The 115,343-nt window shown below is 73.7% G+C and carries 104 protein-coding genes (1 of these 104 running past the window's edge); 61 read left to right on the top strand and 43 right to left on the bottom strand.

Translation table 11 applies throughout. From position 1 onward, the window contains the following. Both PED38_RS04610 and PED38_RS04605 read left to right on the top strand, forming a co-directional pair. Nucleotides 1-497 carry the end of a hypothetical protein gene (locus PED38_RS04610; protein ID WP_270980025.1) on the top strand. The gene continues 529 nt to the left of window position 1, outside the view, so only the last 497 of its 1,026 coding nucleotides appear in the window; the start codon falls outside the window, past its left edge; it ends in the stop codon at nt 495-497. Nucleotides 498-695: 198 nt separating this feature from the next. Further along, nucleotides 696-1,313 carry a hypothetical protein gene (locus PED38_RS04605; RefSeq protein ID WP_270980024.1) on the top strand — a complete coding sequence of 206 codons (618 nt, stop codon included), beginning with the start codon at nt 696-698 and terminating at the stop codon, nt 1,311-1,313. A 7-nt stretch (nt 1,314-1,320) separates the two neighbouring features. Here the strand turns inward: PED38_RS04605 and PED38_RS04600 are convergent, their stop codons facing one another. From PED38_RS04600 to PED38_RS04585, 4 genes are all read right to left on the bottom strand, one after another. Beyond that, nucleotides 1,321-2,721, bottom strand: coding sequence for an ABC transporter permease (locus PED38_RS04600; protein ID WP_063070164.1), 1,401 nt, complete (start codon nt 2,719-2,721; stop codon nt 1,321-1,323). Then, nucleotides 2,718-3,479, bottom strand: a complete 762-nt coding sequence (locus PED38_RS04595) for an ABC transporter ATP-binding protein (RefSeq protein WP_063070165.1) — start codon at nt 3,477-3,479, stop codon at nt 2,718-2,720. Before PED38_RS04595 ends, PED38_RS04600 begins: the two co-directional genes overlap by 4 nt. Before the next feature lie 126 nt (nt 3,480-3,605). Beyond that, nucleotides 3,606-4,109 carry a GNAT family N-acetyltransferase gene (locus PED38_RS04590; protein WP_270980307.1) on the bottom strand — a complete coding sequence of 168 codons (504 nt, stop codon included), beginning with the start codon at nt 4,107-4,109 and terminating at the stop codon, nt 3,606-3,608. A 14-nt stretch (nt 4,110-4,123) separates the two neighbouring features. After that, nucleotides 4,124-4,699: a GNAT family N-acetyltransferase gene (locus tag PED38_RS04585; RefSeq protein ID WP_270980020.1), complete on the bottom strand. Its 576-nt coding sequence runs from the start codon at nt 4,697-4,699 to the stop codon at nt 4,124-4,126. An 86-nt stretch (nt 4,700-4,785) separates the two neighbouring features. Between PED38_RS04585 and PED38_RS04580 the strand changes: the two genes are divergently transcribed. From PED38_RS04580 to PED38_RS04570, 3 genes are read left to right on the top strand one after another with little or no spacing between them, the layout of a single operon-like run. Next, nucleotides 4,786-5,958, top strand: a complete 1,173-nt coding sequence (locus tag PED38_RS04580) for an AI-2E family transporter (protein WP_270980018.1) — start codon at nt 4,786-4,788, stop codon at nt 5,956-5,958. Next, a complete protein-coding gene (locus tag PED38_RS04575; protein ID WP_270980016.1) occupies nt 5,955-6,755 on the top strand; it encodes a DUF1206 domain-containing protein in 801 nt (266 codons plus the stop codon). Before PED38_RS04580 ends, PED38_RS04575 begins: the two co-directional genes overlap by 4 nt. Then, nucleotides 6,752-7,243 (top strand): PhzF family phenazine biosynthesis protein, encoded by a 492-nt coding sequence (locus tag PED38_RS04570; protein WP_270980014.1) that lies wholly within the window; start codon nt 6,752-6,754, stop codon nt 7,241-7,243. The genes PED38_RS04575 and PED38_RS04570 overlap by 4 nt, the downstream gene beginning before the upstream one ends. A 42-nt stretch (nt 7,244-7,285) precedes the next feature. On the opposite strand, the gene PED38_RS04565 is transcribed toward PED38_RS04570, so the two are convergent. Next, entirely contained in the window at nt 7,286-8,614 is a 1,329-nt protein-coding gene (locus PED38_RS04565; protein ID WP_063070171.1) for a hemolysin family protein, read from the bottom strand. Then, a complete protein-coding gene (locus tag PED38_RS04560) occupies nt 8,611-8,739 on the bottom strand; it encodes a hypothetical protein (protein ID WP_270980011.1) in 129 nt (42 codons plus the stop codon). The genes PED38_RS04565 and PED38_RS04560 overlap by 4 nt, the downstream gene beginning before the upstream one ends. Nucleotides 8,740-8,805: 66 nt before the next feature. Between PED38_RS04560 and PED38_RS04555 the strand changes: the two genes are divergently transcribed. Next, the gene (locus tag PED38_RS04555) at nt 8,806-9,222 is read left to right on the top strand and encodes a hypothetical protein (protein WP_270980009.1); all 417 of its coding nucleotides are present in this window, start codon (nt 8,806-8,808) and stop codon (nt 9,220-9,222) included. 20 nt (nt 9,223-9,242) lie between these two features. On the opposite strand, the gene PED38_RS04550 is transcribed toward PED38_RS04555, so the two are convergent. Both PED38_RS04550 and PED38_RS04545 read right to left on the bottom strand, forming a co-directional pair. Continuing rightward, on the bottom strand, nt 9,243-9,839 hold the full coding sequence (locus PED38_RS04550; protein ID WP_270980007.1) for a uridine kinase family protein: 597 nt from the start codon (nt 9,837-9,839) through the stop codon (nt 9,243-9,245). Nucleotides 9,840-9,950: 111 nt separating this feature from the next. Next, complete coding sequence (locus tag PED38_RS04545) at nt 9,951-11,180, bottom strand: FAD-dependent monooxygenase (RefSeq protein ID WP_270980005.1); 1,230 nt, start codon at nt 11,178-11,180, stop codon at nt 9,951-9,953. 109 nt (nt 11,181-11,289) lie between these two features. Here PED38_RS04545 and PED38_RS04540 point away from each other — a divergent pair, with 109 nt between their 5' ends. Beyond that, the gene (locus tag PED38_RS04540; RefSeq protein WP_270980003.1) at nt 11,290-11,784 is read left to right on the top strand and encodes a MarR family winged helix-turn-helix transcriptional regulator; all 495 of its coding nucleotides are present in this window, start codon (nt 11,290-11,292) and stop codon (nt 11,782-11,784) included. 15 nt (nt 11,785-11,799) lie between these two features. On the opposite strand, the gene PED38_RS04535 is transcribed toward PED38_RS04540, so the two are convergent. Beyond that, the gene (locus PED38_RS04535) at nt 11,800-12,627 is read right to left on the bottom strand and encodes a glycosyltransferase (protein ID WP_270980001.1); all 828 of its coding nucleotides are present in this window, start codon (nt 12,625-12,627) and stop codon (nt 11,800-11,802) included. Then, nucleotides 12,624-15,239, bottom strand: coding sequence for a PIG-L family deacetylase (locus PED38_RS04530; RefSeq protein ID WP_270979999.1), 2,616 nt, complete (start codon nt 15,237-15,239; stop codon nt 12,624-12,626). The genes PED38_RS04535 and PED38_RS04530 overlap by 4 nt, the downstream gene beginning before the upstream one ends. A 208-nt stretch (nt 15,240-15,447) precedes the next feature. Here PED38_RS04530 and PED38_RS04525 point away from each other — a divergent pair, with 208 nt between their 5' ends. After that, complete coding sequence (locus PED38_RS04525) at nt 15,448-15,672, top strand: hypothetical protein (RefSeq protein ID WP_063070178.1); 225 nt, start codon at nt 15,448-15,450, stop codon at nt 15,670-15,672. A gap of 63 nt (nt 15,673-15,735) precedes the next feature. On the opposite strand, the gene PED38_RS04520 is transcribed toward PED38_RS04525, so the two are convergent. Further along, the gene (locus tag PED38_RS04520) at nt 15,736-16,671 is read right to left on the bottom strand and encodes a phosphoribosylaminoimidazolesuccinocarboxamide synthase (RefSeq protein WP_270979997.1); all 936 of its coding nucleotides are present in this window, start codon (nt 16,669-16,671) and stop codon (nt 15,736-15,738) included. After that, nucleotides 16,668-17,918, bottom strand: a complete 1,251-nt coding sequence (gene purD / locus PED38_RS04515; protein ID WP_270979995.1) for a phosphoribosylamine--glycine ligase — start codon at nt 17,916-17,918, stop codon at nt 16,668-16,670. Before purD ends, PED38_RS04520 begins: the two co-directional genes overlap by 4 nt. A gap of 365 nt (nt 17,919-18,283) precedes the next feature. Here purD and PED38_RS04510 point away from each other — a divergent pair, with 365 nt between their 5' ends. After that, nucleotides 18,284-18,664, top strand: a complete 381-nt coding sequence (locus PED38_RS04510) for a sterol carrier family protein (RefSeq protein ID WP_063070181.1) — start codon at nt 18,284-18,286, stop codon at nt 18,662-18,664. Between the two features lie 90 nt (nt 18,665-18,754). Next, on the top strand, nt 18,755-19,063 hold the full coding sequence (locus PED38_RS04505) for a hypothetical protein (RefSeq protein ID WP_270979993.1): 309 nt from the start codon (nt 18,755-18,757) through the stop codon (nt 19,061-19,063). Nucleotides 19,064-19,106: 43 nt separating this feature from the next. Here PED38_RS04505 and purF read toward each other — a convergent pair whose 3' ends face one another. Next, nucleotides 19,107-20,567, bottom strand: a complete 1,461-nt coding sequence (gene purF, locus PED38_RS04500; RefSeq protein ID WP_063070183.1) for an amidophosphoribosyltransferase — start codon at nt 20,565-20,567, stop codon at nt 19,107-19,109. Nucleotides 20,568-20,657: 90 nt separating this feature from the next. Here purF and purM point away from each other — a divergent pair, with 90 nt between their 5' ends. Beyond that, complete coding sequence (purM, locus tag PED38_RS04495; protein WP_063070184.1) at nt 20,658-21,767, top strand: phosphoribosylformylglycinamidine cyclo-ligase; 1,110 nt, start codon at nt 20,658-20,660, stop codon at nt 21,765-21,767. Nucleotides 21,768-21,914: 147 nt separating this feature from the next. On the opposite strand, the gene PED38_RS04490 is transcribed toward purM, so the two are convergent. Beyond that, nucleotides 21,915-22,124, bottom strand: a complete 210-nt coding sequence (locus PED38_RS04490) for a DUF3073 domain-containing protein (RefSeq protein WP_012037444.1) — start codon at nt 22,122-22,124, stop codon at nt 21,915-21,917. A gap of 206 nt (nt 22,125-22,330) precedes the next feature. Here PED38_RS04490 and PED38_RS04485 point away from each other — a divergent pair, with 206 nt between their 5' ends. Continuing rightward, nucleotides 22,331-23,461 carry an FAD-dependent oxidoreductase gene (locus PED38_RS04485; protein ID WP_063070185.1) on the top strand — a complete coding sequence of 377 codons (1,131 nt, stop codon included), beginning with the start codon at nt 22,331-22,333 and terminating at the stop codon, nt 23,459-23,461. Nucleotides 23,462-23,798: 337 nt separating this feature from the next. On the opposite strand, the gene PED38_RS04480 is transcribed toward PED38_RS04485, so the two are convergent. The 5 genes from PED38_RS04480 to yczE form a co-directional block, all read right to left on the bottom strand. Beyond that, nucleotides 23,799-24,350, bottom strand: coding sequence for a DUF3618 domain-containing protein (locus tag PED38_RS04480; protein WP_063070186.1), 552 nt, complete (start codon nt 24,348-24,350; stop codon nt 23,799-23,801). Then, the gene (locus PED38_RS04475; RefSeq protein ID WP_063070187.1) at nt 24,347-24,766 is read right to left on the bottom strand and encodes a phage holin family protein; all 420 of its coding nucleotides are present in this window, start codon (nt 24,764-24,766) and stop codon (nt 24,347-24,349) included. Before PED38_RS04475 ends, PED38_RS04480 begins: the two co-directional genes overlap by 4 nt. Then, complete coding sequence (locus PED38_RS04470) at nt 24,763-25,647, bottom strand: hypothetical protein (protein ID WP_063070188.1); 885 nt, start codon at nt 25,645-25,647, stop codon at nt 24,763-24,765. Before PED38_RS04470 ends, PED38_RS04475 begins: the two co-directional genes overlap by 4 nt. A gap of 157 nt (nt 25,648-25,804) precedes the next feature. Next, nucleotides 25,805-27,865 (bottom strand): APC family permease, encoded by a 2,061-nt coding sequence (locus PED38_RS04465; RefSeq protein ID WP_063070189.1) that lies wholly within the window; start codon nt 27,863-27,865, stop codon nt 25,805-25,807. An 88-nt stretch (nt 27,866-27,953) separates the two neighbouring features. Further along, on the bottom strand, nt 27,954-28,619 hold the full coding sequence (gene yczE / locus PED38_RS04460; protein ID WP_063070190.1) for a membrane protein YczE: 666 nt from the start codon (nt 28,617-28,619) through the stop codon (nt 27,954-27,956). Between the two features lie 62 nt (nt 28,620-28,681). Between yczE and yczR the strand changes: the two genes are divergently transcribed. The 4 genes from yczR to PED38_RS04440 all read left to right on the top strand — a co-directional run bounded on the left by yczR (nt 28,682) and on the right by PED38_RS04440 (nt 34,684). Then, nucleotides 28,682-30,130 (top strand): MocR-like transcription factor YczR, encoded by a 1,449-nt coding sequence (gene yczR / locus PED38_RS04455; RefSeq protein WP_063070191.1) that lies wholly within the window; start codon nt 28,682-28,684, stop codon nt 30,128-30,130. 160 nt (nt 30,131-30,290) lie between these two features. Then, entirely contained in the window at nt 30,291-31,262 is a 972-nt protein-coding gene (locus PED38_RS04450; protein ID WP_063070192.1) for a trypsin-like serine peptidase, read from the top strand. A 112-nt stretch (nt 31,263-31,374) separates the two neighbouring features. Beyond that, nucleotides 31,375-33,456, top strand: coding sequence for a glycogen debranching protein GlgX (gene glgX / locus PED38_RS04445; RefSeq protein ID WP_270979984.1), 2,082 nt, complete (start codon nt 31,375-31,377; stop codon nt 33,454-33,456). Nucleotides 33,457-33,622: 166 nt separating this feature from the next. Continuing rightward, on the top strand, nt 33,623-34,684 hold the full coding sequence (locus PED38_RS04440; protein WP_270979982.1) for an FUSC family protein: 1,062 nt from the start codon (nt 33,623-33,625) through the stop codon (nt 34,682-34,684). Here PED38_RS04440 and PED38_RS04435 read toward each other — a convergent pair. Genes PED38_RS04435 through PED38_RS04425 form a run of 3 tightly spaced genes read right to left on the bottom strand, consistent with a single transcriptional unit; the run spans nt 34,657 to nt 35,776 of the window. Continuing rightward, on the bottom strand, nt 34,657-34,950 hold the full coding sequence (locus tag PED38_RS04435; protein ID WP_063070195.1) for a hypothetical protein: 294 nt from the start codon (nt 34,948-34,950) through the stop codon (nt 34,657-34,659). The two genes, PED38_RS04440 and PED38_RS04435, sit on opposite strands and share 28 nt — an antisense overlap. A gap of 11 nt (nt 34,951-34,961) precedes the next feature. Beyond that, on the bottom strand, nt 34,962-35,360 hold the full coding sequence (locus PED38_RS04430; RefSeq protein ID WP_270979980.1) for a hypothetical protein: 399 nt from the start codon (nt 35,358-35,360) through the stop codon (nt 34,962-34,964). A 17-nt stretch (nt 35,361-35,377) separates the two neighbouring features. Next, a complete protein-coding gene (locus PED38_RS04425; RefSeq protein ID WP_063070197.1) occupies nt 35,378-35,776 on the bottom strand; it encodes a DUF2256 and DUF3253 domain-containing protein in 399 nt (132 codons plus the stop codon). Nucleotides 35,777-35,966: 190 nt separating this feature from the next. Between PED38_RS04425 and PED38_RS04420 the strand changes: the two genes are divergently transcribed. The 3 genes from PED38_RS04420 to PED38_RS04410 all read left to right on the top strand — a co-directional run bounded on the left by PED38_RS04420 (nt 35,967) and on the right by PED38_RS04410 (nt 42,551). Continuing rightward, the gene (locus PED38_RS04420) at nt 35,967-39,233 is read left to right on the top strand and encodes an efflux RND transporter permease subunit (RefSeq protein ID WP_270980306.1); all 3,267 of its coding nucleotides are present in this window, start codon (nt 35,967-35,969) and stop codon (nt 39,231-39,233) included. Nucleotides 39,234-39,551: 318 nt separating this feature from the next. After that, complete coding sequence (locus PED38_RS04415) at nt 39,552-41,924, top strand: DEAD/DEAH box helicase (protein ID WP_270979979.1); 2,373 nt, start codon at nt 39,552-39,554, stop codon at nt 41,922-41,924. Nucleotides 41,925-42,020: 96 nt separating this feature from the next. Beyond that, on the top strand, nt 42,021-42,551 hold the full coding sequence (locus PED38_RS04410) for a GNAT family N-acetyltransferase (RefSeq protein ID WP_270979978.1): 531 nt from the start codon (nt 42,021-42,023) through the stop codon (nt 42,549-42,551). 41 nt (nt 42,552-42,592) lie between these two features. Here PED38_RS04410 and PED38_RS04405 read toward each other — a convergent pair whose 3' ends face one another. Together PED38_RS04405 and PED38_RS04400 are read right to left on the bottom strand one after the other, a co-directional pair. Continuing rightward, nucleotides 42,593-43,936: a DUF4041 domain-containing protein gene (locus tag PED38_RS04405; protein WP_270979977.1), complete on the bottom strand. Its 1,344-nt coding sequence runs from the start codon at nt 43,934-43,936 to the stop codon at nt 42,593-42,595. A gap of 11 nt (nt 43,937-43,947) precedes the next feature. Next, nucleotides 43,948-45,099 carry a hypothetical protein gene (locus PED38_RS04400; protein ID WP_254654411.1) on the bottom strand — a complete coding sequence of 384 codons (1,152 nt, stop codon included), beginning with the start codon at nt 45,097-45,099 and terminating at the stop codon, nt 43,948-43,950. Nucleotides 45,100-45,348: 249 nt separating this feature from the next. On the opposite strand from PED38_RS04400, the gene PED38_RS04395 reads away from it, so the two are divergent. The 9 genes from PED38_RS04395 (at nt 45,349) to PED38_RS04355 (ending at nt 55,018) form a co-directional block, all read left to right on the top strand. Beyond that, nucleotides 45,349-45,852, top strand: a complete 504-nt coding sequence (locus PED38_RS04395) for a GNAT family N-acetyltransferase (RefSeq protein ID WP_063070201.1) — start codon at nt 45,349-45,351, stop codon at nt 45,850-45,852. Nucleotides 45,853-45,945: 93 nt separating this feature from the next. Next, nucleotides 45,946-46,419, top strand: coding sequence for a hypothetical protein (locus PED38_RS04390; protein ID WP_063070202.1), 474 nt, complete (start codon nt 45,946-45,948; stop codon nt 46,417-46,419). 136 nt (nt 46,420-46,555) lie between these two features. Then, nucleotides 46,556-47,551: a 5-dehydro-2-deoxygluconokinase gene (gene iolC / locus PED38_RS04385; protein ID WP_270979976.1), complete on the top strand. Its 996-nt coding sequence runs from the start codon at nt 46,556-46,558 to the stop codon at nt 47,549-47,551. Nucleotides 47,552-47,568: 17 nt separating this feature from the next. Beyond that, nucleotides 47,569-48,489, top strand: a complete 921-nt coding sequence (locus tag PED38_RS04380) for a class I fructose-bisphosphate aldolase (protein WP_442870652.1) — start codon at nt 47,569-47,571, stop codon at nt 48,487-48,489. A 52-nt stretch (nt 48,490-48,541) separates the two neighbouring features. After that, nucleotides 48,542-50,047, top strand: coding sequence for a CoA-acylating methylmalonate-semialdehyde dehydrogenase (locus PED38_RS04375; protein ID WP_270979974.1), 1,506 nt, complete (start codon nt 48,542-48,544; stop codon nt 50,045-50,047). A 49-nt stretch (nt 50,048-50,096) separates the two neighbouring features. Then, nucleotides 50,097-51,044, top strand: coding sequence for a 5-deoxy-glucuronate isomerase (gene iolB, locus PED38_RS04370; protein ID WP_270979973.1), 948 nt, complete (start codon nt 50,097-50,099; stop codon nt 51,042-51,044). Next, complete coding sequence (iolD, locus tag PED38_RS04365; RefSeq protein ID WP_270979972.1) at nt 51,041-52,957, top strand: 3D-(3,5/4)-trihydroxycyclohexane-1,2-dione acylhydrolase (decyclizing); 1,917 nt, start codon at nt 51,041-51,043, stop codon at nt 52,955-52,957. Before iolB ends, iolD begins: the two co-directional genes overlap by 4 nt. A gap of 100 nt (nt 52,958-53,057) precedes the next feature. Continuing rightward, a complete protein-coding gene (locus PED38_RS04360) occupies nt 53,058-54,053 on the top strand; it encodes a sugar phosphate isomerase/epimerase family protein (protein WP_270979971.1) in 996 nt (331 codons plus the stop codon). Beyond that, nucleotides 54,050-55,018: a 3-hydroxyacyl-CoA dehydrogenase family protein gene (locus tag PED38_RS04355; RefSeq protein ID WP_270979970.1), complete on the top strand. Its 969-nt coding sequence runs from the start codon at nt 54,050-54,052 to the stop codon at nt 55,016-55,018. The genes PED38_RS04360 and PED38_RS04355 overlap by 4 nt, the downstream gene beginning before the upstream one ends. Nucleotides 55,019-55,025: 7 nt before the next feature. Here the strand turns inward: PED38_RS04355 and PED38_RS04350 are convergent, their stop codons facing one another. From PED38_RS04350 to PED38_RS04290, 13 genes are all read right to left on the bottom strand, one after another. Further along, nucleotides 55,026-55,748 (bottom strand): GntR family transcriptional regulator, encoded by a 723-nt coding sequence (locus PED38_RS04350; protein WP_270979969.1) that lies wholly within the window; start codon nt 55,746-55,748, stop codon nt 55,026-55,028. Further along, complete coding sequence (locus PED38_RS04345; RefSeq protein WP_270979968.1) at nt 55,745-56,557, bottom strand: triose-phosphate isomerase family protein; 813 nt, start codon at nt 56,555-56,557, stop codon at nt 55,745-55,747. Before PED38_RS04345 ends, PED38_RS04350 begins: the two co-directional genes overlap by 4 nt. A gap of 43 nt (nt 56,558-56,600) precedes the next feature. Further along, a complete protein-coding gene (locus tag PED38_RS04340; RefSeq protein ID WP_063070215.1) occupies nt 56,601-57,062 on the bottom strand; it encodes a ribose-5-phosphate isomerase in 462 nt (153 codons plus the stop codon). 85 nt (nt 57,063-57,147) lie between these two features. Next, the gene (locus PED38_RS04335; RefSeq protein ID WP_270979967.1) at nt 57,148-58,884 is read right to left on the bottom strand and encodes a dihydroxyacetone kinase family protein; all 1,737 of its coding nucleotides are present in this window, start codon (nt 58,882-58,884) and stop codon (nt 57,148-57,150) included. Nucleotides 58,885-58,963: 79 nt separating this feature from the next. Then, nucleotides 58,964-59,659 carry a GAF and ANTAR domain-containing protein gene (locus tag PED38_RS04330; RefSeq protein WP_270979966.1) on the bottom strand — a complete coding sequence of 232 codons (696 nt, stop codon included), beginning with the start codon at nt 59,657-59,659 and terminating at the stop codon, nt 58,964-58,966. Between the two features lie 48 nt (nt 59,660-59,707). Next, nucleotides 59,708-59,986, bottom strand: coding sequence for a hypothetical protein (locus PED38_RS04325; RefSeq protein WP_254654414.1), 279 nt, complete (start codon nt 59,984-59,986; stop codon nt 59,708-59,710). A 44-nt stretch (nt 59,987-60,030) separates the two neighbouring features. Beyond that, the gene (locus PED38_RS04320; RefSeq protein WP_063070218.1) at nt 60,031-60,354 is read right to left on the bottom strand and encodes a DUF7882 family protein; all 324 of its coding nucleotides are present in this window, start codon (nt 60,352-60,354) and stop codon (nt 60,031-60,033) included. 500 nt (nt 60,355-60,854) lie between these two features. Continuing rightward, nucleotides 60,855-61,616, bottom strand: a complete 762-nt coding sequence (locus tag PED38_RS04315; protein ID WP_063070219.1) for a GntR family transcriptional regulator — start codon at nt 61,614-61,616, stop codon at nt 60,855-60,857. Nucleotides 61,617-61,668: 52 nt separating this feature from the next. Then, the gene (locus tag PED38_RS04310) at nt 61,669-62,478 is read right to left on the bottom strand and encodes an ATP-binding cassette domain-containing protein (protein WP_270979958.1); all 810 of its coding nucleotides are present in this window, start codon (nt 62,476-62,478) and stop codon (nt 61,669-61,671) included. After that, on the bottom strand, nt 62,475-63,518 hold the full coding sequence (locus PED38_RS04305; protein WP_270979957.1) for an ABC transporter permease: 1,044 nt from the start codon (nt 63,516-63,518) through the stop codon (nt 62,475-62,477). The genes PED38_RS04310 and PED38_RS04305 overlap by 4 nt, the downstream gene beginning before the upstream one ends. Before the next feature lie 79 nt (nt 63,519-63,597). Further along, on the bottom strand, nt 63,598-64,578 hold the full coding sequence (locus tag PED38_RS04300) for a sugar ABC transporter substrate-binding protein (RefSeq protein ID WP_270979956.1): 981 nt from the start codon (nt 64,576-64,578) through the stop codon (nt 63,598-63,600). Between the two features lie 183 nt (nt 64,579-64,761). After that, nucleotides 64,762-65,769: an inositol 2-dehydrogenase gene (iolG, locus tag PED38_RS04295; protein WP_270979954.1), complete on the bottom strand. Its 1,008-nt coding sequence runs from the start codon at nt 65,767-65,769 to the stop codon at nt 64,762-64,764. Between the two features lie 65 nt (nt 65,770-65,834). After that, nucleotides 65,835-66,752, bottom strand: a complete 918-nt coding sequence (locus PED38_RS04290; RefSeq protein ID WP_063070224.1) for a sugar phosphate isomerase/epimerase family protein — start codon at nt 66,750-66,752, stop codon at nt 65,835-65,837. 286 nt (nt 66,753-67,038) lie between these two features. On the opposite strand from PED38_RS04290, the gene PED38_RS04285 reads away from it, so the two are divergent. The 27 genes from PED38_RS04285 to PED38_RS04155 all read left to right on the top strand — a co-directional run bounded on the left by PED38_RS04285 (nt 67,039) and on the right by PED38_RS04155 (nt 98,985). Beyond that, nucleotides 67,039-69,216: an ExeM/NucH family extracellular endonuclease gene (locus PED38_RS04285; protein WP_270979953.1), complete on the top strand. Its 2,178-nt coding sequence runs from the start codon at nt 67,039-67,041 to the stop codon at nt 69,214-69,216. Nucleotides 69,217-69,308: 92 nt separating this feature from the next. Next, the gene (gene trxA, locus PED38_RS04280; protein ID WP_063070225.1) at nt 69,309-69,710 is read left to right on the top strand and encodes a thioredoxin; all 402 of its coding nucleotides are present in this window, start codon (nt 69,309-69,311) and stop codon (nt 69,708-69,710) included. A 111-nt stretch (nt 69,711-69,821) separates the two neighbouring features. Further along, nucleotides 69,822-71,708: a DNA helicase RecQ gene (gene recQ / locus PED38_RS04275; RefSeq protein WP_270979950.1), complete on the top strand. Its 1,887-nt coding sequence runs from the start codon at nt 69,822-69,824 to the stop codon at nt 71,706-71,708. Nucleotides 71,709-72,110: 402 nt separating this feature from the next. Beyond that, entirely contained in the window at nt 72,111-74,075 is a 1,965-nt protein-coding gene (locus PED38_RS04270; RefSeq protein ID WP_270979948.1) for a glycoside hydrolase family 127 protein, read from the top strand. A 156-nt stretch (nt 74,076-74,231) separates the two neighbouring features. Beyond that, a complete protein-coding gene (locus PED38_RS04265; RefSeq protein ID WP_063070228.1) occupies nt 74,232-75,911 on the top strand; it encodes an ABC transporter substrate-binding protein in 1,680 nt (559 codons plus the stop codon). A 3-nt stretch (nt 75,912-75,914) separates the two neighbouring features. Next, complete coding sequence (locus PED38_RS04260; RefSeq protein ID WP_063070229.1) at nt 75,915-76,877, top strand: ABC transporter permease; 963 nt, start codon at nt 75,915-75,917, stop codon at nt 76,875-76,877. Beyond that, on the top strand, nt 76,874-77,866 hold the full coding sequence (locus PED38_RS04255) for an ABC transporter permease (protein ID WP_270979946.1): 993 nt from the start codon (nt 76,874-76,876) through the stop codon (nt 77,864-77,866). Before PED38_RS04260 ends, PED38_RS04255 begins: the two co-directional genes overlap by 4 nt. Further along, nucleotides 77,863-78,729, top strand: a complete 867-nt coding sequence (locus PED38_RS04250; protein WP_081234734.1) for an ABC transporter ATP-binding protein — start codon at nt 77,863-77,865, stop codon at nt 78,727-78,729. The genes PED38_RS04255 and PED38_RS04250 overlap by 4 nt, the downstream gene beginning before the upstream one ends. Continuing rightward, entirely contained in the window at nt 78,726-79,670 is a 945-nt protein-coding gene (locus PED38_RS04245; RefSeq protein WP_081234736.1) for an ATP-binding cassette domain-containing protein, read from the top strand. Before PED38_RS04250 ends, PED38_RS04245 begins: the two co-directional genes overlap by 4 nt. Continuing rightward, nucleotides 79,667-80,974 carry an alpha/beta fold hydrolase gene (locus PED38_RS04240; protein ID WP_063070255.1) on the top strand — a complete coding sequence of 436 codons (1,308 nt, stop codon included), beginning with the start codon at nt 79,667-79,669 and terminating at the stop codon, nt 80,972-80,974. The genes PED38_RS04245 and PED38_RS04240 overlap by 4 nt, the downstream gene beginning before the upstream one ends. Next, nucleotides 80,971-82,416: an aminopeptidase P family protein gene (locus PED38_RS04235; RefSeq protein WP_270979943.1), complete on the top strand. Its 1,446-nt coding sequence runs from the start codon at nt 80,971-80,973 to the stop codon at nt 82,414-82,416. Before PED38_RS04240 ends, PED38_RS04235 begins: the two co-directional genes overlap by 4 nt. A gap of 19 nt (nt 82,417-82,435) precedes the next feature. Further along, nucleotides 82,436-83,206, top strand: a complete 771-nt coding sequence (locus PED38_RS04230; protein WP_270979941.1) for a GntR family transcriptional regulator — start codon at nt 82,436-82,438, stop codon at nt 83,204-83,206. 140 nt (nt 83,207-83,346) lie between these two features. Next, nucleotides 83,347-84,543 (top strand): NAD(P)/FAD-dependent oxidoreductase, encoded by a 1,197-nt coding sequence (locus PED38_RS04225; RefSeq protein WP_270979939.1) that lies wholly within the window; start codon nt 83,347-83,349, stop codon nt 84,541-84,543. After that, complete coding sequence (locus PED38_RS04220; RefSeq protein WP_270979938.1) at nt 84,540-84,941, top strand: (2Fe-2S)-binding protein; 402 nt, start codon at nt 84,540-84,542, stop codon at nt 84,939-84,941. The genes PED38_RS04225 and PED38_RS04220 overlap by 4 nt, the downstream gene beginning before the upstream one ends. Continuing rightward, nucleotides 84,938-86,614 (top strand): NAD(P)/FAD-dependent oxidoreductase, encoded by a 1,677-nt coding sequence (locus PED38_RS04215; RefSeq protein WP_270979936.1) that lies wholly within the window; start codon nt 84,938-84,940, stop codon nt 86,612-86,614. Before PED38_RS04220 ends, PED38_RS04215 begins: the two co-directional genes overlap by 4 nt. Next, nucleotides 86,611-87,528, top strand: coding sequence for a dihydrodipicolinate synthase family protein (locus PED38_RS04210; protein ID WP_270979935.1), 918 nt, complete (start codon nt 86,611-86,613; stop codon nt 87,526-87,528). Before PED38_RS04215 ends, PED38_RS04210 begins: the two co-directional genes overlap by 4 nt. A 7-nt stretch (nt 87,529-87,535) precedes the next feature. Next, complete coding sequence (locus tag PED38_RS04205) at nt 87,536-88,537, top strand: proline racemase family protein (protein WP_270979933.1); 1,002 nt, start codon at nt 87,536-87,538, stop codon at nt 88,535-88,537. A 28-nt stretch (nt 88,538-88,565) separates the two neighbouring features. Further along, nucleotides 88,566-90,092 carry an aldehyde dehydrogenase (NADP(+)) gene (locus PED38_RS04200; RefSeq protein WP_270979931.1) on the top strand — a complete coding sequence of 509 codons (1,527 nt, stop codon included), beginning with the start codon at nt 88,566-88,568 and terminating at the stop codon, nt 90,090-90,092. A gap of 182 nt (nt 90,093-90,274) precedes the next feature. Next, on the top strand, nt 90,275-92,455 hold the full coding sequence (locus PED38_RS04195) for an acyl-CoA dehydrogenase family protein (RefSeq protein ID WP_270979929.1): 2,181 nt from the start codon (nt 90,275-90,277) through the stop codon (nt 92,453-92,455). A gap of 214 nt (nt 92,456-92,669) precedes the next feature. After that, entirely contained in the window at nt 92,670-93,062 is a 393-nt protein-coding gene (locus PED38_RS04190; protein WP_063070239.1) for a DUF6507 family protein, read from the top strand. Beyond that, nucleotides 93,059-95,404, top strand: a complete 2,346-nt coding sequence (locus PED38_RS04185) for a hypothetical protein (RefSeq protein ID WP_270979927.1) — start codon at nt 93,059-93,061, stop codon at nt 95,402-95,404. The genes PED38_RS04190 and PED38_RS04185 overlap by 4 nt, the downstream gene beginning before the upstream one ends. Before the next feature lie 32 nt (nt 95,405-95,436). Beyond that, nucleotides 95,437-95,919, top strand: a complete 483-nt coding sequence (locus tag PED38_RS04180; RefSeq protein ID WP_270979925.1) for a hypothetical protein — start codon at nt 95,437-95,439, stop codon at nt 95,917-95,919. A gap of 377 nt (nt 95,920-96,296) precedes the next feature. Beyond that, the gene (locus tag PED38_RS04175) at nt 96,297-96,812 is read left to right on the top strand and encodes a hypothetical protein (protein WP_270979923.1); all 516 of its coding nucleotides are present in this window, start codon (nt 96,297-96,299) and stop codon (nt 96,810-96,812) included. 2 nt (nt 96,813-96,814) lie between these two features. Next, nucleotides 96,815-97,330: a hypothetical protein gene (locus tag PED38_RS04170; protein WP_270979922.1), complete on the top strand. Its 516-nt coding sequence runs from the start codon at nt 96,815-96,817 to the stop codon at nt 97,328-97,330. Further along, entirely contained in the window at nt 97,327-97,848 is a 522-nt protein-coding gene (locus PED38_RS04165; protein WP_270979921.1) for a hypothetical protein, read from the top strand. The genes PED38_RS04170 and PED38_RS04165 overlap by 4 nt, the downstream gene beginning before the upstream one ends. Before the next feature lie 2 nt (nt 97,849-97,850). Then, the gene (locus PED38_RS04160) at nt 97,851-98,387 is read left to right on the top strand and encodes a hypothetical protein (protein WP_270979920.1); all 537 of its coding nucleotides are present in this window, start codon (nt 97,851-97,853) and stop codon (nt 98,385-98,387) included. Between the two features lie 130 nt (nt 98,388-98,517). After that, nucleotides 98,518-98,985, top strand: coding sequence for a hypothetical protein (locus tag PED38_RS04155; RefSeq protein WP_270979919.1), 468 nt, complete (start codon nt 98,518-98,520; stop codon nt 98,983-98,985). A gap of 86 nt (nt 98,986-99,071) precedes the next feature. On the opposite strand, the gene PED38_RS04150 is transcribed toward PED38_RS04155, so the two are convergent. The 3 genes from PED38_RS04150 to PED38_RS04140 are packed head-to-tail and all read right to left on the bottom strand — an operon-like array spanning nt 99,072 to nt 100,498. Next, nucleotides 99,072-99,419 (bottom strand): type II toxin-antitoxin system PemK/MazF family toxin, encoded by a 348-nt coding sequence (locus PED38_RS04150; RefSeq protein WP_270979918.1) that lies wholly within the window; start codon nt 99,417-99,419, stop codon nt 99,072-99,074. After that, on the bottom strand, nt 99,413-99,664 hold the full coding sequence (locus PED38_RS04145) for a ribbon-helix-helix protein, CopG family (protein ID WP_063070245.1): 252 nt from the start codon (nt 99,662-99,664) through the stop codon (nt 99,413-99,415). The genes PED38_RS04150 and PED38_RS04145 overlap by 7 nt, the downstream gene beginning before the upstream one ends. 45 nt (nt 99,665-99,709) lie before the next feature. After that, nucleotides 99,710-100,498 (bottom strand): esterase, encoded by a 789-nt coding sequence (locus tag PED38_RS04140; RefSeq protein WP_063070246.1) that lies wholly within the window; start codon nt 100,496-100,498, stop codon nt 99,710-99,712. A gap of 114 nt (nt 100,499-100,612) precedes the next feature. Here PED38_RS04140 and pip point away from each other — a divergent pair, with 114 nt between their 5' ends. After that, complete coding sequence (gene pip / locus PED38_RS04135; protein ID WP_063070247.1) at nt 100,613-101,587, top strand: prolyl aminopeptidase; 975 nt, start codon at nt 100,613-100,615, stop codon at nt 101,585-101,587. Between the two features lie 136 nt (nt 101,588-101,723). Here pip and PED38_RS04130 read toward each other — a convergent pair whose 3' ends face one another. The 3 genes from PED38_RS04130 to PED38_RS04120 form a co-directional block, all read right to left on the bottom strand. Continuing rightward, nucleotides 101,724-102,830 carry an acyltransferase family protein gene (locus PED38_RS04130; protein ID WP_270979917.1) on the bottom strand — a complete coding sequence of 369 codons (1,107 nt, stop codon included), beginning with the start codon at nt 102,828-102,830 and terminating at the stop codon, nt 101,724-101,726. Between the two features lie 10 nt (nt 102,831-102,840). Then, nucleotides 102,841-103,323 (bottom strand): adenylyltransferase/cytidyltransferase family protein, encoded by a 483-nt coding sequence (locus PED38_RS04125; RefSeq protein WP_270979915.1) that lies wholly within the window; start codon nt 103,321-103,323, stop codon nt 102,841-102,843. Nucleotides 103,324-103,556: 233 nt separating this feature from the next. Next, nucleotides 103,557-106,070 (bottom strand): right-handed parallel beta-helix repeat-containing protein, encoded by a 2,514-nt coding sequence (locus tag PED38_RS04120; protein ID WP_270979914.1) that lies wholly within the window; start codon nt 106,068-106,070, stop codon nt 103,557-103,559. A gap of 744 nt (nt 106,071-106,814) precedes the next feature. Between PED38_RS04120 and PED38_RS04115 the strand changes: the two genes are divergently transcribed. From PED38_RS04115 to PED38_RS04095, 5 genes are all read left to right on the top strand, one after another. Next, nucleotides 106,815-108,368, top strand: a complete 1,554-nt coding sequence (locus PED38_RS04115; protein ID WP_270979912.1) for a hypothetical protein — start codon at nt 106,815-106,817, stop codon at nt 108,366-108,368. Next, entirely contained in the window at nt 108,260-108,928 is a 669-nt protein-coding gene (locus PED38_RS04110) for a hypothetical protein (RefSeq protein WP_270979911.1), read from the top strand. The genes PED38_RS04115 and PED38_RS04110 overlap by 109 nt, the downstream gene beginning before the upstream one ends. A gap of 151 nt (nt 108,929-109,079) precedes the next feature. Further along, nucleotides 109,080-113,801, top strand: a complete 4,722-nt coding sequence (locus tag PED38_RS04105) for a PKD domain-containing protein (RefSeq protein ID WP_270979909.1) — start codon at nt 109,080-109,082, stop codon at nt 113,799-113,801. A gap of 128 nt (nt 113,802-113,929) precedes the next feature. Further along, nucleotides 113,930-114,988 (top strand): hypothetical protein, encoded by a 1,059-nt coding sequence (locus PED38_RS04100; RefSeq protein ID WP_063070257.1) that lies wholly within the window; start codon nt 113,930-113,932, stop codon nt 114,986-114,988. Between the two features lie 161 nt (nt 114,989-115,149). After that, nucleotides 115,150-115,343: hypothetical protein (locus PED38_RS04095; RefSeq protein WP_270979905.1), on the top strand; the 194-nt coding region annotated here is incomplete at its 3' end.

Here is a 115,343-nt window from a genome sequence, read left to right as displayed (position 1 = left end):
ACGGCACCGCGCCCCACGGCGTCTGGGGCGCGGTGGCCGTGTCGGCTCCGGCCCGGTGGGTCACCGGCCGCGAGGTCGCCTTCGACTCCGCGTTCTTCCAGGTGAAGGCACCGGCGGGAGCCGCCGCCGGCGCCACGCTCTCGTCGACCGTCGGCGCATCCGGCGTGTCCTTCACGGGGGCGAAGGACGACGACGACTTCCGCTCGACCGGCTACCCGCTCGACGGCGGCCACGACGGCACGAAGGCCGTCTCCGTGGAGAGCGGCGCCGAGCCGAACCCGTGGATGAACCGGGACGACGCCATCGAGGGGCTGCAGATCGAGTCCCGCGCCGGCATCAGCGGATCCCCGTGGGTCTCGACGGACGACGCGCCGGTGCGCGACGTGCAGCGCGGCATGACCTCGTTCGCCTACCAGCACTTCACGCACTCGGCCTTCGGCCCGCAGTGGAAGGCCGATCTCCACGCGACGTACCTCGCCGCGGCCGCCGCGTCCTGACCCACCGGGCGGATCGCTGACCCGCGGATCGCTGACCCGCGGATCGCCGCACACGACGCCCGTCCCCGCTCGGCAGGGGACGGGCGTCGTCGTGCTCCGGCGGGACCTGCGCAGCGGCTCCGAGCCTCGTCGCGGGGGTGCCGGCCATGGCACCGTGGGCGCATCGACGCCGAACCCCCGGAACCGGAAGGACACCGCATGCGCAGCACCCGCCCCATCCCCGGCGACCCGTGGCCGCACGACATGGTGCTCCGGATCGACGAGCCCCGCGAGCTCACGTCCCTCCTGTTCGTGCGGGAGGCGTGGCGGCTGGCGATCGACGACGTGCCGGCGCTCGACGGCGTGCCCGATGTCGGGGCCTCGGCGCGTCCGGCCGGGCTGGGCGACGCCGAGGCGGTGGAGCGCTGGCGCAGCGAGTGGGCCAGGGCCTGGCCGCGTCTCGCGGCGCTCCGTGAGGCGATGCACGCTCCGCAGGAGGAGAGGATGCGCCTGCTCCGCGGGATCGCCCCCGACGTGCAGGCCGCCGGGCGCCTCTCCCTCGGGGAGGGCATCGACCGGGACGCGTTCGAGGCGTGGCACGCGACCCTGCACGACGACCACCGGCTGCCGCTCGCCGAGCACCCGGAGCGGATCTGCGTCGAGGCCCTCGCCGACGCCTGGCGCACCGGGCTCGCGAGCATCGTGCAGCTGCCCTACGCCGGGTACCACGCCGAGCGCATCGACCCGGCGACGCTCGTCGTGTCGCGGACGACGCGGCACGATCCCGCGATGTACCGGCGAGCGCTCGCGACGCCGGTGTCGCGCACCGAGGGCTGACGGCCCGTCACTCCACCGCGAGCGCGGCGACCGGGGAGATGCGCGTCACCCGGCGCGCGGCGCCGAGGGAGGCGACGACGGTGAGCAGCGTCGCGGCGACCGTCACCGCGGCGATCAGCCACAGCGGCACCACGGGCTCGATGAACCCGCCCGTGCTCGGCAGCGAGGCCAGCAGCGACTGCGCGCCCGCCCAGCCGTAGACGGTGCCGAGCGCGAGCCCCACGAGCACCGCCGTCACGGTGAGCTGCGCGCTCTCGACCGTGATCATGCGCCGCAGCTGCCGCGTGGTGAAGCCGAGCGCGCGGAGCAGGCCCAGCTCGCGGGTGCGCTGGAGCACGCTGAGGGCGAGGGTGCTCATCATGCCGATGGCCGCGATCAGGGCGCTGAACCCCGTGAGCACGGAGAAGACGACGACCATGGCGACGAGCGTCGGGGCGACGGCCTGCATGCTCTCCGGATCGTGCGCGTAGTGGCGGGCGATGGCGTGCTCCACGCTCGCGGAGGCGACGGCGAACATGGTGACGAGGGCGACCCCGATGACGAGCCCGGTGGTGGTGCGCGTGCTCCGCTCGGGGTAGCGGACGGCGTTCTCGGCGGCGAGGCGACCGCTGGGGCCTCGGCCGAGCACCCGGCCGACGAGGCGCAGGGCCGTCGGCATGACGACCGGGGCGCCGAGCACGAAGCCCGAGAACGAGAGCAGGCCTCCCGCGGCGGACGGCAGGATCCCGATCGGATCCTCGAGGCCCTTCACGATGCCGAGCGCGAGCAGCCCGATCCCGAGCACCAGGAGGACGACCGCCACGGCGTCCCGGCCCCGGTGGCGCCGCGCCTCCTCGTGCCGCATCTCCTGCGCGCCGCCGACGGCCTGCATGGGCGAGACGTCCAGCACGCGCCGGGACCCGATCCACGACGCGAGCCAGGTGGTGAGCAGCACGGCGACCACCGGCAGCGCGACGGCGGGCTGGACGAGCGCGTACGGCAGGTCGGGGACGAGACGCAGCGACGTCGCGACCGCCAGGAGCGCGGCGGTGGCCGCGATGCCGACTCCGACGCCGAGGACGCTGCCCACCGCGCCCACGGCCAGGCCCTCGCGGGCGACGGCGCGCCGCTGGCTGGACGCGCTCGCGCCGATCAGTCGGAGGAGCGCGATGGTGCGCGTGCGCCCGGCGATGATCGTGGCGAAGGCGTTGGCCGTGACCACCGCGCCGACGAAGGTGGCGATGGCGATGAACACGACGCCCACGGCGGTGAGCATCGCGATGACGATGTCCTTGCCGCCCGTGTAGCCGTTCGCCGAGATCATCGTGGAGAGGTCGCCGACCACGAGCAGCAGCGTGGTGCCGAACGCCGACGACAGCGTGGCGACGAGCACGCTCGGACCGTGCCCCCGCAGCGCGGAGACCTTCACGCGACGCCCTCCATCCCCAGCATGTACCCACTGATGTCGGCCGCGCTCGACCGGCCGCGCTCCTCCACCACGCGGCCGTCGGCCACGAAGACGACGCGGTCGGCGTAGCTCGCGGCGACCGGATCGTGCGTCACCATCGCGATGCTCTGGCCGTGCTCGGAGCTGGCCGCGGCCAGCAGGGTCAGGACCTCGCGCCCGGTCCGCGAGTCGAGGTTGCCCGTCGGCTCGTCGGCGAACACGAGGTCGGGCCGCGTGCCCAGCGCGCGCACGATCGCGACGCGCTGCTGCTGGCCGCCGGACAGCTCGTGCGGGCGGTGGCGGAGGCGGGGCGCGAGGCCGAGCGACCCGATCAACCCGTCGATCCACCGGCGCTCGTCGGCGTCGGGTCGGCGGCCGTCGAGCTCGAACGGGAGCAGGATGTTGCCCTCGACGTCGAGCGTGGGCACGAGGTTGAAGGACTGGAACACGAAGCCGACGCGGCGGCGCCGGAGCAGGGTGAGGGCCGTGTCGTCGAGGGCGGAGACGTCGGTGTCGCCGATCCAGACGCGGCCGGACGTGGGGGTGTCGAGGCCGGCGAGGATGTGCATCAGGGTGGACTTGCCGGATCCGCTCGGGCCCATGATCGCCGTGAACTCGCCGCGGCGGATCTCGAGGGTCACGTCGTCGAGGGCGGTGACCGCGGTGCTCCCGCTCCCGTACGACTTGCACAGGCGCTCGGCGCGCGCGACGACACCGGAGGACTCGGGGGATGTCTGCATGCTCCGACAGTAGAGAGGAGCCGGGGGCGGCGCGTCGGTCTCTCGGACCATCCCGGGCGGGCTCCGGGCCGGTTCCGGGTCGGGTCCCGCCCTACGCGGTGCGGCGGACCGGGCCCGCGGGCGCGCTCACCCCAGCGGCAGCTCCATCTCCAGGTCGCGCTGCGAGCGGTCGAGCGCGTACGGGACGCTGCGGCCCGTGAGCGCGAAGCCGCGGCGCGCGTAGTAGGCGCGGGCGCGCGGGTTGTCCTCGTGGACCTCGAGCCGCACGGCGCGGACGTTCGGCCGGTCGCGCGCCCACGCGATCACGGCGTCGAGGAGCATGTCGGTGACGCCCGCCGCGCGGCCGCGGGCGTCGGGGGTGATGTAGACGCTCACGAGCATCACGCGCGTGGGATCCGCGGCCACGAACGCGTTCATCGCGCCGAGCCAGCGGCCGGTCGCGCGCTCCACGGCGACGTAGGCGGTGCTGCCCGGCTGCTCCGCGCGCGCGGTGCGGGCGCGCCAGTCCGACTCCGGCTGGGCGCGCGCGTGCTCGAGCGTCTCGAGGTAGGCGGGCGGGGTGTCCTCCAACATCTCGAGGCGGAGGGCGCGGTAGTCGCGCCAGTCCTCGGCGCGGAGGCGGTGGATCACGGCGTCCATCGGGATCACACCAGCTGCCCGTTCACGTGGAGGTCGCCCGCGGGGAGGGCGTCGGCGGGGGAGGTGACGGGCAGCGCCATCCAGCCGTGGTCCTGGTGCACGACGCCCGCGGCGCCGAGGAGCGTGAAGCCGTTGTAGTGGCCCCTGCGGCCGTCGAGCGGGAGCCAGCCGTGGCGCGCGTAGTAGCCCGTGGTCTCGGCGCCCGTCTCGAGGAGGCCGAACGGGACGGCGAGGCGCGCGAGGGCGCCGCGGATCCCGTCGGCGAGCAGCGTGCCGAGGCCCTCGCCCTGCCGCTCCGGGCGCACGGCGACCATGCCGGTGGATCCCATGAGCAGGTCGTCCGCCGGGTCGCCCCGGCCGTCGCCCACCTCCACGAACACGCGACGGATCCCCGCGTGCGCCACGAGCGCGTCGCCGTCGTGCACGAGGATCCGCAGCTCGGGCTGCGCGCCCGCCCAGCTGCGCGCGCCCGCGTAGCCCGCCGCGAAGTCGGGGAAGGCGAGCGCGAGGAGCGCCGCGATCCGCTCGTGCTCGGCGACGTCGAGCGCGCCCTCGCGGACGACGGAGAGGCGGGGTCCCATGGGTCGAGGGTATCGGCCGGCCGCGCCGGTGTCCGGGCCCGGCCGCAGCCCGGACGCGCGCGCCGCCCGCCCGTAGGGTGGAGCGCATGACCACCCCGCAGTCCGTCTGGCAGGACAAGCTCGGCCGCCTCTCCATCCGCTGCGTGCAGATCCTGGCGGTCCTCGTGGTCGCCATCGCGATCGTGTACGCCGCCATCTCGCTCAAGCTCGTCGTGATCCCGGTGATCATCGCGCTGATCCTCGCGTGCGCCGTGCGCCCGATGGTGCTGTGGATGGAGCGCCGCGGCGTCCCGGACGCGCTCGCCGCCGCCATCGCGCTCCTCACCGGCCTCGTGCTCTTCGGCGGCGCGATCACGCTCGTCGTCTTCGGCGTGCAGAGCCAGTGGCCGACGCTCGTGAAGGCCACCAGCGAGGGCGTCGACCAGTTGCAGGCGTTCATCCAGGAGGGCGGGCTGCCCATCGACTCGGCGCAGATCGACTCGCTCCGCACGTCCGCGGTCGACTTCCTCACCAGCAGCCAGTTCGGATCCGGCGCCATCGCGGGCGTCTCCGCCGCGGCCGAGGTCGTGACGGGCGCGGTGCTCGGGCTCGTGGTGTTCTTCTTCTTCGTCAAGGACGGGCCGCAGATCTGGGCGTTCCTCATCCGCCCGTTCCGCGGTCGTGGCCGGAAGCGCGCCGTGCGCGTCGGCCACGAGGGCTCCAAGGTGCTCGGCGGCTACATCCGCGGCACGGCGACGGTCGCGCTCGTCGACACGGTGTTCATCGGCGCCGGCCTCTTCATCCTCGGGGTGCCGCTGGCGCTGCCGCTCTCGCTCGTGGTGTTCATCGGCGCGTTCGTGCCGATCGTCGGCGCGACCGTCGCGGGGATCCTGGCGGCGCTCGTCGCGCTCGTCACCAACGACCTCAACACGGCCATCGTGGTCGTGATCATCGTCGTCGCCGTGAACCAGCTCGAGGGCAACCTGCTGCAGCCGGTCGTGCTCGGCAACGCGCTCAAGCTGCACGGGCTCGTCGTGCTGTTGGCGCTCACCGCCGGCACGATCCTCGGCGGCATCATCGGCGCGATCCTCTCGGTGCCGCTCACCGCCGTCGCCTGGACCGCCTGGAAGATCGTGATGGAGCCCGACGAGGAGGAGCCGGCCGACGCGAGCCCACGGCAGGCGGAGGCGCCACCGGGGAAGCGCGGCGTGCGCGGCCTCACCTCGCTGCTCACCGGCCGCTCCTCGGCTCCCGTGACCACGACGCACGCCGACCGATGAGCGCCAGCGGCGCCGCGTCCCGCCTCCAGCGCGAGCCCGGGTTCGCCGTCGCCGCGCGTCTCGGGCACGCGGTCAACGGCCTGCTGCACCTCCTCATCGGCGTCATCGCGTTCCGCCTCGCCACGGGCACCGGTGGCGGCGGGGCCGACCAGTCCGGCGCGCTCGGCTCCATCGCCCAGACGCCGGGCGGCCGCATCCTCGTCTGGGTCATCGTGGTCGGCCTCGTCGGCCTCGGCCTCTGGCAGCTCGTGGAGACCGTGCTCGCGCGCGGCGACGACGCGAAGGGCACCTGGGCCGCGCGCGCCAAGGAGCTCGGCAAGGCCGTGGCGTACCTCGTGATCGCGTCGACGGCCCTGCGCTTCGCGACCGGCGGATCCAGCGACTCGACCGCGCAGACGCAGTCGCTGAGCGCCCGCGTCCTCGCGGCGCCCGGTGGCGTCGTGATGCTCGTGCTCGTCGGCCTCGGCGTCATCGCGGTGGGCGTCTACTTCGCCCACAAGGGCGGGACGAAGCGCTTCCGCGAGGACATCTCCGTGCCCGCGGGCTCGCTCGGCCGGGGCATCACCGCGCTCGGCGTCGCCGGCTACATCGCCAAGGGCGTGGCGCTCGTCGCGGTCGGCGTGCTGTTCGTCGTCGGCGCCGTGACAGCCGACCCGCGCCGCGCCACGGGCCTCGACGGCGCGCTCCAGTCGCTCGCCGAGCTCCCCGCCGGCGTCGCCGTCCTCGCGATCACGGGCCTCGGCCTCATCGCGTACGGCCTGTACTGCGGCGCCCGCGCGCGCTACGCGGACCTGTGACCGGGCGTCCGGTCGTCGCCCTCGACGGCGTGCGGCCGGACGAGGTGCACGTCGTGCGGGTGTTCGCGGACGCGCACGGGCAGCACGGCAACGAGCTCGGGATCGTGCTCGCGTCGGCGCGCACGGACGGTCGCGAGGCGGGGATCGCGCGCGAGCTGCCGTTCGCCGGGCACCCGACGGTCGGCGCCGCGTGGTGGCTGGCGTCGTGCGGGGTGGCCGTCGCGGACGCGACCGTGGACCACCTCTACGCCTGGGCGTGGATCGACGAGGCCGCGGGCGCGATCCGCTCGCGCACGGGCGCTCCCGCGCTGGGCATCGCCGAGGACGAGGCGACGGGATCCGCCGCGCTCCGCATCACCGCGCACCTCGGTCGCGACCTGCGGATCACGCAGGGCCGCGGCAGCGAGCTGGTGACGCGGCTGCTCGCCGACGGCCGGGCCGAGGTCGGCGGGCGGACGGTCGCGGACCGCGTGGTCCCGCTGCCCTGATCCGCGCGCCCGACGCCCTGACGCGCTGCCGCGCCGGCTCCGCTACGCCGTCGTGCGCTCGGCCGTCCCGTCGTCGTCGTCCGCGTCCGCCGGCTCCTCGCGCGGCACGACGAGGATCTCCGAGATCCGGCGCCGGTCGAGCGCGGTCACCTGGAGGGTCACGCCGTCGACCGCGACCGAGTCGCCGACCTGCGCGAGCCGCCCGAGGTTCTCGATCACGAAGCCCGCGACGGTGTCGGACGCCGAGTCGGGGAGCCTGACGCCCGTCGCCTCCTCGAAGTCCTGGAAGTTGAGGCGGCCGTCGATCGTGCCGCCGTCCTCCGCGAGGTCGCGCGCGGCGGAGTCGGTGTCGTACTCGTCGAAGATCTCGCCCACGACCTCCTCCACGAGGTCCTCGAGCGTGACGATGCCGTCGGTGCCGCCGTACTCGTCGACGATGACGGCGATCTGGTGGCCCTCGGCGCGCATCATCGTGAGCGTCGGCAGCACGCGCGCGGTCGCCGGGAGGTACGGGATCGGGCGGAGGATCTCGGCGACGGGCCGCTCCGGATCCGCCGCGATCGCCTGGTACAGGTCGCGCACGTGCACGAAGCCGATGACGTCGTCGATGCTCTTGTCCATCACGGGATAGCGCGAGTACGGCCGGTCCTGCACGTCGATCCCCGCGTCGCGCACCGTGCCCGCGCCGTCGAGCGCGGCGATCTCGGGCCGCGGCTTCATCACCTCGCTGAGCTGGCGGTGGCGGAGGGAGAGCACGTCGTCGAGGATCCGGCGCTCGTCGTCCGGGAGACCCTCGTGGCTGGAGACGATGTCGCGGAGCTCCTCCTCGCTCATCTCCTCGCCGGTCTTGTGCGGGTCGCCGCCGAGGAGGCGCACGACCAGGTCCGTCGACGCGGAGAGCAGCCAGATCACGGGCCGCATGAGGATCGCGAAGCCGTTGAGCACGGGCGCGACGCCGTACGCGAACCCGGCGTTGCGCTGGATCGCGAGGCGCTTGGGCGCGAGCTCGCCGAGCACGAGGGAGAGGTACGCGATCACCAGCGTCAGCAGGAGCGTGGCGAGCGTGGAGGCGAAGCCGGCCTCCAGGCCCCACGACTCGAGCAGCGGGACGACGGACGGCGCGATGGACGAGGCGCCGTAGGCGGCGGACGCGAACCCGGCGACGGTCACGCCGATCTGCACCGCCGCGAGGAAGGTGTTGGGGTTCCGGGCGAGCGCGGCGACCTTCTCACCGCGGCGGCCGCGGGCGGCGAGGGCGTTGAGCTGGCCCTCTCGGAGGGTGACGAGCGCCATCTCGGTGGCGGCGAACACGCCGCCGACGAGGACGAACACGACGACGAGGACGATGTTGAGGAGGAGGTCGCCGTTCACGAGCGGGTGCCGGCCCGGCGGATCGCGGTGAGGCGGGCGGCGCGGAGGGTGCGGGGCGTGCCCGGGGTCGTCCGGGCGCCGGGACTGTGGCTGTCGGGAGCGGGCTCCCGCGCGGTTCTGTGCATGCGACGAGGCTAGCGGAGCGGGTGGGGAAATAGCCGGGGCGGGCGGTCGTGCCCTAGCGTCGGGGCATGGATCACGGCATGGACCAGCAATGGAACGCCCCATTGGTGTGGCTCGCCCTCGCGCTCGTCAACGCCGGCCTCGCCGAGCAGAAGAACCGGTCGAGGTGGACGTGGTTCCTCGTCTCCCTGTTCCTCGGCCCGATCGCGACCCTCTTCATCGTGACGTGGGAGCGCGTCCCCGAGCGGCCCGTCGCGCCCCGGCAGGAGGGGCCGACGAACGGGCTCCTCGCGGTGGGCGTCGGGTTGGCCATCCTGGCGGTCGCCAGCGCCGTGGTGGCGGCGATCGGCGGGGACACCGGCATGTGGACGCTCGCGGGCGCGCTCGCCCTGGTGGCCGCGGTCTCCCTGGTGCTCCACGTCCTCGCGCACCGGCGCTGGGCGGCGCTGCGGTCCGCTCGCGCGGAGGCCGACGAGACGCGCTGACGCGTCAGGCCGTCAGGCCGTCAGGTCGTCGGCTCCGAGGTGACCGGCCCGGCATCTATCAGCACGTCGGCCGTCGCGCGCGGAGCGAAGCGGGTGTCGAAGTCGCGTTCGTTCGGGATCCAGACCTCATGCCAGAGGGCGACGTGGTCGCGGCCGAGCCGGGCGTCGCGGGCCATGCCGCGGGCGGACGCCGTCGCGAGGTCGACGTCGCACCAGACGGCGAGGTCGATCCCGGCACGGGCCTCCGGGTGCAGCAACCCGATCACGTCGACCACCAGCAGGTCCGTCCCGGGCAGCGGCTCGGGAGCGCCGAGCGCGCGCCGGCCCCAGTCGTAGCGCCGGAAGGACCCGGGTCGGCCGGAGCGGAGCGGACCCAGCACCTCCTCCACCAGCCGCGTCCGCTCGACGCCGTCCCAATCCGACGACCGGCGGTGCGACCGCGTCGGGTCGAGGAAGTCGTCGCCCCGCAGGCGCACCGCGCCGGGGAGGGCGGCCGTGAGCTGCCGGGCGAGCGTCGACTTGCCGGATCCGCCGTAGCCGGACACCCCGACGACGATCGGGCGGTCGGCCGCGGCGCGCAGGGCGGTCACCTGCCGGGCGAGCTCGAACGCGTCCATGTCGCGAGCGTACGGGGCGTCGCGATGCGGGATCGCGCGGGCACGCGCGCCGCCACGGACCCGCCGTGGCGATCCGCCGAGCGGCCGGGAGGCGGGGCCCGGCTCCGCCCCTCAGCCGCGCAGCGCCGGGTACTCCGCGAGCGTCGGCGCGTGCCGGGCGCTCGTCAGCGGGAAGCGGTCGCCGAACCCGCGCACGGGCCGCGACGCGGCCACCCGCACGGCGCCGCGCAGCGCCTTCTGCCCGAGCGCGGACGACGGGTGCGTGAGGCGCGCCCCGCCCGGCGGCAGCCCCTGCGCGCTGTCGGCGTAGCGCCGCAGCTGCGCCTCGTATCGCGCGAACGCGGCCGGGAAGGTGTCGCCCGTGTCCGCGAGCGCGCGTCCCAGCTCGCCCGCGAGCACGTGGGCGGCGACCAGCGAGAGGGTCGTGCCCATGCCCGTGGGGCCGGATCCCCAGGCCGCGTCGCCGAGGAGCGCGATGCGTCCCTTCGACCACGTCGAGACGATCACCTGCTCCATGCGCTGCGTGTAGAACTCGTCCGGGCGCGCTTGGAACCCGTCGAGGATCCGCTCGACCTGCCAGCCCGCGCCGCGGAAGCGCGCGCGGAGCACGGTCATCTGCGCGTCGAATGGCAGCTGCTCGAACCCGGAGGGCTCCGACTCGAACGACAGGCTCGCGCGGATCGTGCCCACGTCGTCGGGCCGGATGGTGGCGTTCCGCGCGCCGCGCCCCGTGAGGAAGTCCCAGTAGCCGGTGTCGCCGGGGATCCGGTCGATAGTCCCGTAGGCGATGCTCACGCCGTGGTCGCGGAGCGTGGTCTCCTCGGCGAAGGCCAGCCGGCGCGTGCGGGAGCTGCGGCCCTCGGCCACGAGCAGGAGGTCGTAGCGCTCGCGGGATCCGCTCGCGAGCTCGACGTCGACCCCGGTCGCGTCCTGGCGCACCCCCGTCACGAAGTCGCCGTAGCGGAGCTCGACGTCGTCCCGCACGAGGTCGACGAGGATCCCCGCGAACCGGCCGCGCAGGATCTCCACCTCCGCCGTCGGCCCGTCCTTCCCGGCGGTGCGGGGGAACGTGGCGAGGACGCGCCCCTCCTCGTCGACGAAGCGCGTCCCGTCCTCGCCGGTGAGGTTCGCCATGACGATGTCCTCGACGCCCATGCGCCGGAGCACGTCGCGGCCGAGCCCGCGCACGTCGATGTTCTGCCCCGCCTGGCGCGGCTCGGCCGAGCGCTCGAGCAGGGTCACGTCGAAGCCCTCGCGGTGCAGTCCCCAGGCGAGCGCCGGACCGGCGATGCTGGCTCCCGTCACGAGGACCCTCGGGCGGTGGTGGGTGGTGTCGGCCATGCGGTGATCTCCTCGGTCGTCGAGCGGACCCGGGATCCCGGGCGCGAGTAGACTCTATGTCGTAGATGCTTCACGGTGAAGCATTCGCGTCGACTCGGAGGAACACGACATGTCCCACACCATCGCGGTACCGGGGGACCGCTCCGAGGTGCTCGAGCGGCTCCGGGACCACACGACCGCGTTCGACGAGTCGGTGCGGCAGCTGGCCGCGGCCGTCGGTCTGCCGACGACGGACACGACGGCGCTCGCCGAGGTGATCTGGGCGGAGACCGCGGGCCGGGCGCTGTCCCCGGCCCGCCTGTCGGAACGGCTCCATCTGACCTCGGGGGCCACGACCGCGCTCGTCAACCGGCTCGAGGGCGGCGGGCACATCGTGCGGAGCCGGGAGAGCGACGATCGGCGGATCGTGACGCTGCGGCCGACCGCGGGGTCCAAGGCGCGCGTGATGGCCATGCTGCAGGGCGCGCAGGTCGAGGTCGACCGGGCGCTCGACGGGTTCACCGCCGACCAGCTCCGCACGGCGGCGGCGGTCGTGCGCGCGGTCACGGAGGGCACGGCGGCGGGGACGCGCGCACTGGCCGGCGACGGCGCGACCGGGAGCTGAGGGGCGGTCGTCGGGTCAGCCAGCGGAGACGCAGGGGCTGTCGCAGCCCGCGCGCTCCGTCGTCCGCGTCGCCGCAGCGCGTTCCGCAGCCCGCTCGGCCGCTCGCGCCAGCAGCGACACGTGCAGGTACCCCGCGTAGCCGCCGGGTGTCCGGCCGTCGCGCCGGCTCGAGGTGAGCACCTCGCCCGCGGCCGACGCCGTGATCCGCGCGCCGTGGGAGCGGAGCCGGGCGACCAGGTCCACGTCCTCGTGCTCGACGACCGCGGGGAAGCCGCCGGCCGCCGCGTACGCGTCCGCGCGCACGCCGAGGTTCGCGCCGTGGACGTGCCCGTTCGCCTCGCCGGGCACGCGCGTCGCCCGCCAGGCCGCGATCTGCGCCGGGCTGAGCGCCTCGAGCTCCGGCCGGACGGTGCCCACGACCACGTCGGTCACGGCGTCCGCGAGCTGCAGCTGGCTGGTGATCCACGCGGCCGGCACCTCCGAGTCGGCGTCGGTGCACGCGAGCCACAGCTCGGCGTCCGCACCGTCCCAGCCGGCGCGCGCGGCGTCGACTCCCCGCGCCCGCGCGGCGCCGACCCGGCCGGCCGAGCTCTCGATGACCTCGACGCCGGCCGCCCGGGCGATCTCCGCGGTGCGGTCGCGGCAGTCGTCGGCGACGAGGATCACGCGCACGTCGACGCCCGCGGCCCGGGCGCGCTCCGCGGCGACCTCGACGGACGCGAGGCAGCGCCCGACGAGCGCCTCCTCGTCGCGCGCGGGGATGACGACCGCGACCGCGCGGATCCGCCGCCGCCCCCGCTCCGGCTCCTCCGCGCGGTCGGACGCGGCCGACGCCCCCGTCACCGGAGCCCCGTCCGGGCGGCGACCGAGCGCGGATCCGCCGACAGCACCTCGAGCAGGAAGTCGTCCTCCTCGTGCCGGAGGATGCGCGTCAGCCCGGGCACGCCGGCCAGCCGCGCGTGCACCTCGTCGCCCGAGCGGCGGAAGTCGCCCTCGGGGTGCCGCCAGTGGCAGGCGACCAGGGTGCCGGAGGGGCCGAGCGCATCGGGCAGCGCCGCGAGCACGCGGTCGAGCGCGTCGTCGTCGAGGTAGTAGCCGACCTCGCTCATCACGACGAGGTCGAAGGCGCCCGCGGGCCAGTCGGCGCCCACGTCGCGCACCTCCACCCGCACGTGCGGGGCGTCGGCGAGCCGGGCACGGGCGCGCTCGACGGCGGTCGGGGCCACGTCCACGGCGAGGAGCTCGTCGACGCGCTCGGCCAGGCCCGCGCTCGTCACGCCGATGGAGCAGCCGATCTCGAGCGCGCGCCCGTAGCGCTCGTCGGGCAGCGCCGCGAGGGTCGCCAGGCGCTTGCGACGCTCGTACCAGCGGGTGGTGACGCGCCACGGATCCTCGTCGCGCGCGTACGCGGCGTCGAAGCGCTCGGCCGCGGACGGCGATCCGGCGGGCGTCGGCTCGGCGGAGCGGTCCGCGACGATGAGGACCTCCCGGTCGCGCTCGGCGTGCCGCAGGAACGCGGGCAGCAGCACGGCGCGGTCCTCAGGGGCGTCGGAGAGCGGCCGCACCTGGCTCGCGTGCGCGTCCATCGCGGCGCGCTTCGCCTGCCGCGCGGCCGGATCCAGCGGGAGCGCCCGCAGGTCGGCCCACGGCACGCGCGCGTCGTCGGGCGTCGCCCAGTGCCACATCCAGACGGGGTACTCGACGAGGCGGAGGCCGCGCTCCGCCGCCTGCGCGGCCACCAGCTCGGCGACGACCTCGCCCGTGACGCGGTGGTCGCGGTGTCCGTCGCCGCGCCAGGGTGCCGCGACCCAGGTGCCCGCCGCCGCCTCGGCGACGAGCGCGGCGAGGTCCGCGCGCACGGCGTCGCGTGCCTCGCGCACACCGCCGTCGGGATGGCCGAGCAGCACCAGGCGCGCGCCGGGGGCGACCGCGTCGAGCGCCGCGCGGGCCTCGTCGCGGCGGATCGCGGCGAGCTCGGCGGGCGTGACGGTGGGGGATCCGGGGTGCGATGCCGCGCCGTCGGTCACGATCGCGAGGGTCACCGGCACGCCGCGGGCGGCGGCCGCGGCGAGCAGTCCGCCCGCGCCGACGGACTCGTCGTCCGCGTGCGCGGACACCACGAGCAGGGCCGGCACGTCGTCGAGGCGCAGCTCGGGGATGGCGTCCCAGCGCGGATCCGCGGGCCACACGTCCGCGTCGACGCCCGGCTCGCGCGCGTCGAACGCGACGCCGGTCGCGGGCGCGGCGTCACCCGGGCGCTCGACGGGCTCCCGCGCGGCCTCCCGCGCGACCTCCCGCGTCGCCGCCTCGACCAGCGCGCCGCCGAGCGACGCGTCGTCGCGCTCGGCGTGGTGCTGCCGCACGTACAGCTCGAGGTCGGCGACGCGCTTGGCGTGCACAGGATCCTGCGCGAGCGGCGCCGGTCCGAGCGCGTGCGCGACGTGCATCAGCGTCTCCTCGGCGGCGCGGGCGGCGATGCCGCGGACCCGCTTGGCGAGCAGCCGTCCCTCCTCGCCCTCCGCGAGGCCCCGGTCCACCAGCCGCGCGGCCTCGTCGAGGGCGCTCCGCGACGCGGCGAGGGCCGCGTCCACCGCGCCCAGGTGCATCAGCGTCAGGCGGTCGGCGCCCGGCCGCTCGGCTGCCGCCAGCAGCGTGCGGGCCAGCCCGACCGCGCCGCCGTGCCAGCAGGCGGCGACGCCGATCGCGCCCCAGTGGAACCCGGCGCGCTCGAGGTACCAGCCGGGGGCGCCGACGCGGCGCGCGGGCACGCCGGTCATCCGCAGCGGACCGCTCGGCACCTCGACGAGCCCGCGCGCCGCCCAGGCGCCGGGCACGACCTCCACGCCGGGGTGGTCGAGGCGCACCGCGTAGAGCGCGCGCGTCCCGTCGGCGGCCGTCGCGATGATCAGCGCGTGCGACAGCGATCCCGCGAGCGAGCACCACGGCTTCGTCCCGGTCAGCACGGCGCCGCCGGGGGCGGGGGCAGGGCCGTCGGCCGGCCCGTCGCCGGCGTCCTCCGCCGGCACGGCCCGCAGCGGATCCCCGCCTCCCTCGGCCGCGAAGACCCCCCACGTGCCCGCGAGTGGATCCGCGGCGGCGCGCACGCCACCGGCCTCCCACTCCTGGTCGAGGATCGCGAGCGCGTCGAGGTGCGGCTCCACCGCCCGGGCGATCCCGAGGTCCGCGGCCGCGAGCGTGGCGAGCGCTTCCCACAGATCGCGCGTGCGCCCGCTGCCGGGCAGCGCGCCGTCGGCGCCCAGCGCCGCGGTGAGCTCGAGCGCGCGCTCCGTCGGCCACGCGTGCGCCGGGCCGTCCGTCGCGGCGAGCGCTGCGACGACCCGCCGCGTCGCCGGGCCCGGCGCGTCCTCCGCGAGCGGCACCGCCGTCGACGCGAGCCGGACCCGGATGCTGGGGAGTGCGGGGAGGATGCGGTCGCGCGGGGAACCGGAGGTCACAGGGGGTGGATCCACTTCGTCGGTCGGTCGACCGGTCGTCGACCGGCGTCTCCCTTCGAACCTACAAGCGTCGCGTCCGTGGTGACGCGGTGCTCCGTCCCGGGTGTGCCGCGGGCGCGATCGTGGCGGACGTCCGCGGGGATGTGGGACCCTGGCGGCAGGGAAGGGGCGCGATCCGCCCGCCCACGCACGACTGGAGGGGACCACCATGACCGAGCACGCCACCGAGCCGTCCGAGTCGATCGACCCGACCGCGTCCGCACCTGACGCGCAGCCCACCCCCGAGGCGGTCGAGGAGTTCGAGCGCCTGGCCGTCCTCCGCATGGGCGGCGAGGACATCGAGGGCGCTCTCGACGCCCTCGCCGACGAGGAGGCCCGCGACGTCGCCGAGGTCGCCATCGACCGCGTCGTCCGGAACTACGAGAACCTCTAGCCCCAGCCCCAGCCGCGCGCGTCCACCCGGCGGACGGGCCGACCCGCGGCGGGCACGACCGGCCTAGTGCCCGGTCAGCCGCGCGATCAGCTCGCGGTACCGCGCCGCCGTCCGCTCCACGATCTCGTCCGGCAGCACGGGGGGCGTGCCCGTCCGGTCCCAGTTCGCGGCGAGCCAGTCGCGCACGATCTGCTTGTCGAAGCTGTCGGTGCGGTTGCCGGTCGCGTACGCCTCGGCATCCCAGTAGCGGGACGAGTCGCTCGTGAGCACCTCGTCCGCCAGCGTCGTGATGCCCGTGCGCGGGTCGATGCCGAACTCGAACTTGGTGTCCGCGAGGATCACGCCGCGCTCCTCCGCGATGGCCGACGCGCGGCGGTACACGTCGAGCGAGAGGTCGCGCAGCCGCGCCGCCTCCTCGTGCCCCACGAGCTCCTCCGTGCGGGCGAACGTGATGTTCTCGTCGTGCTCGCCCTGCGGCGCCTTCCAGGCCGGCGTGTAGATGGGCTCGGGCAGCCGGTCGCCCTGCTGGAGGCCGGCGGGCAGCGGGATGCCGCACACGGTGCCGTGCTCGCGGTACTCCTCCCAGCCGGATCCGGCGAGGTAGCCGCGCACGACGCACTCGATGGGCAGCATCTCGAGCACGCGGCAGAGCATCGCCCGGCCGCGGACGGGCTCGGGCACGCCGATGCGCGCGAGGGTGTCGCCGTCCACGAGGTGGTTCGGCACGTCGAGGCGGTCGAACCACCACAGGCTCAGCTGCGTGAGGAGCTCGCCCTTGCCGGGGATGCCCGGCTCGAGCGCGAAGTCGTAGGCGCTCACGCGGTCGGTCGCGACGACGAGCACGTGCGGCTCGCCCTCGAGCGCCCGGTCCTCCGTGTCGTCCATGGCGGGGCTGAAGAGCTCGCGCACCTTGCCCGAGTAGGCGTGCTCCCAGCCCGGCAGCTCCCACTCGGAGGCGTGCCCGGCCGCCACGGCGCCCGTGGGGACCGCGCCGCTCATCGGATGACCTGCGCCGCGATGTCGGTGCGGTGCTGGGCGCCGTCGAGCGATATCCGCCCCACCGCCTCGTACACCCGCGACCGCGCCTCGTCGAAGCCCGCGCCCGTCGCGACCACGCTGAGCACGCGCCCGCCGGTGGCGACCAGCCCGGCGTCGGACTCGGCGGTGGCGGCGTGCGCGATGCTCACGCCCTCGACCCGGCCCGCCTCGTCGAGGCCCGTGATGACACGGCCGGTGCGCGGCGACTCGGGGTAGCCCTCGCTCGCGAGCACGACCGTGACGGCCACGTCGTCGGAGAACTCCGGCCGCGGCACGCCGCCGAGCTCGCCGGACGCGGCGGCCAGCAGCAGCCGCGAGAGCGGGGTGACGAGGCGCGGCAGCACGACCTGCGTCTCCGGATCCCCGAACCGCGCGTTGAACTCGATGACCCGGATGCCGTCCGACGTGAGGATGAGGCCGCAGTAGAGCAGGCCGATGAACGGCGTCTGCTCGGCGGCGAGCTTCCGCACGGTGGGGAGCGCGATGGTGTCGATGACCTCGTCGACGAAGCCCTCCGGCAGCCACGGCAGCGGCGAGTACGCGCCCATGCCGCCCGTGTTGGGCCCGGCGCCGCCGTCGCCGAGGCGCTTGTAGTCCTGCGCGGGGGAGAGGGGCAGCACGTCGTGCCCGTCGGAGAGGAGGAAGAGCGACACCTCCTGGCCGGCGAGGAACTCCTCGACGAGCACCGTGCCCTGCCCGAGGTAGTGGCGGGCGTGCTCGAGGGCGAGCGAGCGGTCGGCCGTGACGAGCACGCCCTTTCCCGCGGCGAGCCCGTCGGCCTTGATGACGTAGGGAGCGCCGTACTCGTCCAGCGCGGCCTCGACCTCGTCGACGGTGCCGGCCTGGGCGGCGCGGCCGGTGGGCACGCCCGCCTCCTCCATGATGCGCTTGGCGAAGGTCTTGGACCCCTCGAGCGCGGCGGCGGCGCGGCCCGGCCCGAAGACGGGGACGCCGCGGGTGCGGAGCGCGTCCGCGACCCCGGCCACGAGCGGGGCCTCGGGCCCCACGACGACGAGCTCGAAGCCCTCGGCGAGCGCGTGCTCGGCGACGACGACGGGGTCGTCGATGTCCATCTTCACGACGGGCACGGCACGCGCGATCCCCGCGTTGCCGGGGGCGGCGATGACCTCGTGCTCCGCGTCCTCCCGGAGCAGGGCCGTGACGATGGCGTGCTCGCGCGCACCGGAACCGAGTACCAGGATCTTCACGCCCCCACCCTATCGACGCGGTGCCCGGCCGACGGGGCTCGCGCAGCGCCCTGCGGAGACGCGCATCCGCGCCCCGGGTGCACGGGGCGCGGACGGCGGGAGGCCGACCCGCCGCGGGTACGGTCCGGGTCGGCTCCCTGCCCCTCCCGACGTCGTTCGGGTCCGTCGGGAGGCGCATCGTCCGATCCGTCGACGCCCGGGAAGGCGGCGGCGGGGGACGCCGTGCGGTGCCCCGCGGGTGATGTCACCGCCGGGCACTTCCATACACGGTAATGGATGTCCCCCTAAATGCGGACTCCTCCCGGCGCCCCACTTGGAGGGGCGCGCGGGGTCGGTGAGCCCGCCGGCTCTGGCATCCTGGGGCGATGGCCAAGGCGCGCATCCACCCCACCGTCGGACAGCCCGCGGTGCGGGCCGCGCTCGCCGCGGGGGCGGACGCCGACCGCGAGACGCGCGCCACCGCCGTGCGCTTCCTGCTCCAGTCGCTGGCCGACCTCGCGCCCGGCGGCACCGTCGAGGTCCGCGTGCCGCCGTTCGGCGCCGTGCAGTGCATCGAGGGGCCGGGCCACACGCGCGGGACGCCGCCCAACGTCATCGAGACCGATCCCGCCACCTGGATCGCGCTCGCCACCGGCGGCCTCGCCTGGGACGCGGGCGTGGAGGCGGGAGCCGTGCGCGCGTCGGGCCTCCGGGCGGATCTCCGCGGCCTCCTGCCGGTGCCGTGGCAGCTGCCCGCCGACCGCTGAGCGGATGCGGCGCCGTCCGCGGGGCGCCCGGTCCGCCCTGACGGGCCACCCGGGTCGCCGGGTGTCCGGGGCGCGGGGGATGATGGACCCATGACCGACGCCCGACCCCAGCCCGACGACCAGCGCCGCACCGAGGTCCTCGTCCGGCGCTCGCCCCGCTACTTCCGCTTCATGGGCGTCGGCGCCGTGCTCGGCATCGTCGTGGCCATGATCCTCACGCTCACGTTCCCCGCCAACGCCGAGTTCTCCGAGGCGCAGGTGCTCGCGTTCCTGGCGCTGTTCGCGGTCGTGCTCTTCGGCGGGCTGGCGGCGCTCCTCGCGCTGCTGCTCGACCGCGCGGCGTCGCGCCGCTCCCGGGTCCTCACGGCCGAGCGGGAGCGGGGCGAGCCGGGCGCCTGACCCGCGTCGCGGATCCGCGCGGCCCGCCCTCCACGCGCGCCGATCAGCTGAGCTGCGTGCGCTCCAGCCAGGACAGGTACTCCGGCGTCACGTTGCCGGTGATGTACTCGCCCGTGAAGCAGCTCATCTCGAGGTCCTCGACGCCCGTCGACCCCTCCAGGATGGCGTCCCGCATGTCCGCGACCTCCTGGTAGATGAGGTGGTCGGCGCCGAGCTCCTGCGCGATCTCGGGGATCTTCCGCCCGTGCGCGATGAGCTCCTGCCTGGACGGCATGTTGATGCCGTACACGTGCGGGTAGCGCACCGGCGGCGCCGCCGAGGTGAAGGTGACCTTGTTCGCGCCCGCCTGCCGCGCCATGTCCACGATCTCGCGGCTGGTCGTGCCGCGCACGATGGAGTCGTCGACGATGAGGATGTTCTTCCCCTTGAACTCCGAGCTCATGGCGTTGAGCTTCTGCCGCACCGACTTCTTGCGCTGCGCCTGGCCCGGCATGATGAAGGTCCGGCCCACGTAGCGGTTCTTGTAGAAGCCCTCGCGGTACTCGATCCCGAGCGTCTGCGCGACCTGCATGGCGGACGGCCTGGACGAGTCCGGGATCGGCATGACCACGTCGATGTCGCCCGCCGGGCTGTGCTCCGCGATGGTGGCGGCGAGCCGGTTGCCCATGCGCAGGCGCGCGTCGTAGACGCCGATGCCGGACATGACCGAGTCGGGCCGGGCGAGGTACACGAACTCGAAGGCGCAGGGGATGAGGCGCGGCGTCGGGTGGCACTGGCGCGCGTGCATCTCGCCGTCCATCGTGATGAACACGGCCTCGCCGGGCGCGACGTCGCGCACGATCTCGTAGCCCAGGGACTCCATGACGAGCGACTCGCTCGCCACGACCCACTCCATGCGGCCGCCCTCGAGCTCGCGGCGGCCGAGGGTGAGCGGGCGGATCCCGAACGGGTCGCGGAACGCGAGCATGCCGTGCCCCGCGATCATCGCGATGGACGCGTACGAGCCCTCGACCCGCTCATGGACGCGCTCGACGGCGGTGAACACCTGGTCGGGATCCAGCGCCATGCCGGACACCTGCGACTGCAGCTCGTGCGCGAGCACGTTGACGAGAAGCTCGGTGTCGGAGCTCGTGTTGGTGTGGCGGCGGTCCACGTGGAAGAGCTCCTGCGCGAGCTCCCGCGTGTTCGTGAGGTTGCCGTTGTGCACCAGCACGATGCCGTAGGGCGCGTTCACGTAGAAGGGCTGCGCCTCGTCCTCGTCGGCGGCGCTGCCGCGGGTGGCGTAGCGCACGTGGCCGAGGCCCATCGTGCCGAGCAGCGAGCGCATGTCGCGGGTGCGGAAGGCCTCGCGGACCTGGCCGCTCAGCTTCTTCACGTGGAAGGTGTTGCCCTCCGCGGTGGCGATGCCGGTGGAGTCCTGACCGCGGTGCTGCAGGAGCAGGAGGCTGTCGTAGACGAGTTGGTTGACGGGTTCGGACGATACGACGCCGACGATGCCGCACATGCTTCGGCTGACTCCTGAAGAGTAGAAGAGGTGGGGGAGCGGCCAGTCTCCCACACGGGAGCGACGCGCCCGGCCGCTACTCTGTGTCTCGTGACCACCAAGAGCTCCTATGCAGAGGCCGGCGTCGACACGGAGGCCGGCGATCTCGCGGTCCAGCTGATGAAGGAGGCCGTCTCCCGCACGCACGGCCCCGAGGTGGTCGGCGGCTTCGGCGGGTTCGCGGGGCTGTTCGACGCGAGCGCCCTCACGCGCTTCCGCCACCCGCTCCTCGCGACGTCCACGGACGGCGTCGGCACCAAGGTCGCCATCGCGCAGGCGATCGACAAGCACGACACCATCGGCCAGGACCTCGTGGGCATGGTCGTCGACGACATCGTCGTGGTCGGCGCGCGCCCCCTCTTCATGACGGACTACATCGCGTGCGGCAGGGTCGTGCCGGCGCGCATCGCCGACATCGTCGCCGGCATCGCCCGCGCGTGCTCCGACACCGGGACCGCGCTCGTCGGCGGCGAGACGGCGGAGCACCCGGGCCTCCTCGGCCCGGACGACTACGACGTCGCCGGTGCCGCGGTCGGCGCGGTCGAGGCGGATGCCGTGCTCGGCGCGGAGCGCGTGCGCGACGGCGACGTCGTGCTGGCCCTCGCATCGAGCGGCCTGCACAGCAACGGCTTCTCGCTCGTGCGCCACATCCTCCGCGTCGCGGGCATCGGGTTCGGCGACACGTCCGCCGAGCTCGGCGGCGTGGTGGGCGAGGTGCTCCTCGAGCCGACGCGCCTCTACACGACGCCGCTGCTCGACGTGCTCGCGCAGCCGGAGCTCGGCCCGGCCGTGCACTCCATCAGCCACGTCACGGGCGGGGGCATCGCCGCGAACCTCGCGCGCGTGCTGCCGCGCGGGTCCTTCAGCGAGGTCGAGCGCTCCACCTGGTCGCCGCCTGCCGTGTTCCGCGCGCTGTCGGGCATCGCCGGCTCGACGCTCGAGAGCGCCGAGGGCACGTGGAACCTCGGCGTGGGGATGTTCGTCGTCGTCGACCCGGCCGCCGCCGAGGGCATCGCGCAGGCGCTCACCGCCGCGGGCATCCCGACGTGGGAGGCCGGGCGCGTGGCGATGGGCGAGGCGCCCGCGGGCACCGGGTTCGAGCAGGGCGCGAAGGGCGTGGACGGCGGGGCCGTGCGCCTCACCGGCCGCTACCGCGACTGATCCGCCCGCCTTCGAGGCGCCCGGGACGTCGACAGCCCGCGCCCCGCGTGTGCGGGCACCGGGCGCGACGGCACCGGGCGCACGTGAACGGACCCGCCTCGCGAGGAGACGGGTCCGCAGCTCACCCGGCTCTCGCCGGGGATGGGATCAGGCGCGCTTCTGCTCGTCGCCCGGGACGTAGGCGTCCGGCTCGTCGGCGTACTCGTCCCACTTGGCGGCCTCGGCCGCGTACTGCTCGTCGACCGCCCCGTGGGTGGTCAGCTCACGCTCCAGCTGCGTGTAGTCCACATTGGGACTGAACGACTTCAGCTCTCGCGCGATCTTGGTGTGCTTAGCTTTTTGACGGCCGCGCCCCATGCGAGACCCCCTCACGACTCAGGCCCCGACGGGCGGCGACAACGCTGGAAACAGCGGACAGGGATTGGAGAAAACCTAGGGGCTACCCTAACATGTGGCCTCCGGCGTCCCGGGCGTGTCCTCCCGCCGGACGCTCCTGGCCGCATCGTACGGCTCCGCCCTCCGCACGGGATCCGCGCGGGAGCGGGCGCTAGCCTGGCAGTCCCATGAGCCGCGCACCCGCCGAATCCCAGGTCGTGGTCATAGGTGCCGGGCAGGCCGGCCTCTCCGTGGCGTACCACCTGCAGCGGCTCGGGCTCCGCATGGGCACCGACGCCGTCGTGCTCGACCGCGGGCCGTCCACCGGCGGAGCGTGGCAGCACCGCTGGGCGGCGCTCCGGCTGGGGTCCGCGCATCGCGTCGCCGACCTCCCTGGCATGTCGCAGCTGGGCCTGTCGTTCGCGACGGCCGACCGGATGCGCCCGGCGCGCGAGGTCGTCCGCGAGCACTACGCGCGGTACGAGGAGGCGTTCGACCTGCGCGTCGCGCGGCCGGTCGAGGTCCGGGCCGTGCTCGACGCCGACGTGCCGCCGCCCACGGCCTCACGGCGTCGCGCCGCGCATCCGTCGGACGGCGTGCGGCCGCTCCTCGTCCGCGCCTCCGACGGCGATCGCGTGAGCCGGCTGGTCGTCAACGCCACCGGCACCTGGGGCGCGCCGTTCGTGCCGTCCTATCCCGGGCTCGCGTCGTTCCGCGGTCGCCAGCTGCACACGTCCGGCTACCGCTCGGCGGCCGATCTCCGCGGGCTGCGCGTGCTCGTCGTGGGCGGCGGCACGTCGGCCATCGGGTTCCTGCTGGAGCTGGAGGGCGTCGCGGCGCGCACGATGTGGTCGACGAGGCGCCCCGTCGACTTCCTCGAGGCGGGCGAGCTCGACGTGGAGGCGGCCGTCCGCGCCGTCGAGCTGCAGGACCGGGCGGCACGGGCGGGGGAGGCGCTGCCGAGCATCGTCAGCGGCACCGGCGTGCCGCGCACCCGGCGCATCGCCGCGGGGATCCGCCGGGGCCTGCTCGCGAGCCGCGGGCCGATCGACCGGTTCGAGGAGCGCGGCGTCGTCTGGGCCGACGGCGCGCGTGAGGAGGTCGACGCCGTGATCTGGGCCACGGGCTTCCGTCCCGAGATCCGCCATCTGGCACCGCTCGGGCTGCGGGAGAAGGAGGGCGGCGTGCGCGTCGAGTCCGGTGTCTCCGAGCGGGATCCCCGGCTGTTCCTCGCCGGCTACGGCCCGCAGGCGTCGACGATCGGCGCGAACCGCGCGGGCCGGCGCATCGCGCGGCAGGTCGTCGCCGCGCTGGGCTGAGGGGCGGCGCGCGTCGCCGCGCCGGGCGTCGGGGGAGTCGCGGGGGCCCGCGCCGTCTGCGGGAACTCGCGGCGCGTGCCCCCGCCTCGATCCGGACCTCACGGGTCGGCCCGGACGTCGACCGGCCGGCTCGGTGCGCATCGGCGTCGATGCGTCCGTCGTCCGGTCGGGCCCGCACGACCTCCCGGGGTAAGAGTTCGTGCACCAACGACCCTACATCCGTGTCCCCCTTTTCGAGGACACCCGTCCGTCCGGCGTGGCCCGCGACCTGCCCGGGAGCACGCGCGAGGGGAGCCGGGTCGCGCGACCCGACCCCCCTCCGGAGCGCGTGCGGGGATCAGCCGCGGGCGTCGTCCTGCACGGTGCGCTTCGCGTCCCGCGCGCTGTCCTCGACGTCCTGCGCGGCCGACTGCGCCTCCGACCTGACCGTCTCAGCCGAGTCGCGCGCCGTGCCCGCGACCTGCTGCGCGGCCTGCTGCGCGGGCTCCTTCAGCTCACCCGCCACGTCCTTGGCGGCGTCGGTCGCCTTCTCCACCAGGGGCTGGGCCTTGTCCTTGACGGTCGAGGCCAGCTCCTTCTCCTTGTCGCTCGCGGGGATCAGCGAGGCGATGAGGAGGCCCGCGCCGAACGCGACGAGGCCGAGGCCGACGGGGTTCCCCTTCGCCTTCGCCTTCGCGCCGCCGGCGGCGTCGCCCGCGCGCGACTGCGCGTCGCTCGCGGATCCGAGGACGCTGTCCTTCACGTTGGACAGGGCGCCGCGCACCTTGTCGGTCTGGCGCTGCGCCACCTTCGCGGGCGTGACCTTGTCGGCCACCGCGTCCACGTCGATGCTCAGATCGTTCCGCGTGCGCTCGATCTCCGCACGGATCTGCTCCGGGTTGTCGCTCATCGGTCTGCCTCGTTCCTCTTCATCGCTTCGGGGATCTTCTTCACGCTCTCGGCCGTGCGGGGCGCGCCCTGCACGGTCCTGAGCTGCTTGCGGCCCTGCAGGTACATCACGAGGCCGATGACGGCCCAGACGACGGCCACGACGACCGCGCCCCAGGCCTGGTCGTCGAACAGGTAGCCCAGCCCGACCATGAGGGCGACGGACAGGAAGAACACGGCCATGAGGCCCGCGTATCCCGCGCCGCCCAGGAGGCCGGCGCCCTTCCCGGCCTTCTTGGCCGAGTCGCTGATCTCCGCCTTGGCGAGGGCGATCTCCTGGCGCATCAGCGTGGAGACGTCCTTCGTCACGTTCCCGAGGAGGTCGCCGAGGCTGGTGGTCGCGGCCTTCTCCTCGGAGGGGGTGCGTCCGTCGGTCATGCGCGCGATCCGTCGGTGCGGTCGCCCGCGCCGAAGGTCTCCGTGAGCGGGTCGACGGGGCGCGTCTGGTCGTAGAGCGGGGTGGGGGCGACGGACGCGGTGTCGTCGGCGTCGTCGTACGGTCCGACGCCGAGCGGGTCGTCCGCGCCGAGCTGCGTCGACGGCAGGTCGGAGGCCGCGGCAGCGGGCGCGGCAGGGGCGACGTCTCCGGGCGCGGTGGCGCGCGCGGTCGTCGCGGTCGACGTGCCGGTCGTCGTGGTCGTGGACTCCTCCGCCTCCTTCGCGTCGTGCGCCTCGCTCGTGAGCGAGCGCGCGAGGCGACCGGCGGCGACGCCGGCGACGAGGGCCAGGCCGACGAACAGGCCGGGACGGCGGCGCGCGAAGTCCGTGACGTCCTGGAGGAGCGTGCCCGGGTCGCGGCCCTCGAGGTACGAGGCGGCGCTGCCGGCGCGCTGCGACGCCTGCGCGACGAGCTCGCCGGCGAGGCCGGTGCTCTCGGACCGGTCGCCCATGTCCCGGAGCTCGTCGCTGAGCGTGCGGAGGCTGCCGGCGGCGCGCTCCTGCTGGACGCCGGTCTGCTCGCGGAGCTGGTCGCGCGTCTGGGCGACGAGGTCCTGCGCCTGCGCCTTGGCCTCGGACGCGACCTTGCGGGTCTCGTCCTTCGTGACGCCGGCGACGTGCTGCGTGCCGGCCTTGGCGTCGTCGGCCACGCCCGCGGCCTGCTCCTTCGCGGTGTCCGCGGTGCTGCTGGTGCTGCTGCTGGCGGTCGTGCCGGTGGTCCCGGTCGTGCCCAGGGTGGACGCGGGGGCGACGGCCGGGTACGCGTCGTCGGCGGCGGATCCACCGCTCACGGGCGACGCCGGTCGGAGGTCGTTCGACATGTGGTTCCCTCTCGGTTCTCGTGGGGTTCGAGCTGCCGCAGGGCTCGGGCCCTGCTGTCTGCCACAGAACTCCGGGAGAGGGGGAAGTGCATAGGGGCTTGCCCCAGAAAGCTAGCGCCCTAATGATTTGCACGCGCGAGCATGCGCCTGCGTTGCGCTACGGCGTCTCGCGACCGCTCGTGTGCTTCACGGGCGTGGGCGGCGGCGGCCCGGGCCGGCGGCTGACCGGGCGCACGGGCTCCCCGCGACGGTCCTGTCCGGGGACGGGCCGAGAGCGGCGGCCGTAGATGATCTCGGACGAGTCGAGCAGCCACGGCACGAGGGCGAGCGTCACGCCGTGCACGAGGAGCAGCTTCTGGCGGATCCGCCGGGCCTTGTGGTTGTGCAGCAGCGTCTCCCACCAGTGGCCGACGATGTAGACGGGCGTGTAGACCGTGATGATCTCGCTGCCGTGATCCGCGCGACGCGACTTCAGGTACTTGATGAGCGGGAAGCTGATGTCCCGGTACGGCGAGGCGACGATGCGCAGCGGCATCTCGATCTCCATCTCGACCCACTGCCGCTCGAGGAGCGTCGTCGCCTCGTCGTCGACGGACACGTGCACCGCCTCGATGCTGTCGTGGTTCGCGGCGATGGCGTAGTCGAGGGCCTTGAGCACCGGCTTCTGCATCCGCCCGACCAGCACCACCGCGTGGTCGCCCGTGGAGCCGAAGACCGTGACGGGGTCGACCTCGATCTCCTTCTCGACGTCGCGGTAGTAGCGGTTGACGCCGAGCATGAGGAGGAACAGCACCGGCATGATCGCGAAGACGAGCCAGGCGCCGTGCGTGAACTTGGTGATCGTGACGACGATGAGCACGAGCGCGGTGAGCAGCGCGCCGAACGCGTTGATGGCGAGGCCGCGGATCACCTCGCCGCGGTTCGCGCAGCCCTCGCGGAGCATGCGGGTCCAGTGCACGACCATGCCCGTCTGCCCGAGGGTGAACGAGACGAAGACGCCGATGATGTAGAGCTGGATGAGCTGCGTGAGGTTCGCCTGGTAGACGACGAGGATGAGCGTCGCGCCGAGCGCCAGCAGCAGCATGCCGTTGCTGTAGACGAGGCGGTCGCCGCGCGTGAGGAGCGACTTGGGCGCGTAGGCGTCCTTCGCGAGCACGGAGCCGAGCAGCGGGAAGCCGTTGAACGCGGTGTTGGCCGCGAGGAGGAGCACCGCCGCGGTCGTGGCCTGCAGCAGGTAGAACATCACGCTGCCGCCGCCGAACGTGGCCGCCGCGACCTGGGCCATGAGGCTCTTCTGCGGCTCGGTGGCGCACTCGGCCCAGCCCTGGAGGTCGCACGGGTGCTCGCCGTAGTGCACGCGGGCGATGAGCGCGAGGGTGGTGAGGCCCACGAACAGGACGATGGCGGTGCCGCCCATGATCACGAGGGTGGCCTGCGCGTTCTTCACCTTGGGGGTGCGGAACGCGGGCACGCCGTTGGAGATGGCCTCGACGCCGGTGAGCGCCGAGCAGCCGCTCGAGAACGCGCGGAGCAGCAGGAGGATGAACGCGACCTGCGACAGGGTCGGGGTGTCGACCGTGTAGGCCGCGGACTCGGCGACGGGCGGGTCGCCGAGCGCGGTGCGGACGAGGCCCACCACGATCATGACGCCGACGCTGCCGATGAAGAGGTACGTCGGCACGGCGAAGGCCTTGCTCGACTCGCGCACGCCGCGGAGGTTCACGGCCGCGAGGAGCGCGACGAAGAAGACCGCGATCTCGACGCGGAACGGCGCGATCTCGGGGACCGCGCTGATGATGTTGTCGACCCCGGAGGCCACCGACACCGCCACCGTGAGGATGTAGTCCACGAGGAGCGCCGACGCGACGACGAGGCCGGCCTTCTCGCCGAGGTTCTTGTGCGCGACCTCGTAGTCGCCGCCGCCGGACGGGTAGGCCTTGATGAGCTGGCGGTAGCTGAGCACCACGACGACCAGCAGGATCACGACGCAGGCCGCCACCCAGGGCGCGAAGCTGAGGAACGCGAGGCCGCCCAGCGTGAGGATGAGGAGCAGCTCCTGCGGCGCGTAGGCCACCGAGCTGAGCGGGTCGCTCGCGAAGATGGGGAGCGCCAGGTGCTTGGGGAGCAGCTGGCCCTCGAGCTTGTCGCTGGCGAGCTTCTCGCCGATGAGCAGCCGTTTGGCGGGACTGCTCTCGGGAGCCTGGGGGTCCGGAGTCACGAGCGGCCACGATACATGGCGACGCGCCCGGGACGCGACGGAGCGGGGAGCGGGCCGTGAGGCCGCTGGATCCGCGTCGCCGTGCGGACTAGCCGGCCGTCGTGACGGGTCCCGTCGAGAGGGTGCCAGCCGGGTCGGCGGGGGCGGCGTCGCCGCGTCGCCGACGCCGCTCGCGGACGGGGACGGGGAGGTCGAACAGGGGGAGCGTGCGCTGGACGATCGGGCCGATCAGGAGCGCGAACGCGAGCGTGCCGAGGCCCACGTCGCCGCCGAGCGCCCAGCCGATCAGGAGCACGACGAGCTCGATGCCGACGCGCACGCGCCACACCGGCCAGCCCGTGCGGCGGTGGATCCCCGTCATCAGCCCGTCGCGCGGGCCCGGCCCGAAGTGCGCGCCGATGTAGAGGCCGGTCGCGATGCCGAGCAGGACGAGTCCCGCGGCGAAGAGGGGGATGCGGAACCCGAGGCTGTCGACGGCCGGCACCACCGCGAGCGCGAACTGCGCGCTGTAGCCGACGAAGAGGACGTTGAGGACGGTGCCCCAGCCCGGGCGCTGGCGAATGGGGATCCAGAGCAGGAGCACGAGCGCGCCGATGATGTTCGTGACCAGCCCGAAGGGGAGGCCCGTGCGCAGCGTCACGCCCTGGCTGAGGACGTCCCACGGCGAGACGCCGACGGCGGCCTGGAGCATCATGCCGATGGCGAAGCCGTAGAGGAAGATGCCGACGGCGAACTGGACTGAGCGACGGAGCATGAGGGAGATCCAATCGCGTCGCCGGTTGCGGGACAAGGTGCCAATCGCCAGGCTGTGGCCTCATGACCCGCTCTGGATCCGCGCCCTCCGCCGTGCTCGGCCCGACCGCCCTCACCGCGCTGCTGGGGGAGTGGACCCGGCCCGGCAGCCCGGCCTACCAGGCGCTCGCCGACGGGATCCGCCGCCTCGTGCTCGACGGCCGCGTGCCCGTGGGGGCGCGCCTGCCCGCGGAGCGCGAGCTCGCCGCGTCGCTCGGGCTCAGCCGCACGACCGTCGCGGCGGCCTACGCGGCGCTCCGCGGGACCGGCCACCTGGCGAGCCGGCGCGGCTCCGGCAGCGTGACGCGGATCCCGCGACGCGCGCCCGACGCCCGGGGGGAGGGGCGCGAGGTCGCCGACATGAGCCGCGCAGCCGTGCCCGCCGCGCCCGGTCTCGCCGAGGCCGCCATGCGCGCGGCGGCCCGGCTCCCCGCGCACCTCGACGGGCACGGCTACGACGTGGATGGGCTGCCCGAGCTGCGCGAGGCGATCGCCGCCCGCTACCGAGCCCGCGGCCTGCCGACCGAGGCCGACGACGTGCTCGTCACCGTCGGCGCGCAGCACGCGATCGGGCTCCTGGCGTCCGTGCTGCTGCACCGCGGCGACCGGGCGCTCGTCGAGCAGCCGAGCTACCCGCACGCGATCCAGGCCCTGCGCGACGCGGGCGCGCGCCTCGTCGGGGCGGGCGTCGGCGCCCACGGCTGGGACGAGGACGTGCTCGAGCAGACGATCCGCCGCACCCGTCCCGCGCTCGCCTACCTCATGCCCGACTTCCACAACCCGACGGGCCGCACGATGCCGGAGGGCCAGCGCGCGCGGGTCGTGGCGCTCGCCGAGGCGCACGGCGTGACGGTCGTGGCGGACGAGACCACGGCCGAGCTCGACATCGACCGGGCGGAGGCGCATCCGCCGCTGGCCGTCCACGGGTCGCCGGGCGCCGTCGTGCTCGTGGGGTCGGTGGGCAAGACGGTGTGGGGTGGGCTCCGCGTGGGTTGGATCCGCGCCGGCCGGCCGCTCCTCCGGGAGCTGGCCCGCGCGCGCTCGGCCCGCGACCTCGGCACGCCCGTGCTCGAGCAGCTCGTGGTGGCGGAGGTGCTGGGCGGCATGGACGGGATCCTCGCCGAGCGCCGCGCGCGCCTCCGCGAGACGCGGGACCACGTCGAGGCCGAGCTCGCGCGGCGCTTCCCCGGCTGGGAGGTGCCGCACGTCGACGGCGGATTGGCGGTGTGGGTCGGGATCGGAGCGCCCGTGAGCACGGAGCTGGCGCTCGCCGCCCGGGCGCGCGGCCTGTCGATCACGGGCGGGAGCCGGTTCGGGCACGACGGCGCGTTCGAGCGGTTCCTCCGGATCCCCATCACGTCCCCGCCCGCCGCCACCGACCGCGCGCTCGACATCCTCGACGAGGCGTGGCGCGGCCTCGCCCCCGTCGCAGGGCTCGGGCGCGACGTGGAGGACCGCTCGATCCTCGTATGAGGAGCCGACCGCCCTGGGGAGGCGGCCGATGGCGCGGGTGCGGCCCGCGGTAGCGTTCCGGCATCCGTGCGACCTCCCGCGAGCGGCGTTCGTCCCGATGTCCCGTCTCGACGGGCCCCGGCGGAGGGTCGCCAGCCGACCGATCCTGGAGGAACAACTCATGCGCATCCGTCCGCGATCCACCCCCGTCTCGACCCCGTCGGCGGCCGCCGGCCGACCCCGTCACGCGTTCGCCGCGCTGGCGCTCGCCGGCGGGCTCGCCGCCGCCGGTCTCGCCGTGCCGTCGTCGGCGTCCGCCGCGCCCGTCGCCGACGGGTCCGTCGTCGTCCCCGCATCCGTCGATCAGGCCGCTGCCGCCACGCACTGGACGCCCGCCGCCCGTGCCGCCGCCCTCGCGGCCGATTCGCCGACCGCCGCCGGGTCCGCCTCGGCCTCGGCCTCCGCCCTGTCCACGTCGGAGGACGGGAACGCCGCGGCCTCCACCCCGGTCCCGCACCCCGACCAGCCGTTCGTCGGCGTCCTCTTCTACGTGTCGGGCGGGCGGAACCACGCCTGCACCGCGAGCGTGGTCGACACCCCGGAGGGCGACGCGATCGCGACCGCCGCCCACTGCCTCGTCGACCGGCGCACCGGTGCCGCGACCACGCTGGCCACCTTCATCCCCGGAGCCCAGGGCGCCACGGCGCCCCACGGCATCTGGCCGGTGCGCGTCGCGGCCGTCTCCTCCTCGTGGACCACGACGGGCCGCGCCTCCGACGACGCCGGCTTCGCGCGCGTCAGCGGGCCCGCGGGCGAGGTGCTCGCGGCCCAGGTCGGCGCGGCCGAGCCCGTGTTCGGGACGCCCCTCGTGCCGGCGACCGGGGAGGCGCCGCGCCTCGCGATCCTCGGGTACCCGGCCGCCGGATCCGCCACGGCCGCGCTCGAGGCGTGCGCCGGCCGTCCCCAGCACGACACGGGCGGCCAGACGTCCCTGCCGTGCGCGCTCGGGAAGGGCGCGGCCGGATCCCCGGTGATCACGGCGGCCGGCGAGCAGCGCTCCGTCGTCGCGCGTCCCTCCGCAGGCCGCGGCGTGCTCCTCGCCACGTGGGGCGCCGAGGCGCAGTGCGCCTTCTCCTCCCTCCAGGGGCGGTAGTGGATGCCCGGGCAGCGGTCCGCCGTAGCCGCCGAGCGCCGGTCTCGGACCGCTGTCTGGGTAATCCCCTTCGTGCACGAACGGGTTGGGCGGGCACGAGCATACTGAAGCCGTGACCATCGACCTGCCTCCCATCAGCCGCTCCTACATCAGCCGTCCGTACCCGCTCGGCGCCACCGTCGTGGCCCGCGACGGCGGACTGCCCAGCGGCCTCAACGTCGCCGTGTACTCCGAGACCGCGGAGGCCGTCGAGGTCTGCGTGTTCGACGAGTCCGGCACCGAGACCCGCACGCGCCTCTCCGAGCGCACCGGCCACGTCTTCCACGGCCTCGTCGAGGGCGCCGGCATCGGCACCCGCTACGGCCTCCGCGTGCACGGCGAGTGGGACCCGTCCCGCGGCCTCCGCCACAACCCCGCGAAGCTCCTGCTCGACCCGTACGCCATCGCGATCGAGGGGCACCCCACCTGGGGCGAGGACGTCTTCGCGCACACCTTCGACGATCCGTCCGTCATGAACGAGGCCGACTCCGCCGCCTCCATGCCCCGCTCCGTCGTGGCGGACCGCCGCTTCGACTGGGAGGACGACGAGGCCCCGCGCACGGCGTCGGACGAGACCGTCGTCTACGAGGTCCACGTCAAGGGCTTCACCGAGCGGATGGAGTCGGTGCCCGAGGAGATCCGCGGCACGTACGCGGGCCTCGCGCACCCGTCGGCCATCGAGTACCTCACCGACCTCGGCATCACGAGCGTCGAGCTCCTGCCGGTGCACCACTTCATGCAGGACTCGCACCTGGAGGAGAAGGGACTCCGCAACTACTGGGGCTACAACTCCATCGGCTTCCTCGCGCCCTACTCCGACTACAGCTCCGCGGGCGACGGCGGGCAGCAGGTCGTCGAGTTCAAGGAGATGGTCAAGGCCCTGCACGCCGCGGGCCTCGAGGTCATCCTCGACGTGGTCTACAACCACACCGCCGAGGGCAACCACATGGGCCCGTCGCTGTCGCTCAAGGGCATCGACAACGCCTCCTACTACCGGCTCGTGGAGGGCGACGAGGCGTCGTACTTCGACACCACCGGCACGGGCAACAGCCTCAACGTCGGGCACCCGGCGGCGCTCGCGCTGATCATGGACTCGCTCCGCTACTGGGTCGAGGAGATGCACGTCGACGGCTTCCGCTTCGATCTCGCCACGACGCTCACGCGCCAGGACGGCGACGCGGAGCTGCACAGCGCGTTCCTCACCCTGATCCACCAGGACCCGGTGCTCGCGCCCGTGAAGATGATCGCGGAGCCGTGGGACACCGCGGGCTACCAGGTCGGCGGCTTCCCCGCGGACTGGTCGGAGTGGAACGGGAAGTTCCGCGACGACGTGCGCGACTTCTGGCACAGCGGGCAGAACGTGCTCGGCGCGCTGGCCCAGCGGATCACCGGCAGCCCCGACGTGTACGAGTCCGGCCGCCGCTCGCCGCTGTGCAGCGTGAACTTCATCACGGCGCACGACGGCTTCACGCTCGCCGACCTCACGTCGTACGACGCGAAGCACAACGAGGCCAACGGCGAGGACAACAACGACGGCGAGAGCGACAACCGCTCCTCCAACGCCGGCGTGGAGGGCCCGACCGACGATGCCGAGGTGAACGCGATCCGGGACCGCCAGCGCCGCAACATGCTCGGCACGCTGCTGCTCTCCTCGGGCATCCCGATGGTGCTCGGCGGCGACGAGATCGCGCGCACGCAGGGCGGCAACAACAACGCCTACTGCCAGGACAACGAGATCTCCTGGTTCGACTGGGAGAACGCGGACCGCGAGCTGCAGGACTTCACGCGGAAGCTCATCCGCCTGCGCCGCGGCAACCGGGCGCTGCGCCCCATCTGGTTCCGCGGCGACGACGTCGAGGGCGCCGAGGAGGCCGTGCGCTTCATCCGCGCCGACGGGCAGACCCTGAACCCGGAGGACTGGACGGACCCGAACGCGTTCAGCATCGGCGTGATCATGAAGGGCCGTGACAGCGACGCGTTCTTCGTCGCGTTCAACGCGGCCGAGGGCCCGGTCGAGTTCCAGCTGCCCTCCGGGCTCGGCGTCTCGTGGCACCTCGCCATATCGTCCGACTCGGAGCAGAACACGGACGAGGACGCGACCAGCATCCTCGTGCGCGACCGCTCCTTCACGGTGCTGCGGGCCGCGCGCTCCTAGCCGCCCCGCCCGCACGACGGGCCGATCGACCACGCGCCCCCGGGAGACCGGGGGCGCGTCGTCGCGTCCGGACCGGGGCGCGCGGGCGGCGCGCGTCGGGGACGCGCGCGCGAGGGGCGTACCGTGGACTGCCCCGTTTCCTCTCCCGGGGAGATCGGATGGCCGCGTGCCCGCATCGCCCGCCCCACGGCCGTCGTCCACCCGCACGCTCGACCTCGAGGCGGCGATGCGCGCGAGCGTCGGCCTCCTCGTGCCGCTCCTGGTGCTCCTCGCGATCGGCCGGCTCGATCTCGCGCTCTACGCGTCCTTCGGCGCCTTCACCGGGTTGTACGGCCGGAACGAGCGGTACCGGTTGCGGCTCGCGAGCGTGGGCGCCGGGGCCGCGATGATGCTCGTCGCCATCGCCACGGGCGTCGTCCTGTCGCTCGCCGACGCGCCCCTCGCGCTCGAGGCGGCGGGCCTCGTCGTCGTGCTCGGCGGGGCGTCGCTCGTCTCGACGGCGATGAGCCTGGTGCCGCCGCATCCGCTGTTCCCCGTCTTCGGGCTGGTGGTGTGCGCGGCCGTGCCGGTGGATCCGGCGCAGGCGCGCGACGCGCTCGTGACAGCCGTGGCCGCGATCGCGTTCTCCGCCGGCGTCTGCATGTCGGGTTGGCTGCTCCGCCGCTGGGCGCCCGAGGCGCACGCCCACCGCTTCCGCGCGCTGCCGCGGATACCCGTGCGCGACGCCGCCGTGCACCGCGACCCCGCCGCGTGGACCGCGGTGGCCGCCAACGTCGTCGGCGCGCTGGTGGCGGGCGGGATCGCCGTGGCGCTCGGGCTCGGCCACCACTACTGGGCGGTCGTGACCCTGGTGGCCGTACTGCCTGTGGTGCGCGGGCCGCTGTCGTTCACGCGCGTGGCGCACCGGGTGCTCGGGACGCTGGCCGGCGCGGTGGTGGCCTCGGGCATCCTCGCGCTGCACCTGCCGGCGCCCGCCGTGATCGCGGTGGCCGTGGCCTGCCAGTTCGCGGCCGAGCTCGCGGTGGGGCGGCACTACGGGCTGGCGCTCGTCTTCATCACCCCGCTCGCGCTCGTGATGGGCGGCCTCGGCCGGACGCTGCCCGTGCTGCCGCTCGTGACGGACCGGGTGGTCGACACGCTCGTGGGCGCGGCCGTCGGGGTGGCCGTGATCCTGGTCCTGCGGGCGCTCGCCGCCGGGCGTCAGCGGCGCGCAGCCGGCACCGCGTAGCGGCGGAGGAGGCAGACGATCCCGCCGGTCAGCGCGAGCGCGGCGACCGCGCCGGCGAGGACGGCGCGGCGGACGAGGGCCTCGTATTCCGGCGACGTCGGCGTGCCGAGGTCCGGCTGCGGGAGCCGGTCGACGAGGACCGCGCTCTCGAAGAGGGCGGCGAGCGCCGTCGGAGCCGCCGCCGCGAGGATGACGAAGCAGAGCACGGCGCCGGTGAGCAGCAGGCGGTCACGGGGTCGTGACGGGCGTGCGGCCGGGGCGGACATGGTGCGGCGGCCTAGGGGAGGACCGTGGTGCTCCACCCGTACAGGTGGCCGTTCGCGCCGAAGACGTTCCAGCCGCCGGCGCAGGTGACGGTGGCCGGGTCGATCTTCGGCGGCCACCAGGTGTCCTCGATGGTCGACATCTGCAGGTCGGTGCAGCCGCCGGGTGCGGGCGCGGCCTGCCCGGTCTGCACGGAGACGATGCTGCCGGCCTTCGCCTCGGACTTGGTGCGGATGAGGGTGCCGTCGGCCGGGATCCACGTCGGCAGCGCCGTGCCGATGGCGGTCTGGGCGTCCGCCGTGGTCGCGTAGATCTCGGTCGTGGGCGCCGTGAACTGCGCGCTGGCCCCGCATCCGGACAGGAGCGCCGCGCTCGCGACGGCGGCCAGGACGGTGAGGGTCGGTCGATGCATCCCCCTAGTGTGCCTGGTCAGCGCCGACGGCGGATGCGGATGGGCCCACGGGCGGTGGAGGGATCGACGACCGAGCCCTTCTGGGTGATCTCGACCTCGCCCGCGTCCACGAGCCGCCGGGCGGCGCGGCGGGCGGGTTCCATCAGGTCGCGCCAGTCGTCGGGCGACTCGGCCCGGGCCGCCTCGGAGGGGCAGATGGTGGCGCCGCCGGCGCGGTGCGCGAGGAGGTCGAGGATCCGCCGCTCGAGCGCGGCGTCGACGTCGGACACCCCGCGGCGCCGGCACGCGTCGCTGCAGAAGCGCACCTGGTCCCAGTCGCGCTCCCACTTCCTGCGCCACTCGATGGTGCGACCGCACGAGGCGCAGGTCTTGGGCTCGGGGACCGCGTCCCTGGTCGTCGATGCCCGGTGCGCCATCCCCCCAGCATGCTCCGTGCGGCCGGGCATCGGCCGAGCGCGGCGCCTCGCGTTCGAAAACCCGTCGCGAACGGGGGATCTCCCGGTCGCGGATGCGATACTCCTCACGACGGGGCGGGTTCCCGGTGCGGGCGATCAGCGGTCCGAGCGACCGCCGCCCCCGCGGCCCGCATCGCACAAGGAGCACCCCCTGCATCTCCTCTCCGTCTTCAGCCTCCGCAACCGGGCGCTGATCGCGCTCGTCACGATCGTCATCGGGGTCTTCGGCGGCATCGCGCTGACGACGCTCAAGCAGGAGCTCATCCCGTCGGTGTCGTTCCCGCAGCTCGCGGTGGTCACGGCGTACCCGGGCGCATCGCCCGCGGTCGTGGACACCGACGTGTCGACGCCCATCGAGCGCGCGATCCAGGCGGTGCCGGGCCTCGAGTCCTCCACCGCGACCTCGCGCACCGACTCCTCGGTCATCTCGGCGTCGTTCACGTACGGCACCGACCTGGCGACGGCCGAGCAGAAGATCGACCAGGCCATCAACCGGATCCGCACCACGCTGCCCGACGGGATCGACCCCGTGGTCATCGCGGGCAGCATCGACGACCTGCCGGTCATCCAGATCGCGGTGACGAGCGACCTCAGCCCGCAGGACCTCACGGCCGCGCTCGAGCGCTCGACCCTGTCGGACATCCGCAAGCTCGACGGCGTGCGCGACGCGAGCCTCCTCGGCACGGTCGGGCAGCGCGTGGTCATCACGCCGGATCCCGCGAAGGTGCAGGCCGAGGGCCTCTCGAACCAGGCCATCCGCGACGCGCTCGACGCCAACGGGAAGCTCCTGCCCGCGGGCTCGGTGACGGAGGACGGCACCACGCTGTCCGTGCAGTCGGGCACGCGCCTCGGATCCGCCCAGGACCTCGCCGCGCTGCCGCTGCTGGGTGCGACGGGCGGCCGCGCGCTCACGATCGGCGACATCGCCACGGTGGAGCTCGGCCAGGATCCGACCACCGGCATCTCGCGCGTCGACGGCCAGCCGTCGCTCACCATCGCCGTCACGAAGACGCCGGCGGGCAACACGGTCGACGTGTCGCACCTCGTCACGGAGCTCCTGCCGCAGCTGTCACAGGACCTGGGGAACGGCACGGAGTTCACGGTCGTGTTCGACCAGGCGCCCTTCATCGAGCAGTCGATCTCGAGCCTCACCACGGAGGGCCTGCTCGGCCTCGTGTTCGCCGTGCTCGTGATCCTCGTGTTCCTGCTGTCGATCCGGTCGACCATCGTCACCGCGATCTCCATCCCGGCGTCGGTGCTCATCACCTTCCTCGGCATGCTCGCCTCGGGCTACACGCTCAACATCATCACGCTCGGCGCGCTCACGATCGCGGTCGGGCGCGTGGTGGACGACTCGATCGTGGTGATCGAGAACATCAAGCGGCACCTCTCCTTCACGCCCGACCGGCTCGAGGCGATCCGCGCCGCCGTGAAGGAGGTCGCGGGCGCGGTCACGGCGTCGACCGCCACGACCGTCGCGGTGTTCCTGCCGATCGCGCTCGTGGGCGACATCACGGGCGAGCTGTTCCGGCCCTTCGCACTCACGGTGACGATCGCGCTCGCCGCGTCGCTGTTCGTCGCGCTGACCATCGTGCCGGTGCTCGCGTACTGGTTCCTGCGGCCGGAGGGGGAGTCGCGCCGGGCGCGCCGCAAGGCGGCCGCCGCCGCATCCGCATCGACCTCCGCCGTGGAGGGCGCCGCCCGCACGGGAGCCCACGCCGCGATCGCCGGACCCGTCGACGACCGCGAGCTCGCCGACCGGCCGGCCCGCGGATCCCACGCCGCGCACGACGAGGGCGAGGGGATGGGCGCGCCCACGCGCCTCCAGCGCGGCTACCTGCCGATCCTCGCCTGGACGCTCAAGCACTCCGCGGTCACGCTGGTGCTCGCGATCCTCGTGCTCGGCGGCACGGTCGCGCTCATCCCGAGCATGAAGACCAACTTCCTCGGCGACAGCGGGCAGAACACGCTGACCGTCTCGCAGGAGCTGCCGAGCGACACGAGCCTCGAGGCGCAGGACACCGCCGCCACGAAGGTGGAGCAGGCGCTCATCGGCGTCGAGGGCGTCGACACCGTGCAGACCTCGATCGGCTCGGACAGCACGTCGCTGACGGCGGCGTTCAGCGGCGGCGGCGGGATCACGTTCGCGCTCACGACCGACTCGGACGCCGACCAGGACGCCATCCGCGAGCGCGTGCGCTCCGCGGTCGACGGCCTCACCGACGTGGGCGACGTGTCGCTCGCGGCGGCCTCCGGCGGGTTCTCGTCGAGCGACATCGCGGTGCAGATCACCGCGAACGACGCGGACGACCTCAAGGCGTCCGCCGACGCGATCCTCGCGGCCGTGAAGGACCTGCCCTCCATCGAGCAGGCCACGAGCAACCTCTCGGAGACGCAGCCGTTCATCGCCGTGAACGTGGACCGGGCCAAGGCCGCGGCGGCCGGGCTCAGCGAGCAGGCCGTGGGCGGCATCGTCACCGCGAGCCGGCTGCCGGCCTCGGTCGGGCAGGTCGTGATCGACGAGAAGACGCTGTCCATCTACATCCAGGACCCGGACGCCGCGCAGAGCCTGCAGGGGCTGCGCGACTTCCGGATCCCCACCGCGCGCGGCCTCGTGCCGCTCAGCGACCTCGCGACCGTCGAGGTCACCGACGGGCCCGCGACCGTGACGACCACGGGCGGCTTCCGCAGCGCCACCGTGAGCGCGACGCCGGGCAGCGACGACGTGGGCTTCGCCTCGTCCGAGGTGTCGCGGGCCGTCGCCGACGTGCAGCTGCCGGCCGGCGCGCAGGCGTCGCTCGGCGGCGTCGCGTCGCAGCAGTCGAACGCGTTCGGGCAGCTCGGGCTCGCGGTGCTGGCGGCGATCCTGATCGTCTACATCATCATGGTGGCGACGTTCCGGAGCCTCATCCAGCCGCTCGTGCTGCTCGTCTCGGTGCCGTTCGCGGCGACCGGCGCGGTGCTGCTGCAGGTGGTGACGGGGATCCCGCTGGGCGTCGCGTCGATCATCGGCCTGCTGATGCTCGTCGGCATCGTGGTGACGAACGCGATCGTGCTCATCGACCTCGTGAACCAGTACCGGACGCGCGGGCTCGAGCTCCGGGAGGCGATCCTGCAGGGCGCGTCGCGGAGGCTGCGGCCCATCCTCATGACGGCGCTCGCGACGATCTTCGCGCTGCTGCCGCTCGCGATCGGCCTCACCGGGCACGGCGGGTTCATCTCGCAGCCGCTCGCGATCGTCGTGATCGGCGGCCTGCTGTCGTCGACCGTGCTGACGCTCGTCGTGCTTCCGTCGCTGTACTCGCTCGTGGAGCGGGCGGGGCTCAGGATCCGGGCACGGGGCGAGCGCAGGCGCGGCGAGCGCGGGCTGCCGGTCGGTGGATCCGCGGCGACGACCGAGGGCGGCACGGCGAGCTGATCCGGCTCCCGACCCCGCCCGGGGGCGCCGCACGGCGCGCCCGGGCGGGGCGCTGCCCTGGTGCCAGCGGCCGGCGTCCGGTAGTGTTCTCCAGTCGGCTCTTGACACCGCTACCGGACCATCCATCCGGGCGGATGGATTTGTCAGTCAGGTGGGCCGGTTTCCCCCTCTCGTTCCGCAGAGGGGTACGTCACGCGATGACACGGCCCCCGGTCGACGACTGCCCGGGTTGAGAGCAGCTCTGCGCACCCTGATCCTGTAGCGCGCTGCTTCGCACATGCGCATTGTCATGCATCCGAGCAGAACGAGGAATCCCTCATGCCCTACAACAACGACTCCCCGCGCGGCGCCAAGCGCGCCCCGGCGGGATCCCGCAGCCCGAACCACCGCGGCTACAACTCCGATCCCGCGCCCAAGAAGCAGCGCTGGAACGCCGACGAGCGCGCCCAGCGCTCCGGCCAGGACGACCGCCCCCAGCGCGGCGGCGCCGCCCGTCCCGCACGCGGCGCCGACCGCCCCAACTGGGAGCCCCGCGCCGAGCGCCCCGCCGGTCGCGGCGAGCGTCCCGCGTACGGCGACCGCCCCAACCGCGCCGGCCAGCGCCCCGAGCGCGGCGACGCCCGCCCGCAGCGCGGCGAGCGTCCCTCGTACGGCGGCGGCGCCGACCGCGGCCAGCGCAGTGAGCGTCCCTCGTACGGCGCCGAGCGCGGACAGCGCTCCGAGCGTCCGTCGTACGGCAACGAGCGTCCCGCCCGCGGCGGCGAGCGCTCCGAGCGTCCCGCGTACAACGACCGCGCGCCGCGCAACGACCGCCCGTCCTACGGGAACGACCGGCCGCAGCGGTCGGAGCGTCCGTCGTACAACGACCGGAACGCCCGCACGGAGCGTCCCGCGTACAACGACCGGAGCGCTCGCACGGAGCGCCCCGCGTACAACGACCGTCCGGCTCGTTCCGAGCGTCCCGCGTACGACGACCGCGCCGAGCGTCCCTCCTACGGCGACCGCGCCCAGCGCAGCGAGCGTCCGTCGTACAACGACCGTCCGGCCCGCACCGAGCGTCCGTCCTACAACGACTCCCGTCCGGCCCGCACGGAGCGTCCCGCGTACAACGACCGGAACGCTCGCACGGAGCGTCCCGCGTACAACGACCGGAACGCTCGCACGGAGCGTCCCGCGTACAACGACCGGAACGCTCGCACGGAGCGTCCCGCGTACAACGACCGTGCGGCCCGCACCGAGCGTCCGTCGTACAACGACTCCCGCCCGGCTCGCACGGAGCGTCCGTCCTACGGCGACCGCCCCGAGCGATCCGAGCGCCCGTCGTACGGCGACCGCCCGCAGCGCTCCGAGCGTCCCTCCTACGGCGACCGGCCCCAGCGCAGCGAGCGCCCGTCCTACGACGACGCGCGCCCCAAGCGCGACAGCGACTTCTACCCGAGCAAGGAGGGCGCCCCGCGCCACGCGCCGTCCGAGGACGTCGTGCTCGAGCGCCTCGAGGCGCAGGCCACCACGGCCAAGGACGTCGACGGCGTGACCTTCGCCGCGCTCGGCCTCGGCCAGAACATCGTCCGCGTGCTCGAGGAGCTGGGCGCGTCCAGCCCGTTCCCGATCCAGGCCGCCACGATCCCCGACGTGCTCGCGGGTCGCGACGTGCTCGGCCGCGGCCGCACCGGATCCGGCAAGACCATCGCGTTCGGCGCGCCCCTCGTGGAGCGCCTGCTCGAGAACGACGGCGCGAAGAACCGCAAGATGGGCCGCAAGCCCCGCGCGCTGATCCTCGCCCCGACGCGCGAGCTCGCCATGCAGATCGACCGCACGGTGCAGCCCATCGCCCGCTCGGTGGGCCTGTTCACCACCACGATCTTCGGTGGCGTGCCGCAGTTCAAGCAGGTCGGTGCGCTGCAGCGCGGCGTCGACATCCTCATCGCGACCCCCGGCCGCCTCGAGGACCTCATCGACCAGGGCCGCCTCGACCTCTCCGAGATCGTCGTCACCGTCCTCGACGAGGCCGACCACATGTGCGACCTCGGCTTCCTCGAGCCCGTGCAGCGGATCCTCCGCCAGGTGAAGAAGGACGGCCAGCGCCTGCTCTTCTCCGCCACGCTCGACAAGGGCGTCGCGACGCTCGTCAATGAGTTCCTGCCGTCGCCCAGCGTCCACGAGGTCGCGGGCGAGGACCAGGCGTCGTCGACCATCGACCACCGCGTGCTCCTCATCGAGCAGCGCGACAAGGCCGCGATCATCGAGCAGCTCTCGAGCGGCGAGGGCAAGACGCTGATCTTCGCCCGCACCCGCGCGTTCGCCGAGCAGCTCGCCGATCAGCTCGAGGACGCCGGCATCCCGGCCACGTCGCTGCACGGCGACCTCAACCAGGCCCGCCGCACGCGCAACCTGCAGCTCCTCACGAGCGGCAAGGTCCGCGTGCTCGTGGCGACCGACGTCGCCGCCCGCGGCATCCACGTGGACGACATCGGGCTGGTCATCCAGGCCGACGCGCCGGACGAGTACAAGAGCTACCTCCACCGCGCCGGCCGCACGGGCCGCGCGGGCAAGCAGGGCACCGTCGTGACGCTGATCACGAAGGCCCGCCGCCGTCGCATGGACGACCTCCTGGGTCGCGCCGAGATCAAGGCGACGACGGTCATGGCCGCCGCCGGGGACCGCGTCATCGCCGACCTCGCGCGCGTCTAGCGACCACGCACGACCCGACGGCCGTCCCACCCCTCAGCGGGTGGGGCGGCCGTCGTCGTGCGCGGGGCGGCACGGCGGTCTGGCATCCTCGGTGCCGTGCCCGACCGGATCCGACTGCTGACGCCCGACGACGCCCCCGCCCTGTCCGAGCTGCGCCTGCGGAGCCGCGCGCACCTCGCGCCGTGGGAGCCGATCCGGCCCGCTGAGCACGACACGCCCGCCGGCCAGCGCGCCGACGTCGAGGCGGCGCTCGCGCAGCACGCGCTCGGGTTGGGCGTGCCGCTCGCGATCCTCGACGACGACGGATCCGTCGCCGGTCGCATCAGCCTGACGGGCATCGTCCGCGGCGCCTGGGAGTCGTGCGCGATGGGGTACTGGCTCGCGGCGGATCGCACCGGCCGCGGGCTCGCGACCTCCGCCGTCGCGGCTGCGGTCACCCTCGCCTTCGACGATCTCAACCTCCACCGCGTGCAGGCCGAGACGCTGGTGCGCAATGCCGCATCGCAGCGGGTGCTGGCGCGCACGGGCTTCACGCGGTACGGCCTCGCGCCGCGCTACCTCCGCATCGCGGGGGAGTGGCAGGACCACGTGATGTTCCAGCGGCTGGCGGACGACGCGCCCGCCTGAGCCGGGATCAGTGCGACCCGCCGTACGCCGCCGGCACGAGATCAGGAGACGGCGTGCCGACCACGGGATGCTGTCGGCCACGAGGCGACGGATTGCCTGAACTCGATCGCCTCCGCGGCATCGGAGAATTCGAGCAGATTGCCCACCTTGCTGAGCAGCACCTCACGCACCTCGCTCGGCGTCGCGAAGAAGAACTCCTTGCGTGAGTTCGCCTGATTGAGGGCGCGGGCGGCGAAGTGCCGGTGCAGCTCGTTCTCCAACGTGACGGCATCCTCGGAGAAGAAGAGGGTGTGCACGTCGAAGCGGAAAGGCACGGATGCGCCGCTGAGCTCGCTGATGCGCTCGGCGGGCTTCAGGCGGCGCGTCAGTCCGATCTTCACCACGCCCGGTCCGAATGCGCCCTCGTTGGAGATGACGTAGACGTAACCCGCGCGGATGTTCGCCGCTCGGAAGTCGTTGTCCGCGATGGCGCCCTCGACGGCCGCGAGGCGAGCGAGCAGGTCCGCATCCGTCTGTCCCTGGGACGTGAGGACACTGAGCGCGGTGAGCAGATGCGCGCGCTCCTTGTCGAGCCGCGCGCGCTCCTCGTCGAGCTCCTTCTGCACGCGCTGCTCTTCCCTCAGGCGAGCCCGCTCTTCACGCGCCTCCTCGCGCTCCACCTGCTTCTTCATGAGCCAGTCGGCGGTCAGCTCGATCTCCTCCACCCGGAGGGAATGGAACGCGTCGCTGATGCGCATCTCCATCAGCTTCCCGAGCTTCGCGATCGCGACACGCGATGCTTCGAGCCGGCGCGTCGCCGTCAGCGCGTTTCCTGCACGCAGGGTCCTGAGCGCGTTGTCGGCTTCCGCGTTGTAGGCACGGAGCATGAGACGGGCCAGGTCGGTCGTCATGCGCCGTCCCTGCGCCAGCGAGTTGTTGAACGTGAACATCTCGGACTTCTCTATCGCCCGATCGTCGCGCACCACATCCGCGATCCGCGACTCGACGTCCGTCAGCCTGTCCTTGTACGCAGCCGCGGTTTCGAGCGGGTGATGGAAGCGGTAGATGCCGACGGCTTGCAGGACACGTGCATCATCGAGGTCGATGAGGTCCTCGGATTCTCCGCCCGCGAGCCTCTCGCGCAACCGCGCGTTCTCCGCTTCCAGCGCCTGCAGGCGTGTGTCGCGGTCGTCGTCGGGATTCGCAGAGGACGCCTCCGTGGACGCAGGCGGCGACGGGGTGCCCTCGTCGGTCCCGGCCGGCGCTTGATGAGCATCCGGATCGGCATCGAGCCAGAGGACCCACCCTCGAGGAGCAGGCGGCCAGGAGGGGTCCGGCGTCCATCCGGCAGGAGGCGTCCAGGTCGCAGGCGGGCGCGGCCAGCCGGGAGGTGGGTTGAACGTCATTCCTCCCGACGTCATGCCCGTCGCACGCCGTCCGCCTCGACGCCGATCAAGGCCAGGGGGTTCTTCGAGACGACCGCATTCAGATAGTCGAGCGTGGCGCTGGGAACCACCGCCGAGAGGTCGAGTTCCGCGAATCGCTCTCGTGTCGTCGCGACAGCGACGAAGCGGACGTAGATGTCTCGTCCCGTGGCGGGGTTGATGGTCTCGGTGCCCAGCTCCAGCGATACGCCACGGATGAGCCCGCGGCGGTCGGCCTCGAAGACCTCGTGCAGGCTGCGCAACGCGACATCATGGACGGCCTTGGCGTAACGGTCCCTCGTGTCCTTCTGCGTGGACGGTGAGGGAGAGATCTCGTCGGACGCCTTGACGTACCGGTATCCCTTGATGGCCGGGACCAGGTCAGGGCCCGGAATGGTCACGCGGAGATTGAGCTCGGCCGTCGCGGGATCGAAGTCCGCACCGTGCGACACCTCGAACCACTCCGGATAGACGGAGTTCGCGAGCACGATGCCGACATATTCCTCGACGGCATCGACCGTCCCGTACGCGAGGCCGGAGATGAGCGCGTCCAACTCGGCGTTCTGTGCGGCTGCGTCGGCTTCGTTCTCGGCGATGAGGAGGGCGTGAGCGTTCTCGACGTCAGCCAGCTGGCGCTGTCGAGCCTCCTCTGCCGCAGCGTGCAGCGCGTGTTGCTCGGCGCGGAGGCGAGGAAGCGCCTCCGTCGCGGCCTGCCAGGCGTAGTAATCGGTGGCGTACTGCGCATCCACCGCGGCTTGCGCCTCCTCGATCTTGCGCTTCTTCCCGAAGAGGCCGGTCGGCGGCTCCGGTTCATGCTGGACGGGAAGAGGCGGGTCGGGGATGGGCGTGGGGTACGGGATGGGATCGCGCAGTTCGGGGCGTGGGAAGGGCGGACGCTCCGCGACGACGCGCAACTCCTCGAGGTCGACGTGGTCATCCCGATCCAGGGTCGCGGTGAGCAACCCGTCCAGCTCTGCGTATCGGGCGGCGAGGTCGTCGTTCATGTGCTCGGCGCGCACCTGCATGAATTCGACATGGGCAGCAGAGGCTTCCTTCTCGAGGCGCTTGCGATCGGCTTCGGACGCACGAGCGGCGGCGGCCTGCGCTCGTGCAGACGCCTTGCGTGCGCGTTCCAGGGATCGCACGTGAGCTTCGTGTTGACGCATGGCCGCGCGTTGCCGTTGCTCCGCGAGGCGCGCCTGATGCTGCATTTCCGCAAAGAATCCGCGCCGACGCGCCATGCCAACCTCTATCTGCTCCCGTGAATTCTACGGGCGAGGAACTGCCGATTCTGTGTCACCCGGGGTCCCAGAACGAGGGACGTATCCACCCGCCAGTGCCATCGTGTCCGCATGTCCCGAGTCGGGCGCCGGCCCCCGGATACCCTCGACCGCATGCAGATCCGCCCCGCCACGGATGCCGACTGGCCCCTGATCCACCCCTTCTACCGGGCGATCGTCGACGCCGGCCGCACCTACGCGCTCCCCGCCGGGCAGTCGCGGGAGGAGGCGCGGCCGAACTGGATGGCGGAGGCGCCGGGCCGCACGTTCGTGGCGGTCGACGACGACGGCGCGATCCTCGGATCCGCCAAGGCCGGCCCGAACCGGCCCGGCCGCGGGGCGCACGTCGCCACGGGGTCCTTCCTCGTGGATCCGGCGCACGCGGGCCGCGGGATCGGCCGCGCGCTCGGCGAGCACGTGATCGCGTGGGCGCGCGCCGAGGGCTACCTGGCCATCCAGTTCAACGCGGTCGTGGAGACGAACCGCGCCGCCGTGCACCTGTGGGAGTCGCTCGGCTTCCGCATCGTCGGCACGGTCCCGCAGGCGTTCGACCACGCGGAGCACGGGCTCGTCGGCCTGCACGTGATGCACCTGCCGCTCCACGGTGTCGTGCGCTGAGAGTCGTGCGCTGAGAGTCGTGCGCTGAGAGTCGTGCGCTGAGAGTCGTGCGCTGAGGGCCGGGCCGCAGGCCGGCCCGGCTACAGTCGCACCGTGACCGACGACCGCCGCGATGACCTCCCCGCGAGCGGTGGCGGCGACGGCATCGTCGGCGACCTCGACGCCCGCCACGGCGGCTCCCGCCCCGTGCTGCGCGAACTCCCGGCGCACGCTCCGGCTCACCGTCGCTTCCGGTTCCATGTCGCAGTGACCATGGCGTCCACGGCCGCCTACGCCGCCTTCGTGGTCGTGATCGCCCTCGTGACGCCGCTGACGCAGGCCGTCCCCGTCGGCATCCTCGTCCCCCTGTTGCTCGTCGCACTGCTCGTCGTGCTCGCCGGCGTCGATGAGGCCTTCCGCGGACCTGGCGGTGCCATCTCCCGCGGCCTCGGCCAGCTGGTGCCCGCGCTGTGCGGCTCGTTCCTCGGTGGCCTCGCCTCCTCCGCGATCCCCGTGCCCGGGCTCCTGGTCGTCGTGGGCCTCGCGCTCGGCGCCGGCTTCGGGGTCGGGATGACGCGCGGCCGATGACCCGGGTCGCGGGCGGCGGCGGGATGACGACCGTAGGCGCGCGGACCCATGTGCCTATGTCAGAACATGCGCTACGTTGGACGGACCGCAGCACCCGACCACCGCCCTCCACCGCCGGAGAGGAAGCAGCGCCGCCATGAGCACTGCCGATAACGCAGCCACTGCCGAGAACACGGCCCCCGCCCCGACCCCGATCCACGACGTGATCACCATCGGCCGCGTCGGCGTCGACCTCTACCCGCTCCAGGACGGCATGGGCCTGGAGGACGTCGCGACATTCGGCAAGTACCTCGGCGGGAGTGCCGCGAACGTGGCCGTCGCGGCGGCCCGGCACGGCAGATCCGCCGCCCTCGTCTCCCGCGTGGGCGACGACCCGTTCGGCCGCTACGTCACCCGCGAGCTCGAGCGGCTCGGCGTCTCCGCCGCCTTCGTGCCCCCGGTCGACGACCTGCCCACGCCCGTCACCTTCTGCGAGATCTTCCCGCCCGACGACTTCCCCCTCTACTTCTACCGCCGGCCGAAGGCCCCCGACCTCTGCATCGAGGCGGAGACCCTCGACCTGGCGGCGATCCGGGACGCGCGCGTCTACTGGTCCACCGTCACCGGGCTCAGCGAGGAGCCGAGCCGATCCGCGCACCACGCCGCGTGGGCCGCCCGCGCGCGCCGGCCGCTCACCGTGCTCGACCTCGACTACCGGCCGATGTTCTGGTCGTCGCCCGCGGACGCGACCCGCGAGGTCGGCCGCGCGCTCGAGCACGTGACGGTCGCCGTGGGCAACCGCGAGGAGTGCGAGATCGCGGTGGGGGAGACGGATCCGCTGCGGGCCGCCGACGCGCTGCTCGACCGCGGCGTCGAGCTCGCCATCGTGAAGCAGGGCCCGAAGGGCGTGCTCGCGAAGACCCGCGAGGAGACGGTGGAGGTGCCGCCGTACCCGGTCGAGGTCGTCAACGGGCTCGGCGCGGGCGACGGCTTCGGCGGCGCGCTCGTGCACGGGCTGCTCGCCGGGTGGGACCTGGAGCGGATCCTGCGCTTCGCCAACGTCGCGGGCGCGATCGTGGCGTCCCGCCGCGAGTGCTCCACCGCCATGCCCACGACGGCCGAGGTCGAGGCCGTGCTGGAGGGGATCCGATGACCGCCGTCGATGCGACGATGACGCCCGCCGAGCTCGTCCGGGCCGGTGACCTGCCCGGCGCGTTCGCCGCCCTCCGCGACGTGCGCGCCACGGATCCCGCCGCCGTCGCCCGCGCGCTCGCCGGCCGGATCCGCCGCCCGCTGATCCGCGACGACGGCCGCCTGCTCATCGTCGCCGCCGACCACCCCGCGCGCGGCGCCCTCGGCGTCGGCGACGACCCGATGGCGCTCGCCGACCGCTACGCCCTGCTGGAAGGCCTCGCCACCGCCCTCACCCGCGACGGCGTCGACGGCGTGCTCGGCACCCCGGACATCGTCGACGACCTCGCGCTCCTCGGCCTCCTCGACGACAAGGTCGTGGTCGGATCCATGAACCGCGGCGGACTCCGCGGCGCGACCTTCGAGATGGACGACCGCTTCACGGCCTACGACGTGGACGGGATCGTGCGCGACGGACTCGACTTCGCCAAGACCCTCGTGCGCGTCAACCTCGGCGACGCGGGCACCACGGCGACCCTCGAGGCCAACGCCCGGGCCGTCGACGCCGCCGTGCGCGCCGGCCTGCCGATCATGCTCGAGCCCTTCCTGAGCGCGTGGCAGGACGGCCGGATCGTCAACGACCTGTCGGCCGACGCCGTCATCACGTCCATCGCCATCGCCTCGGGCCTCGGCTCGTCGTCCGCCCGCACGTGGATGAAGCTGCCGGTCGTCGACGACATGGCCCGCGTCATGGCCGCCACCACCCTGCCCACGCTCCTGCTCGGCGGCGATCCGCAGGGCGCGAGCGAGGACACCTGGGCCGGCTGGGAGCACGCGCTCGGCCTCCCCGGCGTCCGCGGCCTCGTCGTCGGGCGCACGCTGATCCACCCGGCCGACGGTGACGTCGCCCGCGCGGTCGACCAGGCCGCCGCCCTCGTGCACGGCCGCGCCCGCTCCTGACCCCGAAGACCGACCCGACCCGCTCGCCACCCGCCGACCGCCAGAGGACACCATGACCGACACCGCCCCGCTCCCCGTCGTCCCGCACTGGATCGACGGCGCCCGCTCGCCCTCGACCTCCGGCCGCACCGCGCCCGTCTACGACCCCGCGCGCGGCGTCGTCACGAAGGAGGTCGCGCTCGCGGACGCGGACGAGATCGCGCGCGCCGTCGCGTCCGCGCACGCCGCGTTCCCCGCCTGGCGCGACCTCTCGCTCGCCAAGCGGCAGGCGATCCTCTTCCGCTTCCGCGAGCTGCTCGAGGCCGAGAAGGGGGAGCTCGCGGAGATCATCACGTCGGAGCACGGCAAGGTCGTGAGCGACGCGCTCGGCGAGATCACCCGCGGGCAGGAGGTCGTGGAGTTCGCGACCGGCCTCGCGCACCACCTCAAGGGCGAGTACTCGGAGCAGGTGTCGACCGGCGTCGACGTGTACTCCACGAAGCAGCCGCTCGGCGTCGTCGGGATCATCTCGCCGTTCAACTTCCCGGCCATGGTGCCGATGTGGTTCTTCCCCATCGCCATCGCGGCCGGCAACACGGTGATCCTGAAGCCGAGCGAGAAGGACCCGAGCGCCGCCATCTGGATCGCCGAGCTGTGGAAGCGGGCCGGCCTCCCCGACGGCGTCTTCACGGTGCTCAACGGCGACAAGGAGGCGGTGGACGGTCTGCTCGCACACCCGGACGTGCGCGCGATCTCGTTCGTCGGATCCACGCCCATCGCCCAGCACGTCTACGAGACGGGCACGAAGCACGGCAAGCGCGTGCAGGCCCTCGGCGGCGCCAAGAACCACATGCTCGTGCTGCCCGACGCCGACCTCGACCTCGTCGCCGACTCGGCCGTCAACGCGGGCTTCGGCTCGGCGGGCGAGCGCTGCATGGCGATCTCCGTGGTCGTCGCGGTCGAGCCCGTCGCGGATGCGCTCATCGAGCGGATCTCGACGCGCATGACCGGCCTCCGCGTCGGCGACGGCCGCCGCGGCTGCGACATGGGCCCGCTCGTCACCGAGGCGCATCGCGACAAGGTCGCCTCCTACATCGCCATCGCGGAGGAGGACGGCGCGCGCGTGGTCGTCGACGGCCGCGGCATCGAGGTCGACGGCGAGGCCGACGGCTTCTGGCTCGGCCCGACCCTCATCGACGAGCTGCCCACCAGCTCGCGCGCCTACACGGAGGAGATCTTCGGGCCCGTGCTCGGCGTCGTCCGCGTGCGCTCGTACGAGGAGGGCGTCGCGCTCATCAACGCCGGCGCGTTCGGCAACGGCACCGCGATCTTCACGAACGACGGCGGGGCCGCGCGCCGCTTCCAGAACGAGGTCCAGGTCGGCATGATCGGGATCAACGTCCCCATCCCCGTGCCCGTCGCCACGTTCTCGTTCGGCGGCTGGCGCTCCAGCCTCTTCGGCGACACCAAGGCGCACGGGGCCGAGGGCGTGCGGTTCTTCACCCAGCAGAAGGCCATCACCAGCCGGTGGCTCGACCCGTCGCACGGCGGCGTCGACCTCGGGTTCCCGCAGACCTGACCCTGACCCGCACCACCGCCAGCACCCCATGACGACGACGGAGACGAGCATGACGACGAACGAGTGGCTGCACCCCCGCGGCACCCTCGGCCGGGACGGCTGGGAGACCGTGGTCGACGGATCGGTGCCCGGCTGGGAGCACACCGGGCTCCGGGTCGCGGTGCTCGCCGACGGCGACGCGCTCGAGCTGCCCGCGTCGGGCGTCGAGCGCATGGTCGTGCCGCTCGCGGGGTCCTTCGCCGTGCGGCACCGCGAGGGCGACGGCGAGGAGCGCGTCACCGACCTCGACGGCCGCGCCTCGGTGTTCGCGGGGCCGACCGACGTGCTCTACCTGTCGTGCACGTCGAGCGCGGTGCTCACCGGATCCGGCCGCGTGGCCGTCGCCGAGTCGCCCGCCACCCGGCGCGTGCCGAGCCGCCGGATCGCCCACGAGGAGGTGCCCGTGGAGCTGCGCGGCGCCGGCCGGTCGAGCCGCCAGGTGCACAACTTCGGGACCCCCGGCACGCCCGGGTCCCTCGACGCCGAGCGCCTCATCGTCTGCGAGGTCGTGACCCCGGCCGAGAACTGGTCGAGCTACCCCGCGCACAAGCACGACGAGGAGAGGCCGGGGGAGGAGTCGGAGCTGGAGGAGGTCTACTACTTCGAGACCGCCGTCGGGAAGGGCCTCGAGGCGCCGGCCGACGCGGATCCCTTCGGCCTGTTCCACACGTCCTCGTCGCCCGCGGGGGAGATCGCGATCGACGCCGTCGCGCGCACGGGCGACGTCGCGCTCGTGCCCTACGGCTACCACGGGCCCGCGGTCGCGGCGCCCGGCTACGACCTCTACTACCTCAACGTGATGGCCGGCCCGGGCGCCGACCGCGCCTGGCTCATCAGCGACCACCCGGCGCACGGCTGGATCCGCGGCACCTGGGCCGGGCAGGAGATCGACCCGCGCCTGCCGTACCTCGCCGACGACGCGACGCCCGCACACGACCAGGAAGCCCCGACCCGATGACCGAGCCCACCACCCGGATGACCGTCAGCCAGGCGCTCGTCGCGTTCCTCGCGGCCCAGTGGACGGTCGACGGCGACCACCGCGAGCGCACCATCCCGGGCGTCTTCGGGATCTTCGGCCACGGCAACGTCGCCGGGATCGGCCAGGCGCTCATGCAGGCGAACGCGCAGGATCCCGACCTCATGCCGTACCACCAGGCCCGCAGCGAGCAGGCGATGGTGCACCAGTCGGTCGGCTTCGCGCGCATGCACCGGCGGCTCGCGACCTACGCGAGCGCCGCCTCGGTCGGGCCCGGCGCCGCGAACATGCTCACGGGCGCCGCCCTCGCCACGGCGAACCGGCTGCCGGCGCTGCTCCTGCCGAGCGACACCTTCGCCACCCGGGTCGCGGATCCGGTGCTGCAGCAGCTCGAGCACCCGCACGACACCGGGATCAGCGTGAACGACGCGTTCCGTCCGCTCTCGCGCTTCTTCGACCGGGTGCAGCGGCCCGAGCAGCTGTACTCGATCGCGCTCGCGGCCATGCGCGTGCTCACCGACCCGGCCGAGACGGGCGCCGTGACCATCGCGCTGCCCGAGGACGTGCAGGCGGAGGCGCTCGACGTGCCGCTCGCGTTCCTCGCGCCGCGCGAGTGGCACCTGCGCCGGCCCCTGCCGGAGCGCGGGCCGCTCGCCCGGGCCGTGCAGGCGATCCGCGACGCGCGCACCCCGCTCATCGTGGCGGGCGGCGGCGTGATCTACTCCGGCGCCGAGCAGGCGCTGCTCCGCTTCGCCGAGTCCACCGGGATCCCCGTCGGCACGACGCAGGCCGGCGGCGGTGCGCTCGTCTGGGACCACCCGCAGTACCTGGGCGGCATCGGCGCCACCGGATCCACCGCCGCGAACCGCCTGGCCGCCGAGGCCGACGTGGTCATCGGCATCGGCACGCGCTACTCCGACTTCACGACCGCGAGCCGCACGGCGTTCCAGCGGCCGGACGTGACCTTCGTGAACGTCAACGTCGCCGCCTTCGACGCCTACAAGCACGGCACGCAGCTGCCCGTGATCGCCGACGCGCGGGAGACCCTGGAGGCGCTGACCGACGCGCTCGCCGGCACGCGCGTCGACGCCGCGTACGCCGACCGCATCGCCCGCGAGAAGCGCGAGTGGGACGCGCTCGTCGACCGCGCGCTCGCGCCCACGGGCGGCGCGCTGCCCGGCCAGCCCGAGATCATCGGCGCCGTCCAGGCCGCGAGCGACCCGCGCGACGTCGTCGTGCAGGCGGCCGGATCCCTGCCGGGCGACCTCCACAAGCTCTGGCGCGTGCGCGACGCGCTCGGCTACCACGTCGAGTACGCGTTCTCGTGCATGGGCTACGAGATCCCCGGCGGGCTCGGGGTCAAGCGCGGCGCGGAGGCGTACGGCGACGACCGCGACGTGATCGTCATGGTCGGCGACGGCTCGTACCTCATGCTGCACACCGAGCTCGTGACCGCGGTGGCCGAGGGGATCAAGATCATCGTGGTCGTGATCCAGAACCACGGCTACGCGTCCATCGGCCACCTCTCCGAGACGGTCGGCACCGAGCGCTTCGGCACGCGCTACCGCCAGCTCGACCCGGCGACGCGGAACTTCGAGGGCCGCGAGCCGCTGCCCGTCGACCTCGCGGCGAACGCGCGCAGCTACGGCGTCGACGTGATCGAGGTCCCGCCCGGTCCCGACGCCGCCCGCGACCTCGGCGATGCCGTGCGCCGCGCGAAGGCGTCCGACGGCACCACCGTGATCCACGTGGAGAGCGACCCGCTCGTCTACGGCCCCGACGGCGAGGGCTGGTGGGACGTGCCCGTGCCCGGCGTCTCCGAGATGCCGTCGACGCAGGCGGCGCACGCCGAGTACGTGGAGCGGAAGAGGGCGCAGCGGCCGCTGCTCGGCTGACGGGGTCGCGGTCGTCGCGACGGCCCTGGCCGCCCGGATGCTATTTCCTATAGGATCTGGATCCCGGGCATCCGGGACCCGACGACCGCGATGGAGCAGCATGCCGGAGACGACCGCGACGACCGTGACCACCCCGGGATCCCCGGCCGCGCCGGCGTTCACCGCCGCGGACTGGCCCATCGCCACGTGCCTGCACGGCTTCGCGACGGTCGGCCGCGACGGCGTCGCCCTGCACGACGCCGACACCGCGGTCTGGGACCGCATGTTCGCCGACATCGCGCGCGAGGGCTTCACCCTCGCCGAGCTCGCCGACAGCCACATCCGGCCCGCGGACCTCGACCCGTCCCGCCGCGACGAGCTCGTCGCCGTCGCCCGAGGCCACGGCGTCGGCATCCCGTCCGTGCACCTGCAGCGGCAGAGCGTGATCATGCCGGGACACGAGGAGCGCAACCTCGCCTACGCGCATCGCACCATCGACGCGATCGCCGAGATGGGCATGGAGGTCTTCTCGACCGGGCTGCACCAGCCGTTCAGCGACGCGCAGCGGAAGGCGCTGTGGTTCTGGACCGCCGAGGGCCCGAAGGACCCCGACGATCCGGAGGTGTGGGCCGCCGCCGTCACGCGCCTCCGTGAGCTCGGCCGGCACGCCGCCGACCTGGGCCTCCGGATGGCGCTCGAGATGTACGAGGACACCTACCTCGGCACCGCGGACAGCGCCGTTCGGCTCGTGGAGGAGATCGGCCTCGACAACGTCGGCCTCAACCCCGACGTCGCGAACCTCATCCGCCTGCACCGCCCGGTCGAGAGCTGGCGCGAGCTGTACGCGAAGACGCTGCCGTACGCGAACTACTGGCACGTGAAGAACTACATGCGCGACGAGGCGGCCGACGGCAGCTGGGCCACGAGCGTGCCCACCACCATGAGGGCCGGCCTCATCGACTACCGGCAGGTCATCCGCGACGCGGTCGAGCTCGGCTTCGACGGGATCATCCTCACCGAGCAGTACGGCGGCGACAGCCTCGGCGTCTGCGCGGAGAACCGCGACTACATCCGCACCCTGCTCCCGCAGGGCGCACGAGGGGAAGGGGCGTCATGAGCGACGCGCAGAGCACGCCGAAGGACATCGCCATCGTCGGATCCGGCTACATGGGCGGCGGCATCGCGCAGGTGCTCGCGCTCGCGGGCGCCCGCGTGCGCATCGCCGACATCTCGGAGGAGATCGCGGTCGCGAACCACGCGCGCCTCATCGCCGAGGCGGAGCGGTTCGTCGCGGACGGCCTGTTCCCGGCGGACGCCGTGGAGCGGATCCGGGCGGCCGTGACGCCCGCCGCGTCCATCGAGGAGGCCGTCGCCGACGCCGACCTCATCGAGGAGGCCGTGCCGGAGAAGCTCGAGATCAAGCACGCGACGCTCGCGCGGATCTCGGCGGCCGCGCGGCCCGACGCGATCATCGGGTCCAACACCTCCACCATCCTCATCGGCTCGCTCGCCGAGGCCGTCACGAACCCGGAGCGGTTCCTCGGCGTGCACTTCTCGAACCCGGCGCCGTTCATCCCGGGCGTCGAGCTGATCCCGCACGCGGGCACCGACGAGTCCGCCATCCGGGCCGCCGAGGCGCTCGTCGCGTCCACCGGCAAGGAGACCGCGCGCGTCACGGACTCCACGGGCTTCGTGCTCAACCGCCTCCAGTACGCGCTCTTCCACGAGGCGACGCAGATCGTGGAGGAGGGCATCGCGACCCCCGAGGACATCGACACGATCGTCCGCACCACCTTCGGCTTCCGCCTCCCGGTCTTCGGCCCGTTCGCCATCGCGGACATGGCCGGCCTAGACGTGTACGCGTTCTGCTACGCGTCGCTGCAGACCCGCTGGCCCGAGCGCTTCGCGACGCCGGCGTCGCTGCAGGAGCACGTCGACGCGGGCGAGTACGGCACCAAGACCGGATCCGGCTACCTCGACGTGCCGGCCGAGCGCACCGAGGCGCTCGTCGCATACCGGAACAAGGCGTACGTGGCGATCAAGCAGCTGATGGACGAGCTGGGGCCGGCGCCCGTCGGGTAGGGGAGCGTCAGCCCGCGGGCGCGTCGTCCGCGTCGCGCCGCGACCGCTCCCGCACCCGCTCGATGTGCTCCCGCATCGCGGCGGCCGCGGCCTCGGGGCCCTCGGCGACCGCGGCGATGATGGCCCGGTGCTCGTGCACGGCGTCGTCCGCGTCGTGCACGCCCGTGCGGAGGTTCTGGCGCATGCGGTGCACGCGCGTGGAGATGGCGTCGGACATGTCGAGGAGGAAGGGGTTGCCGGTGGCCTCGAAGATGCGGTGGTGGAAGTCCCAGTCCACGACGAAGTACTCGCGGATGAGGCCGACCGGCATGTCGGCGGCGTCGCCGGATGCGCGGATCCGCCGGGTCGTCTCCTCGTGCGCCGCGAGGGCCTCCTCGAGCGCGGGCACGAGGCGCGCGGGATCCGCGGCGGCCAGCGCCGTCGCCCCGCCCTCGAGCACCAGGCGCGCGTCGAACAGCGCCTCCAGCTGCTCGCCCGCGATGGGCGGCGCCACGCGGTAGCCCTTGTGCGCCTCGCGCGCCACGAGCCCGGTGCGCTCCAGCTGCACGAGCGCCTCGCGGACCGGAGTCGGCGAGACGTGCAGCTCGCGGGCGATCTGGTCGATGGCGAGGCGGGAGCCGGGCTCCATCTCGGAGCCGAGGAGCATGTCGAGCACGAGGTCGTAGACGCGGTCGCGGAGGCCGCGACGCGCGTGCATCGAGGAGGCGTCGAGCGGGAGGCCGGTGGTCACCAGGACAGTCTGCCGTCACCCGGGTCGTGGTCCGGCCGGGACGCCAGTGCGTGCACCTCGTCCAGCACGGCCGCGAGGCCCGCGGGATCGTGCGCGCGGCGTCCGAGGAACAGGCCGTCGACGTCCTCCGCGATGCGCGTGAGGAGCCCGGGCCCCGCGCTGCCGCCGTAGATGACGGCGGATCCGGGGTGCGCGTCGAGCTCGTCGACGCGCGCCCGCAGGCGGCGGCACACCGCCGTGATGTGCGCGTCGGACGCGGGCTCCTCGGCCCCGATCGCCCAGAGCGGCTCGTACGCGACGACCACGCGCCCGCCGTGCACGCGCCCGCCGTGCCCGTGCCCGCCGTGCCCGCGCTCCCGGGGCAGGGCGAGCGCGTCGTCGAGCTGCCGGACGCACGCGGAGGCCGCGCGATCCGCATCCCCGCGCTGCTCCTCGCCGACGCAGAGGATCGGCACGAGCCCGTTCCGGAGCGCCGCATCGGCCTTCCGCCGCACGACCTCGTCCGTCTCGCCGAACAGGCGCCGCCGCTCGGCGTGCCCCACCTCGACGAAGCGGCAGCCCGCCTCGGCGACCTGCCCGCCCGACACCTCGCCCGTGAAGGCCCCGGAGTCCTCGGCGGCGAGGTCCTGCGCTCCCACCGCGGCGAGACCGTCGAGGATCCCGACCGCGGCCGGGACCGACAGGTGCGAGGGCAGCACCACGAGCTCCGCCTCGCCGCCCGCGGTCGCCGGGTGCGTCCGCGCGACGTCCGCGACGGCCCGGCACCACGCGACCGTCTCCGCGTGCCCGAGGTGCATCTTCAGGCTCACCCCGACGAACGTCGGCCGCCGGGCCGGATGCGCGGGCACGGCCCTACTTCGCCTCGTACGCGCGGATCTCGTCGACCTTGTCGTTCGACGCGCTCGTCGCATCGAACTCGTACGTCAGCCACTCGCGCACGTTCCGGCGCGCGAGCTCGAGCCCCACGACGCGCTGGCCCATGCAGAGCACCTGCGCGTCGTTGGAGAGCACGCTCCGCTCCACCGAGAAGCCGTCGTGGGCGGTGGCGGCGCGGACGCCGGCCACCTTGTTCGCCGCGATGGCCATGCCGAGGCCCGTGCCGCAGATGAGCACGGCCCGGTCGGCCTCGCCGCGCGCGACCATCTCCGCGGCCGTGGTCGCGACCGTCGGGTAGTTGGTGTGGCCGTCCGCGTCGACGCCCACGTCGACGACCGACACCACGAGGTCGCTCGCCTCGAGATCCGCCTTGATGGCCTCCTTGTGCTCGTAGCCCGCGTCGTCCGCGCCGACGACGATCCGCCATGTCCTGCTCATGCGCTCCTCCTCCTGATGGTCCTGCTGGTGCGTGTCGTGCTGGTCGTGCCCGTCGTGCGGGGGCCGGCGGCTGCCGGGTCCCGGGTCAGCCCTCGCCGAGGCTCCGGCCGACCGCGGTGGCGATCAGCGCGAGCGACACCGCTCCGGGGTCGGGGGTCCCGACCGAGCGATCGCCGTGCGACCGCGCGCGGCCGATGCCGGGCTTCAGGGCCGCCGTCGCGTCCGCCGCCTCCCGGGCCGCCGTGCTCGCGGCGGCCCACGCGTCGCCGAGCGGGGCGCCGGATCCGAGCCGGCCGGCGAGCACCTCGGCGAACGGCACGAGCGCGTCGACCATGGTCTTGTCGCCGACCGCCGCCTTGCCGTGGCCCATGACCGCGTCGCGTGCGGCGCCGATCCCGGCGCTCACCGCCTCCGCGGTCGCGGGGACGTCGCCGTCGTCGGCCAGCGCATCGCCGACCGCCCGGAGGATCAGCCCCCAGAGCGCGCCGGACGTGCCGCCGCCCTTGTCCGACCAGGCCTCGCCCGCGATCCGGAGGACGGTGCGCGCGCCGGCGCCCGCCTCGACGGCCGCGGTCGCCCGGGCGGAGGCCGCGCGGGATCCGCGGAGCATGCCGATCCCGTGGTCGCCGTCGCCCGCGACCGCGTCGAGCCGGCCGAGCTCGTCGGCGTGCTCCTCCAGGGTGGCGCGCACGGCGTCGAGGGCCCCCGCGATCCGGCCCGCCGCCCGCCGCGAGGCCTCGGACGCCTCCGGGATCGCGTCCTCCGCCTCGTCGGCCTCGCGCGCGTCCACGGTCTCGAGCGCGGATCCGTCGAACGCGCCGCTGCGGAACGCCGGGGTGTCTGCGGGGGCGGTCCACAGCCGCTCGAGCTCCTCGTCGAGCCAGAACAGGGTGAGGGAGGCGCCGGCCATGTCGAAGCTGGTGCAGAACTCGCCGACCTGCGGATCCACGAGCACGACCCCGGCCTCCTCCAGCAGGTCCGCGACGCGGGTGTAGACGACGAACAGCTCCTCGGTCTTCACGGAGCCGAGGCCGTTGAGCACGGGCACGACGCGGGCGCCGCGCACCTCCACGCCGTCCGGGATCTCCGCGTCCGCGAGCAGGTGCTGCACGAACAGCTCGGCGAGGCCGTCGGCGGACGGGATGTCGGTCTCGTCGATGCCGGGCTCGCCGTGGATCCCGAGCCCGACCGCCATGCGCCCCTCCGGGACGGAGAAGAGCGGCTCGTCGGCGCCCGGCAGCGTGCACCCGGAGAAGGCGACGCCCATCGACCGGGTGCGCGCGTTGGCGAGGCGGGCGACGCGCTCGGCGTCGTCGAGGTCGTAGCCCGCGGCGGCGGCCGCCCCGGCGGCCTTGAACACGGTGAGGTCGCCGGCGATGCCGCGGCGCTTGGCCTGCTCGTCGGGGGAGGCGCTGAAGATGTCGTCGGTGACCACGACGGTGCGGCAGTCGATCCCGTCGGCGCGGACGGTCTCCTGCGCGTCGTCGAAGTGCAGCACGTCGCCGGCGTAGTTGCCGTAGAGGAGGAGCGCGCCGCGGCCCTGCTCGCTCGAGCGGATCACCGACTCCACCTGGTGCGACGAGGGCGAGGCGAACAGGTTGCCCATCGCGGCGCCGTGCGCGAGGCCCGGTCCCACGAGTCCGCCGAACGCGGGGTAGTGCCCGGATCCGCCGCCGATGACGACGGCCACCTCGGCCTCGGGCGAGCGGGTCGAGCGCGAGACGCCGCCGTGCACGCGGCGCACCCAGCGGCCGTTGGCGCGGACGAAGCCGTCCGTCATGTCGTCCGCGAAGTCCGCGGCGTCGTTCCACAGTCGGGTCATCCGTGCAGTCCTCCTCGTCGAGCACGCGAACGTTCCGAGGAGATCCTATAGGATATTGGATCCGAGGTGGCGGGTCGGATCAGCCGTCCGTCGTGCTCGTCCGCAGCGCCTCGGCCGCCACCTCGCGCAGCCGCCGGGAGGTCTGCCGGGCCTCGCGGCGCAGCACCGCGAACGCCTCGTCGACCGAGATCCCCATCCGCTGCGCCACCGCGCCCTTCGCCTGCTCGATGACCACGCGGCTGTCGAGCGCGTGCTGCAGCTGGTCGCTGAGGAGCTGGCTGCGGTCGAGCGCGTGGTGCTGGAGCACGCTGAGGGTCGCGAGGTCGGCGAGCGTCTGCACGAGCGCCGCCTCCCGGTCGCTGAGCGCGCCGGGCTCGGTCGAGAAGAGGCAGAGCGATCCGAGGGTGCGGCCGCGCAGCCGCATCGGCGTCGCGTGCACGGCCCGGAACCCGCGCGCCTCGGCGATGCGGGAGAACCGCGGCCAGTCCTCGAGCCGGTCGTCGAGGTCCGCCACCTCGATGGCCTCGCCTTCGCGCACGCAGTCGAGGCACGGGCCCTCATCGGTGCCGAGCTGCGCCTCCTCCACGTCCGCCGCGCGCTCGCTCGTCGAGGCGACGACGTGCAGCCGCCCGGACGCGTCCGCGAGCACGATGCCGCCCTCCGCCGCCGAGGTGTGCCGCGTGCTGGCGGTCACGAGGTCCGCCAGCGCGTCGAGGATGTCGGACTCGGCGAGGCTGTCGGCCAGCGCGCTGAAGACGTCGTCGGGATCGCTCACCCCTTCCACGTTAGGCCGGGAACGCGGCGGTGGGGAGGGGCGGAGGCGTCAGGACGTCTCGTCGCAGGCGGCGAGGATCGCGCTCGGGCCGTCGGCCGCGCCCGCCTCGTCCCCCGCCTGCACGCGCGCCACGTCGAGGATCCGCACCGCCTCCGCCGCCGTGACGGTCCACGTGAGCGTCGCCGTCACGGTGGCCGTGTCCTCCTCGGACACGCCCGTGCCGGTGAAGTCGACGCGCACGTCGCGGGTCTCGCGGCTGAGCACGTGCGCCTCGGCGACGGCCTCCAGGATCCGGTCGTCGTCGTAGGGCAGGTTGGTGATGGCCATGGCGGCCCTTCCGATCGGGGTGCGGGTCTGCGGGACGCGGTGCGTCAGGGGGTGGTCGAGCTGTCCGGGGCGGCCGCGGGCTCGCGGACGAGGTGGAGGCCGGCGGACGTGTTGGCGGCGAGCATCATCGCCTCGACCCACGCCATGTTGATGGAGGGCGCGCGTCCGCCGAGGTAGACGAACTCGAGCGGGATCTCGGGGGCGATCCAGATCGTGCGGCGTCCGTCGCCCTCGGAGGCGGGGTTCTTCCAGGAGAACGCGAACGCCTCCTTCCGCCGGAGCTTGTTGAGGATCACGATCTGCAGGTGGGCGAGCGCCCGGTCGTCCATCTCGGTGCGGGTGCCGGAGTCGTAGACGAGGTGGCCCATGCGCGGCTCTCTCTCGGGTGTGGAGCAGCGGGCCCGTCCCGCGTGCGCGCCGTCCGCGGCCGGGTCCTCCGGCGGGATGCCCTCGGACGCGGCGCGCGACGAGCTCGCGGGGAGCGGCTCGATGGCGTGGATCGAGCCTAATCACGCGGGCCCGCATCTCGCCGCGCGCGCGGCCGACTTCTTCACTTCCCGACCAGGCGTCGGCATTCGCCGGGCCGGCGGAGGTGAGCCCGGGACGACGCTGTGGTGGGGTCGTCCCGGGCTCGGCCCGCAGCGTCGTCCGGGTCCGCTGCGGGCGGGATCGCGCGACCGTCGGCCCTCGCGGGCGGTCTCGGTCGCGTCCTCCGATTCGGGTTCGTGCGGGTCCACGATCCTGGTGCCGACGGTAGCGGCAGGTCGCGTCGTCCTGCTCGCCCGGGCCTGACCCTTGACTCGCGGAAGCCGATTCTGCTACCGGATCCGACCCCGACCCCTGCCGCCGGGGCGACCGGCCGACGGGCCTAGCGGTCGACGAGCGTGATCTCGAACGAATAGAGGTCCGGCCGGTAGCAGTGCTGCCCGTGCTCCACGGCGCGGCCCGAGCTGTCGAACGCCGTGCGCGACATGGTGAGCACGGCGCCGCCCCGGGGCAGGTCGAGCAGGCGGCCCTCGGACGCGGTGGCCGCGCGGGCGCCGATGCGTTGCTTGGCGACCCGCATGATCACGCCGCGGCCGCGCAGCAGCTGGTACAGCCCGCGGGTGGTGAGCTCCTCGGGATCCAGGTCGACGAAGGGCTCCGGGAGCACGTTGTCGAGGATCGCGAGCGGCACGCCGTCGGCCGTGCGGAGCCGCGTGAGGTGCAGCACGGGGCTGCCGACCTCGACGCCGAGCGACTCCGCGATGCGCTCGTCGGCCTCGCCGCGCGAGGAGGACAGCAGCTGCGTGGCCGGCTTCTGGCCCTGCCGCTCGAGGTCCTCGTGGAGGCTCGTCAGCTCGACGTTGCGGGTGACGCGGCCGTGCACGACCTGCGTGCCGATGCCGCGGCGGCGGACGAGCAGGCCCTTGTCGACGAGGTCCTGGATGGCCCGGCGGATGGTCGGCCGCGAGAGGCCGAGCCGGGCCCCGAGCGCGATCTCGTTCTCGAGCCGCGCACCCGCGGGGAGCGTGCCGTCGTGGATCGCCGTCTCCAGCAGGTTGGCGACCTGGTAGTAGAGCGGCACGGGTCCGGAGCGGTCGAGCGCGAGGAACAGGTCGGGGGGCAGGATCTGCTCCGGTTGCGTCATCCGGATCGCTCCCTCGGTGTCAGGTCAACGTCTCATCCTGGCATGGGGCGGCTCACGCGCCCGCCGGGGTCCGACCCCCGTCCGGGTCGCCGTCGCGCGCCAGCTCGTGCGCCAGGGAGTCGAGCTCCGCCCCTCCGGCCATGAGGGTCGTGAGCTCCCCGAGCGTGATCTCGTCCTTCTCGAACGTGCCGAGGCTGGATCCGCGGTTGAGCAGCAGGAACCGGTCGCCCACCGGGAACGCGTGGTGCGGGTTGTGCGTGATGAAGACCACACCGAGCCCCTGGTCGCGCGAGCGGGCGATGTGGCGGAGCACGATGCCCGACTGCGTGACGCCGAGGGCCGCGGTCGGCTCGTCGAGGATCAGCACGCGGGCGCCGAAGTGCACGGCCCGGGCGATGGCGACGCACTGTCGCTCGCCGCCGGACAGCGTGCCGATGGGCTGGTCGACGTCGCGGAGGTCGATGCCCATCCGCGCGAGCTGCTCGCGGGTGATCGCCTTCATGGCCGCCACGTCGAGCCGGCGGAACGGCCCCCGCCCCGTGGTGATCTCGGAGCCGAGGAAGAAGTTCCGCCACACGGGCATGAGCGGCACGACCGCGAGGTCCTGGTGGACGGTCGCGATGCCGGCTTGCAGCGCCTGCCGCGGGGACGCGAGGACCACGGGCTCGCCGTCGAGCAGCATCGTGCCCGCGCTCGGCGCGTGCACGCCCGCGAGCACCTTGATGAAGGTCGACTTGCCGGCGCCGTTGTCGCCCAGCACGCACGTGACCTGGCCCGCGTCGACGACGGTCGAGACGCCCGTGAGCGCGGTGACGGCGCCGTACGACTTGCCGAGGTCGCGCACCTCGAGGATGGCCGTCACCGTCCGCCTCCCACGCGGCGGCGCACCAGGTCGTTCAGGAGCACCGCGGCGAGCAGCATCCCGCCGAGGATCGTGCGCAGCCAGTTCGTGTCCCACTGGGCGAAGGTGATGCCCTGGAAGACCATGCCGTAGATGAGCGCGCCGAGCGCCGCGCCGATCGCCGAGCCGAACCCGCCCGTCAGCAGGCAGCCGCCCACGACCGCGCAGATGATGTAGATGAACTCCTGCCCGACGCCCGTGTTCGCCTGCACCGTGGAGGTGCGGAACAGCGAGATCATGCCGACGAGCCAGGCCGCGCCCGCGGTCCCCATGAAGAGGCCGATCTTGGTCTTGAACACCGGCACGCCCACCTGGCGGGCGGACTCCTTCGCGCCGCCGACCGCGAAGATCCAGTTGCCGGCGCGGGTGCGCAGCAGGATCCACGTGGCGACGGCCGCGACCAGGAGCCACCACAGCACCGAGACGTAGAAGTTGCCGCCGCCGATCTGGAGCGACGAGCCGAAGATCGGCTGGATCTGGTCGTAGGACGGCACCTTGGTCATGCCCTGGATCGCGACCTGGCCGGTGATGGCCTTCGTCACCGCGAGGTCGACGCCCGCGAGCGCGAAGAACGTGCCGAGCGTGACGATGAAGCTCGGCAGCCCCGTCTTCATCACGAGGAACCCGTTGAGGGCGCCGATCGCGAGGGCCGCCGCGAGCGAGACGACGGCCGCCACCCAGATGCTCAGGCCGTAGTGCGACGTGAGGATGCCGACCACGAGCGCCGAGAACCCCGTCATCACGCCGGCCGAGAGGTCGAACTCGCCGCCGATCATGAGCATCGCGACGGCGACCGCCATGATCCCGAAGGTCGACGCCGACTCGAGCCACACGCCCGCCCCGCCGAGGGTGAGGAACTGCGGCGTGGAGAGGGAGAAGAACACGAGCACGGCGAGGGCGGCGGCGAGGGCGCCGATCTCGGGCCGGGCGAGGATCTTCCGGATGGGCCCGTCCGCGAGGCGCGGCCTCGGGGCGGTCGGCGCGGTGTCCGTCGGGGTCAACGCGTGCTCCTTGGGTGAGGGGTGCGGTGCGGGGATGGGGGATCGGGGGTGCCGGGCCGGGCGGGCCCGGCCGGGCCGGTCAGCGGGTGCCGTCCTTCGCGAACTCGGCGACCTCGGCCGCGTCGTCCTTCGTCACGAACGCGGGCCCCGAGTACACGGGCTGGCCGCCGCCTAAGACGGTGCCGGTGGTGGCGTGGAGGTCGAGCGCCGTGATGCCCATGAACCCCTGCACGTAGGGCTGCTGGTCGACCGCGAAGAGGATCGAGCCGGACTCGACCGCGGCGACGACGTCCTCCGAGAGGTCGAAGGTGCCGATCCGCGCTCCGCTGCCGGACTCGTCCACGGCGCCGACCGCGTCCATCGCGTACTGGCCGCCGAGCGTGAGGACGCCGTCGATGGACGGATCCGCCTGCAGCTTCGACTTGATGGTCGCCTTCACGTCGGCGTCGTTCGTGCCGTCGACCTGGAGGTTCGCCATCCGCCCGGGGAAGGCGCTCGCCGCGGACGCGCAGCGCTCCTCGAGGCCCACGTTGCCGGCCTCCTGGATCACGCACAGCACGTTCCCGAGCCCGGCGTCGCCGAGGCGCTTCCCGACCGCCTCGCCCGCGACCGTCTCGCTCTGGCCGACGTGCACGAGGGCGCCGAACTCGGCCGAGCGCTCGATCCCGGAGTTGATCGTGACCACGGGGATGCCCGCGGCGACGGCCTTCTCGACGCTGTCCCTCAGGCCGTCGGGGTTCGCCATCGAGACGACGATGCCGTCCACCCGCTGCGCGACCGCGTTGTCGATGAGCTGGGACTGCTTGGCGGGATCCGGGTCGGCGCTGTAGATGACCTTCGCGCCGTCGCCCGCGCCGGCCTTCTCCGCGCCCGCCTTGACGCGGTCCCAGAAGGCGTCGCCCGGACCCGAGTGCGTGACCACCGCGAAGGTGAGGTCCCCGCCGCCGCCGCTGCCGCCGCCCGCGGCGGGTGCGGGATCCTGGCCGGTGCCCGCGCACGAGGTGAGGAGGAGGCCCGCGGCGACCGCGAGGCCGAGGGGGGCGAGGAATCGGTTCTTCATCGAAGGCTCCTTGTCGAGCGGACGCCCGCGCGGGGTCCATGACGTCGTCGGCGGGCCGAGTGGGCCGGCCCGACATGCCAGTCTGCCCTCTCGCCGGGCCGTGTCGGCGCGCGACGACGACGCCCGTCCGCCGTCGGGGGCGGAGGGCGTCATCCGGCGGGGCGTCCCGCGGGGCGTCCGGCGTCAGAGCGAGACGGGCACCGCCAACCGCTCGACGGCCGAGCGCTGCGCGGCGTCCGCGAGCACGAGGGCCGCGCGGCCGTCCTCGAACGTCGGGCTGTCGGAGTCCTGGCCGCGGGCCAGGCGGATGAAGGCGCGCAGCTCGGCGACGTACGCGGCGGCGTAGCGCTCGAGGAAGAAGTCCTGGTAGGGCGGCTTGCCCTCGACGCTCGTGGCGGTCGAGACGCTGACGAGGCTCGTGAGCGCGTTCGCCACCTGGAGGGATCCGCGCGAGCCGAACGCCTCGATCCGCTGGTCGTACCCGACCGCGCTGTGCCGCGAGTTCGTGATGACGACGAGCGCGCCGGTGGACGCCCGGAGCGTCACGACGGCCGTGTCGAAGTCGCCGTGCTCGCGCGCGCCGGGGTCGAAGGTCGTGGATCCGGTGGCCTGCACCTCCACGATGTCCGGCAGGAAGAAGCGCGCCATGTCGAGGTCGTGGATGGTCATGTCGCGGAAGATCCCGCCGGAGACGCCGACGTACGCGGCGGGCGGCGCGGACGGGTCGCGGCTCACGATCGACAGCTGCTCCAGCTCGCCGACCTCTCCGGCCGCCACGCGGGCGCGCGCCTCCGCGAAGGCCGGGTCGAACCGCCGGTTGAAGCCGAGCGCGACGGGCACGCCGGCGGAGCGCACGCGGGGGAGGAGCGCGTCGACCCGGGCGATGTCGAGGTCGATGGGCTTCTCGCAGAGCACGGGCAGGCCGTGGTCGATCGCCGCCGCGATGAGGTCGACGTGCGTGGGCGTGGGGGACGCGATGAGCACGGCGTCTATGCCGCCGGACGCCATCATCTCCGTCGCGTCCGCCGTCACCCGTCCGCCGAGCCGTGCGGAGAGGGCGTGCGCGCCGTCCACGAAGGGGTCGCAGATCCACGCGAGCTCGGCGTCCGGATCCGCGGCGATGTTCGCGGCGTGGACCTGGCCGATGCGGCCGGTGCCGATCAGGCCGAAGCGCAGGGGGGTCGTGGTCATGGCGGCGTCCTCGTGTCTCTCAGGGGTCGTGCGCGCGGGGGCGCGTGCGGGTCGGATCGGGCGGCTCAGGCCCAGGCGCGGAGGGCCTCGCGGTTCACGCGCTGGTCCTCCGTGCGCTCGGCGCGGAAGGCGCGGATGTCGGCGTCGGGGGCGTTGAGCACGTCCTGCTCCACGACGATCCAGCCGTCGTAGCCCTGGGCCTCGATCGCGGTCATGACGCTCGCGAGGTCGACGTCGCCGCGGCCGAACGCCGCGAACGCGCCGGAGGACCACACCTCCCGCATGCCGCCGCCGGCCGCGAGCACGCGCCGGAGCTCGGCGCCGTCGACGTCCTTGAGGTGCAGGTGCGTGATCCGCGACCCCCACCGCGCGACGGCCGCGACCGGGTCGCCGCCCGCGATGACGAGGTGCCCGGTGTCGAGCGTGAGGCCCACGTCCACGGCGTCGAGGAACCGGTCGACCTCCGCGGGCGACTCGACGAACGTGCCGGCGTGGTGGTGGAAGGTCGGCTCGAAGCCCGCGGCGCGCGTGATGTCCGCGGCGCGCGCGGTGTTGCGCACGAGCCGCGACCAGGCGGCGTCGTCGAGCGGGTCGGCCTCGTGGCCGCGGCCGGGAGCGGCGGCGCGCGCCGCGGATCCGCCGTCGGCGAGCGTCGGGAGCGGCAGGCGCGCGGGCCCCGCCTCGGACGCCTCCTGGAAGACGCGGAGCGACGCGTGCAGATCGGGGAGGGAGGCCGCGAACGCGTCATCGTCGGAGAGGGGCAGCTGGATCCAGCCGCCCGCGAGCTCGAGGCCCGCTCCCGCGAGCCGGTCCCGGAGCTCCCGCCCGCGGCCGAGGTACCCGACGGGGCCGAGGTCGATGCCCGCGTACCCGGTCTCCGCGAGCGCCTCCACCATGTCGTCGGGCGTCACGACCTCGGCGCCCTCGGGCGTCAGCTCGAACACGCCGAAGCTCACGGGCGCGCCCGCGACGGTGGCCCTCACGCGGCGGATCCCAGGGGTCGGGTCGTGCGGGCCGCGGACGCGGCGGGGGTGGTGCGGGTCTGGACCATGCGGCGTCGCACTGCTCCTCGGGCCGTCGAGCGCGGATGTTTGTCCTGACGATAGTACGTGGTCCGGTGCCTCCGTCGTCGTCCGATCCGCGCCGCGCGCATGCCCCGCGGCCGGCGGCCGGGCGCCCTGCATGACGGGCGCATGACGACCCGGTGACGATCCGGCCGCGGCCTCCCGCCCGGCCCGCGGCCCGCCTACGCTCGTAGGAGGATCCCCCATGTGGGGGAACCGCGACGCCGAGGGGGACGACGCCATGACCTGCACCGAGACCGCACCCGCATCCGGATCCCCGGAGCGCCGATCGGGGCAAGCCCGCCGCATCGCCCGCCCGCTCGCCGTCGCGACCGCGCTGGCGCTCGGCCTCTCCGCGCTCGTCGCCGGTCCCGCCCAGGCCGCGACCGTCTCCATCGCCGACGTGCAGGGCACCGGCAGCGCGACCCCGTTCGCGGGCAAGGCCGTCACCGTCGAGGGCGTCGTCACGGCCGACTACCGCGGCGCGAGCGGCTACGCGGGGATCGTGATCCAGACCCGCGGCTCCGGCGGGCCGACGGACGCGACGCCCGGCGCCTCCGACGGCGTATTCGTCTACCTCGCGAGCGCCGACCCGGCCGTCGCGATCGGCGACCTCGTGCGCGTCACGGGCACCGCGTCCGAGCGCCAGGGACAGACCCAGATCGCCGCGACCGCGACCGGCCTCGTCGAGGCCGCGGTCGGCGTCCCGGCCCCGACCGCGCTGCCCGACACGCTCCGCGGCGCCGACCGCGAGTCGCTCGAGAGCATGCTCGTGACCCCGACGGGCGACTACCGGGTCGGATCCGCGCATCAGCTCGACACCTACGGCACCCTCTGGCTGAGCGCCGGCGCCGACCTCCCCGTCAAGGCCACCGACGTGGTGCGGCCGGGCGCCGAGGCCGACCGGATCGCCGCCGACAACCGCGCGCGCCGCCTCCTGCTGGACGACGGCTACAACATCCAGCTCACGAACGCGGCCTACCCCGCGGGCGCGACGCAGCCCTACTACTCGGCCGATCGGGTCGTCCGCAACGGCGACGCGCCGGTCTTCCCGACCACGCCCTACGTGCTGGCCTACGGCTTCGACGACTGGCGCCTCCAGCCCACGACGCCCCTCACCTCGCTCGACGCGGCCGGCCGCGTGCCCACCTTCACGAGCGCGAACCCGCGGCCCGCGTCCTCGCCCGAGGTGGGCGGCGACGTGCACATCGCCGGCTTCAACGTCCTCAACTACTTCACGACGCTCGGCGAGCGCGGCGCGAAGACGGCCGCGGAGTTCCAGCGGCAGCGGGCCAAGATCGTCACGGCCATCACGGGGCTCGACGCGCAGGTCGTGACCCTCATGGAGATCGAGAACTCGACCCGCTTCGGCGAGCCGGCCGACACCGCGACGGCCGACCTCGTGCGCGGCCTGAACGACGCGGCGGGGAAGCCGGTGTGGGACTACGTGCGCACCCCGGGCGCGCTGCAGTCGACGCCCACCGACGAGATCCAGAACGCGATCATCTACCGCACGGACGCCGTCACGCCGGTCGGCGCCGCGGCCACGCAGGTCGACGAGACGGTCTGGGGCAACGCCCGCGAGCCGATCGCGCAGTCGTTCCGCGGCGGCGACCAGACCTTCACGGTCGTCGCGAACCACCTCAAGTCGAAGTCGGGCTCGGGCACGCAGCCGGCCGACGGCCAGGGCTTCTTCAACGCCGACCGCGTCGCGCAGGCGAAGGCCGTGGCGCGGTTCGCGGGCGAGCTGCAGGCGTCGAGCGGATCCGACCTCGTCTACCTCCTCGGCGACTTCAACGCGTACTCGGAGGAGGACCCGATCCAGGTCCTCCGCGACGCGGGCTTCGTCGACCTGGTGCCCGCCAAGGCCCCGGGGGAGCGCACGTACTCGTTCGACGGCGAGGTCGGATCCCTCGACCACGTCCTCGCGACGCGCGCCGGCGCCGACCGCGTCACGGGCGTCGGCGTCTGGGACGTCAACGCGCCCGAGTGGGCCGCGCGCGAGTACGGCGGCGCCGCCACCGACGGATCCAGCGCCTTCCGCTCGAGCGACCACGACCCCGTGAAGGTCGGGCTCGACACCGTGCGCGACGCCGCGCACCTCGTCGGGTACGCCGACCGCCTGCTCGTGCGCGGCGGGCAGCCGGAGAGGTACGCGGTCAAGCTCGCGTCGGCGGCGACCGCGCCGACCGGCCTCGTGCAGATCCTCGACGGGGGCCGCGCCATCGCCTCCGTCGACCTGACCGCGGCCGACGCGGGCCGCGCGACCGTCACCCTGCCGCGCCTGTCCCGCGGCATCCACCTGCTCACCGCCGCCTACGCGGGCGACTCCGCGGCGCGCGGCGCGCGCACGCTCTGGCCGTCGATCGTCCTCGTCTGGTAGACCGTCGGCCGGCGGGACCCGCGTGGAATGCCCGCGGGTCCCGCCCGGTTGGACCCCCTGACCGCACGAGCGACACGAGAAGAGGACACACCATGGCCACCACCGAGCTCACGCAGGAGAACTTCGAGAGCATCGTCGACTCCAATGGCATCGTCGTCGTCGACTTCTGGGCCGACTGGTGCGGCCCCTGCAAGCAGTTCGCGCCCGTCTTCGACAGGTCGAGCGAGAAGCACGCCGACATCGTGCACGGCAAGGTCGACACCGAGGCGCAGCAGTTCCTCGCGCAGCAGGCGAACATCTCCGCCATCCCCACGCTCATGATCTTCAAGGACCAGACCCTCATCTTCAGCCAGGCCGGCGCGCTGCCCGCCCCGGCGCTCGAGTCCCTCATCGAGGAGGTGCGCGCCGTCGACGTGGCCGCCCTCAAGGAGCAGGCCGCCGCCGAGGCCGCGCAGGCGACGCCCGGCGCGAGCGCGGACCCCACCGCCATCTGATCCGCGCCTGATCCGCGCCGACGGCCCCTCCCCAGCCGGGAGGGACCGTCGTCGTCCCGAGCCACCGCATCGCCCCCGTCCGCGCCGGGCGCCCCGGATACCATTGCCCCGATGACCAACTCCCCTCCCGCTCCCGTCGACGCCGCGCCGTCGTCCCCCGCGCTGGCCCCCGCCCTCGAGCGCCTCGGCACGGTCTTCGGGTACGACGCGTTCCGCGGCGACCAGCAGGAGATCGTCGAGCACGTCATCGGCGGCGGCGACGCCCTCGTGCTCATGCCCACGGGCGGCGGCAAGTCGCTCTGCTACCAGATCCCGAGCCTCGTGCGCGCGGGCACCGGCGTCGTCATCTCGCCCCTCATCGCGCTCATGCAGGACCAGGTCGACGCGCTCCGGGCGGTCGGCGTGAAGGCCGCGTTCCTCAACTCCACGCAAGACCTCGAGACCAGCCGCGAGGTGGAGCGCGCGCTCCTCGACGGCGACCTCGACCTCCTCTACCTCGCGCCCGAGCGCCTCATCCTCGACCGGATGGGGCGCCTGCTCGACGAGGCGCCCATCGCCCTCTTCGCCATCGACGAGGCGCACTGCGTCTCCCAGTGGGGCCACGACTTCCGCAAGGACTACCTCGCGCTGTCCATGCTCCAGGAGCGCTGGCCGGACGTGCCGCGCATCGCGCTCACGGCCACGGCCAACGAGGCCACGCACGCCGACATCACGGCGCGGCTCGGCCTGCAGGACGCGCGCCACTTCGTCTCCTCGTTCGACCGGCCGAACATCCGCTACCGCATCGTGCCCAAGGCCGAGCCGCGCAAGCAGCTCATCGACCTCATCCGGAACGAGCACGCGGGCGACGCGGGCATCGTCTTCTGCCTCTCGCGGAAGACCGTGGAGCAGACGGCCGAGGCGCTGAACAAGCAGGGCATCACCGCGCTGCCGTACCACGCGGGCCTCGACGCCGCCGTGCGCCAGCGCAACCAGGCGCGCTTCCTCCGCGAGGACGGCATCGTCATGTGCGCCACCATCGCGTTCGGCATGGGCATCGACAAGCCGGACGTGCGCTTCGTCGCGCACGTCGACCTGCCCAAGTCCATCGAGGGCTACTACCAGGAGACCGGCCGCGCGGGCCGCGACGGCCTCCCGTCCACCGCGTGGCTCGCCTACGGCCTGCAGGACGTGGTGCAGCAGCGCCGCATGATCGACCAGTCCGAGGGCGACGCGCAGCACCGCCGGCGCCTGTCGCAGCACCTCGACGCGATGCTCGCCCTCTGCGAGACCGTCGGCTGCCGGCGCGTGCAGCTCCTCCGCTACTTCGGCGAGGAGACGGGGCCCTGCGGCAACTGCGACACGTGCCTCGAGCCCGTCGAGACGTGGGACGCCACGGTGCCGTCGCAGAAGCTGCTGTCCACGATCGTGCGGCTGCAGCGGGAGCGGAACCAGCGCTTCGGGGCCGCGCACCTCATCGACATCCTGCTCGGCAACGAGACCGACCGCGTGCGGCAGCAGGGGCACGACCAGCTCACCACGTTCGGCATCGGCGGCGAGCTCACCGACGTGCAGTGGCGCGGGGTCGTCCGGCAGCTGCTCGCGCAGGGCCTCCTCGGCGTGAGCGACGACGGCTACGGCACCCTCGTGATCACGGCGGGCAGCGGCGACGTGCTCACGGGCGCCCGGAAGGTGCCCATGCGGCAGGAGCCGGAGCGCATCGTGCGCGGCCGCGGCACCCGCACCACGCGGGCCAAGGGCGGCCAGGTCGTCGACCTGCCCGAGGAGGCGCAGGGCCTGTTCGAGGCCCTCCGCGCCTGGCGGTCGGAGCAGGCGAAGGAGCAGGGCGTGCCCGCGTACGTCGTGTTCGCCGACGTCACCCTGCGCGAGGTCGCGACCGTGCGCCCGCAGGACCTCGGGCAGCTCGCCGGCATCACGGGCGTGGGCCAGAAGAAGCTCGACACGTACGGCGAGGGGCTCCTCCAGGTCGTCCGGGCGGAGGCCGCGCCGACCGTCTGACCGGGAGAGGGACCCGGTCCCGAGCCTCGAGGGCTGCGGGACCGAGCCGCGCACACGACCGACTTTTACCCGAAGACCGGTCCGGCGCTGGCGGGACAGCTCACCCGAAGAGCTGTCGCCGTTGCCCACGATCGTACTGGTCCGCCCACGGCCGTCGGCGCGGGTTGTGGGGAGTCGTCGTTGCCGCTAGCGGACCGTGCAAGAGGGAGACGGCGCCGGACGCCTCTCGTGTAAACAGCGTGTAACAGGAGGCCGCAGACGCTTCATCACCATTGCCAACAACGCATGGCGTATTTGTAATATGTCACCTACCACCGGCCGCCCGAGGCCGAGCGAGGGAGCGGGATGGCTGTGACAGGAGCTCATGCGCGTGCGGCAGGCGAGGCCGCCGGGCGTCCCGCGGTGGACCCGAGGACGGGCCGCCGCCGCCCGCTCGGCTCCGCCGCCGTCACCCTCGAGGCCGGGCTCCTCGCCGCGTGGCAGGAGCGCAACCGCGCGCGCACCATCCCGCACGCCATCGCCTCCATGACCGCCGCCGGCAACCTCGATGACCTCCGCGCCGCGGTCGACGGCCCGGGGGAGCGCCCGGTCCCGCGCTACCCGTTCCTCGACACGGACGTCTACAAGACCCTCGAGGGCATCGCCTACGAGGTGGGCCGCGGCACCGCGGACGCGGCGTCGCGCGCCTTCCTCGCGGAGGCGACCGACGTGCTCGAGCGCGTGCAGGCCGCTGACGGGTACATCGGCTCGTACGTGCAGCGACCGGGATCCGACCGTGAGCCCTGGACCGACCTCGCCTGGGGCCACGAGCTCTACAACCTCGGGCACCTGATCCAGGCGGCCGTCGCCGACTCCCGGCAGGGCGGCGACGGCCGTCTCCTCGCCGTCGCCCGCCGGTTCGCGGACGCCGCCGTCCGCGAGTTCGGGCCGGGCGGCCGCGTCGAGGTGTGCGGGCACCCCGAGGTCGAGATGGCGCTCGTCGAGCTCCACCGCGAGACGGGGGAGCGCGCGTACCTCGACCTCGCATCCGCCTTCGTCGACCGGCGCGGGCACGGCACCGTCGCCATCCGCATCTTCCCGGCCGAGTACTTCCAGGACGCGCACCCGTTCCGCGAGATGCCCGCCGTCACGGGCCACGCCGTCCGGATGGCGTACCTCGCCGCGGGCGCCACCGACGTGGCCGTGGAGACGGGCGACGCGGAGCTGCTCGCCGCCTCCGTCCGCCTCTTCGACGACGCCGTGCGCACCCGCCTCTACGTGACCGGCGGCCTCGGCAGCCGCCACTCGGACGAGGCCATCGGCGACGCGTACGAGCTGCCGAGCGAGCGCTCCTACAGCGAGACGTGCGCCGCGATCGCCGTCATGCAGTGGGCCTGGCGCCTGTTCCTCGCCACGGGCGAGCCGCGCTTCCTCGACACGCACGAGACCGTGCTGCTCAACGCCTACGCGGTCGGCCTCTCCGCCGACGGCACCGGCTTCTTCTACGACAACCCGCTGCAGCGGCGCCCCGACCACCACGCGCAGTCGGGCGCCGAGACCGAGGGCGAGCTCATGCGCCGCCCGTGGTTCACCTGCCCGTGCTGCCCGCCGAACATCGTGCGCTGGATGAGCGAGCTGCAGGACCACGTGGCGGTGCAGGACGGCGACGACCTCGTGATCGCGCATCCCGCCGCCTGCGTCATCCGCACGGACGCGCTCGACGTGCGCGTCTCCACCGACTACCCGTGGGACGGCGCCGTGCGCATCGAGGTGCTGCGCGCATCCGGTGCCGCGACCGGGCTCGTGATCCGCCGGCCCGGCTGGTGCCGCACCGCGACCGCCTCCGTGCAGGCGGCCGACGGCACGACCGCGGCGGTCGACGCGAGGGCGGGCGACGGGTGGATCCGCGTCACCCGCCCCTGGGCCGCCGGCGACGCCCTCGTGGTCGAGCTCGACATGCCCGTGCGCGCGCTCGGATCCCACCCGCACCTCGACGCGACGCGCGGCAGCCTCGCGGTCGCCCGCGGCCCCGTCGTCTACGCCGTCGAGCAGCAGGACGCGGGCGCGTCCGTCGACGACCTGCTCCTCGACCCGCGCGACCTCGCGACGGCACGGATCGTGCCGCTCCCGATCGCCGAGCCGTGGGGTCCGGTCGCCGACCCGGCAGCCGCCGACCCCGCCGCACCCGCACCCGGCGTCGCGCTCGCCGTGCGCCTCCGACGTTCCGCCCCCGCCCCGGACGAGCTCTACCCCGAGGTCGTCCCCGGCACCCCCGCCCCCGCCGCGTCACCCGATCCCGTCGACGCGGTCCTCGTGCCCTACGCCCTCTGGGGCAACCGGGCGCCGGGGGCCATGCGGGTCTGGATCCGCGCGGCCGACACCGGCTGATCCGCCGCCCCGCACGCGCGCCGCCCGGGTCCACCCGACCCGGGGCGGACGCCCGCACCTCCTCCCGCACCTCCTTCCCGCAGTTCCCATCGCACGACCCCGTCCGTCATTCCCGCCCCGGTGCGCTCCGGCCGCCATCCACGAAACGAGAGTCCGATGAAGAGACGAATCACCGCCGTCGGGCTGGCCGTCGCCGCCAGCCTCGCCCTCACCTCCTGCGCCGGCGCAGGAGCGAAGTCCACCTCCGACATCACGGGCCCCGCCGACACGGGCGGCACGATGCACGTCCTGCAGGTCGCGGACTTCCCGCACCTCGATCCCGCGATGGGCTACGAGACCGACCTGGCCGACCTCTACCGGCTCATCTACCGCTCGCTCACCACGACCACGGGCAAGGACGGCGCCACGATCGCGCCCGACCTCGCCACCGACACCGGCACCCCCAACGCCGACGACACCGTCTGGACGTTCACGCTCAAGGACGGTGTGAAGTTCGAGGACGGCTCCCCGATCACGAGCCAGTCGATGAAGTTCGGCGTGGAGCGGTCCTTCGACCCCGCGCTCGCCATCGGCTCGCCCTACGCCCGCATGTACCTCGAGGGCGGTGACGCCTACAAGGGCCCGTACCAGTCCGGCGACCTGGCCTCCATCGAGACCCCCGACGAGAAGACCATCGTCTTCCACCTCAACCGCTCCGTGCCCGAGTTCGCGAGCGTCACCGCGCAGAGCACCTTCGTGCCGTTCCCGGTGGACAAGGACCGCGTCACGGTCACGAACATGGACCAGCAGCCCATCTCCTCCGGGCCGTACAAGGTGAGCGCCCGCACGCAGGGACAGTCGCTCACGCTCGTGCGCAACCCCGAGTGGGACGCCTCCACCGACGAGGTCCGGACGGCGAAGCCGGACGAGTGGCAGTTCACGATGGGGCTCGACCAGGCGACCATCGACGAGCGCATGATCGCCGGACAGGGCGACGACCAGGACGCCCTCGCCTACGGGATCACCGCGGCATCCGTCTCCCGCATCCAGACCCCGCAGATCAAGGCGCGCACCGTCTCGGGCGACACCGGGTGCACCACGTACCTCGCGCTCAACACGACGAAGCCGCACCTCGGCGACGTGCGCGTGCGGCAGGCCATCGCGTACGCGGTCGACAAGAAGTCGCTCGCCGACGTGGCGGGCGGTCCCATGATCGCGGAGCCCGCGTCCACGGTCCTCACGCGCAGCGTCCCCGGCCACAAGGACTTCGACCTCTACCCCAGCACCGACAGCTCGGGCGACGTCGACAAGGCCAAGGCGCTCCTCGCCGAGGCGGGCCTCTCGGACGGCTTCACGATCACGCTCGACGTGGCCAGCGTCCCCACCTCGCAGAAGGCGGCGGAGGCGCTCCAGCAGTCCCTCGCCCGCGTCGGCATCACGGTGGCCATCAACCTGCTCGACACGGCGACCTACAACGAGACCATCGCGACCACGTCGCAGCAGCACGACGCGGCCGAGGCCGGCTGGTGCCCCGACTGGAACTCCGCCAGCACGGTGCTGCCGATCCTGTTCGACGGGCGCCAGATCCCCGAGAAGGGCAACAGCAACCTCTCGCAGATCAACGACCCCGGCATCAACGCGAAGATCGACGAGGTCTCGGCCATGACCGACCTGAAGGCCGCCGACGCCGCCTGGGGCGACCTCGACGAGCAGGTGCAGCAGCTCGCGCCCGTGGTGCCGCTGCTCTACGGCCAGGCCGTCCTCGTGCTGGGGCAGAACGTGCGGAACGCGTACTCGAGCCCGATCTACGACGGCGCCCCCGACTTCGCCACCATCGGCCTCCACACGGGGAAGTAGGCCGTGACCGCCACGCTGCAGGGCGCCTCGGTGCCCGACTCGGCATCCCCGTACCCGACGGGACGGCCGCCCGCCGTCACGCCGGCCAAGCGGGTGGTCCAGGCCCTCCGGTCGAAGCCGTCCGTCATCGCCAGCGTCGTGTTCGTCGTGCTGGTCCTGGTGCTCGCGGTGTTCGCGCCGCTCCTGTCCGGGATCACCGGCTGGGGCCCCACGACCTTCGACGCGACGGCCGTGGACCCCGTCCTCGGCGGCCTCCCCATCGGCCCGTTCGGCGGCGTCAGCGCCTCGCACTGGTTCGGCGTGGAGCCGCAGAACGGGCGCGACATCTTCGCCCGCATCGCGTACGGCGCCCGCGTCTCGATGCTCATCGCGGTCTCCGCGACCATCGTCACCACGACCGTCGGCGTGATCGCGGGCATGGTCGCCGGCTACTTCGGCGGCATCGTCGACCAGGTCGTGTCGCGGGTCATGGACTTCCTCATGGCCTTCCCGGCGCTGATCTTCATGATCGCGATCCTGTCGGCGCTGCCCGCGGGCAGCCGGCCGGCGCTGCTCGTCCTCACGCTCAGCGTCTTCGGCTGGCCCTACACGGCCCGCATCGTGCGCGGCCAGACCATGACGATCCGCACGCGCGACTTCGTCGAGGCGGCCCGGGCGTCCGGCGCCTCCTCGATGGGCGTGATCTTCCGGGAGGTGATGCCGAACCTGCGCGGCACGATCATCGTGCTGGCCACGCTCGCGGTGCCGGGGTACATCGGCACGGAGGCGGGCCTGTCCTTCCTCGGCGTCGGCGTGCTGCCGCCGACGCCGTCGTGGGGCCAGATGATCGCCGACTCGGTGAACTGGTACACGGTCGACCCCGCGTACTTCATCGTGCCGGGCTCGTTCCTCTTCCTCACGGTGCTGGCGTTCACGGTCTTCGGCGACCACCTCCGCACCGCGCTCGAGCAGGGGGAGGCGGCATGATCGGCTACCTGATCCGCCGGGCCGGCGCGGCCCTGGTGGTGCTCGCGCTCATCAGCCTCTTCACCTACATGATCTTCTTCCTGCTCCAGCCGGACCCCGCCGTCACCATCTGCGGCAAGACCTGCACGCCGGACAAGATCGACTCCATCCGCCAGCTCCTCGGCCTCGACCGGCCGTTCTGGGCGCAGTACGGCGACTTCATCGCCGGCATCTTCACGGGCCGCACCTACGGCGACGGCCCGACGGCGATCCAGTGCTCCGCGCCCTGCCTCGGCTTCAGCTTCCAGACGCAGCAGTCCGTGCTCGACCTGATGCTGTCCCGCCTCCCCGTGAGCATCACGATCGCGGTCGGCGCGGCCGTCCTCTGGCTCGTGTTCGGCGTCGCCGGCGGTCTCGTCAGCGCCATCCGCCAGGGCAGCGTGTGGGACCGGACCGCGATGGCGGCGGCGCTCACCGGGATCAGCGTGCCCATCACCTTCGCGGCGCTGCTCCTGCAGTACGTGCTCGTCGTGCAGCTGCAGGTGCTGCCGTTCCCGGAGGCGGTGGCGTTCTCGGACGACCCCGTCGGCTGGCTGGAGTCGTACATCATGCCGTGGCTGGTGCTCGCGCTCGGCTACGCGGCGATCTACGCGCGCATCGTGCGGGCCAACGTGATCGACACCCTGCAGGAGGACTACCTGCGGACCGCGCGCGCCAAGGGCCTGCCGGCGGCGCTCGTGATCCGCCGACACGCGCTCCGGCCGTCGCTCACGCCCGTCGTCACCCTGTTCGGCATGGACTTCGCCGGGCTGCTCGGTGGCGCCGTGATCACCGAGAAGGTCTTCGGCCTCAACGGCGTCGGCAAGCTCGCGGCCGACTCCATCGCCAAGAACGACCAGCCCGTCATCATGGGCGTCACGCTCCTCGCCGCGGCCTTCGTGGTGGTGGGGAACGTGGTCGTCGACGTGCTGTACACCGTGCTCGACCCCCGAGTGAGGATCACCGCGTGACCGCCACCGCACCGCACCAGCCGCCCGCCCGGGCCGTCCCCGGGACGCCGCTCCTCGAGGTCCGGGACCTCACGATCGCGTTCCCCACCTCGCGGGGGCCGGTGGAGGTCGTGAAGGACCTCTCCTTCCGGGTGGAGCCGGACAGCACCCTCGGCATCGTGGGGGAGTCGGGCTCCGGCAAGTCGATGACCTCGCTCGCCGTGATGGGCCTCGTGCCCCGCGGCGGCACGGTGACCGGCAGCATCAAGCTCGCGGGCGAGGAGCTCGTGGGCCGGCCCGACGCCGAGCTCCGCCGCTTCCGCGGCGACCGCATGGCGATGGTGTTCCAGGATCCGCTCTCGTCGCTCAACCCGTACTACACGGTGGGGCTCCAGATCGAGGAGGCCTACCGGGCGCACCGCGGCGGATCCCGCCGGGCCGTGCGCCAGGTGGTGGTGGAGGCGCTCGAGCGCGTCCGGATCCGCGAGGCCGGCACCCGCGTCGACCACTACCCGCACCAGTTCTCGGGCGGCATGCGGCAGCGCATCATGATCGCGATGGCGCTCTGCCTCGAGCCCGAGCTGCTCATCGCGGACGAGCCGACCACCGCGCTCGACGTGACGGTGCAGGCGCAGATCCTCGACCTGCTCCGCGAGATCCGCCGCGACACCGGGATGGGCATGCTCGTCATCACCCACGACCTCGCCGTCGTGTCCTCCCTCGCCGACGAGGTGCTCGTCATGCAGGGCGGGCACCGCGTCGAGAGCGGCACCACGGAGCGCGTGTTCACCGCGCCCGAGGACCCGTACACGCACGCGCTGCTCGAGGCGATCCCCCGCATCGACGCCGCCTACGACCGACCGACGACGGGAACCGCCTCATGAGCACCCCCTCCACCGCGCCCGAGCCGTTCCTCTCGGCCCGCGGCCTCACCAAGGAGTACGTGACGCGCGGCGGCCCCGGCCTCCGCCCGCCTGTGCGCCGGTTCCTCGCCGTCGACCACGTCGACCTCGACGTGCCGACCGGGCAGACGCTCTCCATCGTGGGCGAGTCCGGATCCGGCAAGTCGACGACCGCGCGCATCATCGCGCACCTGCTCGACCCCACCTCCGGCACCTTCGCCCTGAAGGGCGAGGACATGACGCACGCATCCGGCGCGCGCCTCCGCGAGTTCCGGCGGCAGGTGCAGGTGGTGTTCCAGGATCCGGCGTCGTCGCTCAACCCGCGGCACACGGTGGAGCAGATCATCAGCGCGCCGCTGCGGTACCAGGGCATCACGACGCCGGGCGGGCACGGGAAGCTCGTGCGCGACCTGCTCGACCGGGTGGGCCTGGACCCCGACCACGCGCAGCGCTACCCCGCGCAGTTCTCGGGCGGCCAGTGCCAGCGCATCGGCATCGCGCGGGCGCTCGCCGTGCAGCCCGGCCTCATCGTGTGCGACGAGGCGGTCTCCGCGCTCGACGTGACGGTGCAGGCCCGCGTCATCGCGCTGCTGCGCGACCTGCAGCGCGAGCGCGGCCTCAGCTACGTCTTCATCGCGCACGACCTCGCCGTCGTGCGGCAGCTCTCCGACCGCGTCGCCGTGATGAGCGCCGGCAAGGTCGTGGAGGAGGGCACGCGCGACGACGTGTTCGAGCGGCCGCAGCACCCGTACACCCGGTCGCTGCTCGACGCCGTGCCGCGCATCGACCCCGAGTGGGACCGGAAGCGGCTCGCCTCGCGGCGCGCGGCCGGCCTCGACACGGCGAGCATCGACACGGCGAGCGTCGACGCTGCGGCTCGCCGCGCGTCGGGCCGCGGCGCGGCGGGCGGGTCGGCCGCGTGATCGTCGGATCCGCGACCGTCCCCGGCGTGCACGTCACCGACCACGAGATCGAGGTGCCGCTCGACTGGGCGGCGGCGCGCGCGGGGGAGCCGACCCCGACGATCACCGTGTTCGCCCGCGAGCTCGTCGCGCCCGGACGCCGGGCGGACGACCTGCCGGCGCTCCTCTACCTGCAGGGCGGGCCGGGCGGGAAGTCGCCGCGGGTCCTCGATGACGGCGGGTGGATCGGCCACGCGCTCCGCACCCACCGCGTCGTGCTGCTCGACCAGCGCGGCACCGGGAGGAGCACGCCCGTGACGGCGCGCACGATGCAGCGGTTCGGCGACGACCACGCATCCGCCGCCCGGTACCTCGCACTGTTCCGCGCCGACTCGATCGTGCAGGACGCGGAGGCGCTCCGGCAGCACCTGGAGGGCGGCCGCCGCTGGTCGACCCTCGGCCAGAGCTACGGCGGGTTCCTCACGCTCACGTACCTGTCGCACGCGCCCGAGGCGCTGTCGGCGTGCTACGTGACGGGCGGGCTCGCGTCGCTCGACCCCGACGCCGAGGAGGTGTACCGGCGCACCTACCCGCGCACGGCCGCCAAGAACGCCGGGTACCACGCGCGCTACCCGGGCGACGTGGCGATCCTGTCCCGGCTCGCCGACCGCCTCGCCGCGGGCGACGTGACGCTGCCCGACGGCGACGTCCTCACGGTCCGGCGCCTGCAGACCCTCGGCATCGACCTCGGCATGGCGCCGGGACGGGAGCGGATCCACGCGCTCCTCGACGAGGCCCTCGACGACCGCGGCGATCCCACCGACGTGCTGCTCGCCGAGGTGCTCCGCCTCACCTCGTACGCGGCGAACCCGCTGTTCGCAGGCTTGCAGGAGAGCATCTACGCATCCGGCACCCGGCCGGCGACGGCGTGGGCGGCCGAGCGGGAGCGCGCCCGCCACCCGGCGTTCTCGCCCGACGCCCGGCCGCTGCTGCTCACCGGCGAGATGATGTACCCCTGGATGTTCGAGGAGATCCGCCTGCTGCGCCCGTTCCGCGGCGCCGTCGAGGAGATGGCCCGCCGCGACGACTGGCCGGAGCTCTACGACCCGGATCGGCTCGCGGCCAACGAGGTGCCCGTCGCCGCCGCGATCTACCACGACGACATGTACGTGGACGCCGGCCTGCAGCAGGAGACGGTCGCGCGCGTGGCGAACGCCCGCGCGTGGATCACGAACGAGCACGAGCACGACGGCCTGGGGGCGCCCGGCGTCCTCGGCCGGCTGATGGACATGATCGCCCGCGATGGAGGAGGGATCCCCCGATGACCGACACGACCCCCGAGACGCCCACCGGCGTCACCCCCGAGGAGCGCCGCCCGCCGCGGCTCGCCCAGGTGCCCGCGTTCCGGGAGCTCATGGCCGGCGGCTGGATCGCGCCCGACCGGACGCCGCCGACCGTGCCCGGCGCGGTCGAGGCGGCGGCCGCGCACCGCGACCGCCTGAGCGCCGCGATGCCCGGCGTCACGATGGCGGTCGTCAGCGGGTACGCGCCCACGCGCAACGACGACTGCCGCTACGCCTTCCGCGCGGACAGCGACTTCGTCTGGCTCACGGGGGTTCAGGTCGAGGGCGCCGTGCTCGTGATGCACGCGGTGCCGGGCGGCCACGACGCCGTCCTGCACGTGCCCGCGCCCGCGCATCCGGGCGACCCGCGCTTCTTCTCCGACGCCGACCACGGCGAGCTGTGGGTGGGGCCCGCGCCCGCGCACGCCGACTGGCAGCGCGCCCTCGGGATCCCGGTGCGCGACCCCGACCGCATCGCGCGCGACCTCGCGGGCGTCCGCGACGTGCGCCGGGCGGGCGCCGTCACGGGCGTCCCCTCCGCGCTCGCCGACGTGCCGCGCGACGACGCGCTCGTGGCGGCGCTCGGCGAGCTGCGCGTGATCAAGGACGCGTGGGAGCTCCAGGAGCTCCGCCGCGCGGTCGACGACACCGTCGAGGGCTTCGCCGAGGTGGTGCGGGCGATCCCGCGGGCCCAGGCGTCCGGCGGCGAGCGCTGGCTGCAGGGCACGTTCGACCGGCACGCGCGCACGGTCGGCAACGGCCCGGGCTACGCCACCATCGTGGGCGGCGGCGGGCACGCGACGATCCTGCACTGGGTGCGCTGCGACGGCCCGCTCCGCGACGGCGAGCTCGTGCTGCTCGACATGGGCGTGGAGGCGCGCAGCCTCTACACGGCCGACGTCACGCGCACGATCCCCGTCTCCGGCACCTTCACGCCCGAGCAGCGGCTCGTGCACGACGTGGTCGAGCGCGCCCACCGCGCGGGTCTCGACGCCGTCGCCCCCGGGCGTCCGCTCGTCGACTTCCACCACGCGTCGATGGAGGTCGTGGCCCAGGGCCTCCACGACCTCGGGCTCCTGCCGGTCTCCGTCGACGAGGCCCTGTCGCCCGCCGGCCAGCACCACCGGCGCTGGCTGGTGTGCGGGATCGGGCACCACCTCGGCCTCGACGTGCACGACTGCTCGGGGGCCGGCGTCGCCGGGTACGACCGCCTCGTGGAGCCCGGCATGGTGCTCACCGTGGAGCCCGGCCTCTACTTCCAGCCGGACGACGCGATGGTGCCGCCCGAGCTCCGCGGCATCGGCGTGCGGATCGAAGACGATATCGTGGTGACGCAGACGGGGTCCGACGTGCTGTCGGACGCGCTGCCGATCGACGCCCTCGGCCTGGAGTCCTGGATGCGGGAGCAGCGGTCCCCGTCCTGACACCCCGAGGAGGTCCCGCGTGAGCCTCTCGGCCCTGCGTCCCGCACCCCCGCGCGCGAGCCTGCGCGAGCACGTCCACCAGGCCCTCTCCGCCGCCATCGTCTCCGGGGAGCTCGAGCCCGGCACGCTCATCACCGTGCCGACGCTCGCGGTGCGCTTCGACGTGTCGGCCACGCCCGTGCGCGAGGCCGTGCTGGAGCTGGAGAAGCGCGGCTTCGTCGAGACCGTGCGCAACAAGGGGTTCCGGGTCACGGCCGTGAGCGACGAGGAGCTCGGCCACCTCGTGCAGGTGCGCCAGCTCCTCGAGGCGCCCGCCATGGAGCGGCTCGCGGGCCGCGTGCCGGACGACGCCCTGCCCGCGCTCGAGGGGCTCGCCGACCGCATCGAGCAGGGTGCCCGCGACGGCGACCTCCGTGCCTACCTCGAGGCCGACCAGGAGTTCCACCTGTCCCTCACGCGCATGCTCGGCAATCCCGTGCTCACGGCCTCCATCGCCGACCTGCGCTCGCGCACGCGGCTCGTCGGGCTCGCGTCGATGAAGGAGAGCAGCCACCTCGACGCGTCGGCCGCCGAGCACCACGAGCTGCTCCGCGCCCTCGTGCGCGGGGCCGGCCGGGAGGCGCACGCGGTGATGGTGCGGCACATCCGGCACGCCACCGGCTGGTGGGCAGGGCACGGCGAGGAGGACGCGGACGCCGGCGACGGCGACGACGGCGGGGACGCTGCTGGCGGCGGCCACGTCGACCGGGTCGCCGTGGATCCGGCAGCCGGACCCGTCGCGCGGGACTGACGCGCGGGACTGACGCGCGCGTCTGCCGGGTATCGCGGGTCCCGACTTCCCCTCGTCGCTGATGTGTGACATATTACTGACACCGCCACCCGCCCCGTCGCCCGACATCGGGCGCCATGACCCGTGAGAGCAGGGACCGCATGACGCGACACGTGGTGGTCGTCGGGGGAGGCATCGTCGGCGCGGCCTGCGCCCGGTCGCTCGCGCGCGCCGGGATCCGCGTCACGGTCGTCGAGCGGGCCGCCGTCGCGTCGGGCACGAGCGCGCAGGGCGAGGGCAACATCCTCGTCTCCGACAAGGGCCCGGGCGCCGAGCTGGAGCTGGCGCAGCTGGCCGCACGCCGCTGGCCCGAGGTCGCCGCCGAGATCGCCGAGGAGCTGGGCAACGCGCTCCCCTCCATCGAGTACGAGCCCAAGGGCGGGCTCGTCGTCACGACCACGGCCGAGGGCGCGGATCCGCTCCTCGCCTTCGCCGCCACCCAGCGCGCCGCGGGCGTCGACGCGGTCCCCGTCGACGTGCGCCGGGCGCTCGAGCTGGAGCCGTGGCTGAACCCCGGCATCACCGCCGCCGTGCACTACCCCGAGGACGCGCAGGTGCAGCCCGCGATCGCGACCGAGGCGCTCGCCGCGTCCGCCCGCCGGGCCGGCGCCGTAGTGCGGACCGGCGTCGAGGTGACCGGGCCGATCCTCGGACCCGACGGCGCGCTCCGCGGCGTGCGGACGACCGCGGGCGACATCGCAGCCGACGACGTGCTCGTCGCGGCCGGCCCCTGGTCGGGCGAGGTGGCGCGCGCCCTCGGCGTGGAGCTGCCGGTGCTGCCGCGGCGCGGGGTCGTGCTGGTCACGACGCGCATGCCGCACCGCATCCACCACAAGGTCTACGACGGCGACTACGTGGGCGCCGTCGGCTCCGGCGACGGGGCGCTGCAGACCTCGGGCGTCGTGGAGTCGACGCCGTCGGGGACCGTGCTCATCGGATCCAGCCGCGAGCGCGTCGGCTTCGACGCGTCGCTGCGCGTGGCCGTGCTCGAGGAGCTCGCCGCCAAGGCCGTGCGGCTCTTCCCCTTCCTCGCCGAGGCGAACGCGATGCGCTCCTACGGCGGCTTCCGGCCCTACCTGCCCGACCACCTGCCGGTCGTCGGGCCCGACCCGCGGCTGCCGGGGCTCTGGCACGCGAGCGGGCACGAGGGCGCCGGGATCGGGCTGTCGATCGCGACGGCCGACCTCATCGCCGCGCTGATGACCGGGGCCGCGACGCCGCTCGACGTCACGCCGTTCTCGGTCGCGCGGGCGTCGCTCGGGCTCGCGATGCGGACCGACGCGGGGGTGCGCGCGTGACGCCGCGGCGCGTGGATCCGGCGCGCGACCCGATCCGCCCCGAGCCCGCTGAGGCCGTGCGCTTCACGGTGGACGGGGATCCGGTGGAGGGCCTGCGCGGCCAGACCATCGCGGGCGCGCTGCTCGCCTCGGGCACGCTCGCCTGGCGGACGACCGCGAGCGCCGGCCGACCGCGCGGCGTCTTCTGCGGGATCGGCGTGTGCTTCGACTGCACCGTGACGGTGAACGGGCTGCCCGACGTGCGCGCCTGCCAGCGGCGCGCGGTCGACGGCGACGTCGTGGAGACGGGGCCGGGGGCGACCGTGCCGGACGCGGACGCTGCGGGGCCCGCTGCTGGGTCGGCCGCCGCTGGGTCTGCCGCCGCCGCCGCGCCTGCCACCGACGGGGACGCCTCGTGAGCGCCGGGGACGACCGGCGGCACGTCGTCGTGATCGGCGCCGGGCCCGCGGGGCTCGCCGCCGCGGTTGCCGCCCGCGCGCGCGGGGCGCGCGTCACGCTGCTCGACGCGTCCGACGAGCTGGGCGGCCAGTACTGGCGGCACCTCCCGGCGTCGCGACCGGCGGCGCGCGAGCGGATCCTGCACCACGGCTGGGACGCGTTCACCGGGATGCGGGCGCGGCTGGCGGCCGACGACGGCTGCGAGATCGTGACGGGCGCGCAGGTGTGGGCGATCGAGGTGGCCTCGGCCGACGCGGAGGCGCCGGCGCCCGCCGCCGTCGTCCACGTGCTCGTCGGCCCGGTCGACGGATCCGGTCGCGCGCCCCGGACCCTCCGCCCGGACGCGCTCGTGCTCGCCACCGGTGCGCACGACCGCACGCTGCCGTTCCCCGGCTGGGACCTGCCGGGCGTCTTCACCGCGGGCGCCGCGCAGGCCCTCGCGAAGGGCGAGCGTGTCGCGATCGGCGACCGCGTGATCGTCGCGGGCGCCGGCCCCTTCCTCCTCCCCGTCGCCGTGTCGCTGGTGCAGGCCGGGGCGCGCGTGGTCGGGATCCACGAGGCCGCGCGCGTTCCGTCGCTCGCCCGCGGCTGGCTGCGGGATCCGCTCGGCCTCGCCCGCGCGCCGCACAAGGCCGCCGAGCTCGCCGGCTACGTCTCCGTGCTGGCGCGCGAGCAGATCGGGTACGCCACGGGCAGCGCGGTCGTCGCCGCGCACGGGACCGACCGCGTCGAGGCCGTCACCGTGCAGCGCCTCGACGCGTCGTGGGCGCCGATCCCCGGCACCGAGCGGCGGGTCGCGGTGGACGCCGTGTGCGTCGGCCACGGCTTCACGCCCCGGCTCGAGCTGCCGATCGCCGCGGGCTGCCGCATCGGACCGGACCGCTTCGTCGAGGTCGACGCGTCGCAGGGCGCCGGACCCGCGGGCGTCTTCGCCGCGGGCGAGATCACGGGCATCGGGGGAGTGGACCAGGCGCTCGCGGAGGGCGAGGTCGCGGGGCACTGCGCCGCGGGCGGATCCCCGTCCGACGCCGCCGTCGCGCCCGCCGTCCGCCGCCGGGCCGTCGCGCACGACGTGGCCGGCCGCATCGAGGCCGCGCACGGCATCCGCCCCGGCTGGACCGGCTGGCTGCGCGACGACACGCTCGCCTGCCGCTGCGAGGAGGTGCCGGTCGGCCGGATCCGGGCCACCGCCCGCGCCGCGCGCTCCACCGACCTGCGCTCGATGAAGCTCGCCACGCGCGCCGGCCTCGGCATCTGCCAGGGCCGCGTGTGCGGACGCACCGTCGAGGAGCTGCTCGCGGGGGAGGCGCCGCCCGCCGGATGCGCGCCCGCCGGATCCGCGCCCGGCGCGGGTCCCGCCGCCACGCCCGCCGCCCTCGGCCCCGGCTCCGACCGCCGCCCCATCGCCTCGCCCGTGCGCCTCGGCGAGCTCGCCGCCGCCTACGACCTCCGCGACGCCGGGCCCCCGTCCCTCGCCGCGGCCGCGCCCGGCGTCGACGACCCGGCCATCGAGGTCGACGATCAGGCCCCCGGCGTCGACGACCCGCCGCCCGACGGCGCCCCGCCGCCCGACCCCGCACCCCCGACCACCCCCGCATCCCCCAGCACCACCGACCGGAAGGACACGCCATGACCGCACCCGCCCTGGACCTCGGAGGCGTCGTCGTCGCCACCACGCTGCCGTTCCGCGAGGACGCCGCCGCTCCCGCCGGCCTCGCCGTCGACTACGACGCGTACGCCGCGCACTGCGACTGGCTCATCTCGAACGGCTGCCGCGGCGTCGGCCCCAACGGCTCGCTCGGCGAGTACTCCTCGCTCACCGACGAGGAGCGCCGGAAGGTCGTGCAGGTCGCGGTCGAGGCGGTCGGCGGGCGGGGCGTCGTCGTGGCCGGCGTGCACGGCGTCGGCTGGCACCAGGCGAAGAAGTGGGCCGAGGTCGCGGCCGAGGACGGCGCCGACGGCGTGCTGCTCCTGCCGCCCACCCTCTACCGGGCGAGCGACGACGAGGTCGTCGAGCACTACGCGCGCGTCGACGAGGTGGGCCTGCCGATCATGGCCTACAACAACCCGTTCGACACCAAGGTCGACTTGACGCCCCAGCTCCTCCAGCGCCTCGACGCGCTCGAGAACGTCGTGGCGATCAAGGAGTTCTCGGGCGACATCCGGCGCGTGACGGAGATCCAGGACCTCACGGGCCTCGACGTCATCGCGGGCGCCGACGACCTGCTGCTGGAGTCGCTCATCATGGGCGCCGTCGGCTGGTTCGCGGGCTACCCGAACGCGTTCCCGCGCGAGGCCGTGGAGCTGTACGGGCTCGCGACGAGCGGTCGCATCGAGGAGGCGAAGGCGCTGTACCAGCACCTCGTGCCCGTGTTCCGCTGGGACTCGCGCACCGAGTTCGTGCAGGCCATCAAGCTGTCGATCGACGTGGCCGGCGAGAGCACGGGCGGCCCCACGCGTCCGCCGCGCGCGCCGCTGCCCGCCGCGGTCGCCGAGCAGGTCACGCGCGACACGCGCCGCGCGCTCGACCACCTCGCCGGGCGATGATCGACGGATGAGGTCCTCCCGCGTCTTCCACGCCGTCGACTCGCACACCGAGGGCATGCCGACCCGCGTCGTCACGAGCGGGTTCGGCGTGATCCCCGGCGCCACCATGAACGAGCGGCGTCTGCACCTCATCGAGCACCTCGACCACCTGCGGCTGCTGCTCATGACGGAGCCGCGCGGCCACGCGGCGATGAGCGGCGCGATCCTGCAGCCGCCCACGCGCGACGACTGCGACTGGGGCGTCCTCTACATCGAGGTGTCCGGCTGCCTCCCGATGTGCGGCCACGGCACCATCGGCGTCGCGACCGTGCTGGTGGAGACCGGGCTCGTCGAGGTGCAGGAGCCGGTCACGACCATCCGGCTCGACACCCCGGCCGGGCTCGTGATCGCGCGCGTCGACGTGGAGGACGGGCGGGCCGCATCCGTCACGATCGAGAACGTCCCCTCCTACGTGGAGCGGCTCGACGCGACGATCGAGGTGCCCGGCCTCGGCGCCGTGCCGTACAGCCTCGCGTTCGGCGGCAACTTCTACGCCGTCGTGGAGCTCGAGCGCCTGGGGCTGCCGTTCGACCGGGAGCGCCAGCAGGAGATCCTCCAGGCCGGGCTCGCGATCATGGGCGCGATCAACGAGCAGGCGCCGCCCTCGCACCCGGAGATAGAAGGGGTCGACCACTGCCACCACGTGGAGTTCCTCGCGCCCGGATCCGACGCGCGGCTCTCCCGGCACGCCATGGCCATCCACCCCGGCTGGTTCGACCGGTCGCCGTGCGGCACCGGCACGTCCGCGCGCATGGCCGAGCTGTGGGCGCGCGGCGAGCTGGCGGTGGGCGACGACTTCGTCAACGAGTCGTTCATCGGCAGCCGCTTCACCGGGCGGATCCTCGCGGAGACGACCGTCGCCGGCCGGCCCGCCATCGTCCCCGCCATCACGGGCCGCGCCTGGATCACGGGCATGGGCCAGTACCTGCTCGACCCCACCGACCCGTTCCCGAGCGGCTTCCGGTTCTGAACCGGCGCGCACGAACACGAGGAGAGACATGACCCCGCACGAGACCGACCCGACCGCCGACGCGACCACCGACCCCGCCGTCGCGGCGACCGTGGAGGCCGTCGCGGCGGCCGCCGCCGAGGCCGCCGCCCCGCTTGCCGCCCTCGCCCCGGCCGTCCGCGCCCGCGCGCTCGAGGCCGTCGCCGACGCGCTCGAGGCGATCCGCCCCGAGCTGCTGCCCGTCGCCGAGCGGGAGACCGCGCTCGCGCCCGGCCGCCTCGGCGGCGAGCTGACGCGCACGACCGTGCAGCTGCGGATCCTCGCGGCCGCGGTGCGCGACGGCCGCTACCTCGATGCGCGCATCGACCACGCGGATCCCGACGCCGCGCCCACCCCGCGCCCGGACCTCCGCCGCTACCTCGTGCCCGTCGGCCCCGTCCTCAACTTCGCGGCGTCGAACTTCCCGTTCGCGTTCTCCGTCGCGGGCGGCGACACGGCATCGGCCCTCGCGGTCGGCTGCCCGGTGGTCGTGAAGGCGCACCCGGGGCACCCCGAGCTGTCGCGCCGCGTCGCCGCGGCCGCGTCCGCCGCGCTCGTCGCCGCGGGGCTGCCCGAGGGCACGCTCCAGCTGGTGGAGGGCGAGGAGGCCGGGCTCGCCGTGCTCCGCGACCCGCGCATCCGCGCCGCCACCTTCACGGGATCGCTCCGCGCCGGCCGCTTCCTCGCCGACGTGGCCGCGGCGCGCCCCGACCCGATCCCGTTCTTCGGCGAGCTGGGCAGCGTCAACCCCGTCGTCATCACCGAGCGGGCCGCCGCCGAGCGCGGCGCGGACATCGCGCGCGCCCTCGTGGCGAGCGCCGCCGGATCCGCCGGGCAGCTGTGCACCGCGCCCGGCATCGTGCTGATCCCCGCCGGCCACGGCCTCGACGCCGTGCTCGCCGAGGAGGCCGGCGCCGTCGCGCCGCACGGGATGCTCAACGCCAGGATCGCGGAGGGCTACGCGGGAGGCCGCGCCGCCGCGATCGCGGTCGACGGCGTGCGCCTCGTCGCCGAGGGCCGCGCGCCCGCGGGAGACGACGGATCCGTGACGCCCACCATCGCGGCCGTCGCCCTCGCCGACTTCGAGGCCGCGGGCGACACCCTCCGCCACGAGGTGTTCGGCCCGTTCGCGCTCCTCGTCGAGTACCCCGCGGGCACCGACCTCGCCGAGCTCGCCGCGCGCACCTTCACGGGCGAGCTGACCGCGAGCGTGCACTTCGGCGCCGACGAGTCCGAGGCGGGCGACGCGGCCGATGCGGCAGCCGACCTGATCCGCGTGCTCGCCGCCCGCGCCGGCCGCGTGCTCGTGGACGCCTGGCCCACGGGCGTCTCCGTCACCGACGCGCAGCAGCACGGCGGGCCCTGGCCCGCCACCACGCTCGACCGCGGCACGAGCGTCGGCACCGCCTCGCTCGACCGGCTGCTCCGCGGCGTCGCGTTCCAGGGCGTGCCCGACGCGCTCCTGCCCGAGCCGCTGCGCACCGCGAACCCGTGGGGCGTGCCGCAGCGGGTGAGCGCCCGCGGGCACCGCGCCTAGGGGCCGGGCAGCGCGCGCCGAGACCGCGCGGGCGCCCGCGGCTGAGGGTTCCCACAAGCCGCGGGCATCCCCGCGGGAGCGCGTTGGAGGCCCGGCACGTGTTTTTCGGCAGGTGGAGGATCCGAACGTAGCGTGGCCGATGCCGGCAGGGACGCCGGCCGAGACGACGGCACGGAGGATCCATGGTCGACACGGCGGCACGAAGCACCACCCGCGGCACCAGGGGGCGGGGCCCGGCTGCGGGCGCGCTCCGGGGGACCCCCGTCCCGGTCGCGGGCGACGTCGACGCCGAGGTCGCGCAGGACCTCGACCGCACCGACGGCCGCCAGGACGCCCCGGGCCGCGGGCCGCGCATCGACGTCGAGGCCCTCGGCCGCGTCCTCCTCGGCCGCTGGGCCGACGTCCGCCGCTCGTCCCGCGAGCTGACGAGCCGCCCCGAGCTGCACCGCGTCGAGGGCCTCGACATGCACCAGCATCGGGCGCGCGTGAGCGAGCAGCTGAGGATCCTCGTCGAGCACGGCGGCGTGCACCGCGCCTACCCCGTGTCCGTCGGCGGGCTCGAGGACCACGGCGGCAACATCGCGGGCTTCGAGGAGCTCGTGGCCGCGGATCCGTCGCTCCAGATCAAGGCCGGCGTGCAGTGGGGCCTCTTCGGCTCCGCGGTGATGCACCTCGGCACCGAGCGCCACCACCGCGACCTCCTGCCGGGGATCATGACGCTCGAGACGCCCGGCGCGTTCGCGATGACGGAGACCGGGCACGGCTCCGACGTCGCGAGCATCGGCACCACCGCGACGTATGACCCCGAGACGGGCGAGTTCGACCTGCACACCCCGTTCCGCGCGGCGTGGAAGGACTACCTCGGCAACGCGGCGGTCGACGGCCGCGCCGCCACGGTCTTCGCGCAGCTGGTGACCCAGGGCGTGAACCACGGCGTGCACTGCTTCTTCGTGCCGCTCCGCGACGAGACCGGTGCGTTCCTCCCCGGCGTCGGCGGCGAGGACGACGGTCTCAAGGGCGGCCTCAACGGCATCGACAACGGCCGGCTCCACTTCGACCACGTGCGCGTGCCGCGCGCGAACCTCCTCAACCGCTACGGGGACGTGGCCGAGGACGGCACGTACACGTCCGAGATCACGAGCCCCGGGCGCCGCTTCTTCACGATGCTCGGCACGCTCGTGCAGGGCCGCGTCTCGCTCGACGGTGCCGCCACGAGCGCCGCGAAGATCGCGCTGCAGATCGCCGTCACGTACGGCAACCAGCGCCGCCAGTTCGTCGCCGGCGGCACCGACGAGGAGGTGCTGCTCGACTACCAGCGGCACCAGCGCCGGCTGATCCCGCGCATCGCCACCACCTACGCCGCCTCGTTCGCGCACGAGAAGCTGCTCGCGCAGTTCGACTCGGTGTTCTCCGGGAAGACCGACACCGACCAGGACCGGCAGGACCTCGAGACCCTCGCCGCCGCGCTCAAGCCGCTCAGCACGTGGCACGCGCTCGACACCATCCAGGAGGCGCGCGAGGCGTGCGGCGGCCAGGGCTTCCTCGCGGAGAACCGGCTCGTCGGGCTCCGCGCCGACCTCGACGTCTACGCGACCTTCGAGGGCGACAACACCGTGCTCCTCCAGCTCGTCGCCAAGCGCCTGCTCACCGACGTCAACCGCCGGTTCGCGAAGGCCGACTTCGGGGTGCTCGCGCGCTACGCCGTGGAGCAGGCCACCGACCGCACGCTCCGCTCGACGGGCCTCCGCCGGATCGGGCAGGCGCTCGCGGACCGCGGATCCACCGCCCGCTCGGTCGGCCAGCTCCGCGAGCCGGAGACGCAGCGCGCGCTCCTGACCGGCCGCGTGGAGACGATGGTCGCCGAGATCGCGACGGCGCTGCGGGCCACCCGCACGATGCCGCCCGCCGAGGCCGCCGCGCTGTTCAACCGGCACCAGGACGCGCTCATCGAGGCGGCCCGCGCGCACGCGCAGCTGCTGCAGTGGGAGGCGTTCACTGAGGCGCTCGACCCCGCGTCGGAGACCGGCCGCGCCATGGACGACGGCACGCGCCGGATCCTCACCTGGACCCGCGACCTGTTCGGCCTCCGCCTCATCGAGGACGACCTGGCCTGGTATCTGATCCACGGCCGCATCAGCTCGCCGCGCGCCCGCGCCGTGACGGCCTACATCGACCGGCTCGTCGCGCGCCTCCGCCCGCACGCGCAGGACCTCGTGGACGCGTTCGGCTACACGCAGGCGCACGTGCGCGCCCCCGTGGCGTCGGGCGAGGAGAAGGACCGCCAGGACGAGGCGCGCGCGTACCGCGACGCCCGGATCGCGGACGGCTCGGCGCCGCGCATGGAGAAGACCGCGAAGAAGTAGGAGCAGCTGAGGCGCCGCCGCGCATACACCACGCGGCGGTGTCTCCCGCACCGTTTGACAGCGCCTGCGGGACGCCCGGAGACTGATCTCGTCCGAGCAGCGCCCCCGAGCGGGGGTGCTCGGCATGCCATGGGGAACCGGGTGCGCGAGCGCCGGAGCGGGAGCCCCGAGCGCGATCGCGCGGCGGCCGACGGACGACCGGGAGGAGACGTCCGTGGCGGAGGGCTACCGCATCGATCCGCAGGGCGTCCAGGACGTCCTGACCGCGGTGCAGCAGGCATCGCAGGACCTGTCGGCGGCGATCAGCGGCATCGGCGGTGCTCAGACCGACGTGGAGACCGGGGCGTCGTCCACCTGCTCGGCGGTGCCCGCGGCGCTGTCGGCGTTCCTCGACGCGCAGACCGCGTCGGTCACGGACGTCACGAACCGCATCACCGCATGCATCTTCGGCGCCGCCACAGCGACCACGGACTACGTGGAGGCCGACGACACGATGGCGTCCGACGTGACGCAGGCGCAGACGGCCGCGGTCGACGCGGCCGTGGGTGGCGAGGGGCGCGCGGCGGGCGACTTCAGCTGGTTCACCTCCCGAGCCGGGGGCCGGTGATGGCCGCGGTCGCGGGCGGCGGCACACGCCGCGCGGACGGACTCATCGATCCCGACGGCATCCCCGGCGTCGACATGGCGCCGGAGCTCATCCGCAGCGCCGCCTGGACGCTCGCGTCCGCCTCGGCCGGCGTCTCGCAGCACGGCGCCACGGCCGTGACCAAGTGGCAGACGATGTCGACGGTCTACGAGGCGCCGGAGTCGGAGGCGCTGCTGGCCGTGATGGGGCCGGTCGGCCAGGAGACCACGGCTCTCGCGGACGGGTTCACGAAGGTGGGGAAGGCTCTCACGGACTTCGCCGACACCGTGGCGCCCATCGTCGCGAAGCTGGTCGAGCTGAAGGCCGAGGCGGTCGCATTCGTCGCGCAGGCGGAGCAGGGGTACGACGTGCCGGCGATCGGGCCGCAGCCCACGACGCAGCTCACCGACTACGGCTCGGTGCAATCCTCGCCCGGCGGCATGTACTCGGCACCGGCGCATCACGTGGAGTGGACGGAGTACGCGCCCTACAGCCAGCGCAACGACAAGCTGATCATGGCGGTCGCGACGCTCGCGACGGCGTTGGACGAGGCGCAGGCCGACTGCGTGAACAAGATCGCGGCGGCGCATCCGCCGGCGAATTCGTGCCCGGAGACCGTGCACGGCACGGACTTCACGACCGCCGCGAAGGAGGGCAAGCCGCTGCCGTTCGGGCAGACGGCGGCGGGGCGGCCCAACTGCGTGACGTCGTTCGGCGGCGGCGTGGGCGATGCGGCGAAGGGGATGGTCGAGGGGCTGGGGAGCCTCGTGTCGTACAACCCGGAGACGGGGCAGTGGGGCGACTGGGATCACGCGGGCAAGGCGGCGTTGGGCGTGGTGGAGGGGCTCGGTTCCCTGATCGCGCCGACGCCGTTGTTCCAGGTGCTCGCGGATGATTCCAGTGGTGTGACGCCGGGGTGGATGCGGGACTTCTCGAAGTCGACGTTGGACAAGCAGCAGCAGATGGTGGACGGGTTCGTCGGCAGCAAGGAGCAGTGGCAGACGGATCCGGCGCGGGCGGCGGGGTCGTTGTTCGTGAACGTGGGGTCGTTGTTCATCCCGGGGGCCGGTGAGGTCGCGGCGGGGGCGAAGGTGGTGTCGGTCGGGGCGCGGATGATCGAGGTCGGCGGCAAGGCGGCGGAGGCGGCGGACGTCGCCACGGTGGCGGGGCGGTTGACGAAGGTCGGCGGGAATGCGCTGTTGGACTCGGGTCTGTACGTGAAGCAGACCGGGTTGGCACTGGAGGCGGTCTCGGATCGCGTGGCGGAGCTCGCGGCTCTGCCGCGGACGGCGGCGGCGGGTGCGGTCTCGTCGCTGCGGGAGGCGTTGGAGCGGGTGCCGCGGGTGAGCGTGTCGGTCGAGCGCACGGTGACGGCCGACGGGGCATGGGAGATCCCGAACCTGCACGTGAGCGTGGAGCATCCGGGGTCGGGTCGGGCGGCATCTGCCGCGGCGGGTGGTCGGCATGCGGCCGAGATGGCGGCCGGGCCGTCGGCGGAGGCGCGTGCGGCTGGTGCGGCGGGCGCGGATGCCGCGCGCGGGGGATCGTCGGAGCTGTCGCGGATGGCATCGCGAGCGGGAGGGGCGAGTGATGCCGTCCAGCATGGCGGAGCGCGCACCGGAGCGGATGCGCTGCACGACGGCCTTCCGGCGCGCGAAGGCGGGCACGGCACGACGACGGTGGACGAGCGGGCCGCGTCTGCGGATCACCCCTCGGGAGCTCATCACGACCCGGCAGGAGCAGACGGCGCCCATCACGGCGATCCGGGGGCGCACGCCGCCTCGCCGGATGCGGTGCACGGGAACCACGATGCCGCCTTCGAGCACCCGCGTCCCGAGGGCGCGGCGGCCTTCGACGGTCCCGGCGCAGATGTCGCGAACCGGCATCCGATACCCTCGTGGATCACGGACCGGCTCGCCAACCCCGAGATCGCCGCCTGGAAGAAGCGCATCCTCGAAGGCCACGAGTTCAACTACGCGAACCACCACCGGTACCCGCAGTACGAGGTCGTTCTCGAGGATAAGTCACGTGTCGATTCGTACGCAGTCGACGAGTGGATAGCCTCACGAAAGCACACGCAAGCCGCTCGTGTCCGTTGGTTCACGATGAAGAGATACATTGATGAGATTGAGAAGAAATATGCCCCGGGCAAGATAGTCAAGCAAAGCGGCGATCCGCTCACTGGCATGAAGGTGCTAGAGTTGCCGCCTCAGACGGCCCCTATTCCGCAAAAAGTACTCGACTATGCATCGAGTGTAGACGTGATCATACGCGACTCAAATGGGCGTGCATACAATATTCCTGATTCAATGGGTGGACTGTGACGCAATTCACATATTCGTACAAATGGTCTTTCGTGGGTGGGAAGCCCCGCCAGCCCCTCGAGCTGTCGGAGGTGCAGAGGCGATTCGAGGGGCGTGCAAAAGATGCCGACAACTGGTTCTCCGTCGCAGCCTGGCCCGATGGGCGGGTGCAAGAAGGCGTCCCCGACTATGTGCTCGAGATTACCCCTCGAGCTGAATATGTCAACACCCATCTCATGGACGAGTACAATCGACTTCGATTCATTTACAATTTTGAACGCCGGGAACAAAGACTGTTCCTCTTCAGTCGTGTGGAATATACGTATCCCGACAGGCCCGGGTATATGATTCCGCCGGCTTCGAGTGTGATAGAGCGCGTGTCTTTCAAGCCCGACGGCTACATGAGGCGGAGGTTGAATGACAAGTCTCAATCCTCCATCGAGGAGTGGGAGTACCGCGACGTAGACCTCACGGATAACTGGGAGGTGTTGCCGGAGTTCGGGAGTTGGGGTCACCTTGGTCGATACAGGGGATAGTCGACAACAGCATTTCACAGTGCGCCCGTGGCTCTGCGATTAAGCTCTAGTTGAGCGCATTGGCCGGTAGATGGCCCACGTGGGCGTCAACGTCGTCAAGGCGAGGACAGCGCAGCGATTCCTGTGCTCCGAAAAATGGCATCAACGTTTGGCGGTTCCGCCGGCTGCTCTCACGAGCAGCAAGCACGAAATCGCTTTGAGTCGCACGGTGTCAATTCTGATGCTTGGTTCACTGTAGGCGCAGTTCAGGAGGGGCGACGAGAAGGAGAGCCTCCAGAGTTCGTGCTCGAAGTCACCGCTCGGGCAGACTTCATCTACGCCTACCTCCTCGACCAGTGGCAACGCATCTGCATCAAGACTGAGCCAAGGAGGTATTCGTGCATTGTATCTACGGCACAAGGTGGAGTGGTAGGAAGCGGGCGCCGCTTGAGGCTCTGACGGAGTCTGAGGCTCGTCGCAGGTTCGACGGTCTCGTTCCTGAGCCGGATCATTGGTTCTCGGTGGGTGTCAAGCGCGACGGAGCAAGTGATCTGGCTGCGCCGGAGTTCATCCTCGAGGTCTTGCCTCATGCTGAGTATGTCAAAGTCCTATTCGTGGATCAGTACCATACGCTGCGATTCGCTTATGGGTTTAGGGATCTGGGTGGGCGTATGTTCATGACGAATGTCAAAGAAAATCGCTACCCTGACGCGGAGCGATTCCATCCGCTCAATGAATCCGTGTGGTCGCAGTCAATCGTCATTGAGCCGACGGGATACGTAAAGGAGGTCGCTTACGATCTGCTCGCGAAAGAGCGGCACTTGTCGGAGTATCGGGATGTCGATGTGAGTCCGAACTGGGAGGATGTCCCCGAGTTCGGGGACTGGGAACGATTCGGCGAGTTTGACAGGTAATTGTGATGTATGTGTATGGCACGAGGTGGAGCGGTAGGAAGCGGGGGCCGCTTGAGGCTCTGACGGAGTCTGAGGCTCGTCGCCGGTTCGATGGTCTCGTCGCTGAGCCGGATCATTGGTTCTCGGTGGGTGTCAAGCGTGATGAGGCGGATGAGCTGGCTGCCCCGGAGTTCATTTTGGAGATCCTTCCTCATGCGAAGTACGTGAAGGTCATATTTGTCGACCAGCATCATACGCAGCGATTCGCCTATGGGTTTACGAACATGGAGGGTCGCATGTTCATGACCGATGTCACCGAGCATCGCTATCCTGACGCTGAGCGTTTCCGTCCACTCAATGAGGCGGTGTGGTACGAGTCAATGCTCATCAAGCCGACGGGGTATGTGAAGGAAACCGTCTATGACTACTCAGTCAACGAGACGCACCTGTCGGAGTACAAGGATGTGGATGTCACCGCAAACTGGGAGGATGTCCCCGAGTTCGGGGACTGGGAGCGTTTCGGCAAGTTTGGCAGGTGAATGTGAAGTACGTGTATGGCACGAGGTGGAGCGGTAGGAAGCGGGGGCCGCTTGAGGCCCTGACGGAGTCGGAGGCTCGTCGCAGGTTCGACGGTCTCGTCGCTGAGCCGGATCATTGGTTCTCGGTGGGTGTCAAGCGTGATGAGGCGGGTGAGCTGGCTGCTCCGGAGTTCATTCTGGAGACCCTTCCCCATGCGAAGTACGTGAAGGTCATATTCGTCGACCAGCATCATACGCAGCGATTCTCATATGGGTTCACGAACATGGAGGGTCGCATGTTCATGACCGACGTCACCGAGAACCGCTACCCTGACGCTGAGCGCTTCCATCCGCTCAATGAGACGGTATGGACGTCGTCGATGCTCATCAAGCCGACGGGGTACGTCAGGGAGACTGTGTATGACCTCGCCGCGAAAGAGCAGCACCTGTCGGAGTATCGGGATGTCGATGTGAGTCCGAACTGGGAGGACGTTCCCGAGTTCGGGGATTGGGAACCTTTCGGCAAGTTTGACAGGTAATTGTGAAGTACGTGTATGGCACGATATGGAGCGGTAGGAAGCGAGGGCCTCTCGAGGCGCTGACGGAGTCTGAGGCTCGCCGCAGGTTCGACGGTCTCGTCGCCGAGCCGGATCACTGGTTCTCGGTGGGCGTGAAGCGCGAGGGGGCGAGTGAGCCGGCTGCCCCGGAGTTCATCCTGGAGATCCTGCCGCATGCGGAGTACGTGAAGGTCATATTCGTCGACCAGCACCACACACAGCGATTCTCGTATGGGTTCAAGAATATGGATGGACGCATGTTCATGAGGCATGTCTCGGAGAGTCGCTACCCCGACGCCGATCGATTCCATCCCCTGAACGAGTCGATATGGTACGAGTCGATCGTCATCGACCCTACGGGGTACGTGAAGCAGCTCGTCTACGACTACTCGGTCAACGAGACGCACCTGTCGGAGTACCGGGACGTCGACGTCCGCGAGAACTGGGAGGACGTTCCCGCGTTCGGCGACTGGGAGCGGTTCGGGGAGTTCGACAGGTGGCGACCCCGCCGCGAATCATGATCGACTCGAGCTTCTGCATCTCGCATGGGAACAGCCGCGCCTGCGTCCTGATGGACATCGATGATCGTCGAGGAGAGACATGAGTGGATACGAGTACTGCTACCAGTGGTCATTCGCCAGGAGGGTCCCGATGACCGAGCTGACGCGTGACGAGGCGCGAGCGCGGTTCGGCGGGCGGAGGAAGGAACCCGACGACTGGTTCTCCGTTGTCGCTCGCGCACAGGACGCCGCGGCCGCGGGAGTCGTCGACTACGTGCTCGAGGTCACCCCGCACGCAGAGTTCGTCAATACGGTCTTGTGCGATGAGTGGGGAAGCATCAAGCACTTCTATAGCTTTCGGCGAGAACCCGCCGGCATGTTCCTCTTCTCTCGCAAGGAGTTCACCTATCCAGGCGAGCCACGGCGATTCCTGCAGCATCAATGGTTGGCGGTCGAGACCATCATCTTCAAGCTCGACGGCTCGATGACGCGCCGGCTGAACGAGAAATCCCGCCCCGGCATCCAGCAGTGGGAGCACCACGACGTCGACCTCTCCGACAACTGGGAACCCGTCCCCGCGTTCGAGCAGTGGGACGCGATCGGCCGGTACCGGGCGTAGTCGCGCAGCCGCATCGCGACATGGTGGGGACCGTCCCGGGCTGGACGGCCGGGCCAGCCGGGCGTCAGCCGGCCGTGGGCCGCACATCACACCGCGAGCAGCAGCCGCACCGCGGCCGACACCTGCGCCATGAGGTAGCCGGGGAGGCGACCCACGGGGTAGGGGTCGATGAACTCACGACTGACCGGCCCGAGCTGGGAGACCACGGCCACGGAGTCCTTGCCCAGCCCCGACGCCGCCGCCGGGATGAACACGTTCCCGGGGAAGACCTGGAGGCGCACCTGCGAGGTGAACGGGATGAGCACGATCGTGGCGTTGGCGCTCTCGGTGAGCCAGTCGTCCTGGATGACGAGGGACGGTCGGATCTTCGCGGGCTCCGACCCGCGCGGAGCGCCGAAGTCGACCCACACGACGTCGCCTCGCGAGATCACCACTCCGAGCCGGTCCGTGCGATGCGCTCCGACTCGCGCAGGAAGTCCTCGCCCGCGGTGGGCTGCCCGACCTCGGCGATGGCCGCGTCCGCGAGGCGGGTCAGCTCGGCCTTGCCCGCCCCCTCCAGCTCGTCGGCGAGCTTCTGACCCGCGACCCGGTAGAACTCGGAGCGGGTCATCCCGTGGCGCTTGGCGAGGCGGTCGAATCTCTCGAAGTCGGCGTCCGGGACGGAGATGGCGGTCTTCATGGCGGCGAGTATAACCGGTCATACCGCTTGCGGGTTTGGAGCGCGTCAGTCGCGCGGTGACCGCGGATCCCCCAGGAACGGCATCGTCGCGTCCGCCCAGTGCGCGTGCATCACGCGGTACGAGAAGCGGTCGCGCACGTGCATGCGCGTGCCGGAGATGTCGGGGTACGGCGCGAAGACGATCCCGCGGGCGGGGTCGTCGAGCAGGCTCGTGGCCCGGTTCAGCCGGGTCACCTGGGCGAGCAGGAGCTTCCGTCCGAGCATCGGGATCGGCTGGAAGCGGTCCATGGGCGGGATGCCCGAGAGCACGATCCGGCACCGGTCGCCCGCCTGCGCGCGGATGCTCCGGACGATGGCCGTGAGCCGGTCGGTCCACTCGGCGGCCGAGGTCGCGACGAGCACGTCGGGGATGCCGAGCGCCACGACGGCGAGATCGAGGCCGCCGGTCCGGGTGGCGACCGCCGCGGCGGCCTTGCGCGCCGTCATGTCGTACGACGCGACCGTCTCCCACTCCACGCCGCGACCCGTGCGGGCCGCCCGCCTGCCGGCCACCTGGGCGGGCATCGCCATGCCCGCGAGGAGCACGCCGTACCCGGCCACGCCGATGTCGCCCACGAAGAGCACGCGCTCCGGATCCGGCCCGGCGATGGCGGAGGCGTCGTCGTGCGGGGGGAAGATCGCCGCCTCCATGTCGCGCATGTACAGCGCCAGGTGCAGGCGGAGCGTGGGACGCGCGACGGCCAGGGCGGCGAACGAGGCCAGCGGCAGCAGCGGCCGCAGCGTCGCCCGCGGTGTGGTCCGCGTCGACGGGCGCCTCTCGGGCAGGGCGGGCAAGGGGTCCTCGTCTCTCGGCGGGGAGGGTGGTGTCTTGGGAAGGGTACGCGGCGTCCGGCGCCCGCGTCCCTCGCCGCCCCGGATCGGGGGCGCGCCGCCGCCTAGGCTCGTCGCATGCAGACCCTCTTCCCCGAGATCGACCCGTACGACACCGGCATGCTCGACGTGGGCGACGGGCAGCTCCTCCACTGGGAGACCTCGGGGAACCCGTACGGGATCCCCGTCGTGTTCCTGCACGGCGGCCCCGGCGGCGGCACCAGCCCGACGCATCGGCGCCTGTTCGACCCGGCGCGCTACCGCATCGTCCTCGTCGACCAGCGCGGCTGCGGCCGGAGCACGCCGCACGTCTCCGACCCGTCGGCCGACCTGTCCGTCAACACGACCTGGCACCTCGTCGCCGACCTCGAGCGGCTGCGGGAGCACCTGGGGGTCGAGCGCTGGCTCGTCTTCGGCGGATCCTGGGGCTCGACCCTCGCGCTCGCCTACGCCGAGACGCACCCCGAGCGCGTGACCGGGCTGATCCTCCGCGGCATCTTCACGCTGCGCGCCAGCGAGCTCGACTGGTTCTACGAGGGCCCGGCGGGGATGGTCTACCCGGACGGCTGGGAGGCGTTCACGGCGCCCGTGCCCGGGGTGGAGCGCGGCGGCATCATCGCGGCGTACGCGCGGCTGCTCGCGGATCCGGATCCCGCGGTGCACGGGCCGGCCGCGGTCGCGTGGAGCACGTGGGAGGCGTCGGGCATCACGCTGCTCCCGAAGCCCGAGGTGGTGGCGCGCTTCGCCGAGCCGACGTACGCGCTCGCGTTCGCCCGCATCGAGAACCACTACTTCATGCACGGCGGGTGGATGGAGGACGGCCAGCTGATCCGCGACGCGCACCTCCTGCGCGGCATCCCCACCGAGATCGTGCAGGGCCGCTACGACATGTGCACGCCGCCCGCGACCGCGTGGGACCTGCACCGGGCGCTGCCCGAGGCGCGCTTCACGATGGTGCCGGATGCGGGGCACGCGTTCGACGAGCCGGGGATCCTCGCGGCGCTCCTCGAGGCGACCGAGCGCGCGGCGGACCGGCTGGGGGCGGCGGGCTGATCCGCGGCGGGGCGACCGGCCACGGGCTGTGCGGCCGCGGCGGCGGGCTCCGCGGCCCAGGCGGCGGACCGACCGGCGGCGGGCTCTGCGGCCACGGCGGCGGACTGATCAGCGTCGGGCCGACCGGCGGCCCCGATCAGCGGCGCGCGGCCCCCGCGTCGACCCGCGCGCCCTCTCTGGCGGCCAGCCTCGCCTTCAACCGCGCATCCAGCGGGGCGCTCACGAAGCGGTGGCTGAGCACGGACGCGAGCACGGTCGCCGGGATGGCGATCCACGCGACGGAGGCGGGCGTGCCCCCGGTGATCGCCGTCAGGTACTGCAGCAGCGGGTAGTGCCAGAGGTACAGCTCGTAGCTGATGGCGCCGACCGCCACGAGGGGCGACCAGGAGAGAGCGCGGGTGACGCGCCCGCCGCCCTCGACCAGCGCGGCGAGCAGGAGGACGGATCCGAGCGCCGCCAGGGCGAGACCGGGGCCGGCCTTGGGGGTCACGCCGCCGACCACGACGGCGGCGGCGAGCGCGGCGATGCCGGCCGGCGCGACCAGCGCGTGCCGGGCGGCGGCCGCCCACGACGACCGGGTCAGCGCGAGCACGCAGCCGATCGCGAGTCCGCCCGCGCTCACCAGCGGGTTGGCGCTGGAGATCCCGGTCCCGGGCAGGCTGCCGACGACGATCGAGGCGAGGGCGAGCGCCGTGAGCACGCCCACCGCGATCCGCGGTGACCGCCGGGCGTCCGCGAACGCCAGGAGGAACACGACGGGCCACAGGAGGTAGAACTGCTCCTCGAGCGCGAGCGTCCACGTGTGGGCCCAGCCCTGCACGCCGCTCCCGGTGACGGTCGCGTAGAGGTTCATCAGGTAGAGCGCCGACAGGCCGGACGCCTTCGCGTAGCCCACGACGCCGGATACGGCGATGCCGAGGGGCGCGAGCACGAGCAGCGCGGTGAGCAGCGGCGGGTACAGCCGCAGCGCCCGGCGCAGCGAGAAGCGCACGAGGTCGATGCGCCCGGTGCGGGCGTGCTCGCGCAGGAGGAGGGACGTGATGAGGAACCCGGACAGCACGAAGAAGACGTGCACGCCGATCCAGCCGCCGGTCTCCACCGGGGGCGTGACGTGGTGGACGATCACCAGCGCGACCGCGATGCCGCGCAGGCCGTCGAGCTGCGGCATGTAGGCCATCGACGGCGATGCCGCGGGCGCGGCGCCGGGCACTGCGCCGGCCGTCGGGGGAGTCGTGCGCGTCATCGGCCCGGGGTCACGGCGTGGCGAGCGCGGGCGCGGCGGCCGGCACGGCGAGCGGGGCCGCCGCGGGGGCGCCCATGCCGCTGAGGATGTCGAGCGCGCGCCGGAGCCGGGTGCTGGAGGTGTGCATCGTGTACGGGAAGTACACGACCTCCACGCCCACCGCGGCGAACTCCGCCTCGAGGCGCTCGCCCTTCGCGGTGCCGCGCCAGTCGTCGCCCTTGAAGAAGACGTCGAAGCCGACCTCGCGCCAGGTGTCGAGCTTGTCGGGCAGCGTCTCCGCGCGGGCCTGGTCGACGTAGCTGATGTGGCTCACGATCTCGAGGCGCTCGGCGAGCGGCACCACGGGCGTGATGCCCTTGGTGAGCTCGAGCATCTCGTCGGAGACGACGCCCGCGATGAGGAGGTCGCACTGGCTCTTCGCGTGCTTGAGGATGTTGAGGTGGCCGACGTGGAACAGGTCGAATGCTCCAGCGGCGTAGCCGATTCGGGTCATGGCTCGTCGTTCTTCCGGGTGGACCGCGACCGGGCGCGGGTACGCGCGGATGCGGGATCGGGTGCAGCCCGGAGCGGGTACGCCGGGCGGAGGCCGACCCGCTCGCGCGACGCGGGTACGTCGGCCGCCCTGGGTGGGGGCGGCGTGGAGCGGGTGGATCTGACCCCGAGCATAGGTCGCGGGCTCCCGCCGGGGGAAGCGGGAGCCCGCGAACGGGGGGGGGGTGGGGCGGCCTAGAAGATGCCGACCCGCTTGACGCCCGTCGCCTGCCCGAGGAGCGAGGCGATCGCCGACGGGAGCGCGACCGCGAGGGACGCCGCCTGGCCGAGGTACGCGGACATGCCCGACACCGTGGTGGCGCCGGTCGTCTGCGTGTTCCGCCAGCCGCTGCCCTTCGCGGCCGCGAGCGCGGCGGGCGTCTCGTAGCGCACGAGGGTCCTGTTGTCGCCCTGGCCCCACGCGACCATGGCCGGGTCGGTCGTCGCCACGCGCTTCGCGAACAGGTTGCCCGTGATCGTCAGGTTCCACCGGTCCACGGCGATGCCCGTCTTCTTGTCGAGGGCGTAGATGAGGAAGTTGCCGCCCGTCGCGAAGACGTTGTTGCTGATCTGGATGTTGCGCGTCAGCCACGGCACGGTGGGGTCGATCGCGGGACGGCGCGGATCCTGCCCCTCGAAGGACGCGACCGACTGGCGCCGCTCGTCCTGGAGCAGCGTCATGCCGAACTTCGAGTTGCCGCCGAGCGTGTTGTTGAAGATCCTCACGTTGCCGGTGTCGAAGACGTTGATGCCCGTCTGGCCGCCCGTGGTGCTGTTGCCGGCGATGACCGCGGTGTCGGAGAGCTCGAGCTGGATGCCCGTGTACTCGTTGTCGTTCGACGTGTTGCCCGTGACGGTGATGTCGTAGCAGGACTCGTCGAACCAGATCCCGCTGCCGTTGTTGCGGCTGGTGTCGCTGTCGCGGACGGTGACGTCGCGCGAGCGGCCGATCTTGATGCCGCCGGAGACGGGCGCCGCCTTGAAGCGCTCGGAGTTGTTGCCCGTGATGACGCTGTCCTCGACGACCATCCCGTAGGCGTACGCGGCGCTGATGCCGAGCATGCCGCTGCGCTGCACCGTGACGCGGGAGAGCAGGGCGCCGTCGTTGCCGATGGTGATGCCCGTCATGGCGTTGTCCTGCACGACCAGGTCGCGGACGGTCGCGCGCACGTTGTCGAAGCGGATCGTGCCGCGGTCCTCGTAGGCGGTCGCGTAGCGGCGCACGCCGAAGCCCCGGAGCGTCGTGCCGGCCGACTGGACCTGCAGCGCCTGCCGGAGGTCGCTCGCGCGCACCTCCTTGCCGGTCGGGTCCGTGCCGATGCGGAGGGTCTTCGCCGCGGTGTCGACGTGGAAGGTGCCGGGCACGACCTGGGACGCGGACGCCACCTGGCGCAGCTGCGTGCCGCCCACGAACACCTGGTCGAGGCGGGCCGCGAGCGGCGCCTCCGGCCGGACGAAGCGCGGGTTGTCGCGGATGCCGGCGATGGTCGTCGGGTGCTTCGGCGTGTAGCCCGACACGACCCAGGAGCCGCCGCTCTTCGCGAAGCCGGAGAACGTGCGGGATCCGTCGAGCCAGACGGCCTCGCGCGGGTACGCCTGGATGGTGAGCTGCTTCGCGTAGGGCACCACGACGGCCTCGTGGTAGGTGCCGCCGCGGAGCACGATCGTCTGGCCCGAGCGTGCCTTCCCGACCGCCGCGACGATCGTCCGGAGCGGTGCGCCCTGCGTGCCCGCGGCCCCGTCGTCCCCGGAGCCGCTGCTCACGAAGAGCGCACCGGACGGCACCGGGTAGGCGGCGGAGCCGACGGCGGCCGAGCCGCGCGCGCCGGTCGCGGGGACGGCGACGGGCGTCGACGGCGTGGGCGTCGGGGCGGGAGACGGCGCGGCCGATGCGGTGGGCGTCAGGGTCGGGCTCGGCGCGGGCGTCGCCGTGGATCCGGCGGGGACGCGCGAGAGGTCGTCGAACGCGACCGTCGTGGTGCGGCTGTTGCTGCCGGATGCGTAGGACCACACGCCCGTGGCGCCGGCCTTCGCGATGCGGGCGCTCGAGGCGTCGGTCGCGGTCGCCTGCCAGTCGGGCTCGTCCGTGCCGGCGACCCACGCCTTCGCCGCGAGGGCGACGGGCGCGGTGCCGGTGGCGCGCACGCGCACGTTCACGTCCGTCCCGGCCTCCGCGGTGCCGGCCGCGACGACGCTGCCGAGCGCGGTGGACGCCCCGCTCGACGCCGTGCGGGAGAGGCTCACGCGGAGGGCGCCGGACCGGCCGAGCTCCACCTTGCCGCGGTAGGAGCTGCCGTCGGCCTGGCGGCGGATCTCGACCGCCTGGTACAGGCCGAGCGGCGTCGTGCCGACGAGGGCGACGGTCGCTCCGGCGGTGCCGTCGAGCATCGCGGTGCCGGCGGACCAGGCGCCCGCGGACGTGCCCGCCGGGATCCCGGCGATGCGGGCGCGGCCGCCGTCGACGGAGAAGGCGGCGCCGGCCGGGCCGTACGACGTGTACGCGCCGCCCGTCTCGGCGGTGCCCCAGCCGCCCGTGCTCTGGCGGCTGAAGGAGTCGCTCGTCGCGGCGGCGACGGCCGGTGCGGTCTCGGACGCGACGACGGCGCCGAGCGCGACCGCGACGACGGTGGCGGCGGCGGCGATGCCGCGCAGCCGGCGACGCGGCGCGCGGTCCCGCGGGGCGCGGGGGAGGGGGGTGGAGGCGGTCATGACGTTCTTCCTCTGCTTCGGAAAGCGGGGACCCGCCGGCGAGCCGGCAGGCGTGGGGGATGAGCGGGCGCGGCCGACCGGATGGTCGGGGCCCGTGGTGGCCCGAGACGGGCGATCGCCCGCGCAGGCGTCCCGGGCCCTCCCGGGTGCGCGGCGCGGAGCGGATCGGTCATCCGCGTCCGGCGGGTGGCGACGCGATGTGCAGGACACTACGTCCGCGTCGGGGCGCGATCGGGGTCGCCCGGTGCCGATCAGTACCGGGCGCGCGCATCACCAGTAGGGCGGTGGCGCCAGCAGCCCGAGGAGGCCGCGCGGTGCGGGGGCGGGCAGGGGGACGGGGGACTCGGCCAGGGGGATCAAGAGGTCCTCGGGTGTCATCGCGACCGACCCCGTCCGCGCGGGAGCGCGGAGGATCAGACGGCAGGCGGGCAACGGGCGCCCGGTCGGGGGACCGGTCGCCGCTCGCACCGGACGACGGGAGGACCGCGACGGATCCGCGTGCCGCGGGCCGCTCGCCGGCCCTTCGGGACCCGCGCCTGGTGATGACCCGACTCTATACGGATCGGCGCTACCACAGAAGGCTCTCCGGCATCTCATCTTGTGCACACCCAGTGCGGGGGGTGCCTGACCCCAGAGCGGGGGACGGCGGATCCGGCTCCCGTCCCGCGTCGCTCCCGCATGGTGGACACGGCCGTCCGCCGACCTATCCTGTGAGCTGGACCAGCGCCCAGAAGGACGGTACCCGTGGTCTCCTCTCCCCGCCGGTCGACCCCGGCACGACGTCGTCGACCCGCGCCCCGCGGCCCGGCCGAGGCCGCCGTCGGCGCGCCCGGCACCGCCCTCGCGCCGGATGCGCCGCATCCGGCGTCCACCGCTGCGGCGTCGGCTGCCGCGCCGTCCGCCGCGCCGTCCACCGCCTCGGCCGCCGCGGCGCATCCGCTGCTCCGCGCGCTTGCCGCGGTCACGATCGTCGCCCTGGCGCTCCGGATCCCCCTCCAGCAGGGCCTCGAGGTCGGCCACGTGCTCGCCGTCGTGCTGGCGCCGCTCTGGATCCCGCGCCTCGCCCGGTACCGCGGCGCCGTGGTCGTCGCCGGCGCGATCGTGCTCGCCGTCGGCGCGGGCCTCTGGCTCACCGAGGCGTCCCGCGGCGACCACGTGGTCTCCCGCACCGAGACCACGTACGTGACCGTCATGGTGCTGGGCCTGCTGGCCGGGATCGGCGTGCTGCTCTGGGCGCGGACGCTCATGCGGGACGCGACCGTCGCGGTGTGGTTCGGCGTCGGCATGCTCGCCGGGGTGAACCCCTCCTCCAGCCTCTTCTCCAGCAACCCCTGGAAGTTCGGCCTGACGGTGCCCGTGACCGTCCTCGTCCTCGCCCTGGCCTGGCGGTGGGGCAGCCGACGCGCGGCCGCGGTGGCGCTCGTCGTGCTCGTCGTGCTCGCGGGCCTCAACGACGCGCGGTCCGAGCTGGCGATCCTGCTCCTCGTGCTGCTCGTCGTGCTGTGGGAGATGCGGCCGTCGATGCCCGGCCGCCGGGGGAGCGTCGCGCTGACGCTGCTCGGCCTGGGCGGGCTCGCGCTCGTCGTCTCCCAGGCGGGGCAGGCCCTGATCCTCGAGGGCTACCTCGGCGAGGCCACCCGGCAGCGGACCGAGGCGCAGCTCGACGAGTCGGGGTCCGTGATCACGGGCGGGCGCCCCGAGGTCGGCGCGTTCGTCGCGCTCCTGCGCGCGCACCCGTGGGGCTTCGGCTCCGGCACGTTCCCGACCTCCACGGAGCTCGGCATCGCCAAGACGGGCATGGCCGCGCTCGGCTACGACCCGGACAACGGCTACGTCGAGGACTACCTCTTCGGCGAGGGGTTCGAGCTGCACTCCCTCGTGGGCGACCTCTGGACGCGCTTCGGCCTGATCGGGATCGCGCTCTCGGTCGTCATCCTCGTCGTCGTCCTCACGGGCGCGGCCCGGTCGGTGGCGCACCGGGCGGGCGCGGCGGTGCTCGTGTACGTCGCCGTGAAGACCCTCTGGAACCTGCCGTTCAGCCCGCTGTACAGCAGCATCCCGCTCCTCGTGCTCGCCGTCGGGCTGTGCCTGATCCCGCGCGCGGCCGACCCCGCGACCGCCCGCGGCGAGCCGTCCGGAGCGCACCCGCACCCGCACCCGCCCCCGCACCCGACCAGCACGGAGCCCGCATGGACCGCTCGACGCCTGACGACACCGCGACCACCGCGACCACCGCGACCACCGCGACCACCGCGACCGCCGCGACCGCCGCGACCGGACGCCGCCGGCGCCTCGTGATGCTCGTGGTCGCGACCGTCGTGGTCGCGGTCCTCGTGGTCGCCGCCGTCCTCGCCTCCCGCGGCGGGGCCGACGGCGGCACGGGGCCGGGCGGCGCCGACCCCGACGCGCCCGCTCCCGTCACGTCGCAGGATCCGGCCGACGGCCAGTCGCCGCCCGCCGAGGCGCCCGCGGTGGGCCTCGACGCGACCGCCCAGCCCGTGCCCGGCGTCGACGTGTCCATCGACGAGCTGCGGGCCGTCGAGGGCGTCGCCGACGGCGCGGGCGAGATCGCCGGCCCCGCCCTGTCCTTCGTCGTCACCGTCGCGAACGGCACCGACGCGCCCGTCTCCCTCGCCGCCGCGGTGGTCACCGTCGCCTCCGGCGCGGACCTCCTCCCGGCCGACCCGCTCCGCACCGGCAGCACGCCGCTGCCCGCCGAGGTCCCGGCCGGCGGGACCGCCACGGCGACCTACGTGTTCACCGTCCCGGTCGAGCGCCGCGACGACGTGCGCATCGCCTACGACCACCGCGCGGGCACCCCCGCCGTGGTCTTCTCCGGACAGGCGCCGCGGCCCTGATCCGCCGCCGGTCCCCGTCCCCGCGGGGCCGGCGCAGGCCACCCCCGCACTGGGGGATCCGGCCGGATCGACCGTGAAAGTAGGATCCGGTCAGCGCACCGGCAACCCGAAAGGCCGGCGCGCGTCACCCGAACCCGAATGAGGCCTCACCATGGGCATTACCCTGCCCGCGCGCCTGCGTCCGCTCGCGCTCGCCACCGCCGTCGCCGTCCTGGCATCGGCCTTCGTGGGCGTCCAGCCCGCCGTGGCGGACACCGTCCCCGTCGAATCCGCCACGCCCACCACCGTCTCCGCGGACGCCCTGCCCACCGTGCAGATCGACGGCGTGGTCTGGACCCAGGAGGTGGTGGGCGACACCGTCTTCGTGGGCGGCAGCTTCGCCACCGCCCAGCCGGCCGGAGCCGCGCCCGGCGTGGGCGCCGTCCCGCGCTCCAACCTCCTCGCCTACGACATCCGCACGGGCGCGCTCATCACCTCCTTCGCGCCGGTCGTCAACGGCCAGGTCAAGGCCATCGAGGCGTCGCCGGACGGGAAGCGCATCTACATCGGCGGCACGTTCACCTCCGTCAACGGCGTGAACAAGTACCGCGTGGCGGCCCTGGACCCGGTCACCGGCCAGGTCATCGGCTCCTTCACGGCGGGCACCAACGCCTCGGTGAGCACCATCGTCGCGACGGCGTCGACCGTCTACATCGGCGGGGCCTTCTCCTCGATCGGCAAGAGCGTCCGGTCGCGCATCGCGGCCGTGAACGCCTCGAACGGCGTGGAGACGGCGTTCGCGCCCACGACGTCGGACGGGACGGTGACCTCGATGGTCATCTCGCCCGACGGCCAGAAGCTCGTCCTCGGCGGCAGCTTCACGAGCCTCAACGGCTCGAGCGACCCGGGCTACGGCCTGGGCGCGGTCAGCACCGCCACGGGCCGGAACCTGCCGTGGGGGATCAACTCCCTCGTGCGCAACGCCGGCAAGGACGCGGCGATCACGAGCCTCACCAGCGACTCCGACAGCGTCTACGGCACGGGCTACACGTACGGCAAGACCGGAAACCTCGAGGGCGCCTTCCGCGCCGACTGGGCCACCGGCACCACCACGTGGGTCGAGGACTGCCACGGCGACACGCACTCCGCCGTGCCCTTCGGCGACACCGTCTACGTCGCGGGCCACCCGCACTACTGCGGCAACGTCGGCGGCTTCGGCCAGACCGAGCCGACCTGGACCTTCTACCGCGGCCTCGCGTTCTCGAAGGCCGTCACGGGGACGCTGACGCGCGACCCCATGGGCTACCACAACTTCGAGGGCACCCCGGCCCCGACGCTGCTCGACTGGTACCCCGACTTCAACGTCGGCACGGTCACCGGCCAGAGCCAGGGACCGTGGAGCGTCGCCGCCGGCGACGGCTACCTCTCCTACGCGGGCGAGTTCACGCAGGTGAACGGCAAGCGCCAGCAGGGCATCGTGCGCTTCGCCGTGAAGGACAGGGCGCCGAACACGCAGGGGCCGATCGACGCCGGCGCCCTCTTCAAGCCCACCGTGACGAGCTTCGAGCCCGGCACCGCGCGCGTCACGTGGCCGGCCAACGCCGACCGCGACAACCGCCGGCTCACGTACGCCGTCTACCGCGACGGCAACACCTCCACGCCCGTGTACACGACCACGCAGGACTCGCGCCCGTGGGACCGCCCGGCGATGGGCTTCGTCGACCGCGGCCTCACGGCGGGCACGACGTACACGTACCGGATCCGCGCCACCGACCCGCTCGGCAACACCGTCCTCGGCGACACCGCGCCGGTCACCGTGACGGGCGTCGACCCGGGCGGCTACGTCGACGCCGTGCGCGCCGACGGGGCCTCCGGGTTCTGGCGCCTCGGCGAGCCGTCGGGCCCGACCGTCTACGACTGGGCCGGCTTCGCCGACCAGGTGGCGGGCGCCGGCGTCAGCCGCGGCGCGCCGGGGGCCGTCGTCGGCGACCCGACGACGTCCTCGACGTTCAGCGGCACCGACGCGGGGCTCTCGGCCACGCAGCAGCTGATCCCCGCGCCGCAGACCTTCTCCGTGGAGGCGTGGATCAAGACCACGACCACCGCGGGCGGGAAGATCGTCGGCTTCGGCGACAGGAGCACGGGCACCTCGAGCAACTACGACCGCCACCTCTACATGGACGGCAGCGGCTACGTGACGTTCGGCGTGTACCCCGGCACCGAGCGGAAGCTGAGGTCCAGCACGGCGCTCAACGACGGGAAGTGGCACCAGCTGGTCGGCACGCTCGGCTCCGGCGGCATGCAGCTCTTCGTCGACGGCGTCCGCGCGGGCTACCGCGCCGACACGACCGGCGGGCAGGACTACCGGGGCTTCTGGCGCATCGGCGGCGACAACTCGTGGAGCGGCGGCCCGTGGTTCGCGGGCGAGATCGACGAGGTCGCGGTGTACCCGACCGCGCTCGACCGGAGCCGCGTGGACGCGCACTACGTCGCCTCGGGCCGCGCGTCCACCCTGCCGCAGGCGCCCGCCGACTCGTACGGCAGCCGCGTGTTCCAGGACGACGCCGACTCCTTCTGGCGCCTCGACGAGAAGGGGGGCACCACCGTGGCCGCCGACGCGAGCACCACGGCGAGCCCGGCCGCCTACGTGGGCGGCGTGACGCAGGGCGTGCCCGGCGTGCTCACGACCGCGGGCAGCGCGGCCGCGCGCTTCGACGGCCAGTCGGGGATGGTGCCCGGCACGCGCCGCGTCTCCGACCCGCAGGTGTACTCGCTCGAGCTCTGGTTCAGCTCGACGACGAACCGGGGCGGCAAGCTCATCGGCTTCGGCGACAACCCGAACGGCCTGTCGAACAACTACGACCGGCACGTGTTCCTCCGCGACGACGGCCGGATCACCTTCGGCACGTGGACGGGCCAGGAGAACACGGTCACCACGCCGGGCTCCTACACCGACGGACGCTGGCACCAGGTGGTGGCGACGCAGTCGGGCGAGGGCCTGAAGCTCTACGTCGACGGCGCCCTCATCGGCACCCATCCGCAGACGCAGGCGCAGGGCTACGACGGCTTCTGGAAGCTCGGCGGCGACCCGACCTGGGGATCCTCCAGCCCCTACGTGCAGGCGACCATCGACGAGGCGGCCGTGTACACGACCGCGCTCTCGGCGAGCACCGTCGCCCAGCACTACGCGCTCGGCCAGGGCACCGCGCCCAACCAGGCGCCGACGGCCGCGTTCGACGCGGAGCCGACGGACCTGCAGGTGGCGGTGGACGCGTCCGCGTCGGCCGACGCCGACGGCACGGTGGCCTCCTACGCCTGGGACTTCGGCGACGGCGGCACGGCCACCGGCGCGAAGGCGACCCACGCCTACGCCCGGCCCGGCACCTACCCGGTGCGCCTCACGGTGACGGATGACGAGGGCGCCACGGCGGTCAAGACCGCCGACGTCACGGTCGTCGCCCCGCGCGCGAACCAGGCGCCGACGGCCGCCTTCACCTCCACGATGGACGCCCTCGCGCTCGCCGTCGACGGGCGGGCGTCCGCCGACGCGGACGGGCGCATCGCCTCCCACGCCTGGGCGTTCGGCGACGGATCCACCGCCACGGGCGCCGAGGCGCGTCACACCTACGCCGCGGCGGGGACCTACCCGGTCACCCTCACGGTCACGGACGACGAGGGCCTCACGGGCGTCAGCACGACGTCGGTGACGGTGACCGCCGCGCCCCCCGCGAACCAGGCGCCCACCGCCTCGTTCACGAGCCGCGTCACGGACCTGTCCGTCGCGGTGGACGGGACGGCGTCCGCGGACGCCGACGGCCGGGTCGCCTCCTACGCCTGGCAGTTCGGCGACGGCGCGACGGCGACCGGCGCCACGGCGACGCACGCCTACGCCGCGGCGGGCACCTACCAGGTGCGCCTCACGGTCACGGACGGCGAGGGGTCCACGGCGACGAGCCTGCAGAGCGTCACGGCGACGGCCCCCGTGGTCGTCGACGGGCCTCCGACGGCGTCCTTCACGAGCGCGGTGACCGGATCCGCGGTCGCGGTCGACGCCTCCGCGTCCTCCGACGCCGAGGGCCCGATCGCCTCGTACGCCTGGCAGTTCGGCGACGGCACCTCGGCCGCCGGCCGCACTGCCAGCCGCGTCTACGCCGCCCCCGGCACCTACACGGTGACGCTGACGGTCACGGACTCCGCGGGCGCCACGGCGACCTCGACCGGCACCGTGACGATCGCCGCGGCGCCCGTCGCCGCCCCGCTCGCCCGCGACGCGTTCACGCGCAGCGCGACGAACGGCTGGGGCACGGCGGACGTGGGCGGGGCGTGGACCCGCTGGGGCCTCGCGTCCTACCTGAGCGTCAAGGACGGCGCCGCGAGGATCGCGCTGCCGAGCACCGGCGTGCAGGGCGGCGGGACGCTCCAGGGCGTGAGGTCGACCGACACCGACCTGCGGACGACCTTCTCGCTCGACAAGGCGGCCACCGGCGGCGGCACGTACCTCTACGCGACCGGGCGCCGGGTGGCGGACGACAACGAGTACCGCGCGCTGGTGCGCATGAAGAGCACGGGCACGGTCGCCGTGTCGCTGCTCGCGTACCGGAACTCGTCGTCGAGCACGGTCATCGCACCCGAGGTGCAGGTGCCCGGCACCGTCGCCCCGGGGACCGCGGTGAGCGTGCGCCTGCAGGTGACGGGCACGTCGCCCACCACGATCGCGGCCAAGGTCTGGATCGCGGGGACGCCCGAGCCCGCCGCGTGGACGGTGCGGGCCACCGACTCCACCGCGAGCCTGCAGGCGCCCGGCGGCGTGGGCCTCGTCGGCTACATCTCGGGCAGCGCCACGAACGCGCCGCAGACCATCTCGGTCACCGAGTTCAGCGCGTTCCGACCCTGATGCGCGCGCGGCGGGGTCGGCCGGATGCGGCCGGCCCGGCCTCGCGCGTCCCCTCCCCTCGCGCGTCCCCGCCCCTCGGCGGCACCCGCCTCCCGCACCGCCGCCCGCCCATCGACCTGGAGCACCACGTGAGCCGCCGACCCGATCCGACCGCCCCGTCCCGGCGCGCCCGCGCCCTCGTGGTGCAGCAGTCCTTCCCCACGCCCCGGCCCACCACGAACCCGTACCTCGTGATGCTCGCCGAGAGCATCGCCCGCCAGCCCGGCGTCGCGGTCCGCACCTTCTCCTGGACGAGCGCGCTGCTGCGGCCCTACGACGTGCTGCACGTGCACTGGCCCGAGATCCTGGTCTCCGGGCACGGGCCGCTCAAGCGGCTCGTGCGGCAGGGCCTCACGGTCGCGCTCGTCGCGCGGCTCGCGATCACGCGCACGCCGCTCGTGCGGACGCTGCACAACCTCGAGCTGCCCGACGGGATCTCCCGCCGGGAGCGCGCGCTGCTGCGGCTGATGGAGCGGCGGACGACCCTCTGGATCCACCTCAACGAGGACACCCCGGAGCGCGCCGACCGTCCGCACGAGACCATCGTCCACGGCCACTACCGGGACTGGTTCCGCCACCACCCGCGACCCGACGTCGTGCCCGGCCGCATCGGCTACTTCGGCCTCATCCGCCGCTACAAGGGCGTCGACCGGCTGCTCGCGGCGTTCCGCGGCATGCCCCGGGACGCGTCGCTGCGCGTGGGCGGCCGCCCGTCGTCGCCGGAGCTCGCCGCCTCGCTCGAGGGCCTCGCGGCGGCCGACGACCGCGTCCGGCTCGACCTCCGCTTCCTCGCGGACGCCGAGGTGGTCGAGCTCGTCGGCGCCTCCGAGCTCGTGGTGCTGCCCTACCGGGAGATGCACAACTCCGGCGGCGCCCTCACGACCCTGAGCCTCGACCGGCCCGTGCTGATGCCCGCCAACCGCGTGAACGCGCGCCTCGCCGCGGAGGTCGGGCCCGGCTGGGTGCACGCCTACGAGGGCGAGCTCGAGGCCGCGGACGTGGCCGCGGCGCTGGATGCCGTGCGCGCGCTCGCGCCCGGCGCACGGCCCGACCTGTCCCGCCGCGAGTGGCCGGAGGCGGGCGCCCGGCACGTCGCCGCGTACCGGCGCGCGGTCGCGATCGTCGCGGGCCGCCGGGCCTGTGGCTGACCGGGGGAGGGGCGGCGGCGGATGCGGCGGATCCGCGGGACCCGCGGGACCCGTGGGACCCGCGGGCTCCGTGGCGGCCCGGCGCCCGCGTCCCGCGCGACCCCGCTCAGGCGGACGGCCGCGCGTACTCCCGGTGGGCGTGGCCCCAGGCGCCCGAGACGATGCCCGCGCCGCGCGCGAGCGTGCGCACGCCGCGCGCACGCCGGCCGAGCCCCGCGCCCGCGCTCCTCCTCACGCGGCTCATGGTGCGGATCGCGCAGCACGTCGACGACCTCGCGATCGTCGACGCCGGGCTCGCCGTTGCCGGCCGCACCGGCACCCTCGCGGAGGGCGGCCGGTTCACGGGGGAGGCCGC

It is taken from the genome of Clavibacter sp. CT19, assembly GCF_027858075.1.
Lineage (GTDB): Bacteria > Actinomycetota > Actinomycetes > Actinomycetales > Microbacteriaceae > Clavibacter > Clavibacter tessellarius_A.
This window is presented reverse-complemented; position numbering and strand designations above follow the sequence as displayed.

What these genes read in the sequence shown, in the direction of transcription:
- PED38_RS04605 (WP_270980024.1), top strand. Translation starts at nt 696, where the DNA reads ATGCGCAGCACCCGCCCCATCCCCGGCGACCCGTGGCCGCACGACATG.
- PED38_RS04595 (WP_063070165.1), bottom strand. Translation starts at nt 3,479, where the DNA reads ATGCAGACATCCCCCGAGTCCTCCGGTGTCGTCGCGCGCGCCGAGCGC.
- PED38_RS04585 (WP_270980020.1), bottom strand. Translation starts at nt 4,699, where the DNA reads ATGGGACCCCGCCTCTCCGTCGTCCGCGAGGGCGCGCTCGACGTCGCC.
- PED38_RS04580 (WP_270980018.1), top strand. Translation starts at nt 4,786, where the DNA reads ATGACCACCCCGCAGTCCGTCTGGCAGGACAAGCTCGGCCGCCTCTCC.
- PED38_RS04575 (WP_270980016.1), top strand. Translation starts at nt 5,955, where the DNA reads ATGAGCGCCAGCGGCGCCGCGTCCCGCCTCCAGCGCGAGCCCGGGTTC.
- PED38_RS04560 (WP_270980011.1), bottom strand. Translation starts at nt 8,739, where the DNA reads ATGCACAGAACCGCGCGGGAGCCCGCTCCCGACAGCCACAGTCCCGGC.
- PED38_RS04555 (WP_270980009.1), top strand. Translation starts at nt 8,806, where the DNA reads ATGGATCACGGCATGGACCAGCAATGGAACGCCCCATTGGTGTGGCTC.
- PED38_RS04550 (WP_270980007.1), bottom strand. Translation starts at nt 9,839, where the DNA reads ATGGACGCGTTCGAGCTCGCCCGGCAGGTGACCGCCCTGCGCGCCGCG.
- PED38_RS04545 (WP_270980005.1), bottom strand. Translation starts at nt 11,180, where the DNA reads ATGGCCGACACCACCCACCACCGCCCGAGGGTCCTCGTGACGGGAGCC.
- PED38_RS04540 (WP_270980003.1), top strand. Translation starts at nt 11,290, where the DNA reads ATGTCCCACACCATCGCGGTACCGGGGGACCGCTCCGAGGTGCTCGAG.
- PED38_RS04525 (WP_063070178.1), top strand. Translation starts at nt 15,448, where the DNA reads ATGACCGAGCACGCCACCGAGCCGTCCGAGTCGATCGACCCGACCGCG.
- PED38_RS04520 (WP_270979997.1), bottom strand. Translation starts at nt 16,671, where the DNA reads ATGAGCGGCGCGGTCCCCACGGGCGCCGTGGCGGCCGGGCACGCCTCC.
- PED38_RS04510 (WP_063070181.1), top strand. Translation starts at nt 18,284, where the DNA reads ATGGCCAAGGCGCGCATCCACCCCACCGTCGGACAGCCCGCGGTGCGG.
- PED38_RS04505 (WP_270979993.1), top strand. Translation starts at nt 18,755, where the DNA reads ATGACCGACGCCCGACCCCAGCCCGACGACCAGCGCCGCACCGAGGTC.
- purF (WP_063070183.1), bottom strand. Translation starts at nt 20,567, where the DNA reads ATGTGCGGCATCGTCGGCGTCGTATCGTCCGAACCCGTCAACCAACTC.
- PED38_RS04490 (WP_012037444.1), bottom strand. Translation starts at nt 22,124, where the DNA reads ATGGGGCGCGGCCGTCAAAAAGCTAAGCACACCAAGATCGCGCGAGAG.
- PED38_RS04485 (WP_063070185.1), top strand. Translation starts at nt 22,331, where the DNA reads ATGAGCCGCGCACCCGCCGAATCCCAGGTCGTGGTCATAGGTGCCGGG.
- PED38_RS04480 (WP_063070186.1), bottom strand. Translation starts at nt 24,350, where the DNA reads ATGAGCGACAACCCGGAGCAGATCCGTGCGGAGATCGAGCGCACGCGG.
- PED38_RS04475 (WP_063070187.1), bottom strand. Translation starts at nt 24,766, where the DNA reads ATGACCGACGGACGCACCCCCTCCGAGGAGAAGGCCGCGACCACCAGC.
- PED38_RS04470 (WP_063070188.1), bottom strand. Translation starts at nt 25,647, where the DNA reads ATGTCGAACGACCTCCGACCGGCGTCGCCCGTGAGCGGTGGATCCGCC.
- yczE (WP_063070190.1), bottom strand. Translation starts at nt 28,619, where the DNA reads ATGCTCCGTCGCTCAGTCCAGTTCGCCGTCGGCATCTTCCTCTACGGC.
- yczR (WP_063070191.1), top strand. Translation starts at nt 28,682, where the DNA reads ATGACCCGCTCTGGATCCGCGCCCTCCGCCGTGCTCGGCCCGACCGCC.
- PED38_RS04450 (WP_063070192.1), top strand. Translation starts at nt 30,291, where the DNA reads ATGCGCATCCGTCCGCGATCCACCCCCGTCTCGACCCCGTCGGCGGCC.
- PED38_RS04435 (WP_063070195.1), bottom strand. Translation starts at nt 34,950, where the DNA reads ATGTCCGCCCCGGCCGCACGCCCGTCACGACCCCGTGACCGCCTGCTG.
- PED38_RS04430 (WP_270979980.1), bottom strand. Translation starts at nt 35,360, where the DNA reads ATGCATCGACCGACCCTCACCGTCCTGGCCGCCGTCGCGAGCGCGGCG.
- PED38_RS04425 (WP_063070197.1), bottom strand. Translation starts at nt 35,776, where the DNA reads ATGGCGCACCGGGCATCGACGACCAGGGACGCGGTCCCCGAGCCCAAG.
- PED38_RS04415 (WP_270979979.1), top strand. Translation starts at nt 39,552, where the DNA reads ATGCCCTACAACAACGACTCCCCGCGCGGCGCCAAGCGCGCCCCGGCG.
- PED38_RS04405 (WP_270979977.1), bottom strand. Translation starts at nt 43,936, where the DNA reads ATGACGTTCAACCCACCTCCCGGCTGGCCGCGCCCGCCTGCGACCTGG.
- PED38_RS04395 (WP_063070201.1), top strand. Translation starts at nt 45,349, where the DNA reads ATGCAGATCCGCCCCGCCACGGATGCCGACTGGCCCCTGATCCACCCC.
- iolC (WP_270979976.1), top strand. Translation starts at nt 46,556, where the DNA reads ATGAGCACTGCCGATAACGCAGCCACTGCCGAGAACACGGCCCCCGCC.
- PED38_RS04380 (WP_442870652.1), top strand. Translation starts at nt 47,569, where the DNA reads ATGACGCCCGCCGAGCTCGTCCGGGCCGGTGACCTGCCCGGCGCGTTC.
- PED38_RS04375 (WP_270979974.1), top strand. Translation starts at nt 48,542, where the DNA reads ATGACCGACACCGCCCCGCTCCCCGTCGTCCCGCACTGGATCGACGGC.
- iolB (WP_270979973.1), top strand. Translation starts at nt 50,097, where the DNA reads ATGACGACGAACGAGTGGCTGCACCCCCGCGGCACCCTCGGCCGGGAC.
- iolD (WP_270979972.1), top strand. Translation starts at nt 51,041, where the DNA reads ATGACCGAGCCCACCACCCGGATGACCGTCAGCCAGGCGCTCGTCGCG.
- PED38_RS04360 (WP_270979971.1), top strand. Translation starts at nt 53,058, where the DNA reads ATGCCGGAGACGACCGCGACGACCGTGACCACCCCGGGATCCCCGGCC.
- PED38_RS04355 (WP_270979970.1), top strand. Translation starts at nt 54,050, where the DNA reads ATGAGCGACGCGCAGAGCACGCCGAAGGACATCGCCATCGTCGGATCC.
- PED38_RS04340 (WP_063070215.1), bottom strand. Translation starts at nt 57,062, where the DNA reads ATGAGCAGGACATGGCGGATCGTCGTCGGCGCGGACGACGCGGGCTAC.
- PED38_RS04335 (WP_270979967.1), bottom strand. Translation starts at nt 58,884, where the DNA reads ATGACCCGACTGTGGAACGACGCCGCGGACTTCGCGGACGACATGACG.
- PED38_RS04325 (WP_254654414.1), bottom strand. Translation starts at nt 59,986, where the DNA reads ATGGCCATCACCAACCTGCCCTACGACGACGACCGGATCCTGGAGGCC.
- PED38_RS04320 (WP_063070218.1), bottom strand. Translation starts at nt 60,354, where the DNA reads ATGGGCCACCTCGTCTACGACTCCGGCACCCGCACCGAGATGGACGAC.
- PED38_RS04315 (WP_063070219.1), bottom strand. Translation starts at nt 61,616, where the DNA reads ATGACGCAACCGGAGCAGATCCTGCCCCCCGACCTGTTCCTCGCGCTC.
- PED38_RS04300 (WP_270979956.1), bottom strand. Translation starts at nt 64,578, where the DNA reads ATGAAGAACCGATTCCTCGCCCCCCTCGGCCTCGCGGTCGCCGCGGGC.
- iolG (WP_270979954.1), bottom strand. Translation starts at nt 65,769, where the DNA reads ATGACCACGACCCCCCTGCGCTTCGGCCTGATCGGCACCGGCCGCATC.
- PED38_RS04285 (WP_270979953.1), top strand. Translation starts at nt 67,039, where the DNA reads ATGTGGGGGAACCGCGACGCCGAGGGGGACGACGCCATGACCTGCACC.
- trxA (WP_063070225.1), top strand. Translation starts at nt 69,309, where the DNA reads ATGGCCACCACCGAGCTCACGCAGGAGAACTTCGAGAGCATCGTCGAC.
- recQ (WP_270979950.1), top strand. Translation starts at nt 69,822, where the DNA reads ATGACCAACTCCCCTCCCGCTCCCGTCGACGCCGCGCCGTCGTCCCCC.
- PED38_RS04265 (WP_063070228.1), top strand. Translation starts at nt 74,232, where the DNA reads ATGAAGAGACGAATCACCGCCGTCGGGCTGGCCGTCGCCGCCAGCCTC.
- PED38_RS04255 (WP_270979946.1), top strand. Translation starts at nt 76,874, where the DNA reads ATGATCGGCTACCTGATCCGCCGGGCCGGCGCGGCCCTGGTGGTGCTC.
- PED38_RS04245 (WP_081234736.1), top strand. Translation starts at nt 78,726, where the DNA reads ATGAGCACCCCCTCCACCGCGCCCGAGCCGTTCCTCTCGGCCCGCGGC.
- PED38_RS04235 (WP_270979943.1), top strand. Translation starts at nt 80,971, where the DNA reads ATGACCGACACGACCCCCGAGACGCCCACCGGCGTCACCCCCGAGGAG.
- PED38_RS04225 (WP_270979939.1), top strand. Translation starts at nt 83,347, where the DNA reads ATGACGCGACACGTGGTGGTCGTCGGGGGAGGCATCGTCGGCGCGGCC.
- PED38_RS04210 (WP_270979935.1), top strand. Translation starts at nt 86,611, where the DNA reads ATGACCGCACCCGCCCTGGACCTCGGAGGCGTCGTCGTCGCCACCACG.
- PED38_RS04205 (WP_270979933.1), top strand. Translation starts at nt 87,536, where the DNA reads ATGAGGTCCTCCCGCGTCTTCCACGCCGTCGACTCGCACACCGAGGGC.
- PED38_RS04200 (WP_270979931.1), top strand. Translation starts at nt 88,566, where the DNA reads ATGACCCCGCACGAGACCGACCCGACCGCCGACGCGACCACCGACCCC.
- PED38_RS04195 (WP_270979929.1), top strand. Translation starts at nt 90,275, where the DNA reads ATGGTCGACACGGCGGCACGAAGCACCACCCGCGGCACCAGGGGGCGG.
- PED38_RS04155 (WP_270979919.1), top strand. Translation starts at nt 98,518, where the DNA reads ATGACCGAGCTGACGCGTGACGAGGCGCGAGCGCGGTTCGGCGGGCGG.
- PED38_RS04145 (WP_063070245.1), bottom strand. Translation starts at nt 99,664, where the DNA reads ATGAAGACCGCCATCTCCGTCCCGGACGCCGACTTCGAGAGATTCGAC.
- pip (WP_063070247.1), top strand. Translation starts at nt 100,613, where the DNA reads ATGCAGACCCTCTTCCCCGAGATCGACCCGTACGACACCGGCATGCTC.
- PED38_RS04130 (WP_270979917.1), bottom strand. Translation starts at nt 102,830, where the DNA reads ATGACGCGCACGACTCCCCCGACGGCCGGCGCAGTGCCCGGCGCCGCG.
- PED38_RS04125 (WP_270979915.1), bottom strand. Translation starts at nt 103,323, where the DNA reads ATGACCCGAATCGGCTACGCCGCTGGAGCATTCGACCTGTTCCACGTC.
- PED38_RS04120 (WP_270979914.1), bottom strand. Translation starts at nt 106,070, where the DNA reads ATGACCGCCTCCACCCCCCTCCCCCGCGCCCCGCGGGACCGCGCGCCG.
- PED38_RS04110 (WP_270979911.1), top strand. Translation starts at nt 108,260, where the DNA reads ATGGACCGCTCGACGCCTGACGACACCGCGACCACCGCGACCACCGCG.
- PED38_RS04105 (WP_270979909.1), top strand. Translation starts at nt 109,080, where the DNA reads ATGGGCATTACCCTGCCCGCGCGCCTGCGTCCGCTCGCGCTCGCCACC.